Source organism: Clostridium drakei (assembly GCF_000633595.2).
Taxonomy (GTDB): Bacteria; Bacillota; Clostridia; order Clostridiales; family Clostridiaceae; genus Clostridium_AM; species Clostridium_AM drakei.
On the sequence record NZ_JIBU02000012.1, the window covers coordinates 180,917 to 296,259 of the forward strand.

The window sequence follows — 115,343 nt, forward strand, 5'->3', positions numbered from 1 at the left end:
GTGCAATATCTATGGCAGATGCAACTTTACGTCCAGCTGCAATGGCTCTGATTACAGAGCTTGTTCCATATACTGCATCGCCAACTGCATAGATATCACTGTCACTAATTTTCATTCCATCTTCGGTGACAATTGAATTTCCACGACCAGTAGTTAAATTCCATTCTTTTGGTACTTCTGCTCTTTGACCTGTAGCAAAAATAACTGTATCTGCTGGTATTATATGTTCTGAATCAGGTGCTATTTGAAGTTGTAGTCTTTTATTTTCATCAAAGCTAAATGATGCTACTTCTTGACATTTTACTCCTGCAGCAGTGTTTCCATGACTTTCTATAGAAACAAAAGTTCTTGAATTGAGAATTTTGATTCCTTCTTCTGTTCCTTCTTCTATTTCATCATCGCTTGCAGTCATAGCTTTTTTGCTTTCTAAGCAAGCTATTGTAATATCTTTTGCACCAAGTCTTTTGGCTACTCTTGCACAATCAAATGCTACATTTCCACCGCCTAAAACTACTACCTTTTCTCCTACAGTAACTGGCTTTTTAAGAGAAACCATCTGTAAAAATTCTATATTTTCATATACATTTTCTAAGTCAGCACCTGGAATTGGTAATCGTACACCTTTTCCTGTTCCTATTGCTAATAAAATTTTATTAAAACCTTTACCTTTTAAATCCTCAAGTGAATTTACTTTAGTATTGGTCAATATAGTAACTCCTGCACGTTCTATTTCTGCAATTTCAGCTTGGACAGCTTCCCTTGGAAGACGATATTCTGGAATGCCAGTTGACATCATTCCCCCAGCTACTGGTAGTTTTTCAAATACTGTAACTTCATGTCCACATTTAGATAGATAATATGCTGCTGTTAAGCCAGCAGGTCCACTACCTACAACTGCAACTTTTTTATTGGTTTTTGGTTTAAATACAACTTTATCACGCCATAAGCCATTATCATGTTCTGCTGCAAATCTTTTTAATTCTCTTATTGATAGGGCTTTATTAATTTCTTTTCTTCTACATGCACTTTCGCAAAATGCCATACATATATATCCTAGTGAATGTGGAAAAGGTGCCTTTTCACGAATAACTGCAATAGCATCCTGATATTTGCCTTCTTTAATATACCTTACATATTTAGGAACGTCGATATTTGCTGGACATTCTGCTTTACATGGAATAAGACCTAGTTCACGATTTAAATTTTTCTTGAATACTCCTTCTTTATCCTGTAAAGCTCCTGTAGGACAGACTTCTACGCAAGCTCCGCAGAAACGGCAATTTTCATTCTCCAGAGAATTGTGATTGCGAATATCAACCATAATTCTATCGTCTTCTGTTATTCCATATTCAAGAACGTTTACACCTCTAATTTCTTTGCACACCCTTACACATCTTCCACAGGATACACATCTATTTAAATCTCTTACAATAAGTGGGTTAGATGTATTTACAGGCACACTATTTAAAGTTCTTCTTAAACGAGAAGTACTTACTCCCAAGTATTGAATTAATGACTGTAATTCACATTTTAAGTATTTAGGACACGTAGTACAATCATCAACATGATTAGCCAACATTAATTCCATTGACAATCTACGCATTGCATTTAACTTTTCTGTTTTTGTATGTATTATCATTCCATCTTCTACCTTGGTAGAGCATGCTGTTTTTATTTCGTCACATCCGTCTATTTCAACAACACATAATCTACATGCTCCAATATCAGGTAAATCTGGATGATGACATAAATGAGGTATATATATATATGCTTCTAATGCTGCATTTAAAATGCTTTTTTCTGGTTCTACGTTTAACCTATGACCATCAATTGTAATTAATACCGTATTCATTATTTTCACTCCATTTTTATAGTATTTTATGAACTTGTTAAGTTATTGTTTTAACAATTTAAATATATAGTCTTCCCCTGGGGAAGAGTCAACATCTTTTTTTATAACTTTTTTAAATAATTTGCCTAAGCCAATAAACCGTTATATAATAGGCATTAATAAGGATTTGTTTGTATGGAGGTACTAAAATTGAAAGATTTATATACTACTGGTGAAGTATCTAAACTAATGAATATACCAATTAAAGCACTACGTCTTTACGATTCTATGGATATATTAAAACCTTTTCACATTGATGAAAATACACATTATCGTTATTATGTTTACAATCAGTTTTTTTATATTGATTTGATTCGTTATATGAATAAATGTTTAAGAGTGCCCTTAGAAGAAATTAAATTCATGTTGAATTCTTCTGATGATTATGAAATTCTTTTATCTTGTTTATCTAAACATAAAGCATCCGTTGATAAAAAAATTGAAGAATTGCAATATTCCAGTAAAGTCATTTCAGATGCTATTGATAGCTTAAAAAATAAAAATAATAATGACATGGAGTTTCAAATATATGAGCAATACCTTATGTCCCGTCGTGTTGCAGTTAAAAATGTTAATGTTTCTATTTATGATATAGATTTATATTGTAGAAGAAATGAAGATCTATTTGAAAATGATACTTCAGTTGAAGGAAATGTAATGTGTTATATTTATAAAAAAAAGGACTATAAACCTGAAGTTAATGATTTATTGGTATCACAGATTGGATATTTTACGGATAAACGTCTTAAAAATGTAGAGTATCTTAATTTACCTGAAGGCCGCTACTTATGCTGTAAATTTCGATATTCTGAAAAACTCTCCTGTAAAGTTATATCTGAAATTATTAAATTTGCGGATAATAATGGAATTAGGTTATCCGATACAGCCATACAAATTTTTGAACGTTTTGATTTAAAGGCAAAAAACAAGTATGAGTATGAAATGGAAATACAAATATTTGAAATGGGGATTAATTCAATGTCCTTGGAATAGTAGATTTTTATATATTGAATTATTCTAAATAAAATGACAAAGGTATTTTATGTAAAATTGGAGATGTTAAGTATTGAATGAAAAGATATTAGTTGTAGATGATGAAGAAGATATAATTTCGTTTTTAAAAGATTCGCTTCAAGAGGATGATTATGAAGTTTTTGTGGCATATAGTGGTACAGAGGCTGTTGAAAAGTCAAAGCTTAATCCTGATTTAATATTGCTAGATGTTATGATGCCAGGTAAAAATGGATATGAAGTATGTAGAGAAATAAGAGATATAGTGAATTGTCCTATTATCTTTTTAACTGCAAAAAGTGAAGAGGAAGATTTAATTACAGGCTTAGGAGTAGGTGGAGATGATTACATTTCTAAACCTTTTAGTTTAAGACAGTTAAAAGCAAGAATAAGCGCACATTTAAGGAGAGATCAAAGGAGCTTTAATAGTGAAAATAGAGTGAATTTATATTTTGGAAATTTAAATATAGATTTAAAAGGAAGAACTGTTTTTTGTATGGGTGAAGCTATTCCTTTGACTAAAAAGGAATTTGGAGTAATGGAGCTTTTAGCAGTAAATTGTGGACAAGTATTTTCCAAGGAACAAATATATGAAAAGATATGGGGTTATGATGCAGATGGGGATTCAGCAACAGTGGCAGAACATATAAAGAAGATACGATATAAATTGAAAAAATATGATGAAGATAGAGAATATATTTCTACTGTATGGGGTGTAGGATATAAGTGGGAAAAGTAAAATTATGTTCACTATTAATGAAAAATTGCTTGATATTTAAAAAACCGTGAAATATAGGGCTAATGTCCTAATTTTATGGTTTTTTATGCATTTATATTTTTGTTAATAGCTTCCTATGAATTAAATTTTTTAAAAACTTTATAAAAAGTTTAAAAATGGATTTTAAAATTAAAGAGCAGTAAAGAAAAGATTGGTAATTTTGAATTTATAGGAGGCAATTAATATGTTAAACAAGAAAATTGAAGTTAAAAATGTTACTAAAAAAATAGGGAGGAGAACTATATTAGATGGAGTTTCTTTTGATATATACGAAGGAGATATCTGCGGTTTTATAGGTCCAAATGGTGCAGGGAAAACTACCTTAATAAGAGTTATAACAAATTTGATATCGCCTACAGAAGGTGAAGTAAGTATAGCTGGAATAAATGTTAATGAAAATAGAAAAATTGCACTTACTAAGCTTGGAGCAATTGTTGAAGAACCCATATTTTTCTCATATATGACAGGCAGGCAAAACTTAAAAAATTTAGCTATGATAAATCCTGATATGTCAAAGGAGGAACAAAAAGAAAAAGTAGAAGAAATATTAAAAATAGTTGATCTTGAAGATAGGGGCGATGATAAGGTTAAGACTTATTCTTTAGGAATGAAGCAGAGACTGGGCATTGCTCAAGCACTTTTAAATAATCCAGAAGTAGTTATTTTAGATGAACCAGCTAATGGACTTGATCCCATGGGAATGAGAGATTTAAGAAATCTTATTTTAAAACTTAGAGAAGAGAAAAATATAACTTTCTTTATATCAAGCCATCTTTTAGATGAACTTCAGCAAATGTGTAATAGATTTGTTGCAATTAATAAAGGAAAGATTATATGGCAGGGAAGTAAGGAAAACTTATTAAAAAATACAGGAGAAGGCGGAAGATTAGAAGATGCATTTATAAACTTAGTAAGTGGCTATTAAGAGGAGGAAGAAGGATGAAACAACTATTTTTCAGTGAATGGCAGAGAATGTGGAAACGAAAATCAATATGGCTTTGCTTTGGGGTAGTACCTATAATATTGTTTAACTTTGTTAAATATTATCTTAAATCAAACCTTAAATTTACATCAAGCAGTACTAAATATACTGCATTTTTTAATTTTCCAAGTACAGTACTTCAAATGAATCTTACTCTATTTTTTAATATTATAGCTATCTTGTTAATAAGCATATCTATAACTAGTGAATATAGAACAGGTGAGCTTAGAATGATTATGATAAGAGCAGTATCCTTTAAGGATATAATAAAGGCAAAATTTTTGGCAATTGTAAGCATGTTATTTTTGTTATTAACTAGTCATTTAATTATAAGTTATATATTAGGATATTTATTTCTTCCACATGAAAAAGTTAAATTTAGAACTTATAATTATATGTTTACACTAAATGAAGCAGTTTTATACAATTTTAAGTATTATATTATTGCGCTTATAACTCTTATTGCTACAGCGCTAGTCATTATGGTTATATGTATAAATTGTAGGACAACTACAGGAGCAGTTGGAGGAAGTTTAACTTTTATAGCAGCGTCAGCATTATACCCAACTATATATTCAGTATTTACAAATAAGGTAAGTGAAATAGTAGATCTTTCATCCTTAGTGTCAATTCAAGACCATGGTATATCAATTATACTTGCACAAAATCCAAAGGATATAGAGTTGATAATATTTATAATTGCTTTGTATATAGGAGTATTTTACTTGATTGCAGTTAATTTGTTTAATGATAAGGATTGTTATATTTAGGGAGGAATTATTATGAAAAGATTGATAGAAGCTGAATTTCAAAGAATATGGATTAATAAAAAAACAAGAATATTATTAATGCTCATTATATTAGATACAATACTTAGTTGTATATTTAGATTAAAGTCTCCAAGTGGTTCTTATGATGCAAAAAATTATACGGTGGCATTGAATTCACTAAATTTTTCACCTTTTATATATCAGGAAGTTAGTTTAGTTTTATTGTATATAGTATTACCAATTATATTTATTGATTCCATGAATTATGAACAAATTGTAGGAGCTTTTAGAATGTATATGATAAGACCTTACAAAAAATATGAGTTTATGATATCAAAATGGATAAGCCTAGTATTAACTACATTTATATTAATTTTTATAGTATTTATAATCAGCACCATTTTTGGATACTTGTTTATGCCTAAGGTGTCAACTGTTACCTTCTATAATATACAGCATAAATTTAATGCATCAAGTGCATTGTTATACATTATAAAATTTTATATGATACAGTTCTTAGTGTTGTTAAGCATTCTTTCTATAGCATCCATTATTTCAGTGACAATATCTAACTCTGTAATCTCTATTTTATCTGTAATTGGATCAATTGTAATCTTAACACATTTTACAAATGTATTTGAGTTCTTATGGAGAAATGTGAAATATGGATTTTACACTTTAGGTCATACAGTACCTGCAAGTGAGCATATTGCTGTATTGTCTTTGATTGTATGTGGGCTTTTTATGGGAATAGAAATATGGATAAAAAAAGACTACCTCTATTAAGGTAAAGTATGAAAGGTTGGAGGTATGATGTAAATGAAAAAAATAATAACTATAATAGTTTGTGCTTTAATTTTAATTTTTGGAGCTTTTTTAGTAAATAATCAATATGAAGAATATAAAAATGGTAAAGTTGTGCAGGCTTTAAAAAGTAAAAAAATAGATATAAACACAGTAAAAGCAGGAAATGATTTTAAGGATTTAATACCTTTAAAAAGTACACTAGGGGATAAAAGAATTGTAGCAATGGGAGAAGCTACTCATGGAACAAAGGAATTCTTTCAAATGAAACATAGAATGCTTGAATTTTTAGTTGAAAAAATGGGATATAATGTTTTTGGAATAGAAGCATGTATGAGTAACTGTATGGCTGTTAATGATTATGTTCTATATGGAAAAGGGGATGCTGAGAAGGTTGTAGGTGGAATGGGATTTTGGACATGGAATACGAAAGAAGTGGTAAATATGGTAAAATGGATGAGGGAATATAATAAAAACCATGATAAAAAAGTTAAGTTTTATGGTTTTGATATGCAATTATCTGATATAGCAGCAGCAAAGGTTACAGAATACTTAAAAAAAGTAGATCCAGTTTATGAAAGTCAAATAGATAGCGTACTTGGAAAGTTTAGAAGTCCAAATGTATTTGATAATAAAGATGTACACTTGCCAGGAGATAAAGTTAAAGAAATAATCAATATAATGGGAAAAAATAAAAATAATTATATTAACAAATCATCTAAAGAAGATTATGAAATTTATAAACAAAATTTAAATATTATATATCAAGCTTATGATATGCTTCATGGAAAACAAAGTGATGCTGAAATGGAGAATAAGAGAGATAAGTATATGGCTGAAAATGTTAAATGGATATTAGATTTTGAGGGGCAGGATGCAAAAATTATGCTTTGGGCACATAATACACATGTAGACAAGCAGGAAGATAATTTAAATAATGGGGATTATAATGTAAAAAGAATGGGATCAAATTTATATGATATGTACAAAGATAAGCTATATGTTATTGGATTCCAATTTAATGAAGGAAGTGCCATAGCAGTGGACAAAACTTCTCAGCCAAATGTTCTTAAGAAGTGTACTCTTAAAACAGCAAAGAAAGAATCAGCACCATATATGTTATCTAAAGTTAGTCCTTTGTTTTTTATAGATTTTAAAACGGTAGCAGAAAATAAATATATTAAGAATTTTATATCTTCACCACAAAGTTGTCGTGATTTTGGTGCTAATTTCAATGGAGATGATAAAAGCTATGTAAATACTACTTTAAATGAAAGTTATGATGGTTTGATATATATAGACAAAACAACTCATTCTGAACCAAATTATTTGATTTCAAACTAATAGAGGTAGGGTTTAAATGAAAAATATTACTTTTAAAAGACGATTTATTATTTCTATATTATCAGTATTAATTTTGAGCATGTTGTTTACTTTTGCAGGAATTTATATAGATTTAAAGTTAACAGAAAAAAACATAATATTAAGATCAAATTATTATGAATCCATTGTACCAGATATTGAAAAGTATATAAGTGAAAATAAGGATAGAGTTTTAAATAAGAATTTTAAAGGTAATTTGGAAAAAATAATTCCTCTTCAAGGCATAGAATATGAAGTCGTGGATTCAAGAGGAGAGTTATTATATGGCTATTTTAAAGAAAGTATAGTAAAAACTCCAGTTAAATTAAGAAAAGAACCTGAAATTGATAAAAACAGCACACCAAAGATGATAAAATATGTACCTATTATATATAATAGTAAAATACAAGGAATGGTTATTTTTAAGTATTATTTAAGAAGTAGCGCCTCTAACCCTAAATATAATTGGATAGTTAAGCATTCAGAAAATATAATGCTGTTATCTCCATTCATATATATTACAATTTTTACTGCTATTTTTGCATCTAGGCTTAATAAAAAATTAAAAATACCCTTAAAGCAGCTTATGGATGGTGCTGAAAAAATAAAAAATAAAGATTTAGATTTTACTATAGATTACAGCAGTAAAGATGAATTAGGAAGGCTTTGTAAATCCTTTGAAGAAATGAGATCTGGGCTTAAAAAATCTTTAAATCAGCAGTGGGAAATGGAACAACAAAGAAAAGAAATGGTATCTGCTATTGCCCATGATTTAAAAACACCAATTACTATAATCAAAGGTCATGTTGAAGGTCTTATAGATAGTAAAAGATTTGATGAAGATAAAGTTTATAGGTACCTAAATTTAATTAATAACAATGCAGATAGGATGACTAAATTAATAGAAAAAATGAATGTTTTAACTAAAATTGAAAAATCGGATTTTACTCTTAAATATAAAAAATGCAATATAATTGAATTCATGAATGAAAAGTCTTTTGATTACAATATACTTGCAGAAGATAAAAAAATAAGTTTTAAATGTATAATTAATGATGAAAGAACAAGCAAAGCCTTAGTAAGTATGGATTGTTATGCTCTATCTGAAGTATTAGATAATCTAATTTCTAATAGTCTAAGATTTACTAAGGAAGGAGGAAATATAGAACTTAATTTAAATTTAACTGAAGAAAAAATGTTTTTTTGTGTTTTAGATACAGGCTGTGGATTTTCAAAAAAAGATATCGCAAACATTTTTAAAAAATTTTATCAAGGGGATGAATCGAGATCAAAAGAAAAAGGACATTCAGGGCTTGGATTATATATAGTAAAAGCTTTAGTAGATAAATTTAATGGAAAAATTGAAGCTGAAAATAATGAAAAAGGTGGAGCTAAAGTTAAAGTGGAGCTAGAGATAATCAATATATAATAATATCAAAAATAAGTTTTATGTTTTTGTTTTTGCATATTTTAAAGAAACTGTAAGTTTAAACGAAATCAAGTGAGACTTAGCAATGGTAGCGATCGGATAAATTATATGGTAAAATTAAATATGTGAAGAAAAATGTACTAATATGTAATAATTTATAAGATAACAATTGAAAATAAGGGGGAGAAGGTGTTGAATAAAAGAGTAATAACAGTACTAGTAGGAATTTTTATATTTGGAATAATAACAACTAGTGTAGATGCACAAAATAATACTACAAGATTATCTGGACAAACTCGTTATGATACATGTAAAGCAGTTTCCTCAAGTGGTTGGAGTACTGCGGAAAACGTTATTATAGCAAATGGTGAAAATTATCCAGATGCATTAGGTGCCTCAGTATTATCATATAAATATAAAGCTCCTATACTATTAGTTCAAGGAAATTCCATGAAGGATAACCCTATATTAGTAAGTGAACTAAATAGGCTAAAGCCTAAAAATATAATAATATTAGGTGGAAAAGGTGTTGTTTCTAACGATATTGAAAATTCACTTAAAAAAAGTGGTTATAATTTAAAAAGATTATCAGGACAGGATAGATATTTTACAGCTGTAAATATAGCAAAGGAATTAGGAGATGTAGACGAAATTTTTATAGCAAATGGAGAGGATTTTTCAGGTTCTTTATCTGCAGCACCTATGTCAGCTAAGGATAACGCTCCAGTATTATTAGTTTCTAAAGATGAAGTTCCCAATGTTGTACAAGCCTATCTTAAAGAACATAATGTAAAAAATACATATGTATTGGGAGATGAAAGCTTAATATCAGAAACAGTAGCAAATAAGTTTTCAGGAGTTAAGAGAATAGCAGGAAATACACCTTATTCATTAAATGAAAATATTATAGATAATTTTAAAGCAAATTTAAATTTTAATACTATTTATATAACATCAGGTGAAGGATTTGCGGATGCATTAAGTGCTGTAGGATTAGCAGTAAAAAATAGCAACCCAATAATATTTGCAGGAAATAGTGATAACAATCACATGAATAAACTGCTACGAGAAGAAGTAATTGAAAATAAAGTTGTATTAGGTGGAGAAGGTATAATGCCTATATCAAAAGTTAATAGTTTGTTTCAGCAGCAGGAAGTAGTAGATAAAGATAATAATGATGCCACAAATGCAGCTAATAGAAGACAGTTTCTTATTGGTGATGAAGAAAAGAATGGAATATTTGCTAAACTCAATGGTAATTGGCAATACACAACTAAAGAAGCAAAGCAGGAGAATATAGAAAGTATCAATATTAAAGTGTGGGATTATGTAGATAAAAATGATAAGAGCAAAGGAAAAAAAACTGTAATTAGAAGTATTGAAGTTAATAAGAAATTATCGTCAGTCGTAAAACAAATTTTTGATGAAATATATGCACTACCGGAGCAGTTTCCAATAGATGATGTGGGTGGATTTAGAGATTCAGATTCATGTATTAATCATCCAGCAGGAGCTGCCATTGATATAAATCCAGATGAAAATTATTATATTCAATTAGATAAGAATGGGAAAGTGCAATCTCAAGTTGGAAATTATTATAAGCCAAATGAAGACCCATATTCTATAACGCCAGAAATAGTCAAAGTGTTTCAAAAATACAAATGGGATTGGGGAGGTAACTTCAAGAATCCAAAGGACTACATGCATTTTAGTTATTTAGGTGGTTAGCTTTTAGAAGATTTAATTTATGTTGAGAACATGCTTATACAATTTAAATAATTGCCTTGAATTATTTAGAATTAAAGGATAAAATAATGTTATAAAAAATATGTAGAGTTTTGACAATAATAATTAATAATTTAATTATATTAAGTAATTGCAAAAACACAACAAAGGAGTTTATTGAAAATGAAAAATTTGGATGATGATAATTTAATTTTAAGTATTAGCTATGTATTACCTTGTATTAGTGAATTATTTGGTAATGAAGTACGATTTATGCTTACAGATAGAGAAAAAATAATCAAAATTACTAAATTTGGTGTTAGTAGTTATAAAGGTAATTATGGTGAAGGTGATAATATACCTCATGATATTCCAGCTTATTTATGTATGCAGCAGGGAAAGACAGTAACAAAGGATTTATCTAAGGAATATTTTGGTGTAGCTATAAAAGCAGTAGCATCTCCAATAAAGAATAAAGATGGACAAATTATAGGTAGTATTGCCATAGGAAAAAGAAATTGGGGAGAGGATATTAAGGAACATTCTAAGACTTTTGTACAATCTTTTTCAGAAATTTCCAAGGTTATTGATAATGTAGCATCTGGAATACAAGGTGTAGCTAAAAATAGTAATGATATATTACAGGAAATAAATGCAACAAATGAAGACATGAAGAAAACAGATGAAATTATAGGCTTTGTTCAGAATGTATCCAAGCAAACTAACTTGTTAGGACTTAATGCAGCAATAGAATCAGCAAGAGCTGGAGAAATGGGAAAAGGATTTAGTGTTGTTGCTAATGAAATAAGAAAGTTGTCAAATTCAAGTAGTGAATCTATAGGTGAAATAAATAATGTTTTGACTAAATTGAAAACTTCAATTGAAAATGTTACAAGTAGTATTTATGAAAATAATAGTGCTTTTGAAACTCAAGCTGCAAGTGTTGAAGAAATAAATAGCAGTATAAGTGAACTTAGTAATACAGCACAAATAATACAAAAAATTGGAGAACAACTTTAATAATATTATAATAAATTAAAATAAAAAGCTATTTAAATAATAGCTTTTTATTTTATTAGTATTTATTTTTAGAATGTTCAGAGCAATGAAGCAGTTAAAGTTATTTACATTTTATGGTAAAATTGTAATGTAAATAAAATTAGGAAGTGGTTAAATGGATACTACATTGGTTCTTTATAAAAAACAAGGATATACGATTAAAAAATTTGCAGAGGTTTTAAGCTGTACCCTGGGACCAGCTAAAACCATGTTGTTTCAACGATTTAGAACAAACTTTAAAAATTATTCCAATTTGGTTATTCTTATGTCAGTTAATTCAAAAGATGATTTTTACGAATATGTAAATTTTGTAAAAACAAATTCTGATGAATTAGAAAATAAGAGAGTTGTAATTCTTTGTACATCTTTGAATGTTATAAATTCAGATAGACTTCTGAAAAAGATATGCAATATGCTGGATAAATGTATAATTTTTTCAGAATATTTCCCATCACTTATGGATGAATTAGAAATTGCAAATAAAGCTTTGCAAATAAAAAGAATTTTTAAAGATAATAGTAATATGCCAGTAGATATTTTAAAAATGAAAATTGAAGAATTTCTTTTAAGACATAATACATGTACCTTGTGTACTGCACATGAAAATAAAGTAAGAGCTACACCTATTGAATATAAATATTTAAATCAAGCAATTTATTTTATCAGCGAAGGAGGTGAGAAATATGCACATATTTATGTAAATCCTAATGTTTCTATAGCAGTATATGAAAACTATAAGGACTTTAAAAGTTTAGCTGGAGTTCAAATTTCAGGTACTGCTAAGTTAATAGAAAGATTTAGTGATGAATATAATACTGTCATGGAAAAAAGAGGATTAAACATAGAAAATTTAAAAAATATGCCTATATATTTAAATATTATAAAAGTTATACCTAATAAATATGAAGTAATTTTTTCAAACTTTTCCAAAGAAGGTTATAATGTGAAACAAGTTTTGCATTGTTTTGATGATTAATTTATAGAAATGTTTTTTCATCACATCAACAAAAAACATAAAAAGTGCAGGAAAAAACATCAAAATAAAATTATTTTCCTTGATGAAATGCTTGAATTCTAATATAATTCAAGATATACTCTATTTTTAGTTGGATAATGAAATTAAATTTTACAATAAAACCTGAATTTTCTTAGATGTTAATTACAAAAATAGAAGGGGAAAATAATATGGCAAACGCGAAAATATTAGTGGTTGATGATGATAAATTAAGTTTGACTCTTATGACAGACATTTTAAAAGCTGAAGGATATATGGTTTATCCATTTGATAATGGAAGTTCTATATTAGAAATGGTGTATTTGATCAAACCCTCTGCAATACTTTTAGATATAATATTACCAGAAATTGATGGATTTGAAATTTGTAAAATGTTGAAGGGAGATATTCAGACACAAGATATACCCATTATTATGATAACAGGAAGGACTCATAGTAGTGATGTTAAAAAGGCACTAGAGTTAGGAGCTTTTGATTATATTAAAAAACCTATCGATGAAGTGGAATTAGCTGCAAGAGTTAAGTCTGTTTTAAGGTATAATGAATATCAAGAAAAGTTAAAGGCTATGGCTATTAAGGATGGTCTTACTGGATTATATAATCATACCTTTTTAATAGAAATATTGGAAAAAGAAATTAAAAAGCATGAAAAAAAATCTTCTAGTATTTCTTTTGCAATGGTAGATATTGACCATTTTAAAAAGGTAAATGATGTTTATGGACATTTATTTGGAGATAAAGTATTAAAGGGACTTTCTGATATTTTGTCAGAATCAGTAGCTAATTTTGGTATTGCAGGCAGGTATGGTGGAGAGGAATTTGGAATTATATTTACAAATTCAGATAAAGAAGGTTTATATAATTTATGTGAAAAATTAAGAAGAAATGTTCAAGATAATGAGTTCCAAATAGGTAATGATAAAGTAAAAATAACCGTAAGTATAGGTGCTTGCTTTAAAGAGAATAGTAAAAATTTAAAAAGTGATGAAATTATACGGCAGGCTGATGAAGCATTATACAAAGCCAAAAGTAGTGGGCGTAATAAAGTAGAAATTGTTAAATAAAATATTTTTTACCTAAAATAAGTTAATATATGAAAATCAAAGCTATGGAATTAATAAGTTACATATTCCATAGCTTTTTAAGTTACAAGTATAAACTATACTGCAATTAATTGTATATATTTATATATGTAGAATATCATAATTAATTTATTAATATGTATATTTATCACATTAGTAATTAATATGAGTGATTTATAAGCTTTAAAATAATAATTATACTATGTTTATTTTATGCTTTAGGAAGTTTGTCTTGAATTTTTATCAGTTTATTTATTTAAAATCATTGCTATAATTTTAAATGGGACATATGTCCTGTATGTAAAGGTTTAATTATATTATTATTATAAAGGAGAACGAGAGATGAGCATTTTAAAGGTAGTAGAGGTTATTGAAAAAGAAAAAACTATTTATAATATTTTAAAGTCATGTCCTTATGAAATACTTAAACAGTGGGAGATATTTAAATACAAAAAAGGAAAAATGTTTTTGAAGCAAGGTGAGATATATCCATACTTTTTTATAATAATTGAAGGGGAAGCTAATATTTTTATTATGTCTCATAATGGAAAGAGGTATTCTCAGTCTATATATACGAAGGGTAATTTCATTGGTGAATTAGAAATATTCAATAATATTCCTTTTAGCTGTTCAATTGAAGCAATAACAGATATTAAGCTTTTAGCTTTAAAAAGAGAACATTTTTTAAAGTGGTATGACATGGACAAAAATATATCTAGATATATTACAGAACAAATGAGTTTTGCATTTTATAATCTTTCACTAAAATCAGCAAAAGATACCTTATACACATTAAGAGAAAGAATATGCAATTATCTTTTAGAAGAATATAGTAAAAGCTCTAGAACCAATATAAAAATAGATAAGGATACTTTAGCTGCACAATTGGCAGTAACAAAAAGAAGCTTAAATAGAACTTTTATGGAATTTAGAAAAGAAGGTATCCTTGAAATAACCAATTCTCAAGTTTTCATTAATGATTTAGATAAATTAAAAAATTTAACAAAGAAAAATATTTAAAATGGAGGCTTATTTATGACAGTTATTCAACCACATATACGATGTTCAAAGGATTTAGAAGTAAAATATGCTATACTTCCAGGAGATCCTAAAAGAGTAGACAGAATAGCAGAATTTTTAGAAGATGTAGAAGAAGTAGAATTTAATCGTGAATATAAATCCTTAGTAGGATATTATAAAGGAATAAAGATACTTGCTATGTCTACAGGTATGGGAGGAGCATCTACAGGTATAGCTGTAGAAGAACTTAAAAATATAGGTCTTGAAGTTTTAATAAGAATTGGAAGCTGTGGAGCTACACAAAATGGAATAAGAATAGGAGATCTCATTATACCTAATGGAATAGTGAGAGATGAGGGAGCTTCAAGAGCTTATGTTGAAGAGAAATACCCAGCAGTACCTGATACTGAACTTTTATTTAACATTATTGATAGTGCGCAAAAGAAAGGATTTCCTTATCATGTAGGCGTAACAAGAAGTCATGACAGTTTTTATACTGATGAGGAAGAAAATATAGATAATTATTGGAGTAAAAAAAGAGTTTTAGGTGCTGATATGGAAAGTGCAGCATTATTTGTTATAGGAGGATTAAGAGGATTAAAAACTGCATCAATTTTAAATGTAGTAGTAGAATTTGATGGCAATTTAGAAGAAGACATAAATGGTTATGTTGATGGAGAAAATGGTACTTTAGATGGTGAGAAAAAAGAAATATTGACAGCACTGGAAGCAATTTATGCTTATAGTAATAAAAATTAAATGGAGGTGATATTATGAGTAAAAATAAGGGATGGTCTTTAAAGCTTTCAACTACATCTTTAGTTTTAATACCAGCAGCAGTAGGTATAAATTACATAGGTAAACTTTTTGCAGGAATATTAAAATTGCCACTATGGCTGGATGCTATAGGAACTATGCTTGCTAGTATATTGGCTGGTCCAGTGGTTGGTGCTATAAGTGGTGCCATTAACAATGTTATTTATGGATTGACTATGGACCCTATATCATTTATATATGCTTTAACATCTATTTCAGTGGGACTTGTTCTAGGTTTTTTAAGCTATAAAGGTTTTGTAAAAAATGCATTTACAGCAGTAATTGCAGGAATAATTGTAGCTTTAGTAGCAGCATGCGTATCTACGCCAATAAATATAGCATTTTGGGGTGGACAAACAGGAAACATATGGGGAGATGCTTTATATGCAATTTTAACAGCTAAAGGTCAACCAATTTGGATAGCTTCATTTATAGATGAGCTGGCAGTAGATATTCCAGATAAAATAGCTACAGTTTTAATAAGTTATTCTATATTTAAGGGACTTCCAAAGGCTCTTACAGTTTTATATCAAAATAATGAAGTTTATGACTTGGATTAGTCATTTTTAAGGTGAGGTGGTCACATGAAAAATTTAAGTTTATATACAGAAGGAAATAGTTTTGTACATAACATGGATCCTATTAATAAAATTTTATATATAATTACAGTTATAGCTGTTGCTATAATAATTCCAAGTAAAATGTCAGCTTTAGCTTGTATAATAATGAGTTTTATATTGATAGCTTTTGCTAAAGTTTTTAAAAAGGTTATTCCGATTATAAATTTTAGTTTGCTTATTCTCATATCAATAGTCATAATTCAAGGGTTATTTTTTCAAGAAAATAAAAATGTTGCATTTACTTTAGGAAAATTGAATTTTTACAAAGAAGGTTTATCCCATGCTATTCTTATATGTTTTAGAGTAATCAATATACTTTGTGCTTTTGCAATACTAATTTTAACTACTAAACCTTCTGATTTAATAGAAGAACTTGTAAAAAAAGGATTGTCACCAAAAATAGGATATGTTTTAAGTTCTGTTTTACAAATAATTCCCCAAATGACATCGACTATGGGAACTATAATGGATGCTCAAAAGTCAAGAGGTATGGAAACAGAAGGAAAACTTATAGTTAGATTAAAAGCATTTTTTCCTCTAATAGGTCCTGTGGTTATGAATTCATTAATAGCAACTAGAGAAAGAGCTATGGCTTTAGAGGTGAGAGGATTTTCTTCAAATGGAAAAAAGAGCTTTTTAAATGAGATAACTTATCCTAAGTTCAATGGATTTTTTAGAATATGTATGATTTTTATCATAGCTGCAGCAGTAGTATGGAGGGTAGCTTTATGAAGAAAATAGTAGTGGAAAATTTAAAATATAAATATCCTCTTTCAAAGGATTTGGCGCTTAAGGGCATATCATTTGAAATAGAAGAAGGAGAGTTTATAGGTATTGTAGGAAGAAATGGTGCAGGAAAATCAACTTTATGTCAGGCATTAACAGGTTTAGTACCTAATTTCTTCTTTGGTGGCTATGGAGGAAAAGTATTAATTGATGGATTAGAAGTGAGAAAAACTCCTATAAGTGATTTATCTTTAAAGGTTGGTATAGTTTTTCAAAATCCTTTTACCCAAGTTACAGGCTCTAAACTTACTGTATATGAAGAAATTGCCTTTGGACTTGAAAATATGGGGCTTTCAAGAGAAGAAATGAAAGAGAGAATAGATTATTCTTTAAAGCTTTTATCTATAGAAAAATTTAAGGATAGAAATCCTTTTGCACTATCAGGTGGGCAGATGCAAAGAATGGCAATTGCCAGTATAATAGCAATGAAGCCAGATATAATAGTCTTAGATGAACCTACATCACAGCTTGATCCTGAAGGTTCAGAAGAAGTATTTAAATCAGTGCATAAATTAAGTAAAGAAGGCATGACTGTGGTAATGGTAGAGCATAAAATCGAAAAGATAGCTAAGTATTCTGATAGAATCATGCTCTTAAGTGAAGGAAAGTTAATAGATTTTGATACACCAGAAAAAGTTTTTTCAAGAGAAGATTTAAGAAGTTATGGCGTTAAAGAACCTTCCTATACAGAAATGTGCAAAGAATTATCTATAATAAATCCTAAAACTGGATTATATCCAGCAACTTTAGAAAAAGCTTATGATTTGGTGGTGAACTCAAATGAACAAAAAAATTGAAGTTAAAAATCTTCATTTTTCATATAGCAAGGAAGAGGAAATTTTAAAAGGTATAAATTTAGAGTTGGACAATAGAAGTACAGCTATAATTGGTCAAAATGGAGCAGGAAAAACTACTTTTGTTAAACTATTAAAAGGTCTTTTAAAGCCTTCAGAAGGGGAAATACTTATAGAAGGAATAAACACTAAAGAAGCAACTGTAGCCAGTTTATCATCGAAAATAGGGTTGGTTTTTCAAAATCCTAATGATCAAATATTTAAGAATAAAGTAATAGATGAAGTTATGTTTGGAGCATTAAATATTGGACAAAGTAGAGAAGAAGCTTATAAAAATTCTATGAATGCTTTAAAAATGGTAGGATTGGAGCATTTAGAACACAACAATCCTTATGATTTAAGCTTATCTGAAAGAAAGCTTATAAGTATAGCTTCAATAGTTTCTATGAATACGGATATTATAATATTTGATGAACCGACAATTGCACAGGATTATGAAGGAAGAGAAAAGATTAAAAATATAATATTAAAATTGAGAGAAAAAAATAAACTTGTTATAACTATAATTCATGATATGGACTTTGTAGCAGAATGTTTTGAAAGAGTTATTGTGTTTGCTCAAGGAAAAATGTTAATGGATGGCGTAACAAGAGAGATTTTTTCAAGAGAAGAGGAACTTAAGAAAGCATATTTAGAAACACCACATATAACTAAGTTTTGTAAAAAGTTAGGCTTTAATGAAACGTTCTTAACTGTTAGTGAATTTGTAAAATACAAAAAAAGCATTTCATAATATTAAAAAAAACCTGTAAATTTACTTATATAAAGTATTTTACAGGGTTTTTTATAACAAAAATAAAAAAGTTATTTAAGTATTCATCAATTTGAAGTATAATATTTTTATGGAAAAAATTGAAATTAGTGTAAAATATTACACTGGTTAAGGGGGATGCTTAAATGGGTATTAAGAAACAAAAGTTTGTTAGGAGATTGTTGGTTACATCCATTTGTATACTTTTATTTGTTTTTGTAGTATGGATTATTTTTATGAAAATAGCAAGTAAAAAAACTATAATAATTGGTTTTGATGCTCAACTTACAGGTAAACAGTCCCAACTTGGAATACAAGAGAGAAATGGAGTTCAGCTTGCGGTTGAAAAAATTAATGCATCAGGTGGTATTGATGGCGAAAAAATACAATTAATGATACGTGATGATCTTGGAATACCAGAACAGGCACAAAAGATGGATTCAGATCTCATTAAATTGGGCGCTGTTGCTATTATCGGACATGCTACTAGTGAACAAACTTTAGCAGGTGTTAAAGCGGCAAATGATGATAAAGAAATAATGATAGGACCAACGGTATCTACTCCAAAATTAGCTGGTATAGATGATTATTTTTTTCATGTGTATCCTTCCTTTAACGAAAGCTCAAAAGCTTTCGCAGAATATATTTATAAAAAGAATAATATAAAAGAAATATCTATAATTTATGATACAGATAATAAAGCATATTCAGAGGATTATATGGAGATTTTTGAAAATAAATTTAAATCTTTAGGTGGTAACGTAAATGGAGAAATCAGTTTTTCGTCTAAGAATCAATCAGATTTTTCCTCATTATTATATAAATTAAATGGTAGTAAAATACAAGGTGTACTTATAATTGCATCAGATATTGACACAGCTATGATTGCTCAAAAAATTAGAGCTATGAATTTGTCATTTCCACTATATGCTTCATCTTGGGCACAAACGCCAACTTTAATTGTTAATGGCGGCACAGCAGTTGAAGGAATGAAGGTTGAACAATGTTATGTTCCTAATGATAAATCTCAAGCTTTTAAAGATTTTCAAGATAACTATAAAACAAGGTTTGGAAGTGAGCCTACATTTGGAGCTGCTTTTGGTTATGAAGCTACTTCAATGCTTACAGAAGCTCTTAAAAGAACTGAAGGAAAGAAAAAGGGCTTAAAAGAAGAAATTTTAAAAAATAGTAATTTTACAGGAATAATAGATGGTTTTTCTGTAGATAAGCTTGGTGATACGAAAATACCTTTTTATTTAAGTTCTATTAATGGAGGTAAATTCGTTGAGATTGAAAAATTAAGCCCAGTAAATTCTGAAAATAACGTCAATTGATGAAATATATGATTAATGTATATTTTATTGTTAATTATGTATAGTAAAAAAGCCCAAAAAGATTGTTAGCTTAATACATATATTTCAATTTAATAAGATGTTATTATAATCATGAAAGGAAGATACATTAATTATAAATTAAAGCATATAAATAGATTAGATTTTTATATTACTACAAAATGTTTTGGAGGTGTTTTTTTATGGTTAGAGAATCTATTCTTAGATACAGGGTAAATCCTGATAGCACACATTATTTAGGAGGGGTTATGAAACCCAATAAACATTTAGATATATATGGTGATGTAGGAACTGAACTTTGCGTTCTTCAAGATGGAGATGAATCATTATTTGCAGGATATGAAAAAGTGGAATTTTTAAAACCAGTTTACGAAGGGGATTATATTGAATGTCATGGACGTATAATTAAAGTTGGAAATTCTTCTCGTAAATGTCAGTTTGAAACATATAAGGTAGCTACTCCGGCAAGACGTAATGGAAAACTTGATTCCAAAGTAAATGATGTTGATGTTTTAGATCCACCAGTTTTGGTAGCAAGAGCAATAGGAACTTTAGTTGTTAAGAAAAATTGTCAAAGGGGAGTTCAACCAGATGGTGTTATAAAAAACAAATGGGAATAATATTATAAAATTGGGAGGTGCTTATAGTGTCAGAAACATTTGTTAAACCAGAAAAAAATTATGAAACTATGATACGTACTCGAATGTCTTCAGGTGAAGCACATTATGCAGGTGAATTAGTTAATGGTTCGCATACAGTAGAATTAATGGGTGATGTTGCAACTAACCTAATGATTATGCGTGATGGTAATGAGGGTACATGCTTAGGTTATGATGAAATTAGGTATACATTTCCTACTTATGCAGGAGATTTTATAGAGGTAGATGGACGAATAATAGGAGAATGTGGAAATAAAAGAAAAGTACAGTTAAGAGCTTTTAAAATAGCTGAAAATGCTAGAATGTTAAGACAGGATTCTGCTGTAAATGTTTATGAAAATCCTGTTATGACAGTTGAAGCTACAGCTATTTACGAAGTACCTGAGAAATAATTCAATTAATAATAAAAATAGGGTTTGATACTGATTCAGTATTGAACCCTATTTTTATTATAATTTCTTTTAATTTTTAATATAAATATTTTATAGGCTTATATAAAGGCATAAACATTTTATTCCATTAATATATCTTTTTGGGAATGAAAGCATTAAAATATAATTGAATAAGTTCGAAATAGGCTTTGATGGGGGAGAGTTAATTATGGAGGCTACATTTGATCAGTTAATAAACTTGTCAGAATTAAAGGATTTAAAATTAGTAAGTGGAAACAAAGGCATTTTTAGAAGTGTAAAATGGGTACATATTATGGAAACTCCTGATATAGTGAGTTATGCAAAAAGTGATGAATTAATAATACTTACAGGGGTAGCAATTTTTGATAATAAGAATGGATTTATTGAATTAATAAACGGATTAATAAAAAAGCATGCAGCAGGATTAATTGTGAACGTTGGAAAATATTTTTCAAGGGTGCCTGATTATATAAAGAGAATATCTGATGAAAATGATTTCCCTGTTTTTGAAATTCCATGGAAGATTAGTTTATCAGAAGTTACTAAGGTTATTTGCAATCACATAGTAAAATTATATTTAGAAAAACTTCCTTATGAAAATTTATTAAAAAATATAATATCAGATAAAGTAAATTATGAAGATTTTACAAAAAGGCTTTCAGATTCCGGATATGCTTCATTTAAATCATTTAGAATAATTATTGTATCAATAGATCGATTTCAAGAATATTTATATTCTAAAAATGTTAAGGATGAACAAAGTATACTTCATATGAAAAGTAGCTTTTTAAGATGTGTTAATAGTTCAATTTGGGATGCAAAATTTCAACCTATGAGCCTTTTAGAAAATGAATCTGTAGTTTTTCTTATGATAAATGAAAAAGATAAGCTTATTAATTTAGAAAAGCTTTTGGAGGGTATAAGAGAAAATGGTAAAAAGAACTTTTTAGATATTAATTTAAGTATAGCAGTTGGAAATGCATATACTAAATTTTCTGAAATAAAGACAAGTTATTTAGAAGCTTTGAAAACTTTAAAAGTAATAAAGTCAGAAGGTAGTAATGACAAAAATATGTTTTATTCAGATATAGGAGCTTATAAATTACTTAGTGAAATAAAAAATGTAACTTTATTAAAAGAATATTATGATGAAACTGTAGGAATACTTGAGCAATATGATGCTCAAAATGATACTGATTTTACCCATATATTTTATGTATTTATAGAAAAAAACGGAAATTATATACAAACATCAAAAAAACTTTATTTGCATAGAAATACATTAATGTACAAAATCAATAAAATACAGGAAATTTTAAAAAAGGATTTAACAGATACAAAAGTTAAATTTGAATTTTACTTAGGGTATCTTATAAAAAATTTTAACAACTTTTAAATGAAAAGCAATACCCGTAAGAATAATCCCAATTTTTATTCTTACGGGTATATGAACCTTTACCTTTTTTAGACTTATGTGTACCAGTACCTCTAGAAATTTCGCTAGCATTAAATTTTCTAGAATTTAAAGCTATTTCGTTAAGATTGATAGTGAAGCTTAAATTTTTAGTCATATATTTCTTTGACTTTTTCATTTAAATCATCCCTTCTTAAATATAATAGTTTAATCTAAGTATACTAAACATTCTTCCATAACGTCTACAGGAATTTCAAATATTATTTCCATATTATTTAATACCTCCTTATAAAAATACTTTTTATTAATAAAAAATATTTTTTGATAAATTCTATTAATAAACTTTGTTTGTTAGATCATTATATCATGGAAATAAAAAAAATCAAGCTTTTTATGATTTTATTATAAATTTTTAGTAGAAAGTTTAAATTGGAAATTAAATAATATTTTAATATTTATGAATTGAAATTTGAAAAATCGGAAAAATAAATTATGAACTATCCAAATTATAATAGTGAAAGGAGTACTGTAATATTATGAAAGCTAATGTTGATAAAGATACTTGTATAGGTTGTGGGTTATGTCCAGATGTTTGTCCAGAAGTATTTCAAATGGATGATGATGGTAAAGCAAAAGCTATTGAAGATGAAGTACCATCTGTAGAAGAAAGTAGTGCACAAGAAGCAGCGGATCAGTGCCCTGTAAATGCAATTTCAGTGGAATAGGATGTATTAAAAACAATTAAAAAATGAGCTAGTATATTTTGTAAAATATTTTTTTGAGAAGAATAAGCAATTTCAATTAGAAATATTTACTCAATAGTACAAAATATACTAGCATTTTTGATTAGATAATTAATTGGATTAGTTATAGAAGAGCTTATTCAGACCCACAGAAATGTTTATCCTGCACTTTAAGAAGTGTTGGTATTACAAATGGCAGAAATTGTATAAAATATCATATTAAATTTATTAAAAGTAAAAAATATAAAAATAAATTTTAAAAATTCGTAAACTTGTGATATAATGAAAAAGGTTGTTTTTAAATTTTCATATTATAACCTATTGTAATATGAAATTGGACAAAGAGTAAAAAAAATTAAGAAAAGTATAAAGGAGAGATATTAGTGAAAAAAATAGTAAAGTTTATTACGGGAACTTTAACCGCAGTATTCTTACTGGGAAATACGGTTTTTGCAAAACCAGCAGCTAATGACCCCTCACAAGATGGAAGTGTTAATGTCAATATAGAAAAACTAGATAATGACATACAAAATGCTTTAGTAAAATTAGATAGTAACAATAAGGAAATAACTAAGACTTCAAATGACATAAAATCATTAGAACAGCAGATAAAAAATAATGATACTGATATAATTCAGCACAAAGACATATTGAAAAAAAGAGTACGAGCAGCATACATAAATGGATCTGGTGGATATGTTGAAATGATATTGGATTCAACAAATTTTTCGGATTTTCTATCTAGAATGGAAGCAATAAAAACAATTGTGGCTTTTGATAACAAAACAATTGCTTCTTTAAATGATAAAAAGAACAAAATGGAAACAGAAAAAAAGAACTTAAATGAAAAAAGTACTAAATTGATAAGTTTAAAAGCAGATACAGAAAAAAAGATTGCCAAGCTTAATTCGGATAAGGATGCTGCTAAGAAGTTAGCTGCTCAATCTCAGCAGAAGCAAGTTGCATATGCTTCAGCAGCAGTTTCTAAACCTAGCTTATCAAGAGGAGCATCTGTATCTTTGGGAAGCAATGCAGTAGTGAATTATGCTTATAGTTTCATAGGAACTCCTTATGTCTGGGGAGGAACTTCACCTTCAGGTTTTGATTGTTCAGGATTTACTCAGTATGTTTATGCACATTTCGGTGTTGGACTCGGAAGAACTACTTATGAACAAATAAATGATGGTACTACTGTATCAAGAGATCAACTTCAACCAGGAGATTTGGTTTTATTTGGAACATCAGGTAATCCTCACCATGTTGGAATATACGTAGGAAATGGAATGTATATTCATGCACCGCAAACTGGAGATGTAGTTAAAGTTTCACCGCTTACTAGAGGAGATTATTTAACTGCTAAAAGAGTTAAATAAATTGAAATAGAAGTGGACAAGTTAGCAGCATAAATTATTTTATGTTGTTAATTTTTTTTACTTTAAATTCAGTTGTCTAAGAATCATTTGATTGTACTAAATTTGAAAATTATGTTTAAATTATTAGAAAAGACTGGTATTATATTAGTAGGCTAAATATTTGATTGGAGATGTATTTGATGAAAAAACCAGGTAGAAATGATTTATGTTGGTGTGGCAGTGGTAAAAAGTATAAGAAATGTCACATGGATCAAGATGCAAGATTATTTGAATATGAAAAAGAAGGTTTCATAATTCCTTCTTTTGATTTAATAAAAACACCAGAACAGATTGAAGGAATAAGGAAAAGTGGTGTAGTTACTAATGAAATATTGGATATTGTAGCAGAGAGAATTAAAGAAGGAGTAACTACCAGTGAAATAGATGATTGGGTTAGGGAGCATACTGCAAAAAGAGGTGCTATTGCCGCTCCATTAAATTATTTTGGATTTCCTAAAAGTGTTTGCACCTCTATAAATAATGTTATATGTCATGGAATACCCGACAATACAGTTTTAAAAAATGGAGATATAATTAATATAGATGTAAGTACTATATTGGATGGATATTATTCTGATGCTAGCAGAATGTTTATAATAGGCGAAGCTAGTGAAAATGCAGTTAAACTTGTGGAAGAGACAAAAAAAGCCATGTATATAGGCATTGATGCAGTAAAGCCTTATGGTAGTCTTAATGCTGTAGGAACAGATATAGAAAATTATTGTAACAAATTAGGATATTCCGTAGTAAGAGATTTAGGAGGACATGGTGTAGGATTGAAATTTCATGAAGAGCCTCATGTAGATCATTTTGCTAAGACGGGAAAGGGAGTATTATTGCTTCCAGGCATGGTATTTACTGTGGAACCTATGATAAATGAGGGAGATTATAAATGTATTACTCTTGATGATGATTGGACAGTGCTTACTAAAGATGGTTCTCTTTCAGCTCAATGGGAGCACACTATAGTTGTTACGGAAAATGGATCAGAAATACTAGTGTAATATTGCTGTTAAGTGTTTACTTGACGTATAAATGTATAAATGTTAAGATTGGATTGGATTTATAGGAGGTAATGAATATGGAAAAAATCGCAAGTTTTACAGTTAATCATGAAAAACTACTTCCAGGTGTTTATGTTTCAAGAAAAGATAAATTTGGGGAAGTAGTTCTTACTACTTTTGATATAAGAATGACAAGACCAAATTTTGAACCAGTTATGAATACTGCTGAAATGCATACTATTGAGCATCTTGCTGCAACTTTTTTAAGAAATCATAGTGTATATGGTTCAAAAACTGTATATTTTGGACCTATGGGATGTAGAACAGGTTTTTATTTGATTTTAAATGGAAATTACAAATCAAAAGATATTGTTAATTTATTAATAGAAATGTACAAATTTATTGCAAATTTTAAAGGTGATGTACCTGGTGCTGCAGCTAGAGATTGTGGAAATTATTTGGATATGAATCTTCCGATGGCAAAATATATAGCAAATAAATTTTTAAATGAAGTTTTATTAAATGTAAATGAAGAAAATTTAAATTACCCAGAAAATTAATTTGCACTTTATGTAAGATAAAGCCGGCACAAATCTTTAATAAAATTTTGTACTGGCTTTATTTTAATTTTAAAATGTTTCAATAAATACATCCATTATTCCACCGCAAACCATACCTTCTTCTTCGGCAACATAACCTGTCATATCTATACTTTCAACCTTACAGCCACCATTTCTTAATATGTAACGAGCTGTATTGATTACTGAACCTTCACTACAGCCACCACCGATACTTCCTAGAATTTTACCGTGAGGATAAACTATCATTTTTGCTCCTTCTTTTCTTGGAACAGAACCCTTAGTGGAAATGATTGTAATAATAGCTTTTTCTTCTTTTTCTTCTTTGCTTAGTGCTATTAACACATCACGATCGAATTCTGGCCAATTAGCTTTTGTGACTTTTTTGATATTATTCTTTGAAGTAACAAGTCTCCTATAGCTAATAACTTGAGATATAATAGAAGTAGCTATTTCTTCAGGAGTAACGGCACCTATATCAAGGCCAATAGGAGCGTTGACATTATCAAGCTTTTCTTTAGAGTAGCCCTCACTTAATAATTGATTCATAACACCATTAACTCGACGTTTAGAGCCAATCATTCCAGTATATGCTGTATCATATTTTAATACTTGTTTTAAACAATCCATATCATGTCTATGACCTCTAGTTACAATTACTACAAAAGTTGATGGATTTAAGTTAATCAAGTCAAAACATTTTTCAAAACTTTCACAGATTACATTTTCAGCATCGGGAAACCTTTTGCTGTTAGCAAAGGATGGTCTATCATCAATGACAGTAACTGAAAACCCAACTTTTGCTCCAAATTCCACTAAAGGTTTAGCAATATGTCCTCCACCTAAAATTATCAGTTTAGGCTCAGGAAAATAAGGTTCAATTAGGTATATTTCATTTTCAGAGGATTCAAATTGTAAATTTCCAGATTCTAGAGCATATTTAATCTTTTCATAAAATGTGCTATCAAAATTGTAATTGTTATTATTGTTCTTCAAATCTTCTTCAGTTAAAAGAATTTTTTTAGAAAAAGTTGTACTCTCACTATTTTTATTATTAACTATTGTAATCATAACAGCCTTTTTGCCTGAATTTAACTGGTGTAATAAGGTTTCATAATTAATTGAATTCATAATAATGTACCTCCTAAAAATTAATTGTAGCCAAGTAAAACTTTTATATTATCTTTGTGGACAATGTTACTGATTATTGATATATACACTAGTACAAGTTTAAATTAAATGTCTTTTTATGATTTTAACATAAAGTTACACTAAGATGTAGTAATTGTTATTAAATATATAAAAAGAATGAAAAGTCAATTGGAAATTTTATAGTTAATGTAATTAAATTTTCGATGTTGACTATAATATATGTAAAATGTACTATGTACATATGACACTAGTGCAAAATGAGATAAATTGCATATCAATAAAGAAATCTGTGATAAAAAGTAACAGTTTTAAGATGGGGGAATATTAAATGCGTATACTGATATATATTGGAACTATACTTTTACTTTTATTTTTTGTGTTTTTATATGTTATGTCATGTTATTATATTGGAATAAAAGGTAAAGGTGTATTTTCATATAAAAATAAAAAAATAAAGAGTAGATTATATTGGTTTATATTTTGGAGTTTAGCACTTTCATACGTCATAAGTGTTTTACTTAGGAGTTTTTTATCTGTAAATAATTTATTAACTTCAATATTTACAGCAATAGGAGCCATTTGTCTTGCTGTTACATGTTATCTTATTATATTGTTTCCTATAGTAGATATTACTAAATTTATATTAAATAAAATAGGTTATAGAGGAAAAGTTAGAAATTACTTAAGCAAATTGTATGGAAATGGAGTGTCAGTTTTCATAGTAGCATTTATGATAATAAGCTTTGGGCTTTGGAACGCTGCCAATGTAGTAATTACAAATTACAATTTAACTGTTAATAAAAAAGCTGTCAAAATCAATTCACTTAATGTAGTAATGGTTGCAGATGTACATATGGGGATAGGTGTTAAAGAAAAAGGTATTGATAAAATGGTAACTTCAATAAATTCACGGAATCCTGACATAGTTTTCTTTTGTGGTGATATAATGGATGAAAGTAGTACTACGAAATTGAAAAGTTATGCATCAAATGCTTTCAAAAGTATAAGGTCAAAGTATGGAGTTTATGGTATCACAGGAAATCATGAATATATAGAAAAAGACTTGCCAGAAACTCTCTATTATTTAAAAAATGGAAATGTAAAGATGCTGCATGATAGTGCAGTGAAAATTGATGATAGTTTTTATGTGGTTGGAAGGGATGATCCAGCAAGGATTGACAGAGAAAAAGAAAATATTACACCACTTGATAAAATACTAAAAGATGTTAATAGGGAACTTCCAATTGTAGTACTGAATCATAGGCCTACAAATTTGCAAGAAGATGAAAAAGAAAAAGTGGACATTCAACTTTCAGGTCATACTCATAAAGGACAGTTTTTTCCTAATAATTTTATTACAAAAATGATATATGAAGATGACTATGGATATTTGAAAAAAGACAATTTTAATTTAATAGTTACTTCTGGTTATGGAACCTGGGGACCACCTATAAGAATAGGAACAAAGGCTGAAATAGTTAATATTAAAATTAATTTTAAATAAATAAAATTAAACGATTCACTCAAAGAAAGTGGAGAATTAGAATGGTAGTGATGAAGTAAACTTACTTGGTAATTGGAATAATGAGAATTGAATGGAGATGAATTTGTATATAAATGGATAATGATTATATGAATTTAATAGAGAAAATAACACCTGAAATAATTAAAATAAGAAGGCAGCTGCATATGTATCCAGAATTAAGTTTACAAGAGTTTGGAACTTGTAAACTTATCTGCAGTTTCTTACACAAAATTGGTATGTCTTATAAAATAGTAGCAAATACAGGAGTTGTTGCAGAAATCATAAATGATGAAAACTATCCTACTTTTGCAATTCGTGCTGAAATGGATGCACTGCCAATACAAGAAGAAACATCTTGCGAATATGCATCAAAAAATGGAAATATTATGCATGCCTGCGGTCATGATGCTATAGTTGCAATTGCTCTTGGACTTTCCTATGTATTTTATGAGACTAAGGAAAAATTAAAGTGTAATATAAAGTTTATATTTGAGCCTGGAGAAGAAATAGGAAAAGGTGCAAAGGCAATGATTAAAGGTGGTGTGTTATTAAAACCAAAGGTTGATAGAATATTAATTTTTCATTTAGCCAATTCATTACCACTAGGGATGGAAATTCGAAAAAATGTATCTACTTGTGAAATAAGTTCTTTAAATATTAAAATTACAGGTAAATCCAGCCATTGGTGTGAAGTAAATAAAGGTATTGATGCTATTAAAGCAGCAGGAAAAGTTATTTGTGCTGTAAGTGAAATAAATGATACATATAATTCAAAGATGCCTTTTGTGGTTGGTATTGGAACTATAAGAGGAGGAGTAAAGACCAATGTAATTGCAGAAAACGTTGAAATGAAAGGAACTTTAAGAACTTTTGATGAAGGAGATAGAGTTAATATTTGTAAAAGTTTGAGCAAAATGCAGCAGAAGCTACAAAAAGAAAGTGGGAGTTTAATAGAAGTTAAAACAATGCCTAAAATACCTAGTATTTATAATGATGATGAGCTTGTAACTATAGGCAGAAGAGTTGGAAAGAGTATATTTGGTAAACAAAACGTAACTACTTCAATTAAACCATATCTTGCAGGAGATAACGCAGGGTTTTATTTTAAAAAAGTAAAAGGTGCAAGAATAGTTTTTTTTGCAGAAATAAAAGATGAAAAAAATTATCCTCTGCATAATTCAAAATTTAATTTTGATGAAAAGATTATTCCATTAGCAATACAGACTATCTATAAAATAATAATAACAAAGTTTCAATAATTAACAAATACAGGTGTTTCAATTGTAAAACTTTCAAATATAAACAGTTGATGATATAATAGCTAATATATAAGTCGAAAATTAGCATAATAGGAAAGGAAGTGAAAACCTGATAATATTTAGCGAGTAGCAAAGAAATATTGAAATTTTAAGGTTAATATACATTACTATTTGTTATAATTTTGAGATCAGGTAATAATCAATAATGGAACGATGGAAAATAAATCTTTATACTGTTTGGTTTTCACAAATTTTATCCATAATGAGTTTTAATTTTGGAATGCCTTTTGTACCATTCTATATACAACAGCTTGGGATTACATCACCTAATGATGTTAAATTATATTCAGGAATTTTAAACGCAGCACCTGCAGTTACTATGGCTGTTATGTCTCCAATTTGGGGAATCATTTCAGACAAATATGGTAGAAAACTTATGCTTATAAGAGCTATGCTATTTGCTTCATTTATAATTGCAGGAATGGGTTTGATTGTTAATGTGAATCAATTAATAATTTTAAGGCTATTACAAGGTATATTTACTGGAACTATTACTGCAGCTATAGTTTTAGTTGCGGCTAGTACACCTAAAAATAGGCTTTCTTTTGCGCTTGGATTTTTGTCATCTTCCACATTTATTGGACAATCTATTGGTCCGGTAATAGGTGGTATTGTAGCAGAATGTGTTGGGTATCGTGTAAGTTTTATAGTTGGTGGTATTCTTATGTTTTTGGACTTTTTACTAGTTTTATTTGTTGTAAAGGAAGAAAAAGAAATTATTGTGAAAGGTGAAGAAAAGAAGAAAAGAGAAAAAGTACCAATGCTCTCTATTTTTACAGCCACAGCTGTATCGATGCTTATAGTGCTTCTTTTTATAAGAATAGGTCGTACCGTATTTAATCCTTATATTCCAATATATGTACAAGAAATTAAAAATACTACTAAGGGTATAGCTGGAATAACAGGACTTATAAATGGATTTTTAGCATTTACAACAGCTTTAGCTGGATTAACTCTAAGTAGACTAGGAGATAAATATAATAAAATGAAATTATTATTAGTATATTTAGTGCTAGGAGCTATATTCTCTATACCTCTTGCATACATAAATAACTTGTGGATATTTACAGCCGTTTTTGGTATGGTGTTCTTTATTACTGGAGGGGTTGAACCTGTGATAATGTCAATTACAACAGAAGATACACCTGTTAATAGAAGAGGATTGCTATTTGGCGTTCAAGGAACTGTAGGAAGTATTGGTTTTGCTGTGGCTCCTTTACTTGGTGGTGTAATTTCTATAAAATATTGTACTAAAGCTGTGCTCTTATTTATACCTTTATTTTTACTAATTTCAAGTTTGGCAATTTTAGTTATTATGTTTCGTAAGATGAAAAGTAATTCTCATTCAAGTATAAAGTTGAAAGATACTTTTCAAAACAAGATATAAGCTAAGGCTGGGGGTCACTTATGATTGAGCTTCAAAAAATTCTAGTTTATTTAGTTACTACAATGCTTCTTTTTTATATGGCAAAGTTATTAATTTTTACAAAGAAAAGATGGAAATTTAGAACATATACTTTCATTATATTAATTGGTGGATTAAGCTTAATTAATATTGCTACTTTTGTTGATATGATTAGCTATTTTAAAGATTCTCATTTGGCGTATATGATAATAAAAATAAGTTTTACCTTAGGTGCAATCATATATGTGTTAGGTGTAATATTGTGGAGTGATTATACAAAGAAGACTATTGAAAAGTTTGAGGAACTTGCATTAACTGATCCTATGACTGGAATGCTAAATAGAAAAGGAATAGAAAATAGTTACAGAATAGTTTCAGAAAATGGAAATTACTTTTATGTTATTCTTTGTGATTTAGATGGAACCAAAAGAGTTAATGATGATTATGGTCATATCTATGGAGATAAATACATTAATAGTACAACTAAAATTATAACGGATTCCATAGGTTTAAAAGGTAAAGCTGCGAGAATTGGTGGAGATGAATTTGTTATCCTTTTAAGTTATGTAGATATTGAAGAATTACAACAAATTATTTCAAAAATAAAATCTTCAGTTTCTGAAATAATACCAGAAAAAAATACAGGAATAAGTTGTGGATATTCATTATTTCCTGACGATGGAATTATTTTTGAAGAATTAATAAAGGTTGCAGATAAAAGAATGTATGAAGATAAAAAAACAAAAGAATGTAGAGAGTAGTTTTAACTAAAATAGTTATTGGTATTATTAATTAAAAGTAAGCTTTAATATAATTTATTATTAAGACGGTAAAAAATTAACCGTCTTTTTTTATATTTTTTGAATTGGTAACAATCGTTACAGATTTAATATGAGCATTTTAGTAATATATAGCCATGGAAAACAGATAACACAAAAAATAAAACAGTAAATTATAAATTTAAATTTCAAAATTGAAAGGTGGAATTATTAAATGAGTATGTTTTGTTATCAATGTCAAGAAGCAGCTAATTGCAAAGGTTGTACAATAAAAGGGGTATGTGGAAAGACAGAAGATTTAGCAAAGTCACAAGATTTATTAATATATATAACTAAAGGAATTTCAGTATTCAGTACAAAAGCAAGAAAATTAGGAGTAGAAAATAAAGAAGTAAATAAATTTATAGTAGAAAGCTTATTTGCAACTATAACTAATGCAAATTTTGACAGAAATATATTTATAGAAAGAATAAAAAAGGGATTACAATTAAGAGAAGAAATTAGAGAGCAATATATAAAAGCTGGTGGAAAACTTACTGAAACAAAAGAAAATACTTCATGGCTTAAAAAAATCTTTGGACTTGGTGGAGCAAAAAATGAAGAAGAGCTTAATCTACCAGAAGCAGCAGTATGGTTCGCTGATAATGTAAATGCTTTTGATGCAAAAGCAGAAAAAGTAGGTGTATTAGCTACTGAAAATGAAGATATAAGATCCCTAAGAGAACTTTTGATTTATGGATTAAAAGGTATGGCTGCATATATTAAGCATGCTAACAACTTAGGATATGATGATGGAAATGTTCATGGCTTTATGCAAAAAGCATTAGCTGCAACTTTGGATGATAGTATAGCAGTAGATGGATTAATAGCTTTAGTACTTGAAGCAGGTAAATATGGAGTGGATGCTATGGCATTACTTGATAAAGCAAATACTGAATCTTATGGAAATCCAGAAATAACAAAAGTTAATATAGGGGTTGGAAATAAACCTGGAATATTAATAAGTGGACATGATTTAAAAGATATGGAAGAATTATTAAAACAAACAGAAGGTACAGGGGTAGATGTATATACTCACAGTGAAATGCTTCCAGCGAATTATTACCCAGCATTTAAGAAATATAAACATTTCATAGGAAATTATGGAAACGCATGGTGGAAGCAAACTGAAGAATTTGAAAGCTTTAATGGTCCAATTCTAATGACTACAAATTGTGTTGTTCCTCCTAAGAATTCATATAAAGATAGAATGTATACTACTGGTGCAACAGGTGTTCCTGGAGTTAAACACATATCAGATGGAAAAAATGGAAAAGCAAAAGACTTTTCAGGTATAATTGCACATGCCAAAAAATGTCAACCGCCAAAGGAAATTGAAAAAGGAGAAATAGTTGGTGGATTTGCACACAATCAAGTTTTAGCTTTGGCTGACAAAGTTGTAGAAGCAGTTAAAACAGGAGCTATAAAAAGATTCTTTGTTATGGCAGGGTGTGATGGAAGAGCTAAGAGTAGAAGCTATTATACAGATTTTGCTAAGAAGCTTCCAAAAGACACAGTTATACTTACAGCAGGGTGTGCTAAATATAAATATAACAAGCTTGATTTAGGTGATATTGGAGGAATTCCAAGAGTATTAGATGCTGGACAATGTAATGACTCATATTCATTAGCAGTGATAGCACTTAAATTAAAAGAAGTATTTGGGCTAGAAGATATTAATGAACTTCCTATATCATATAATATAGCTTGGTATGAACAAAAAGCTGTTATAGTATTGTTGGCGTTACTTCATTTAGGAGTTAAAAATATCCACTTAGGACCAACTTTGCCAGCATTCCTTTCACCAAATGTGGCTAAAGTTTTAATAGAAAACTTTGGAATAGGTGGAATAACAAACGTAGATGACGATATGAAAATGTTTTTAGGATAATATAATTGAATATCATCAGTACCTCCTATATACAAGTTTGGTGATATTAGTTATAAAATCAAGTGATTCTTAGACTCAGATGGAGGTTGCTTATGAGGAATACCTCTCTTCATCTGAGTCTTAGAAGAACTTATCCAGGGGCGTGTCAGCCGTTATCTCCCACCTTAAGAGGATGGGAGTGTTACGGATGGTAGCTATCGGATAAATTAATTTTATATTAATGAAGAAGAGTTTATGTGCTGTATTTAAATAACACATAAACTCTTTTTCATGTTTATAAACTCTAATATTTTATATTATTTCAATAAATAACCAACACTATGTAGGGATTATTCATTTAAATACATTATGTAAAAATATTGAGTTTATGGAGTAAATATTTAATTGACAAGAAAATGCCAGCATGATAGGATGTACATCTAGTTAGAAATAAAGTAGTACAATCGTCACTATACATAAAATCACTAAGTGTTTATTGCTTCTTAGTGATTTTTATTTATATAAATATATATATAAACCTTGGGAGGATAACACTATGGTTAATAAAAAAAGATTATTGCAAATTTTTTTAGTGGGAATTTTTATAATTTTTGTTACAACTACAATTTTTTTTAAATATAACAAAGAAGAAAGTTCGGCAAAGATACCGAAGAATAAAAGTAAAACAGTGCTTGCGTTTACAACTTATTACTACCCTGATGATAAAGCTTCTTATAATAAAATGATACAAAATGTTAGCTCCATAAGTAGTATAGCAACAAATACTTATACCGTAGATATTAAAGGAAATTTATCTGGTACTGTTCCTAAACAACAAATAGAATATGCTAACTCTAATAAAATTGAAACTTTAGCTATGATAACAAATAATTTTAATGGCAGTATAGTTAAATCATTACTTGAAAGTTCGACTAATAGAAGTTTGCTTATAAATAACATTTTAAATACATTAAAGGCAAATAATTATAAAGGAGTAAATATAGATTTTGAAAATGTTTATTATTATGATAGAAATTATTATACAAGCTTTTTAAAGGAATTATATACACAACTTAATTCTAAAGGTTTTATTGTTACGGCTTCAGTGCCAGCAAAAACTGAAGATAATGTTAAAGCTGCCTGGAGTGGTGCATACGATTATAAAGAAATAGCAAAATATACAGATCAAGTTATAATAATGGCTTATGATGAGCACTCCCCAGATGGAGCGCCTGGACCTGTGGCTTCTATTGGTTGGGTAAAAAATACTATTAAGTATGCCACATCCCAAATGTCGGCTTCTAAAATAGTTTTAGGGGTGGCAAGTTATGGGTATGATTGGTCTAAAAATGGTGTAAAAGCTCATGGTATTGATGCGATATCTAAGTTAGCTGAAGCTTGTAATTCAAATATAGAATGGAGCGATGCTTATAAAAGTCCATTTTTTAAGTATAAAGATAAGTTGGGAGTTAATCATACTGTATGGTTTGAAAATAGTACAAGCCTTTCTTACAAATTAGATGTTGTTAACGATAATAATTTATCCGGAATAGCCATATGGAGACTTGGGCTTGAAAATGAAGCTTATTGGTCTACTATTAAAGCTAAATTATGATACAGGAATTAATTGTTGAAACTATTCTTAATATTTTTTAAATACTGCGAATTTTTAACTTTTATGTCTTTTAATATTAATGGAATGTTTTCTGCCTTTCTTTGAATTTACTATGTATCAATGTTGCAGTGTGAAAATATAATGAAACTAAAAAAGGACTTAAATATAGTGCTTTGAAAATTACTAAAAACAAAAAATAAATAAATTTTATTTATAAATTCAATTTACTGAATTTACTCTACAATATTTTCTTTAATGTTTTCCTAAAGTATTGTATAATTATAACAAGGTTAAGTAATATAATGTAAATTAAAAGGAGATTTTGCCATGATTATTAATATTATTTCAGGAATTCTTATGGCCTTTACCTTGTTTTTTGTATTTGTTTTTTTTCAGGATTATGTGAAAACAAAAAAAGAAGGAAGACTTGAGGAAGGGGGTAACTTTTTAGTTTATGGAATAGTGGGTTTAATAGCAAATTTCTTTGATACACTGGGAATAGGAAGTTTTGCACCTACCACTGCAGTTTATAAATTTTTAAAACTTGTGGATGACAGAATAATTCCAGGTACTTTGAATGTTGCAAATTGTGTTCCTGTGGTTACAGAAGCGCTTATATTCATGACTGTTATTAAAGTCGATATAACTACATTGGTCACAATGATTTTGGCAGCTACTGCAGGATCGTATTTTGGAGCAGGAATAGTGTCCAAGCTACCGAAAAAAAAGGTTCAGATTGGAATGGGAATAGCTCTTCTGATTGTTGCGTTTGTAATGCTGTCAGGATTGCTAAATATAATGCCTGTAGGAGGTACATCAACATCACTTACAGGAGTTAAGCTAATAGTAGGTCTTATAGGTAACTTTATGCTTGGAGCTTTAATGTGTATAGGAATAGGGAATTATGCACCATGTATGGCTTTGGTTTTTGCGCTAGGAATGTCTCCTAAGGTAGCGTTTCCTATAATGATGGGTTCATGTGCATTTCTCGAGCCTGTAGCCGCTATAAAGTTTATTAGAGAAGGAGCTTATCATAGAAAAGTATCTTTAGCCACAAATCTTTTTGGTATTATAGGTGTTCTAATTGCTGCTTATATTGTTAAGGAACTACCACTTACTATGTTAAAATGGGTAGTAGTGATTGTAATTGTATTTACGTCTATCATTATGTTTAGATCTGCAATGAAAAAGAAGGTTGAATAAACCTTCTTTTTAAACTAATTTTTCATTTCTTTGTTCTTTATTCCATAAGTAAATAGAATACATACTTATTAAAACTATAATAGTTGAAATTATTATTGTATTGTTAGCTGATGATATAATACTATCTCCAAGGAAGCTATAAAGTATCATCATTGGTATATTAGCAGTTATTATTGTTAAAATGAATTTTCTATAATTTAATCCTGTGGAGCTAGCTAAGAAACAAGCTGCATCTGAAGGAGCTATTGGACATAAAATACCTATAGCTAATATTTTGGTATTGTTTCTAAGTAATAATCCGTAAAATTTAGGATATTTGTTTGCAAGATAATTCTGAATACCCGAACTAACTAAAATTTTTGAAGCTATGTAAACAATAGTTCCGCTTAGTATAACTGAAATAAGAGTAAAAGCAAAACCTTGGGTAGGAGTAAATATCATTCCTCCTAAAATCATAAATATTGCACTAGGAATTAATGCTGCTATTCTTAATGAAGATAAAGCAATGAATATTAGTGCTTTATAATTGCCACAGTTGCTAAAGAATTTATTTAAATTATCTAAATTTCCACTCAATAAATTTAATTTAAATATTGTATATATTAAAGCCATCCAAATAGCTATTATTAAAAATCTACTTATTCTTTTCATATAAAGATCCTCTCATTTCTATTTTTTTATTAAAACATTCTAACTAAATATTCTTCCTTTAGTATAAAAGAAAATTATTACAGTTTTGTTACAGTACAATGACAATATTTTATATTTTCAAAACGTTATTTAGCTTTACCCAAAAATATAGCTTGAGCATAACAAAGAATTTTCTTTAATTGTTAATAAAAAATTACCCTGTAGGATAGTACAGTTTTTATATATCTATCTTGCAGGGTACAGTTTAATATTTTAGTAATTAAAGTTCTAACCTAATTCTATATTCTTTAAGCCAGGTGTTGATTTGTATTAAATAAGCTAATAACTGAGGTCCTCTCATAAGCTGTCCAAACCAAGGAGCTTTGAAAGAGGCACCACCAGTTTCTATTAAAGTTGATACTGCTTGTTTGTCTATTAAAGGAATAATTGGAGAAGATTTATCTTTTAATATATCAGACATCCATTGTTGAACTATTTTAGTATACATAGGATTATGAGTTTTTGGATAAGGACTCTTTTTTCTATAGATTATATCATCTGGTAAAATTCCCTTTAAGGCTTTTCTTAAAATACCTTTTTCTCGATCTTTGTAGAATTTTATATGAGATGGTATATTGAATGCATATTCTACTAATCTATAGTCAGCAAATGGAACCCTTACCTCTAAACTATTTGACATACTCATTCTATCTTTTCTGTTTAAAAGTGTAATCATAAACCATTTAATGTTTAAATAGAATAATTCACGCATACGGCGATCTAGCTTTGATTCTCCATCTAAATAAGGAACTTTCTTCAAAGAACTTTTATATTGATTATCTAAATAGCCTTCTAAATCTAATGATTTTAAATCTTCAGATAATATTTCCTTTCTAGCACCTACAGACTTGGACCAAGGAAAAGTATTGGCATTAATGTCTTCAGATCTTCTGAACCAAGGATATCCACCAAAAATTTCATCTGCACACTCACCAGATACTGCTACTGTAGCATGTTTTCTTATTTCTTTACAGAAGAGATATAGAGAAGAATCAATGTCGGCCATTCCAGGTAAGTCATAAGCTTTCACTGAATCTACTAAAGCTGAAGCTAGATCTTCACTATTATTAACTACAACGTGATGATTACTTTTTATATATTTTGAAGTTCTTTGAGCCCATACTTTATCAGAAGTTGGTTCAAATTCGTTAGCTTCAAAATATAAGTCATCATCTTCATAATCTATAGCGTAAGTGTTTAATATATTACCTTGCTTTTGAAATTCTTTTGAGGCTATGGCGGATATGGCACTTGAGTCTAAACCACCTGAGAGAAAAGTGCAGACAGGCACATCAGCTGTCAATTGACGCGTTATAGCATCCACTAAAAGACTTCTTAAATGGTAAGCTGTAGCTTCTTCATCTTCTTTATGCTCAGAACACTGTAGTTTCCAATATTCTTCAAGTTTTAGACCATATTTATCATACATTAAACAGTAAGCTGGTGGCACTTCCTGTATATCTTTAAAAACTCCACTGCCTAAGGCTCGAGCTGGTCCTAGTGCAAAGACTTCTGTTAAACCTTCTCTAGTTAATATAGGTTCTACCATTGGATGAGCAAGAAGAGTTTTAATTTCAGAGCCAAATATTAGAGAATTATCTTTTACAGTATAAAACAAAGGTTTAACACCTAAAGGATCTCTTGCAAGGAAAATACTTTCATTAGCTTCATCTAATATAGCGAATGCAAATATACCATTTATCTTTTTTACACAATCCATACCCCAATGAATATAAGAAACTAATAATACTTCTGTATCAGAATAAGAATCAAACTTATATCCCTCACTTAAAAGAATTTTTCTAAGATCTTCAGTATTGTAAAGTTCTCCATTATATACGATTATATATTTATTACCATTTATGACTTTAGCCATTGGCTGAGAACCGCCACTAGGATCTACCACCACAAGTCTTCTGTGACCTAGTAGGGTATTTGTTGATATATAATAGCCTTCATCATCTGGTCCTCTTTTTTTTAATGTACGAGTCATATTTTTAATAATTTCCGTTTCTTTTGAAATATTTTTTTGAAAGTTTACCCAGCCTGCAATTCCGCACATTTCATTTTCCTCCTAAAATAATAAATTATAAAACTGTATGATTATAATTTATGAATTTGCAATATTATGTGTTACAAAGTTCAATGCAATATAAAGGGTAAAAAGAAAATAAAAAATCTGTTAATGACTACCATTAACAGACTTAAATGTACAAAAGATAGTGATTTAAAAATTTGAAATTAAATAAAATATTATAAAATTTATTTAATTTTAACAAGCATATAAAAATTAATTTGTTTGGAATTAGTTTCATTGCTTGAATCATTTCTGTTGCCAGATATATTTAAAAATATAAATTTAACTTTAACTTTTTCATTTTCTTCAGTTAATGTCATTTCATCAGATGATAATGTATTTTCTTTTGAAATCATACCATATTTATCAATGAGATTTTTTGTGAAAGAGCTTAAATTTTTAGTGTAAATATCATTGCCTTTATAAACTATATTTATAACAGAGGTTTCATGGTTATAAGAGGCACTTAAAGGAGAAACAGAAGCAGTTTTGCCACTTTCGAGAGTCCTCATATCAAAGAGATAATCATATCCAGTTATATCAATATTTTTTTCTGATTGATTTCTTATGAAATTAAAGTATTCCATGTAAGAATTATAATTTTGAGAAACAAAAGAAAATCCAAATAAATTATTCATATCTTTTAATTTAAAGCCTTTAGGAATATATTTAACTTCTTCAAGGGTATGATTTTTGTTAAAATATTCAAGTATGCTGCTAATTTCAGATTTATCTTTTTTAGAAATATCAGGGGAACTTTGAATTTTTCCATTTTTGATCATATTATCTTTTAGAAGAATTTTTTCAAGTCTATTGTTTTGACTGATTTTTGAAATAGAGTAACTACTTAAAGGCCCAAATACTGAAATTAAAGCTACTATAGAAAGAGTAAAAGGAATTAATATGTTTCTAATTTTTTTAATAAATGATAAATACAGCATTATAAAAAATAACCAAATACCTAATATAAGAACAAAATATCTTCTTTCTGTTACACCGTAGGCATTCAGACGTATAGCTATGGATATAAACATCATTACAATAAGAGGTAAAATTATTTTAGGAAAGATTTTAAAAAAGTTGTTTTGCCAGGAACTGTGATTTTTTATAGGGGTAATAAAGAATAAAACTATTGTAACGATAACTGAATACCATAAAACCAAATGTGAAACTAAACCAACAGGCCATTGTTTTGTTATTATTATTTTACCAAAGTATATATACAATATTATTGTATATACAGCTATAAGAGGCATTACAATATATAAAAGCAATATTCTTAAAAGTTTTGGATAAGATTTTACGGATATTGCTTCTTGTTTAAATGGTATTCCTGAAAGAAAGTATAATAATGAAAATATAAAGACTACAAATAACCATGTATAATAATAAATTTTTCCTAAGATTTTTATACCAAGCAATTTATCTATTGTAAATAGAATTGCAGAAAGTCCCAAATACAATACAATTGAGTAGATTATAGTGATGAAAAATCCTGTAAATATGGTTATAACATACATTTCAAATTGTTCTTTTTTAAAAAAATAGGGAATGAATAGAAAAGCTAAATATAGTACAAGGCTTACACCAATATATCTTGTAACAGGAACCATATCCATAGTTTTTAAAAATAAAAAATAATAAGCAATTAACAATATAATCCCGCATAAGTAGGCTAAAGCGAGCTTAAATATACTTTTTTCATTTGTTTTTTCAAAGGAAAGTTTTATGCAAAGTGAAATTGGGATTCCTAGTGCCAATGCCATAGCAACTCTAGCCAGAGTATTTTCTTTTGGAGTAGTTTCAGATATTACTATAAGTGTTAAGAAAACAGAAAATGAGAACATTATTGTTAAAGGAAACCTCTTAAGGCTTAAATACAGACCAGCTAAAATGTTTTTTGCATATCCCATAAATTTCATAATATCATCTCCTTGTTATAATAATTTTGATTAACTATTATTTTATATTATAACTGATATTAATAGAATTAGGATAATATTTAAATATTATCCTAATTCTAAATTAAATTTAAGTTAAATTTTTATTAGTAGTAAAAAATTTATACATTTTAATCAAATCCATATGATTGGTAGTCTTGGAGTCATATTTTCCAATTTTAAAAGCAGTGTCTACAGAAAATCCTACTAGGAATGCCATAATTAGTGTTCCAACACCTACAGGCCCACCTAAAAAGTATCCTATAATAAGCACCGATATTTCAATAAATCCTCTTATTACCCAAATTGGCTTGTTTAATTTTTTTACCAGTCCTTCCATTAATCCGTCTCTTGGACCAGCTCCAAGCTCAACTCTTAAGTAGAAAAATGATCCAAAGCCTGTAAGAATTATTGCAAATAAAAGCATAAGGAATCTTTGAAGCATACTATTTGGAGTCCTTATAATTCCTAATTTATCAATGAAATCAATAAATATACCTATAAAGTACATATTAAAAAGACTTCCTATGCCAGGAACTATACCTAGAAAGCATGAAATTAATATTATAATAAGTCCAACAATTTGAGAAATTTCACCAAGAGTAAGGTGAGTATTATAAACAATTCCCATATGAAGCACATCCCAAGGTGCTACTCCTAAATTGGAATATATTGTTTCTAATGTAGCTATAGAAAAAAGTATAAATCCTAAAAATAAAGAAGGCATTTTTAAAAGTAATTGTATCCATTTATTATGACTTTTAACTTTCAAATTAAACTCCATTTTAAATTAAACTCCTTTTTATCATATTAACTAAAGTTTACTAATATTTTTATTATACTCTAAGAAATTGTACATGTTAGTTATTCTTTTTTATATTTAAGTTGATGTAAACCATTATAAAGTGAATAAGGTAATAATATAGAGTAAAAAGCTTGTTAATGCTATAATTAAAGTAAAAAATGGTAAAACTAATTATGAAGTTTCCTAAGTACTAAAAATTATAGAAAAGGAGCAAAATTTTATATGGCACAGATAAAAAAAAGAAATGAAATATCACAACAAGATAAATGGAAGGTAGAGAAAATATATAAAAATGTGGAAAGCTGGGAAAAGGATTTTGAAAAGTTAAAATCTATGACACCAAAATTAAGTGAATATGCTGGTAGGTTATCAAAAGGTGAAAAGCTTCTAGAATATTTTAAGCTTGATGAAGAAATTTCAAGATTGGCAGGAAAACTAGCTATTTTTGCCCATATGAAAAGTGATGAGGATACTGCTAATCCTACTTTTCAAGTTTTAAGAGATAAAATATATGCATATAGTGCTGAAATACAAAGCATGGAAGCTTTTTTCATTCCTGAAATATTGAGTTTAAAAGAAGGAACAATAGATAAATTTATAGGAGATATTCCAGAACTAAATATGTATAAGTTTTTATTAGAAGAAATTTTGAAAAAAAAGCCTCATATTTTAAATGTAGAACAAGAAGAGCTTATAGCTTCTGTATCAGATTGTTTGAATGCTCCAGAGAAAGTTTACAGCATGCTGTCTAATGCAGATATGACTTTTCCAAAAATAAAAGATGAAAAAGGTGAAAATGTTGAACTAACTGATGTAAATTATTCAAGTTTTATAAGGTCTAAAAATAGAACGGTTAGAGAAGAAGCTTTTAAAGCTTTATTTAATACTTATAAGAAATATAAAAATACTTTAGCTACATCACTTACTTCAAATATAAAAAGTTTTGTGTTTATATCAAAAACTAGAAAATATAAAAATTCCATGGAATGCTCACTAAAGCCTAATGATATTCCTATAGAAGTTTACAATAATACTGTTGATACTATAAATAATAATTTAAAGTCACTGCATAGATATGTAAGTATTAAAAAGAAGCTTTTAGGACTTGATGAAATGCATATGTACGATTTATATGTTCCTTTGATAGATACTGTGCAGGAACATATAGAATACGATGAAGCAGTTAAAATAGTAAAGAAAGGATTAAAGCCTTTAGGAAAAGAATACTTGGATATATTTGATGAAGGAATAAAGGATGGTTGGGTAGATATATACCCAAACAAAGGTAAAAGAGGAGGGGCTTATTCTACAGGAGATTATGATACTATGCCTTATGTGCTTCTAAATTATGATTATAAGCTTACAGATGTTTCTACTTTAGCGCATGAAATGGGTCATTCTATACACTCTTATTATTCAAGAAAAAATCAACCTTATATATATTCAGATTATTCTCTTTTCTGTGCGGAAGTAGCTTCAACTACCAATGAAAGCCTATTAATGCATTATTTAATTGATAATGAAAAAGATGAAAGAAGAAAACTTTATCTTATAAATCAGGAATTAGAGCAAATTAGGACTACTGTATTTAGACAGGTTATGTTTGCGGAGTTCGAAAAAAACACCCATGAAAGCATAGAAAATGGAACTCCTCTTACAGGGGAAGATTTATGTAAAATTTGGAGAAATTTAAATGAAAAATATTTTGGACCTGATATGGTTGTGGATGAAGAAATAGATATGGAATGGTCAAGAATTCCACATTTTTACTCTGACTTTTACGTATATCAGTATGCTACAGGTTATGCAGCAGCAAATTCTTTTGCTAATGCAATACTGAAAAATGGAGAATCTGCTGTAGAAGCTTATAAAGGATTTTTAAAGAGCGGATCTAGTGATTATCCAATAAATGTACTTAGAAAAGCAGGAGTGGATATGACAACACCTAAGCCTTTAGGGGATACTATAAAGAGATTTGATGAATTACTTGATATGCTAGAAACTGTATAATAAATATCATACTTGACTTTCACAGTTTAAAATATTGCGAAGCAAAGGTGCAGTGGAAGTTTGGATTTTAACTTTTAGTCCGTGATATATGGTAAGTGTGTCATCAAGGCTAAATGTTTTAATTATTCTAAAGCTCGAAGATTTGGAAAAACTAAGAACTTTGTCAAACTCGGTTCCCTCAAACAGGACTAAAGTTCTAAGGCTTTCCAAATCTTTGAGATAAGAATAATACTAAAACAATTTAGCTAATGTGATGGCACACTTACCATATATCACTACCTAAAAGTTAAAATCCAAACTAATAACTTCAAGTGTACACATATAATTATATTGTCATAGATAATTATAGTAATTCAAAATTATAAGTTGTGTAGTAATTTGCTTATATTAAGTCAAAATTGCATGTGTGAGGTATGCTTTTGAGACAGTCATTTTATAAAGGGGGATTTTATGTTAGAAGAATTATTGAAAAATAGTTTAAAAAACTCAGAATCTAAATATAGTCTGGCAGTAAAAAATTTAAAAAGCAAAGAAATTTGTTATATGAATGTTCATGAGGTAGTCCCTTCTGCCTCTATTATAAAACTTTTTATAATGGCAGAAGCTTTTAACGAGAATAAGATGAGAAAGTTAGATTTGCATGACATAATAAAAATAAATAATGATAAAAAAGTTCCTTTTAGTATAGTATCTCTTCTAAATTCAGTAGAACAATACAGCATTAAAGATTTAATTACTCTTATGATAATTCAAAGTGATAATACTGCAGCTAATGTACTTATAGATTTTTTAGGTATAGATAATATAAACAATTTTATAAAGGAAACAGGATTTAAAAATACTATATTAGGCAGAAAGATGATGGACTTTGAAGGTGATAAAGGTGGAAAAGATAATTATACTTCTGCTTATGATGTATTTTTATTCTTGGAAAAGCTATATAATCATAATTTAGTAGGAGAAAAAGAGGATAAGTTTATGATAGATATTTTGAGTCATCAACTTGATTTTTCTATGATGAGAATAGACATGTTAGATGATTTAAAAATTGCTCATAAAACTGGAGATTTAAATTGTTTAAAGCATGATGCGGGTATAGTCTATAGTGAAAAAGTGGGAGATTATATTTTTGTAATGTTTACTTATGAAGCACAAAGTGATGGATATGCTAGAAAATTAATATGTAAAACTTCCAAGCAAATATATAATTATTTTCGAAATGACGATTAAGAAAGTGAGAGAAATCAATTATGAAAATTAAAGATATACAAATAGGAAAGATATCAGTTCCATTAAAAACACCTTTTAAGACAGCACTTAGAACTGTGAATAGTGTAGAAGATGTAATAGTAAAAATAGTAACAGATAGTGACAATATAGGATATGGAGAAGCACCGCCTACAGGAGTAATAACAGGTGATACAACAGGAGCTATAATAGGAGCAATAGAAGATCACATAAAGAAACTACTTATAGGCAAGGATATAGAAAATTTTGAAGATATTATGATCACTTTGAATAATTGTATGGTAAAAAATACTAGTGCTAAAGCAGCAGTGGATATAGCTTTACATGATTTATATGGGCAAAGATATAATGCGCCTTTGTACAAGCTTCTTGGAGGATACAGAAAAGAAATAGAAACGGATATAACCATAAGTGTAAATAGTCCTGAAGAAATGGCTGAAGATAGTTTAAAAGCAGTAAAGAGAGGATATAATACTTTAAAAATAAAAGTTGGAGTAGATTCTTCAATGGATATAAAAAGAATGAAGGCTATAAGAGAAACAGTGGGATATGATGTTAGAATAAGAATAGATGCCAATCAAGGGTGGAAGCCTAAAGAAGCTATTTATACTTTAAGAAAAATGGAGGATTCAGGGCTTCAAATAGAATTTGTAGAGCAGCCTGTAAAAGCTCATGATATTGAAGGATTAAAATTTATTACAGATAATGTGTCCATACCTGTAATGGCAGATGAAAGTGTATTTTCTCCAGAGGATGCTTTAAAAATAATGCAGATGAGAGCAGCAGATTTAGTGAACATAAAGCTTATGAAAACAGGAGGAATATATAATGCTTTAAAAATTTGTTCCATGGCAGAAATCTATGGAGTTCAATGCATGATAGGATGTATGTTGGAATCTAAAGTAAGTGTTACTGCAGCAGTTCACTTGGCAGCTGCTAAAAGTGTTATAACTAAAATAGATTTAGATGGACCAGTGCTTTGTAGTGAAGATCCTGTGGATGGTGGAGCCATATTTAATGAAAGAAAAATTACATTGAATGATGAATTTGGTCTTGGAATAAAGAATGTCAATGGAATCAAGTGGATAAATAATCGTATTTAAAATTATAAGGAGAAATTTCATGAAAAGCATTGGAATTGTAACGAATAACAAATCGTCTGTAGCAAGTTTTATAAAAAAAAATTTGGAAGATATATTTAAAAATATTATAAAAATTAATAATTATTATATAAGTGATTTTAAGGATGACTATATTATAAAAGATGATATAGTTTTGTTTATGACAAAAGAAAAGAGTTTTCAATGCGAAAAAAATATTTTAAATAAAGAAAATATAATAGTAATAGAAAGAACGTTAAAAGGTAGTGAAATTTATAAAATATTTACTCTGCCAAAGAATACAAAAGTATTAGTAGTAAATGATGATAGAGAAACTACATTAGAAATGGCATCTTCACTTCATCATATAGGTGTAAATGATTTAGAACTTATTCCTTATGAAGAGGATAAAAATTATGAAGATATAAAGATAGCTGTAACTCCAGATGAAGAAAAATATGTACCAGATTATATAAATACCATAATTAATGTAGGAAATAGGCATATAGATATATCTACTTTTTTAAAAATAATGAATAAGCTTAATGTAGAAGATAAAAATGTAAGTGAAAGACTCATAAAATATTCAGACAATTTAATAAATTTAAATGCAGGAATAAAAGAAAACTATAAGGAATTATTTGTAAAAAGACAAGAGTTAGATATGGTATTAAATATATCTAAAGAAGGAGTACTGCTTATAAATAATGAAGAAATTATTGTATTTTGCAACAATGCTTTTAAAAATATCTTTAACATATATGAAGATGTTAAAGGTAAAAAAATAGACTCAGTTTTAGATACAAATATTGTAGATGCATTTAGATGTGAGAGTTTAAAAGATGAAATTTTAGAATATAGAGGTAAAAAAATAAATGCTAATAAGCAAGTAGTACAATCATTGTCAGAAAACATAGGGTTTTGTTTCAATTTACAGGAAGTTACATATATTAAACAATTGGAACAAAATTTAAGTAAAAAGCTTAGAAATAAAGGTTTAATAGCTAAATATAATTTTGATTATATAAAAACTTGTTCTATTAGAATGAAGGAATGTATTAGTTTAGCTAGAAAAATTGCATCTTCAGATCTTACAGCGCTAATTATAGGAGAAAGTGGTACTGGAAAAGAATTATTAGCTCAATCAATACATAATGCATCACCTAGAGCTAAACAACCTTTTGTAGCTATAAATTGTGCAGCACTTCCAGAGAATCTTTTGGAAAGTGAGCTTTTTGGATATGAAGGTGGGTCTTTTACAGGAGCGTTAAAAGAAGGAAAAATAGGCTTATTTGAACAAGCTAATAATGGTACTATTTTTTTAGATGAAATTGGAGATATGCCATTGCCACTTCAGGCTAGAATTCTCAGAGTTCTTCAAGAAAGACAAGTAATGAGAATAGGATCTCAAAGTGTTATAGATATAAATGTTAGAGTGATATCTGCTACTAATAGAAAGCTTATGGAAATGGTACAACAGGGAAAATTTAGAGAAGACTTGTTTTATAGGCTTAATGTGCTTCCAATAAATATACCTCCTCTTAGAGAAAGAAAAGATGATATTATAAGTACAATGAAAGATTTTATAATAAGAAAAGAACTTAAAATTTCTGATGAAGTAAAAAATATTCTATTGAATTATAGGTGGCCTGGTAATGTTAGAGAACTTCAAAATGTATCAGCATATATAGAACTTATGAGTGATGGTACAGTGAATTTGGACAATTTACCTTTTTATATTTTAAATAAAAGCATGGATTTTGAAAAAGAATTCCAGATCATAAACAATAAATGCAGTTTAAATAATACTGTTGAAATTATCAAAATAATAGAAGAAAAAAATTATTTAAATGAGGGAGTTGGAAGAAAAAATATTGAAGTTATCTTAAAGGAAAGATACATATCAGTTACAGAAGCAGAAGTAAGGAGAATATTAACCATACTAAATAGATTAAATTTAGTAACTTCTAGTGTAGGGAGAAAAGGTAGTGAGATTACTGTAAAGGGAAAAAAGTTTATTGAATGGGTAAAAAACAGGAATGATTAATATCCTGTTTAACCTAAAAAAGAAGTAAAATTAAGTTTTACTTTCTTTTTTTTTATAATAAATACATTTCATTTTTGAAAATAAAAAAATTTAAAAAATAAAAATACTAAAATATATTTAGATTGATAATTAAGAAAATTTTGCTTTGAATCAAAATTTACGCTTGAATATATAATGATTTAAATTAAAGTTTTTGTTTTAAAAAAATATCTTCTTTGATTTATTGTAAAATATGAGTTTGATTATGCTTTTTTAGGCATAAAAATTGCTAGAAAATATAGTATAACAAATAAGGGGGGACTAAAAATGGGAAATGGTAAAAAATTAGGTTTATGGAGTATAATACTTCTTGGCATCAATGGTGTAATAGGTACAGGTATATTTTTACTTCCAGGAAAAGCAATGAAGCTTATGGGGCCGGGAAGTATTTGGGTATACTTTTTTGACATGGCTTTGGTTATGGCCATGGCATTGTGTTTTGCAGAAGTTGCAGGTTTATTCAATAAAAATGGTGGACCTTATATTTATGCAAAAGAAGCTTTTGGTGAATTTGTTGGTTTTGAAGTAGGAATTATGAAATTAGTAGTAGGTATTATAGCTTGGGCTACATTTGCAGTAGGTTTTACTACCGCGCTATCTAATATTTGGCCAGCAGCATCCAATCCTTTAATTAAAAATTCAATACAAATAGGTATAATTTTAATTTTATCAATTATAAATATTTTAGGAGTGGATTTTGCAAAAAATTTAAATAATATAATGACTATAGCAAAGCTTGTGCCTCTAGTATTATTTATAGCAGTTGGTATTTTCTTTATAAAAGGTGGAAACTTTGTACCTATGTTTCCAACTAAAGTAACTCCATCAGGTTTTGGGGCTACAGCAATATTAATATTTTTTGCTTTTACTGGTTTTGAAGCTATAGCTGTAGCGGCTGAAGATATGGAAAATCCTAAAAAAAATTTACCTATAGCAATAATGATAACTATGTTCTTGGTATCAATAATATATATACTAATTCAAGCAGTATCTATAGGAACATTAGGTGTAAAACTTGCAGCAAGCAGTACTCCAGTAGCAGAATCAGCAGCTACATTTCTAGGAGGTTTTGGAGGGATTTTAGTTACAGTTGGTACTTTGGTATCTATAGGAGGCATAAATATAGCAGAATCTTTTATACTTCCAAGATCAGCTGTGGCTTTAGCTGAAGATGGACTTTTACCTAGAATTATAGCAAAAAAAAGTAAAGCAGGTACTCCTTATATAGCAAGTATAGTAACTGCAGTTTTAACTATTCCTATTGCTTTATCAGGAAGTTTTACACAACTTGCAGCAATAAGTGCGATTTCAAGATTTACACAATACATACCAACTTGTCTTGCTGTTATAATTTTTAGAAAAAAAGGAATGAAATCTACTTTTAAAGTACCTTTTGGACCAGTTATTCCTATATTATCTGTAGGTGTTAGCTGTTGGCTTTTGACTCAAGCAACTAAAGTTCAGGTTACATGGGGGCTTGGAGCAATGGTAATAGGAGTTCCATTATATTTTATAATGAAAAATAGTGATAAAAGTACAGATAAATAATTATTAGTTTTGAGTTAAGTAAAAAATTCTCACTTTGATTTAAGTGGGGATTTTTTTATTTTTGAAAAACTGTAATAAAATAAAAACTTGATTGTGTTTCTTTGTGGTATGAAAATTGCTAAAGAGTATAACATAATAAGTTTGGAGGTATGACATTATGAAAAAACCACTTATAGGAATAGTAGGGAATTTATTGATTGATCAAGGAGGAATGTTTCCAGGATATGAGAGAGCTTATGTAAATAATGATTATGTACAATCAGTTGCAAAAGTAGGTGGATCACCTGTAATATTGCCACTAATTTCAGATTATGAAGAAGTAAAAGTACAAATAGAAGCTGTGGATTCTATAATAATATCTGGAGGATATGATGTTAATCCATTAATTTATGGAGAAGAACCTGCACAAAAACAGGGATTTTTATGTCCCGAACGTGATGAATATGATCTTATGGTTATTAAAGCAGCTATGGAACTGAATAAACCTATATTAGGTATTTGCAGAGGATTACAAATTTTAAATGCAGCTTTAGGCGGAACTATGTATCAAGATTTATCTCAAATAGAAGGCTGCTACATTAAACATGTACAAGAATCTAGACCAGAAGTAGCTGGACATAGTGTGGAAGTTATAAAAGGAACAAAGTTATATGATATTTTAGGAGAAAAAGTAACAACAAACAGCTTTCATCATCAAGCAGTAAAGGACTTAGCACCGGGCTTTAAAATAGCAGCTATAGCAAAAGATGGAGTTATAGAGGCAATAGAAAAAGAAGAAGGCTTTGTTATAGGTATTCAATGGCATCCAGAAATGATGGCTAGAAAAGACAATGAAGTTATGCTTAATTTATTTAAAAAATTAGTACAATTATCAAGTAAGGAGAACTAATATGGGAGACAAGAAAAAGTTAGGATTATGGAGTATAGTTTTATTAGGAATTAATGCAGTTATAGGTTCAGGTATATTTTTACTTCCAGGAAAAGCTATGAAACTTATGGGACCTGGTAGTATATGGGTATACGTTTTTGATATGATTTTAGTAATGTCCATGGCTTTATGTTTTGCTGAAGTTTCTGGTATATTTAACAAAAATGGTGGACCTTATGTTTATGCAAAGGAAGCTTTCGGTAATTTTATAGGATTTGAAGTAGGTATAATGAAATGGGCAGTAGGAATTATTGCTTGGGCTACTATGGCAGTTGGTTTTCCTACAGCTTTAGCTAAAGTTTGGCCAGCAGCAGCCCAGCCATCTACAAAAAATATTATAGCAATTTTAATTCTTGTAGTTTTAGGATTTATAAATATATTAGGTGTAAATGCTGCAAAATATATGAACAATATAATAACCATTGGAAAACTTGTTCCACTTATTTTCTTTGTAGCAGTGGGTATATTCTTTATAAAGGGTGGAAATTTCATTCCAATGTTTCCTGAAAAAGTAACAAGTGGAACTTTAGGTTCGGCAGCTATACTTATATTTTATGCTTTTACAGGCTTTGAATCCATAGCAGTTGCAGCTGAAGATATGGAAAATCCTCAAAAGAATCTTCCAATAGCAATTACTATAACTATGGTATTAGTTTCACTTATATACATATTGACTCAAACTGTAGCTATAGGTACTTTAGGAGCTAAGTTAGCTTCCAGTGGCACGCCAGTAGCTGATTCAGCTAATGTATTCTTAGGTGGATTTGGTGGAATGTTAGTAACAGCAGGAACCTTAGTATCTATAGGCGGTATTAATATAGCAGCTTCGTTTATAACTCCAAGATCTGGAGTGGCTTTAGCAGAAGATGGATTACTTCCAGCTGCTGTTGCAAAGAAAAATAAAGCAGGTACTCCTTACATTGCAATTATAATAACTGTAGTACTTGCAATACCTATGGTGCTTTCAGGAAGCTTTACACAGCTTGCTTCCATAAGTGTTATATCAAGATTTGCTCAGTATATTCCAACCTGTCTTTCTGTTCTAGTATTTAGAAGAAGAAAGGGAATGGAAAGTACCTTCAAGATTCCATTTGGACCAGTGCTTCCTATACTTTCAGTAATAGTAAGCTTATGGCTTTTAACTCAAGCAACTCAAGTTCAAATTATGTGGGGACTTGGAGCTTTAATAATAGGAATTCCATTATATTTTATAATGAAAAATAGTAATAAAAAAGTGCAAGATTCATAAGTTATTAAAAGTTATTTATTTTGAACTTGTAAAAATAATGCGAAGCAAAACTTCGCATTATTTTTTATATGTAGTATTTATTATAAATATAGATTATAAATAGACTTAATAGGTTTCATATTGACAAAAGATAATTTTAAAAATAAAATAATAATATCATAGTAATTTACTCTGAATTATTTTTGGAAAGTGTTACTAGATTAAATAAAAGTTTAGGGAGACGATAAATTTATGTCTAGAGAAGTTTACATGGATCATGCAGCTACAACTTATATGAAAGAAGAAGTTATTGAAGAGATGAAGCCTTATTTAACAGATTATTTTGGTAATCCTTCATCTATATATAAAATATCTAGAAAGACTAAAATGGCTATAGATGAAAGCAGAATGAGAATAGCACAGACTATAAATGCCAATGCAGATGAAGTATATTTTACTGCAGGTGGTTCTGAAGCTGACAATTGGGCTTTAAAAGGTACAGCTTTGGCAAATAAAGATAGAGGGAACCATATAATAACTACAGCCATTGAACATCATGCAATATTACATAGTTGCAAATATCTAGAAAAACTAGGCTTTGAAGTTACTTATCTGCCTGTAAATGAATTTGGAATAGTAAATGTAGAAGATGTTAAAAAAGCTATTACAAATAAAACTATACTAGTTTCTATAATGTTTGCTAATAACGAAATAGGAAGTATACAATCTATAGAACAAATAGGAAGTATATGTAGAAATAAAAAAATTATTTTTCATACAGATGCAGTTCAAGCAGTTGGTAGTGTGCCTATAGATGTTAAAAGTATGAATATAGACTTACTTTCTATGGCTTCACATAAATTTTACGGACCAAAGGGAATAGGTGCACTTTATATGAGAAAAGGTATAAAGGTAGATAATTTAATTCATGGTGGAGCACAAGAAAGAGCAAAAAGAGCTGGTACAGAAAATGTTATGGCAATTGCTGGCATGGGGAAAGCTATAGAATTAGCAGAGCAAAATATGAATGAGGAAAGAAAAAGACTAACTTATTTGAGAGACAAAATGATAAAAGGGCTCTTAAATATACCTGGAACTAAATTAAATGGAGCAGAAGGAGAAAATAGGTTGCCAGGAAATGTGAATATCAGCTTTGAATCTGTGGATGGAGATACTCTACTTATGCTGCTGGATAGTGAAGGCATATGTGCTTCTAGTGGAAGTGCTTGCTCTGCAGGTGCTTTGGAGCCATCACATGTGCTAATGGCTATAGGATTAAAAGAGGATTTAGCTAAAGGTTCCTTGAGACTTACATTAGGGTACAAAACTACAGAAGAAGATGTGGACTACACAGTAAAAATAATAGAGGAAGCAGTAAATAAAATTAGAGATAATAAGAAAAAATGGAAGTAGAAAAAATTGCTTGGAATTATATAAATTATAGTATAAAATGTAGTATTGTAAGTAAATTATATTATTTTTATAATTTATATTTTTAGGCAGCTGTTTAAATTTTTATATAATAAAATACAATGTAAACAAGTAACTGAATCAACTTTTAACTGAATTACGTTACTATATTTTATAATAGGCACATAATATTTAAATTTAGCAGTTTTTAGCAATGTAATTATATTAGAAAAAGGTGATAAATATGAATAAAAAAGTTGTAATTGGTATGAGTGGAGGAGTAGATAGTTCTGTTGCAGCATATCTTTTAAAACAGCAGGGTTATGATGTTATAGGAGTAACCATGCAGGTGTGGCAGGAAGATGAAGAATATGAAGCAGTAGAAGGAGGGTGTTGTTCTTTAAGTGCTGTAGAAGATGCTAGAAGAGTAGCATACAGGTTAGACATACCTTTTTATGTTATGAATTTTAAAGATATATTTAAAAAGAATGTTATAGATTATTTTATTGATGAATATATGCAGGGAAGAACTCCTAATCCATGCGTAGCTTGTAATAAATTTATAAAGTTTGATGCATTGTTAAAGAAAGCTATGGAATTAGGTGCTGATTATGTAGCTACAGGTCACTATGCTGTAGTAGAAAAACATGATAATAGATATATTTTAAGAAAATCCGATGATGATAAAAAGGATCAAACTTATGCTTTATATAATCTGACTCAATTTCAATTAGAGCATACTCTTATGCCTTGTGGTGTTTATAAGAAGGAAAAAATAAGAGAAATAGCAAAAGAAATAGGGTTATTAGTTCATAACAAAAAAGATAGTGAAGAAATTTGCTTTATTCCAGATAATGATCATGGTGGATACATAAAAAAGCAAGTTCCAAGTAAGGTCAAAGCAGGAAACTTTGTAGATAAGGAAGGAAATGTGTTAGGAAGACATAAAGGAATAGTTTACTATACAATAGGACAAAGAAAGGGACTTGGAATAGCTTTTGGTGTACCAATGTACGTAACGGATATAAATCCTTTAAGAAATGAAGTAGTATTAGGCAGCGAAAAGGATATATTTAAGACAGAATTGATTGCTAAAGATATGAACTTTGTACCTTTTGACAGCCTTCAAGGTACAATGGAAGTTCAAGCTAAAGTTAGATATTCGGCAAAACCTTCAAGAGCATGGATAACTGCTTTGGATAATGGTAGAGTAAAAGTTGAATTTGAAAATAAACAACGTGCTATAACTAAAGGTCAATCTGTTGTATTCTATAATGATGATTTATTAGTAGGTGGCGGAGTTATTGATGAAATATTATAAAATATACTAGTTAATTATTTTTTATAAATACTGCAATGGATTAGGGTAAGTTTGATAAGCTCTAATCCATTATATTTTAAGGAGGAAAAGATAAAAATATGAATTGGATTGAGTCTATAAAAAAATATGTTCCTTACAATGAACAAGAAGAAAAGGATAAAGAAATAATATTAAAATGTATTAATAAATTTGATGATGTATTAACCAGAAAAAGTGAAATTGCTCATTTGACCAGTTCAGCTTTTGTGATTAATAAAAATAAGGATAAAGTTTTAATGGTATATCATAATATATATGATTCATGGTCATGGACAGGTGGTCATACAGATGGAGAAGATGATTTTTTATCTGTTGCAATTAGAGAAGTAAAAGAAGAAACTGGAGTGAAAAAACTTAAAATATTGTCTTCAGATATATTTTCTATAGATATTTTAACAGTATTAGGACATATAAAAAGAGAACAATATGTATCTCCTCATTTACATTTATCAATTGCTTATTTATTAGAAGGTGATGAAAATGAAAAACTTATTGTTAAAGAAGATGAAAATAGTGCTGTTAAATGGATTCCTATAGAAGAAGTGATTATGCACAGCAGTGAACCTCATATGCAGAAACTATATAAGAAGTTAATATCAAAATTGCAATAACACATATTAAACTTCCATTGTGATATAATATTGTCAGGTTTAAATGTTTGGAATGGAGGTTATAATTATAAAATGAATGAAAATTTGAAACCTCAAAATATAAATATAGCACAATTGACATTTTCAATTTTTGAAACAGTTAGAAAGGTTGAAAGAGGAGATATTCAATTAGAAGCTGAATTTCAAAGAAATTTTAAATGGTTGCCAGATAAAAAATCTAAACTGATAGAATCTATAATTTTAGATATTCCTATTCAGGCAATTTACTTGTCAGAGGATGACGATTATAAATATGAGATAATAGACGGTCAACAGCGAATAAGGACTATAGTAGAATTTGTTAATAATAGATTTAAATTACAAAATACAGTGCTATTTAAGGAAAATAAATTATTTAAAGATTTAGAACCAAGCATTCAAAGAAAATTTGAGGATTTTCAACTTGTAATTTTTGTGGTAAAAAAGGATAATAATCCAGATATAAAGTTTGAAATTTTTGAAAGAATTAATACTGGTGCAGTGAGATTAAATTCTCAAGAACTGCGAAATTGTATTTATAGAAATAAAGGTATACCATTTATAAAACAGCTAGTTAAGGAAAGTGATTATAGAAAATTAATAAAAGATAAGAAAGTAAATATAAATTCAATGCAGGATCAAGAATTAGTATTGAGATTTATGTCTTTTTATTACAGAGGAATTAAATCCTATGGAGGAAATTTGAAAAAATTTCTCAATGAGACTTTGGATAATTATGAGGACTATAGATATAGAGAAAGTGAATTTAAAAGTACGTTTTTAAATACAGCAAACAGTATATATAATGTTTTTGGAAAGGATGCATTTGTAATAAAGAACAAAAATAAAAAAGGCAAGCTCAATGTGGCACTATTTGAAATACTTATGGTATCATTTTCTAAATATGATTCTGCTTGCATAGAAAAAAATAAAAAATGTATAAAGGATAAATTGGAGAAGCTTTTAATGGATAATGAATCTTTTAAAGACTCCATTGTGGGTGCATCAACTACTACGAAAACTAAAGCATATGAGAGATTTGAAATATGGGATAATTGTATGGAAAAGATTTTGGGGGAATAATAATGATTAGTAAATATTCAATTAGCAACTTTAAAATTCATAAATCAGGATACATATTTAACTTAAATGGATTAACAATTTTAACTGGAACTAATAATTCAGGAAAATCATCATTAACTCAAAGTTTAAGGCTTCTTTCGAAAATAAACAGAAATTCATTTAGCTATACAAAATTACCATTTGAACAAATACCAGAACTAGGTGATTTTAAGAAAACTTTAAATAAAGAAGTAAGCAGAAGAGAAAGCATAAAGTATAAATTATCCCTTAAAATAGAAAATCTAAAGTTTTGTAATGTTGAACTAGAATTTGATTCTGTATATAACTATAAATTAAATTTTGTTGATATGGCAGATACATCAATATTGAAAAGAATAGATATTTATTTTAAAAACAGCAGTGAGCTTGTAAAAAATTATGAATTTGTTATAAATACGAATAATAGTAATCCAATAACTTATGATTTAAATGAAATTATTTTAAATGATAAAGAAGAAAAAAGAATTTTGCTTGAAAAAGGAATTTTGGTTAAAGGGTTATATCCAAATTTTATACCAAAATTCTTGCAACAAGGGTTTAAGGAATTATTAACTATAAATGCACATTTAGGAAATATAAATGAAAATTCAATAAAATATATACCTGCATTAAGAAATAATGGGAATACAGCTGATATTCTGGATAACTTTAAAGAAAATATAATTTTTGATAATGAAACAAGATTGTTAGATGCATTTTATATTTGGACGAATAAAATATTAAATTCAAAGTTTAAATTGAAAATAGAGGAAAATAAACGAAAAATTGTTGCTTTAGAAAATAATATAGAGTTTGATCTTTTACAAATAGGATTTGGAAATACTCAAATACTACCTATTTTAATAACTATTTTAACTGCTAAAAGAGGAGATCTGGTTATAATTGAAAATCCAGAAGTTCATCTCCATCCAAAATGGAAGACTAATTTAGTTGAATTATTTTATTATGCTGTTAAATTTGGAGTTAATATATTGATTGAAACTCAAAGTTTAGAAATTGTTAATAGGATAAGATTATCTGTTAAAAATGATAATACATTGAAAGATAAAACATCGCTTTATTTCTTTGAAAATCATAGTTTAAAATGTAGCATACAAAAAATAGAAATAGAGGATACAGGAAGTTTAGATCTATGGCCAGATGACTTTGTAGATAAAGTAACCATAGAGGATAACTTTGGATTATTATAATATGGATTTTTATCTTAATGAAAACAATTTAATTATAGATAAAGAAAATGTAGCAGAAAATTTAAAAGAGATAAAGCAATTTTATGATTTATTAAAAGTTAAAAATTATAAGCTATGTATTAAGGATAATCTTGATTTAGATTATAAAAATTTCAATGGGGATAAATCTATTAGTACATTATTAGTATTTTTAAAATACTTAGATCCTATAGAAACTTATGGAGTTAATACAATAGAATGTGATAAAGTTGATCCATTCATTGATAATTACTATTTTATTGAGTTAATAAGTTTATGCCATAAATATGATAACAATATAGTGCTATCATCAGCAAATGAATATGAAATAATAAACTCAGAGTATAAGGTTAATATTAATAAAAAAACTGAAATAGTAAAAAACATTATCGGAAAGAGCAAACTGGAAGAATATTTGATTTTTAATCCTGCCCCTAAAAATATAAATGAAGTTTTTAAAAAAGCTGAATTGGAATTTCCACATATAAAATTTACAGATAAAGCATATAAGACAGCAAATTCACGAGAAGACATATATAAGCAATACGGTTTTACGAAATTATTAAATATTTTCAAGGTGCTGGAGAAATTAGTATATCCATTTTTGAAAGGGAAATTACAAGGATTTTTCGAGGATAGTATAGAAGAAGAGTTTAAAAAACAGACGAATGGAATAGAATTTTCACATGAATCAGATTCAACTATGAATAAATATGGAAAAAAAAGAGAAGTCACTATTAATGGGAAAAAAGTAAAAATGAGTTATCATATAAAACTTGGAGATAACAGAATATACTTTATTTATAATAAAGAGGATGACTGTATTTATATTGGACATAGTGGGGAACATCTACAAGTAGCAGATTAATAGTAATCTCCATAGTATAGTTTTATTTGTCTATGGATTATTTGTCATGAAATATAGTATAAAGAAAGGTAATGTTTATGGATAAAACTAAAGTGAAATCCTTTTCGGTTTGGGCTAGAAGAAACTTAATAAAAGCAGTAACAGAAAGAGCTTTAAAAATAGGAATAGAAAAAAATAACATTTCAGAAGTGGAACAATGTCAGCATGGATTCAAAATAAGAGGAAAAGAAGAAATAATTGATTTTCCTATTAGATATATAAAAACTTTGATTGATAATATAAAACAAAAAGGCTTTGAAGAAATAATAGAAGAAGTTGCCTGTATATGGTTTTTTAGATTTATTGCTTTGAGATATATGGAGGTTAATAATTACCTTACAGAAAAAATAATAGATATTCAACTAGAAAAGTTTTCTAGTGAAAAACAAAATGATATGACAAAATCATATAAATATATTTTAATAAAAAAATGCAATGAATTGGGAAAAGTTATTCCTGAGATATTTCAAAATAAGATCGATTATATGGAAATTTTAATCCCGGACAACATTTTGGATGAGAATTTTATAATTAAAAGGTTAGTGGAAGATATTGAAGAAGAATGTTTAAAAGAAGAAAATAATTTTCTACAAGATTACAAAGGTTTATGTGGGGTAGAAGTTATAGGTTGGATGTACCAATATTACATATCAGAAAAAAAGGATGAAGTTTTTGCAGCTTTAAAAGAAAATGTGAAAATAGAAAAAGAAAATATACCCGCAGCTACACAACTGTTTACTCCAAAGTGGATTGTAAAATATATGGTAGAAAATTCATTGGGAAGATTATGGATTGATAAATTTAAAGGGGATAGTGAATATATAGATAATGAAAAATGTACTAGCAGTAAACTTGGAAAGTGCCATACAGACTTATTAAAGGAGAGATGGCAATATTATTTAGAAGAATCTAATCAAGAAACAGAAGTAGAAGAAGAATTAGATAAAATTAGAAAATATAAAAGTAATATATCTCCAGAAAGCATAACAATATTAGATCCTTGTATGGGAAGTGGACATATATTAGTTTATGCTTTTGACTTACTTTACGAAATATACATTGATGCAGGTTATAATATAAGAGAAATACCAGGACTTATACTTAGAAATAATATATATGGCTTAGACATAGATGAGAAAGTAACTAAACTAGCTTCTTTTGCATTGAAAATGAAAGCAAGATATTATAATAAAGAATTATTTAAGGACATACAAAGAGATGGGTTAAAGTTAAACATTTGTTCAATAGAAGAAAGTAATGAAATAAACAAAGAAGTAATAGATTACTTTTGTAGTTCACAAGTGTTGAAAAAAAGTATAAATAGCACATTTAAAAGTTCAAAGAACACAGTAAAAAACTCAAGGGTAGGCAAAAGTCAGGATAGCTTGGAAGTAGGAGAATATAGTTTAAGGAAAGATGTTGAATATTTAATACAGGTATTCAATAATGCTAAAGAATATGGTTCAATACTTGAAGTAAGGAAAATTAACTTTGAAGCATTAGAGAGTAGAATAGAGGAAATAAAAAAAGAAGATAATTTCATATTTGGAGATTATAGAAAACTGATTTTAGATAAAATGCCTTTGCTCATAAAACAAGGGAAAATAATGAGCATGAAATATGATGTGGTTATTACTAATCCACCTTACATGGGACTTAGAGGAATAAACAGTAAATTAGCAGATTTTTTAATTAATAATTTTCCAATATCAAAATATGATTTATTTTCTGTTTATATGGAAGTATGTTTAAAATACAGTAAAAAATATGGGATAGTGTCTATGATTAATCAGCATTCATGGATGTTTTTATCTAGTTTTATGGAATTTAGAAGTTGGCTTTTGGATAAATCTACTTTCATAAATATGCTTCATTTGGGGACTAGAGCTTTTGAAGAAAATGTTGGAACTATTGTTCAAAATGTGGCATATGTAAGTAGAAATTATTCTAATTGCTCATATAAAACTAAAGTAATAAATCTTACAAAGGAAAATAGTAGTGAAGAAAAAAATATTAAATTAAAAGAGATATGCAGTAATATTTCAAAAAGAGAAATTTATGAACTGGCCTTGAAACAATTATTTATAATTCCTAGTAAACCTTTTGCTTACTGGGTTAACGAAAACATATTGAAGGTATTTTCTTCTTTTAAGCCTTTAAGTGAATTGGCAAAACCAAGACAGGGCATGGCAACTTCAGATAATAAGAGATTTTTAAGACAATGGTTTGAAGTTGATATTAATAAAATTAAATTTGATGCTAATAACTCAGAAGAAGCACAAAATTCAGGGAAAAAGTGGTTTCCATATAATAAAGGTGGAGAATATAGAAAGTGGTATGGAAATAATGAATTTATAATAAATTGGGAAAATGATGGCAAAGAAGTAAAAGAGTATGCAGCTAAATTGTATAAATCCTATAGTAGAACTATAAAAAATGAGAAGTTTTATTTTAAAAAAGGGTTAACTTACACATTTATATCAGAAGACATAGGCGCAAGGTACTGTCAAAATGGATTTATATTTGATGTGGCAGGTTCATCTATTTTTTCTGAAAAAGAGGAACAAATTAATATAGTTTTGGCATTGTTATGCAGCAAGATATCTAAGATGTTTTTGGATATAATGAATCCAACTTACAATATCCAAGTAGGTGATATAAAGAATGTTCCTGTAAGTAAAAAGATATTTCAGAAAGAAATAAGTTATAAGATTAAAAATTTAGTTCATGAAAATATAATTATAAGTAAAAATGAATGGGATCTATTTGAAACTTCTTGGGACTTTAAATGGCATCCATTTTTATTAATTAAGAGTGGAGAGCTTGAATCAGATATAAGTGGAGATGAAAAAAATTTATGTAATAAATACATATCATGTGGATTTGATGTTTGGAAGTCTTTTGCACATAAGCAATTTGAAAAATTAAAGAAGAATGAAGAAGAATTAAATAAAATGCTCATTGGAATATATGGATTTCAGGAAGAATTAACACCTGAAGTTAAAGATAAGGACATAACCATTAGAAGAGCAGATAAGGAAAGGGATATTAAATCTTTTATATCTTTTGCAGTGGGTTGTATGTTTGGAAGATATTCCACTTATAAAAAAGGGCTTATTTATAATGGAAGTATAGATAATAGCATTATTCCAATGACAGAAGAAGAATGTTTTGAGGATGATATATTTTTAAGATTTATTAATTTTGTTAAGGATTTGTATGGCAAAGAAACTTTAAATGAAAATTTAGACTTTATTGCAGATTCTATAGGAAGAAAAACCTTTGAAACTTCAAAGCAGTGTATAAAAAGATATTTTTTAAAGGATTTTTATAAAGATCATTTAAAGATATATAAGAAAAAACCTATTTATTGGCTATTAAAGTCTGGTAAAAATGAAGGCTTTGGTGCATTAATATATATTCATAGGTATAATGAAGATATTATACAAAACGTTAGAAAAAATTATATTCATTTAATTATAGAAAAGTATATAAAGCAAATGAATAAGTTAAATAGTATAGCTTCTTCAAAAGATTATCCAACTAAAGATGTAAATAATGCAAAGAAAGATATTAAAAAAATTTCTGAAAAAATAGAAGAATGTAAGGAATATGAAGAATTTTTAGAATATTTATCAGCCAAGAAAATATCTATTGATTTAGATGATGGAATTAAAGTTAATTATGAAAAATTTCAGCTAATTAAATTTACTAATTCTAAGGGAATAGAAGTTAAAAAAGATTTATTTTTTAAGATATAGAATAAAACAGCCTCGAAGTTAATCTCGACTGTTTTATTTAAATTGAACTATGTATGGGACAAATATAAATATTTATTATTGGATAAGTTATTCTAAGAGTTAGAGAAATTTAGCATAGGAAAATTTTCAACTAAACTTAGAATAACTTTACAAAGGAGTTATTACATAATGAATATATAGTAAAGTTTAACCATTTAAGAACTTTTTATACATAAAAATATTAAAATATTTTTTTTGAAAAAGTTTTCTATATTTACATATAGTTTAATAGGGTAATAATATTAAAATTGCGCAAACTCTTAATACACACATAAATATATTAAATTTATTATAAAGGAGATGTTTTTATGTCATACAAAACATTAGTACCAGAAGCTAAGGAAGGTTTAAATAGGTTTAAAATGGAGTCAGCTAAAGAAGTAGGAGTAAATTTAAAAGATGGTTACAATGGAGATTTGACAGCAAGAGAAGCAGGCTCAATAGGTGGAAATATGGTCAAGAAAATGGTAGAAGCATATGAAAAAGGACTATAGTAATTAAAATTATTTTTCTTGATAGATCAAAAGATATTTATTTAAGAAAGGTTCATATTTGTAACTTTCTATAAATAAAGAAATAGGGTTTAGTACTAATAAAGTTAATTTTAGTACTAAACCCTTTAGTTAATTGGTATTAAAAATAATGTTTAACTAATATTATAGGTTTTAAGTTATTTAGAAGTTAATTTGTAATTATATTGACCATCTAAGTCTACATTATAGAAATCAGAATAATCGATATCAAATATGTTTTTATCAATATGCTTTATATTTATTTTATTTTTTATTAATTCTCCTAAAACTCCACAGTAAGATATATCTCCAACGAGTAAGGCACCATAAATTATTCCATCCTTATGAATTATTTTCTTGTAAAATCCTTGTCCTTCAATTATATCTACATCATAAGTGTTATCTGGAGGATTTACATTTCCAAGTGAAACACATTCTAAACCAAGTAAATTCATTGAATTTTTCATACCGAAAGTATCAGTTAATTCTCTGATTTTACCAGACATATTAAATGCTGCAGTAATTCCTTGTTTTACAGCTATAGGCCATATTGGTGCAGTAAATGTTACATCACCAGCTGCATATATATCTGGTGCAGTTGTTTTACAGTATTTATCTACCATAATTCCTTTTTCAATTTTTAATCTGTTATCCTTTATAAAATTTACATTTGGTCTAACTCCAGCTGCAACTATTATCATATCACAGTCTAAAGTGGTGGAATTAGATAGTACTGCTTTACTTACACAGCCATCTTCATTTAAAATAACTTCTTCTAGTTTAACAGAAGTAAAGAGACCAATATTTTTTTCCTTTAAAAGTTTTTCATACATGGATGAAGCTTTTTTGTCTAGTTGAAGTGGTAGAATTCTATCGCCCATTTCAACAATTGAAATTTTAATATTTTTTTCCATAATACCTAAAACTGCATCTACGCCTACAAGTCCTGCACCAAGTATTACTACATTTCTTGTATTTTTAAGTGTATTTTCTATGGCAGTAACATCTTCAAAATTTCTAAGAGAATATACTCCTTTAGCTTCTCTTAAATTTTTAACAGGAGGAATAAAAGAAGAAGCTCCAGATGCTATGAGCAATTTATCAAATTTGTAACTACTTTTATCTTCAATTAATACTTTTTTATTGTCTATATCAATATCAGAAACTGCTGCATTTTTAATCCAGTTAATATTGTATTTTTCAAAGAAATCTTCCTCTATAAAACTTAATTCTTTTAATGTTCTGCTTCCATCTAGTGATTTATGAAGCATACACCTAGAGTAAACAGAGGTATCCTTTGAAATAATAGTTATTTCACTATCCTTATCAAGAGTTCTTAAAGTTTTAGCAGCATTTATTCCAGCAGCACTGGCACCTATTATTAAATATTGCATAAGTCGCCATCCTCCTTTTGTAAATAAATTGCACCTGTTGGACAATTTTCAACACATCTTGGAATTTCTCTATTAGTACATAGATCACATTTTATTATTTTGCTCTTAGTTTTAAAATCAGGCTTTAAAACTCCATAAGGACAGGACATGACACACATAAAGCAGCTAGCACACTTATTTTCATCATAGGATACTAGACCGCTTTCAAGATCTTTAGTCATTGCTCCGCTCATACAAGTTATAACACATTCGGGCTCATCACAATGACGACAGAAAATAGGAAATTTATTACCTTTTTCATCTAGGGATATATGATTCCTACTTTCAAGAGAAGTATCTTCTAAATCCAAGTCTAAAAATGACTTTCCGTTTTCATTATGCTCTGACATGCAAGCTAAGGTACAATTTAAACATCCTGTACATAAATCTTTATTTATCATTATCCTTTTCATAAAGCACACCTTCCAATCTTACTTAGCTAAGTCCTAAATTTTTTCTACGCTTAAGTATGATTTGTTCTAGCTCGTCTGCGGCTTTTATTATGTCATCTTCTATTATTAATTTTCCACCTGTAAGACTTTCCATATCTTCTGTAAGAACTTTTGTTACAACTTTACTTCCACCTATAAAAGGCGATGAACCAAGATGTAGTGGAAGTCCAAGTGCTAGTCCAAAACATCCATCAGCTAGTGCTTGTTCTTCAAGCCATTGAGGTGCAGAAAGTACAAGAGGAAGTTGAGGTATATCTATTTTTAAATATTCGGCTAGCTCTTTGGCTACAATTTCTAATCTTCCTATAGCAAGGCATGGACCAAAGTTTAAAACAGGTGGTATACCAAGAATTTTGCATACTTCTTTTAGACTATCACCTGCAAGTTCAGCAGCAGATGGTGACATTAATCCAACATTTTCAAGACCACCACTAGAACAGCCTGCAGAAAGTACAATTATATTTCTCTTTATAAGCTCTTTTGTAAGTTCTACTGTAAATATATCATGACCTTTAGTTGTTAAGTTTGAACAACCAACTATTCCTGCTACACCTTTTATTTTACCAACAGCAATTAAATCTACTAGAGCTTTCCAGTTTCCGCCTAAAAATGCTTTAAGAGAATTTTCACTTACCCCTGTTATTACATCATCAAAACCATGGTTTTCTGGAACGTTAATTTTAACTTGAGATCTTCGTGTTTTATAACTTTCAAGGGCTTTGCCTATTATATAATCACTTATTTTTTCTCTATCTTCAAAGGAATATTCGAAGTAATCTGCATTAGCTTTTTTAGCAACTTCATCTAGGCATATCATTTTAACCATAAACTTATCTGCAATAGGTTCAATTCCAGGAAGAGTACAATTGAATTCTGATACTATTGCATCGATGCCTCCAGTAGCTATTAAAGCTTCACTTGTAAAGTTATTTCCAGCATGTCCTGAAAATACTTCATCATAATGTTTTCCTCTAAGTTGTAAATCTTGACCTACACAAGTACAACCAACTAATTTGAAACCTTTAGCTCCAACTTCTTTGGCTTTTTTTACTACTTCAGGTTTTATAAGTTCTTCTTCTAAGTGTGATATTACAGATTGTTGATGGCCTGTTATCATCAAATTTATATAATCTTTATCTACAACTTTGAAACCAACTTTGGCAGCTCTTATTGCTGGTTCACCTAAAACTATATCATTAAGTAAATTAGTCAAAGTAAGTCCATATACTCCAGTAGATATTCCAAGTTTTAAACAGTTTAAAAGCATGTCTACAGGATCACTATTTAAATTTGTAGACGTTTTTACAATTGCATCAAAAACTTCTGATTTAGCTCCACCAGGCATTATATTAAGTTTATTCCAATATTTAAGTCTAGGTTCATATCCTATCTTGTTTATTATTTCCATTTTTTCGAATTTTGGTTTGTACAAATCTTTTAATACTTCATCAGCTACTAATACAGCTTTTTTATGAGGATCAGATTCTGTTATGCCAAATTGTTCTGCCAGAGTATTAAGTGCATTTACTCCTTTTATTTCTCCACCAGTCTCACCTATGGCTTTTACATTTCTAGCTGTAGTTTCTACTATATGAATATAACATCCAGAACCTGCAGCTACAGCCCTTAATAAGTTTCTAGCAACTATTGTATCAGCATTAGCACCACATATTCCCTTTGGAGAATTAGGAGTTATTCTGCATGGACCGTTAGAACATAACTTACAACAGACTCCAAGTTGTCCAAATCCACATTTAATCTTTTGATCTTCTACTCTGTGATGAGAAGTTTCTACATCTAAGGAGCTTATAAAATTTTCTAATACAGTATCTGCTGATTTACAAGTTTTGTTATTTGACATTATAAAACCTCCAAATATAAATTATTAATATTATTTATTGTTTAGTATTGCTTGTTTTAGGATATGTGTAACTTACAAATAATACTTATCCATAGAATAAATATAAACTATTTAGTGATTTTTGTCAATATAACAATATTGATTAACGTTAATATTAGATAAAATTACATATAATATGATTGTGTGATATAATAGTAAAGCTATATGTTAAAGAATTTTAAAAGTGGATATAATAAGAAAGGAAAATACTAATATGAGTGAAATAAAATTTGAAGATTTTAGATTAGGGCAGGATATACTAAAATCCATTAAAAATATAGGATATAAGAAACCTTCTAAGGTTCAACAACAAGTAATACCTTTAATTCTGAAGGGAAAAGATGTTATAGTAAAGTCTCAAACTGGAAGTGGAAAAACTGCTGCCTTTGCTATTCCTATATGTGAACATATGGAAATAGAAGAAAATGAAGCTCAGGCATTAATACTAACTCCAACTAGAGAGTTGGCAGTTCAGATAAAAGAAGATATAAGTAATATAGGAAGATTTAAAAGAATTAGATGTGCAGCTATTTTTGGTAAACAGCCTATGGACACACAAAAAAAAGAATTAAAGCAGAGAGTACATATAATAGTTGGGACTCCAGGAAGAACTTTGGACCACATAAAAAGAGGAAATATGAACCTAGAAAATATAAAGTTTTTAATTTTAGATGAAGCTGATGAAATGCTTAATATGGGATTCATAGAGGAAGTAAGTGAAATTATAGAAAATATTCCTGTAAGTAGACAAAATATGCTTTTTTCAGCTACTATGCCTGAAGCAATAGAAAATTTATCAAAAAAATACATGAAAAATCCAGCTAAAATAGAAATAACTCCAGAGAAACTTACGGTAGATAACATAGAACAAAAATGTTATATTATAGAAGAGAATAACAAATTTTCGTTACTTAGAAATTTGCTTTATATGGAAAATCCAGATACTGCAATAGTATTTTGTAGAACAAAAAATAATGTGGATTACGTTACAAGCAGAATGAAGGCAGAAAAATATTCTTGTGATAAAATACATGGTGGAATGCTTCAAAATGAAAGATTAGATACAATGAATAGTTTTAAAAGAGGAGAATTTAGATTCCTTATAGCTACAGATGTAGCTGCTAGAGGTATTGATATAGATAATGTTACTCATGTAATAAATTATGATTTGCCTATGGAAAAGGAAAGTTATATTCATAGAATAGGAAGAACTGGTAGAGCAGGAAATAAAGGTACTGCTATAACATTTTCTACTCCAAATGAAGATAGATTTTTAAGTGAAATAGAAGATTATATACAAATGGAAATACAAAAATGTGAACTTCCAACAGAAAAAGACGCAAATGAAAATAAAGAAGCTTTTTTAAGTAAAAACAAAATAAAACCGCTTAAAAAGGGAAAAACTGCAGATTTAAACAGAGAGATAACAAAGATATACATAAATGCAGGAAAGAAAAAGAAGATTAGACCGGGAGATATAGTAGGAGCTATTTCAAATTCTACTGGACTTAGTGCAGAAGTAATAGGAGTTATAGATATTCATGACACTCACTCTTATATTGATATACTAGAAGGAAATGGTGAGAAGGTATTAAAGGCTCTTAGTGAGGGCACTATTAAAGGTAAAAAAGTTAAAGTAGAATTAGCTAGTAAATAAAAAGGAGTTAAAAACACATGACAAAAACTTTATTTAAAGAATTAGGTATAAATGAAAAAATAACAGAAGGTTTAAAAAAAGAAGGCATTGAATATGCAACAGAAATACAAGTAGAAGCAATTCCACAGGCTATTTTGAACAAAGATATAGTAGGGGAAGCAGAAACAGGCAGCGGAAAAACTTTAGCTTATTTAGCTCCTATATTTCAAAATATAGATACAAATAGTAAAGCAGTGCAGGCGTTTATACTTACACCTACACATGAACTTGCAATTCAGGTGAATGATGTGATAAAAACTTTAGCTGAAGATTCAGAAGTACCAGTTAAATCAGCGGCTATAATAGGAAATATAAATATAAAAAAGCAAATAGAAAATTTAAAAAACAATAAACCTCATATAGTAGTGGGATCTACGGGTAGAATACTTCAACTTATTAAGCTTAAAAAAATGAAAGCACATATGATAAAGACCATTGTAGTTGATGAGGCAGATAAACTTTTAGATAAAAACAATGTAGAGGATGTTAAGGCTATAATAAAAACTACATTAAAGGATAGGCAATTAATGTTTTTTTCAGCAACTATAGATGAAAGAACTTTAGATGTAGCAAAAACTTTAATGAAAGAATATGAAGTTATAAGAACACAGGGGAAAACTTCTATGAATGAAAATATAGAACATATGTGTTTTAAATGTGAGCAAAGAGATAAAATATTAATTTTAAGAAAGGTTTTTCACATATTAAATCCTAAAAAGGCTATTGTATTTGTAAATAAACCTGATGAAATAGAAATACTTACTGAAAAGCTAAATTATCATGGAATAAAATCAGAAGCTATATACGGAACTGCAGATAAAGAAATACGTAAAAGAGCTTTAGAAGATTTCAAGGCAGGTAAAATTAATTTACTTGTAGCTTCTGATATAGCAGCCAGAGGTCTTGATATACAGGATGTGGAGTGCATTTTTAGCTATGATATACCAGAAGATACTGATAACTATCTTCATAGAGCAGGAAGAACAGCTAGAGCTGGTAAGGTTGGTAAATCTATATGTATATTTACAGATAGAGAGCAGGGGTTAATTAAACAATATGAAAAGACTTTTAACATAAAAATAAATCTAAAAGACATGTACAAAGGAAAAATAATTGACTATAGATAAAAGGTTTTTATTAAAAAATAACTTTCCAATGGTCCTAGTAACGTAAAAGTTACTAGGATCGTTTTTATACTAAAAAGTTTTTTGAAATTTAAATTTATGGATAGCGTGAGAGGGTACTGATTAGTGTATAAATGCATATGAAATGGTTATTAAATTAATACCTTATTAATTTAATATATAATGATTTTTAAATAAAATGAAATATATAATTGACATTAAGTTATGTATATATTACAATATATCCTAAGAGGAGGATTTCAATGAAGAATAAACGTATGAAAATGGCTCGTATTCAATGTGATATGAAACAGGAAGATTTAGCAAAAAAAGTGGGTGTTACCCGACAAACAATTGGTATGATTGAATCTGGTAATTATAATCCTACTCTTAAATTATGTGTTTCTATATGCAAAGCACTTGGCAAGACACTAGATGAATTATTTTGGGAGGAATAAATATGAAAAGTAATATAATACAGGATGAAAGGGTAATAGCAGAAAAACGGAAAATAATAAGTGAGACATTTACATTTGTTATGATATTTCTTATTGGATCAACGCTTGTAAAACAATTTATATTTAAAGCTTCATTTTCAGAATATGCTATAGAATTTATTGCTTTCTTTGGAGCATCCTTCTATATTATGATTAGAAATATTTTAATTGGTAATAGCCCTTTTGGAATCGATAATCACAGAAAAAATAGGATGATTATTATTAATAGTGTTGTAATTGGACTTACAAATACGGTTGTATCTGAATTTTTAAATTTTAAAAGGAATGGAATTAGCCTTAGTATAATGGATTTAATTATTATTTTTATTATTTCAATATTAGAGGTATTTGCTATTTCCTTTGTACTAAACATTTTAAGTAAACGCAGGAGTGAAAAACTTGAGAACAAGTTTGATGATGACATAAAAGAATAAATGTTTGAATAAAAAGCTGTTCACTAACAATGAGCTGAACAAGATCTATTAGATAAGGCTAGTTCATTGTTAGTGAACAGTTTTTTTTATAAAATCCTTATAAAATCCTTAAAATTGATATTTATAATAAATTGTGAATTAAGACATCTTAGAAAATAATGGATTGCTAGTTATAAAGTGATTCTTAGGTTCAGAAGAGGAAATTCCTTATAAGTAAACTCTACCTGAACCTAAGAATCACTTGATTGGAAGCTAGTTGAATGAGAGGATTGATAATAATGGAAAAGTATATTTTAAAAACAGAAAATTTATGTAAAAATTTTAAGGGGCAGCTAGCAGTAAATAATATTTCACTTACTATTAAAGAAAATTCAATTTATGGTTTATTAGGACCTAATGGTGCAGGAAAATCTACTACATTAAAGATGATTACAGGAATGCTGTATCCGACTTCGGGAAAAATCACTTTTCAGGGACATCCATGGAGTAGAAAGGATTTAAATGATATTGGTACATTAATTGAATCACCTCCGTTATATGAAAATTTAACTGCAAGAGAGAATTTAAAAGTGAGAACTACACTTTTAGGACTTAAGGAATCCCGTATTGATGAAGTTCTCCAAACTGTTGATTTAACAAATACAGGAAAAAAACGTGCAGGACAGTTTTCTATGGGAATGAAGCAGAGACTTGGAATTGCCATTGCATTACTTAATCATCCTAAATTATTGATTTTAGATGAACCTACTAATGGACTAGATCCTATAGGCATTCAAGATTTGAGAACGCTTATTCGTTCATTTCCAGAGCAAGGAATAACGGTTATTTTATCTAGCCACATACTGTCAGAAGTAGAACTTATTGCAGATCATATTGGTATTGTAAGCAATGGTATTTTAGGATACGAAGGAAAAATCAATCCAGGTGAAGACTTAGAAACTCTCTTTATGGAAGTAGTTAAAAAAAGTAAAAGGGAGATGAGGTAATTAAAATGAGTTCATATTTAAAAGCAGAAAATTTAAAGTTAAAAAAGACAATGACAAAAAAACTTGTTTTAATTTTTCCAATTATTACATTGTTTTTTGGTATTATGTCAGGAGTTTATTATGAATTAAATACATTTAATTGGTGGTATATGATGATGATGCCAGGAAGTATTGCAGTTCTCTGTGCACTTGTAAATCAAAAGGAAGAAAAGAAAATTAAATATAGAGCTGTTTTTTCTATGCCTATTGATTTAAAAAAAGTTTGGACTTCAAAAGTTATGCTTATAGCTATTTATGTTTTGTTTTGTTGTATTATTTTGCCATTAGGAGCAGCCTTAGTAGGAAAATTTATTTTACCAAGGATTATTTCAAGTTCTGCCTTAAAATATATAGTTGTCATTCCAATTATAAATGCAATAACAGCAGCTGTTGTCATTGCAGTAACATCATTATGGCAAATTCCTCTTTGTCTATTTTTAGCTAGGAAATTTGGATTTTTTGTACCAGTTATCTTAAATGTTGCAGTAGGTATAACGCTTAACAGCATAATGGCTGTAAAATCCATCTGGTGGATATGTCCTTACAGCTGGACTAGCCGTCTTATGTGTCCTATACTTGGAATACTTCCCAATGGGCAGATGCCAGGAGCAAAAGATTATATGCTTAATTCAGGTGTAATTCCTATAGGAATTATTTTATCTATTATGTTGTTTGTTGTACTGATTACTGCTACATCACGCTGGTTTAAAAATCAGGAGGTGATATAATATGTTATCATTATTTAGAGCTTTAAGAGCTGACTTTCAAAAGTTAAAACATACCCAAACATTTTGGATTCACATTGTAATTCCTGTATTAGGTGCTTTGGTTTTTCTAATGTGTTACAATTTATTTAATAGTGTAAAAACTATAGAAAAGCATGTACTTTATTTTGAATCTCTTAGCATGTTATTTCCGCTGCTAATTGGAATAATTTGTGGTATTGTTGTTTCCCAGGAGGAACAAGCAGGTCAATTTCAAGTATTGCTAAGTACAAAATCAAGGATTACTACATGCCTAAGTAAGCTGCTTACTTTGATTCTTATTGGAATGTTTTCACTATTTTTAGCCCTTAGTACAGTACTTTTGGGATTAAAATTGTTTCTGCATGTATCAAATATTCCATATTCATTATATTTTCAAGCATTTGTATGGATTGTTTTTGGTAATATATTTATTTATATATTGAGTTTTTGGGTTAGTTTGAAGTTTGGCAGAGGTGCATCTATTTTTCTTGGAATTGCAGGAATGCTTATCGCTGCTTTAATGATTACAGGACTGGGAGATAGATGCTGGATGTATCTTCCATGGGCATGGAGTGTAAGATTTTGTGATTTTGCTACTTTAAATTTTATGGCTGCAGCAATGCATAAAGAAATTCCTGATTTTTCATACAACCTTCGGAAAGCATCATTCATTACGAGTGCATACACTTTTGTAATATTGATATTACAACTTTTATGGTTTAAGTTTTGGGAAGGCCGCAAGTGTGAGGAATAATCTTTTGCATGGTTTAAAAATAATATGATACAAGAATGCAGTTGGAGTTCGAATTTTCAACTAATTTGAAAGGTGATGATATTATGTCAAGAATTCTTGTAATAGATGATGAAAAAGATATTTTAGTTCTTGTTAAAAATGTTCTTGCAAAGGATGAACATGTTGTTACAACTGTTAGTGATGCAAAGGCAATATCGGTTAATGAATATACAAAATATGATCTAATTTTATTAGATGTGATGATGCCGGATATAGATGGTTTTGAATTATGTAAAAGAATTCGTGACTTAGTAGACTCGCCAATATTATTTTTAACTGCTAAAACCTTGGAAAGTGATATAATGTTTGGACTTGGAATAGGTGGAGATGATTATATAACAAAACCATTTAGTACAGGAGAACTCCGTGCTAGGGTTAATGCTCATTTACGAAGAGAAAATAGAGAAAAACATAACATGATTTCTGTTTCTGGTATAAAATTTAACTTGGCAAGTAAAGAAATAATAATACAAGATAGAAAAGTTCCTATGACAAAAAGCGAATATGCTATTTGTGAGTTTCTTGTACGAAATAGAGGACAAGTATTTACAAAAGAGCAGATTTATGAAGCAGTATATGGATATGAAAGAGAAAGTGATAGCTCAAGTATTGCAGAACATGTAAAAAATATAAGAGCAAAACTTGCTATTTTTGAATTATCTCCAATTGAGACAGTTTGGGGGATTGGGTATAAATGGCAGTAAATAAAAAAGTACCTACTTTTAGGAGAATTTTTTTTAGATATTTATTAACTTTAATTATATCATTTATTGTTTTTTTAGCATTATATTTTGGAATCATTTTTTTACTTATAAGGTTCAACTTATTTTTGCCTGCAAATTATAGTGAAGGTTTAGCTGCAGCTTCAAAATCTCAAATTCAATCAACGCAGAGTGTTACAGAGAGTATGATTCCTAAAGGATGTAAATTTGTAGTTTTTGATAAAAGCTACAAAGTAATTAAAACAGATTTGAATTCTAAGGATTTGGATGAAGCAAAAAAATATGTTTTGAAACAAGGATACAATAATCGCGGAGGGATTAAGCAATATTATAGCATCCCAAGAAAAGATGGCGTATGTATACTTCAATATTATATTGTAATGAGATATAATTCTGATATTTTAAATGATACGTTACCTAATCCTCAAGGAATGATGATCTTAATGCTTATTTTTTTATCTATTACAATTATTTTTCTGATTTCAACACTTTATGCAAAAAACATAAAAAATCAGTTAAATCCTTTGCTTGAAGTAGTAGAGAAAATTAAAGAAAAGAATTTAGATTTTGAAATAGGTTATTCTAAAATTAAGGAATTTAATGATGTATTATTGTCACTTTCTGATATGAAAGAAGAATTAAAAAAGTCCTTAAGCGAAAAATGGAGTATTGAACAAGCAAAAAGAGAGCAAATTTCAGCTCTTGCTCATGATATAAAAACACCACTTGCAGTTATTAAAGGAAACTCTGAATTATTAATAGATTCATCTTTAAATGAAGATCAACAAGAATATACAAATTTTATTCATAAAAATGCCAATCAAATTGAAAAATATATAAAATTACTTATTGAACTTTCTAAAGCGGAAAAAGGTTTTCAAATACACTTGAAAAAGGTAGATACAAAAGAATTTGTAAATAGTATTCATGAGCAATTAAATACTTTTGCATGTATAAAAAAGTTACAGGTTGAATCTAAAGAGGAAGATTTACCAAATGAAATTAACATTGATTATAGTTTAATGTATAGAGCAATCATGAATGTTATTTCTAATGCAGTTGATTACTCAAAAGAGGATAGTAAAATATATTTTAAAATAGAGTGCTTACAGGACAACATTTGTTTTACCATTACAGATAGTGGTAAGGGATTTTCGGAAAAAGATATTAAATTTGCCATAACACAATTTTATACAGGTGATAAAAGTCGAAACTCTAAAACTCATTATGGTATGGGCCTATATATAGTTGATTCCATTGTAAAGAAACATGGTGGGGAGCTTCATATTGGAAATTCATCTATTACAGGTGGAGGAGAAGTTGTAATTAAGGTGCCTGTGAATTTTTAGTTAATAGTGAATAATTAATAGTTAATGTAGATTTTTTACGATATCTAAAAGTTATCCTTAACTATTAACTCTTCACTATTAGTTCTTAACTTGCGAAGCTTTGCTTCGTGTTGTGCTTATTATACGAATGTTAAATTTGAGAATATATTGTTAAAAAACAGCTTTTGATGAGCTGTTTTTCATTTTCTATTCAAAGCAGTTGTATAACAAACAATAATTGAAGGAGGTATATCTATTAAATTTGCAAATAATCATTGTCTAACTGGTATAAAAGTAAATACAATTAGTATAGGGCATTTTGAGAAAGAGGGTGCAGAATTTATACATAATTAAATATAAAAATAAAAATGCTAGATAAATATATAAATTAAATATAATTATATGAGCTTGAAAGGAAGATGAAAAGATGAAAGAAGAATTAATTAAAAAATTATCAGATGCAGTTGTTGATATGGAAGAAGATGAAACTGTAGAAATTTCAAAACAATGCATAGAAAATAATGTAAATGCTTATGAAGCTATAGATAAAGGATTAGCTAATGGCATGAACAAGGCAGGTGAACTTTATGAAGAAGGAGAGTATTATATTCCAGAATTATTGATGTGTTCAGATGCTATGTATGCAGGACTTGATGTATTGAAACCTCATTTAAAGAAAGATGAAAATGAAGTTAAGGAAAAAGTAGTAATAGGAGTAGTTCAAGGTGATACTCATGATATAGGTAAAAATCTTGTCAAAATAATGATGGAAACAGAGGGATTTGAAGTAATAGATCTTGGAAGAGATATACCTCCAATAGATTTTGTTGAAAAAGCTAAAGAAGTAGGAGCATCTATAATAGTTCTATCTACACTTATGACTACAACTATGGATGGTATGGCTGAAGTTATAAATATATTAAAAGAACAAGGATTGAAAGATAAAGTAAAAGTTATGATAGGAGGAGGGCCAATATCACAAAGTTATGCAGATAAAATAGGAGCGGATGGATATACTACAGATGCTTCAAAAGCTGCTAAATTTGCAAAAACTTTGGTAAATAAAATTAATGATAACGGTTTAAATACCAAATTAGTTCAGGGGGTTTAAATATGAAGGATCAAATGACTCCTATGGAGAGAGCTATAGCGTTGAGTAAAGGAGAAATTGTTGATAGATTACCTTGTAACCCCAATATAGCAAACGGAGTGGCTCGTATTTATGGTTGTAAAATTTCAGAATTTAATACTAGTGGTAAAGCTATAGCTGAAGCACAAATAGCTGCTTACAAAAAATTTGGAATGGATGGAGTTAGAGTTTTTACTGACCTTTATGTTTGGGCAGAGGCTATGGGAGCTAAAATTTTGTTACCTGAAGATAATACAGCAGATCTTTTGAGACCTGCAATTAGTGATATAAAAGATATTGATAAAATAAAAGTTGCTAATCCTTATAAAGATGGAAGACTTCCAGTGTTTGTAGAAGCTATGAAATATTTATCAGATGAATTGGGGAAAGAGGTTCCTTGTTCAGGAGGTATTGTAGGTCCATTTACTAATGCTTTTTTTCTTATAGGTATTGAAAAAATGACAAAATTATTTTTTAAAGATCCAGAAGCAGTACATAAACTTTGTGAAATTTCACTTCAAACTTGTATAGAGTATGCTAAGGTTATAATGGATATAGGATTTTCACCTACTATTTCAGAACCTCTGTCTTCTTCTACTATAATAAGTCCTAAACATTTTAGAACTTTCTGCCTTCCTTATTTAAGAAGACTCTTAGAATTTATTAATTCAAGAGGTAAAACTTGTGTTTTGCATATATGTGGAAAGACAGAAAAAATATGGCCTGACATAAGAGAAATGGCATCTATAGGTGTAGGTGGTTTTAGTATGGATAATATAGTAAGTCTTTCTGATTGTAAAAAGGCTCTAGGGGACAAAATGAAGGTAATAGGTAACATAGATCCATCTAATGTTATGTATGCAGGTACAAAAAATGAAGTAAGAAATGCTGTAATAAATAGCGTTATGGAAGGTTATGACAGTCCTAAAGGATATGTTATAATGTCAGGATGCAGTCTTCCTGTAGAAACACCTTTAGAAAATATACAGACAATGATGGATACTGCTAGGGAAATTGGATATCCAGTGAATAAAGAAAATTTGGAAAGAATGATAGTAAAATAGAATTCAATTTTTGAAGTTTAAAAATAATGCGGCGTAAGTGTATGTAAGTGAAGTAACTTTCACTACACTTTAACTTACGTCGCATTATGCTTATCTCAAGTCCACATTTTGTACGTGAGAAATTTGACTAAACAATGATTTTTTTATTCAGGAATTTATTTATATGAAGGTTCTGCATGAATTAATACATAAGATTTAGGAAGAGATACTTTTATTTCACTTTCAATCTTATCGCATAAATCATGTGCTTCTATTAATGAAAAATTTCTGTTGATTATTAAATGAATATCTATTTGTTTATTTTCTCCGCACTGTCTTGTTCTAAGCCTGTGATAACCTGTAATGTCTCTATGAGAGTTTATGATTATTACAATTTTTTCTATATCTTCATCAGAAAGTTTACTGTCAACTAAATCATTTAAAGATTTTTTTATCAAATCTATAGAAGTTTTGATAACTAGACAGGCTACTAATATAGCTGCTATAGGGTCTATTATTGAAAGTCCAGTGATTCTTACAAGTATAAGTCCAAAAAATACACCTAAAGCTGTGGCTACATCTGTCAATAGATGAAGAGCGTCTGCTTCTAGAGCAATAGAATTTGTTTTCTTTGATATTTTCATAAGTACAGTAGAAATTATGAAATTAACAAAAGCAGATACAAACATCACTAGTAAACCAGGACCAACATTTTCTATACTAGAGCTGCAAATTACTTTTTTTAAAGCTTCATAAATAATTAAAATTGCTGCAAAAAGTATGAGAAGTGCCTCTACAAAACCAGAAACATTTTCATATTTACCATGTCCAAAAGGGTGCTCTTCATCCTCAGCCATAGCAGCTTTTTTTATAGAAATAAATGCGATGAAACTTGCAAGTAAATCCATAGAAGAGTGAATGGCTTCAGACATAACACTTATAGAACCTATTGATATAGCAGCTACAAATTTTAAAATTAAAAGGGTAGAATTTGATACTATAGATAAAAGAGCTGCTTTCTTTTTATTCATTTTGTGTAGCCTCCTGTTTTCCTTAAGTACTACAAGATTACTTATGTTTTATTAAATAATATATGCTTAGCAAATGAAAATGCTACAATGAAGTAAATAGCACTAAAAAACGTATAATTTTAGTACTTTTATTAACTATTTTGCTTTAAAAGTGAGAAAACATATATTACTAAATAATAAAAAGTATTTGTGAAAAATAACTTTGCATGATACAATATACATAAATTTTACAGGAGGTGATAAAGTGAAGGAATTTGGAAAGATGTTGGGGTGGATAAGCTTTTGGGGGTATGGAATAGCTTTACTTAATTTCTTTATGAAATATATTAATAAAAAGTATATAAACAGGATTCCTAAGGATAAAAAAAGCTATTCTGATTTTTACAGAATGGTTATGAGATATGTTGTGAAATATCACAAAATGGCAGGCAGTATAGCTTCTATAGCAGTACTAGGACATTTGTATTTAATGTATATTACAAAGGGACTATCCATACCAGGACTTACAGCATTAATAGTGATGATTGTAGTAGCTTTACTTGGTATATACGGATTTTTTATAAATAGAAATATGAGAGGACATTGGTTAAAGATACATAGAATTTTATCATTTATATTGATAGCTCTAATTTTATTTCATCTACTCTTTAAAAAGTTTCTTATCATTTAAAAATATAATTATAAAGTAAAATAAGTGAGTATGTAAGTTAATCTACATACTCACTAAATATTTTTAATGTAACAATAAACCTAGTTTCATATATAAATGTAGAAAAAGTAGTATAATCACCTAAAAGCCTGTGCATATACCTAGCTTTAAATCGGTACCTACCTTAAAGCTTTCCAGGGCTGCAGTAGTTATAAGAGCTAATAAAAAACTTCCTGTAACATTGATAAATAAAGTATTTACAGGAATCATATTTCCAAAATTATTCTTTAGTTTTTGAGTGAATTGAATTATATTTTAAAAGTATACTATATTTTGGTCAAATTTGAAAGTCTCATTGCAAAAAATAAAAGAAAAGTGGTGGATATAAAATCCTTACCATGTATAGGGGGACTTGATGTTATAGATTTGATGATGTATTATTGTCATTAGAAATAGAAAATAAATATTACAATTTGAATATTTTTAATCTATAGAGGTTAGTATTATTGTTAAGATATACAAATAAATTCAGGAGGTCTATCTTTTAATGCTTGAAGAGGCTAAAGTTTTGTTAAAAAAATATTATGGATATGATAGTTTTAGAGAAGGTCAAGAAAAGGTAATAAATAGTATATTGGAAGAAAGAGATACCTTTGCTATAATGCCTACAGGTGCAGGTAAGTCTATATGCTATCAAATACCTGCTCTTTTAATGAAGGGGATAACAATAGTTATATCTCCATTGATATCTCTTATGAAGGATCAAGTAGATGCTCTTAATGATATAGGAGTAAAGGCAAGTTTTATAAATAGTTCATTAGACCAGTATGAACTTCAGGAAAGAATATTAATGGCAGTAAGTGGATATACGAAACTTTTATATGTTGCACCAGAAAGATTGGAATCTGAAAGCTTTTGTGAACTTATAAAGACACTTAATATATCAATGATTGCTATAGATGAATGTCACTGTGTTTCACAATGGGGGCATGATTTTAGACCAAGTTATAGGTCTATTGCACCATTAATAAAAAAATTGGATCATAAACCTATAGTTTCAGCTTTTACAGCTACAGCAACTAATGAAGTTAAGGAAGATGTAGTAAAACTTTTGGGTCTTAAAGATTCTAATGTGTATACTACAGGTTTTGATAGAAAAAATTTATATTTTTCTGTGGTTAGAGGAGAAAATAAGAAAGATTATTTACTTAAATATTTAGAAAATAATAAAGATCAAGTTGGAATAATTTACGCCGGGACTAGAAAAGAAGTGGACAATATTTATGAATCCCTTAAAAAGAAAGGTTATTCTATAGGAAAATATCATGCAGGTATGAGTGATACAGCTAGAACAAAAGCTCAAGAGGATTTTTTGTATGATAATGTAAATATAATTGTGGCTACTAATGCCTTTGGAATGGGAATTGATAAATCTAATGTAAGATATGTTATACATTATAATATACCTAAGAATATTGAAGCCTATTATCAAGAAGCAGGACGTGCAGGAAGAGATGGAGAACCAAGTGAATGTATTTTATTATTTGGAGCTCAGGATATTATGCTTCAAAAGTTTCTCATAGAACAAAGCATATTTTCAGAAGAAAGAAGAATTAATGAATACAGGAAGCTCCAGGATGTTGTTGATTATTGTCATACTACTAAATGCCTTAGAAAATTTATTTTAGAATACTTTGGAGAAACTGATGTGCCAGAGTTTTGTGATAACTGTAGTGTTTGTAAGGACGAGACGGAGCTTTCAGACATAACTATAGATGCTCAAAAGATATTTTCATGCATAGCTCGTATGAAGCAGAGGTTTGGGACTGTTTTAGTATCACAGGTATTGAGAGGTTCAAAGGATAAAAAAGTGTTAGATTTCGGATTTGAAAAACTTTCTACCTATGGAATAATGAAAAATTATACTGTAAAGGAAATAAAGGATTTAATAAATGTACTTATAGCAGATGAATATTTATATCTTACTGAAAGCCAATTTCCTGTAGTAAGGCTTAAGGAAAAAGCAGTAAGTGTTCTTAAAGGTGAAGAAAATGTATTTCAAAAAATTCATAAGGCTAATAAGAAAGTCGTTCAAGAAAACTCTCTTTTTTTGCTGCTTAAATCTCTTAGAAAAGCTATATCGGAAAGAGAAGCAGTACCTCCTTATATAATTTTTGCAGATGCAGCTTTAAGGGATATGAGTGAAAAACTTCCTGAAAATGATGAAGAATTTCTTGATATTAAAGGTGTTGGAGAATCAAAGCTTCGAAAATATGGAGAAGAATTTTTAAATACCATAAGAGCTTATATAGAAGAACATCCTTCAGAAAAGGTTTCGAATAAAACTAGTAAAGAATTAATGGAAGATTTGTCTGAAAAACATGATGTTCCAAGTCATGTTGTAACTTTAAATATGTTTAATGAAGGAAAATCCTTAGAAGAAATAAGCAAGGAAAGAAACTTAAAATTTATGACTATTGAGGATCATATAATGAGATGTGCTATGGAAGGAATGGATGTAAATTTAGATTTTTTCATACCAAAAGAGTATGAAGAATGCATTTTTCAAGCTATAGAAAAGTCAGATAGTACAAAATTAAGAAATATAAAAGAAATGCTTCCAGAAGAGGTAAGCTATACTGCTATAAAAGCAGCTTTATGCAAAATGAAAAATTCTGCATAAAAGAAAAGTAATGCGTTGGTATAAAAGAGAGAGCTTTAAACCAACGCATTTTTAATTATTTCCTGCTAACATATTTTATATAAATATGTGGTCAATTATATTGCATAGTGTTTAAAGCATAAGAAATCATGTTCTAATTCATCCAAACTTTTATATTTTTTTTCAATACCCATAAGCCTTTTCAAAAACATCAATTCTTCTTTATACAAATTTAATTCATCATACCAAGGTTTACTTTTTTTATTTACAATTTCAAAGGATGTGTAATATAAGTGTAACAAAAAATCACCTAGATATGAAAAATCCTCATCTATAGTATAGCGTTCATCATTAATCCATCTAGCTAATCCAAAATCTAATAAATAAACTTTACCATTATTATATAGTGTATTTGGTACTCGTATATCCCTATGAACAATACCCATACTATGCAAATACTTTAAAATGCTGATTAACTGAAAACAAATTTTATATATTTCTTTTCTTCTAAAAATATAGTCATCCTTAAAAATTATTTCTTCAAATGTTTTGCCTTCTTTAAATTCTAAAATATAACCTGAAAATTTATCTTTTTCTATTTTTTCTATAAATCGTGGTATACAGTTATGATTAACGGAACTCAATATTTCTTCTTCAAAGCAGACTTTTTTTCCTATCTTTTTTAGCATTTCTTTTTTTAGTTGTTTTAATATATAATTTTTATTGTTATTAGATACTAAATAACAAATTCCATATCTGCCTTCGCCAATTATTTTTACTATGGTATATTTGTCAATTTGTTCACCAGGCAAATATATTTTATCCTTTTTAAATAAATTTAAGACCATGAGCTGCGATGTCTTTTATGACGATAGTGATTATGGTCAGAATGAGAATAATGTTTATGGGAATGACTTTTGGAAGAAAACACACTTCCAATTATTGAACTAAAGAAGTCAGATTTTTTGTGATGCTTTCTTTTGTAATAATCGCTGCCATGATCAGTATTGCGATGATGTCTGCTTGAACTTCTTGAGAAAAAAGAAAAAATGCCCATATAAATCCTCCTTAAACATAAATATTTGTAATGAATATTATCAATTGATAATATTAAGTGTGCTATTATAATATACTAAGATTGAGAAAATGTAAAGGTGTTTCTGAAAAATATTTTATATGGGTTCTATTATTAATTGATAATGAAAATTGTTAATATTGGTGTTAATAAAAACTTTTTTATAAAATGGTTAAGTTCAATTAATTAATGTGAGAAATTTTATGATAAAATACGATTATAAGTATAAATAAATTTTTTACATATACTAAATTTACAACATGTTTAAAAGCAAATAAGTTAATTTTTTAAAATGAGATTTTTGTTTTTAATACTTATTTAATATGCTTAATTTGGAGGAAAAGGTATGATTAAAAAATATAATTTTTTAAATGATATGAAAAGCAGTAGTATCATAAAAACATCATTAATGGTAATGAAAGTAATATTTAGAGATAGTGATAAAATAGTATGCATATTGGCAGATAAAAGTGGAGAAATAAAAGCTAATTTGCCAAATAGAAGTAATGATATAACAGAAGGAATAGTACTAGAAATTGAAGGGATAAAGGATGGAAATCTAGATATTAAAAACTATGAAATGATTTCGGAGTACAATATTTCAGATTATCTTCCCACAGTAAAGAGACCTATTAAAGAAATTATGGATGAAATTGAACTATACACTAACAAATATATCGTTTCAAAGGAAGCTAGGGCTTTGAATGACTATTTTTTTAAGAATGAAGAGTTTTTGAATAAATTCAAAAATGGAATAGGTGGAGTTTCCATGCATCATAACTATTTAGGTGGACTTGCAGAACATACATTAAATGTTATGTATCTAACAGCTATACTTTGTGAAAGATATGGATCAAGGAAAACAGAAATAGCTGTACTTTCAGCAAAGCTTCATGATATTGGAAAAGTTTATGAATTATATTATGATGGACCTTTTAAATATACTACCAGAGGAGAAATGGAAGGACATATTGTAATTGGAGTGGAATTAATAAATAAAGCAATTAGAGAAAAACCTGAACTTTATTCAGAGGATTTTATCACAAGAGTAAAGGGGTGCATTGTTCAGCATCATGGAAAGCTTGAATTTGGTTCTCCAAGAACAATGAAAATGGAAGAGTCATTTATAGTTAATTATGCTGATTCAATAGATGCCACTATGAATAAGATTTCTCAAATAAAAGATAAAACAGAACCTAATAATTGGTCAGATTATGATAGAAGAATTGAAACAAAATTGTATTTATAGAAAAAAGAGATGGTGAAGATACGTGAAGATTTTACTTATAAAAATTACTTTGAGAGCATCCTGGGTACATTCTTTAAAAGAAAAGAGAATGATTGTAAAAAGCATTATTCAAAGGTTAAAGAATAAATTCAATATATCAGTGGCAGAAGTTGATGAACAGGATATTCATCAAATGATAGTAATAGGTATTGCAGGAATATGCGGAAGCTCCTCACAAGCAGACTCTACAATGGAAAATATTATAACTTTTATAGAATGTAATACTGATGCAGAAGTAATAGATATTCAAAGAGAAAATATTGAAGGCGTGTAAAAAACAAAAAAACAGATTGTCCATAATATATAATTAGACAATCTGTTTTCTATTTTGTTATAAAATTTAGTTATTCAATTTGATTCCTTCACATTTTAAAAAGTCTAGACATGTAGAACCTAATTCATCGAAAGACCATAATCCAGAACATTTGAATTTATATGCTGCATAGTCAGCATAATCACTATAATTTACATCATAGGTTTGTATTAGAGGATATATAGGCTTGGCTAGATTATAATTTTTATAGTCTTGAATCATTTTGTCCATACATTTTTTTATTGGCCATTTCATTTCGCCCCAGTAGCATTGAGGTGCTGAAAAATCGCAATACTTATTGAAAACTGAATATGGTATATCTTGATGATAACTTGCTATAGGGTAAGAAGTATAACCAATAATAGCATTTGGACATTTGTTTCTAACAATACTGCATACTTGTTCAGATTCAGAAGTTTTGCCAATTACAGCATCTTCTACATCAAGAACATAATAATCACTATGATTAATAGCATCAATTATTAGATTGGCTTCAGCTTCAACATTAGTAAAGTGATTAAATCCCCAAGTACCTACTTTAAATCCTGCTTGTTTGAAATTATTTTCATATTTCAAAAAATCATCTTTAAAATTCATGCCGCCTCCAGTAGGACTTGAACCTTCATGATACTTAATACAAACATTGTTTATACCTAAAGATTTTAATTTTGATATTAAATTATCTATGCTACCATATTTATCTACTAAGTTTTGAAGCTGCCATATCCATGCAGAAGTAGTGCTAATGCTAGATAGATTATTTTTATTAGGAGCATTTACAAGCAAACTCAAAATTACTTTTTTATTATATCCTTCAATTGTTCCTTCAAAAATGTAGTTCCCTGGAATACTAGAGGAATCAAAAGGCTTGTCCCAAATAACTTTTACCTGATTTTTACTTCCAGAAGACATAACAGCAGTTACTGTATCTGGCAATTTATAGCTATCGCCTTGATTTATAGATACATCTATATTATCCACTGAGGTTATTTTATCTATAGAAGCTGATTTTGAAGCAGTTTTAAAATTCATACTGAAAGGAGTTTCTAAGTGTTTATTGTTTGTGGAAATCAAAGTATTGTCAATGTTTAATAAATAATCATTATTAGAATTATATTGGGATACAGTTGATATAGTTACACAAAAGTTGTTTTTTGTAAGTGATATATTTAAGGGCACTTCTGTATTGCTTTTTTTGTCTATAATTTTTATACTGCTTTCAGCAGAAGATAAATTTATAGGTTGATTAAATTGTATCGTCCAAATTTTATCTAAAGGTACATTGTTAATTTTATCTACATTAGCTGTTGAAAAAGCAAAAGTGTTTTCAATATTTGAAGAATTAGATATATTTTTTTGTATTGGCGTTTTAGAGGTATCTTGTGTTGTTGAAGCTTTAGGTAAATCTTCTTGAGATTTAGTAGTATTTTTATCATTAGTTGAAATGATTTGAGCTTTAGATATAGAAGGCACATTGTAAGCTAGTACTGTATTATGAGAATTTAATTGATATGTCATAATAATGCCTGTAAATATTAAAAGTTTTTTTAATGTTTTAATCAACTGTCTCTCTTCTTTCTATTATTTAAATTTTAGAATATTACTTTAGTTTACAATTTTTATAATAAGAGTAATATAATAATGCATATAAAATATACCATCTAATTCATGTGTTTATCAAGTAAAAATTTTCCATTAGCATATTGATATACTTGACATATCATATGCTTAAATATAAAATTAATTTTTGTATATATATTTGGGGGTGTTCTAATGGCTTTAAATGATGAAGATATTATATTTGAAAAAAATAATTTAAATGAAATGGAAGATTGGATCCATAATGAAGAAATAAAAATTAAAGAAAATGATGATGAACTAAAAAAGAGGATAGAGGGTCTTAGAAAACAATCTAAGGGTAAATATAATGAAGAATTAGAAACAAAGGAAAAGTTATATAAAATAACACATAAAAATTTAGAAAAATATAATGAAGCTAAAAGTCAACCATACTTCGGAAGAATAGATTTTAGAGAATATAAAAGGGATAATGAGATTTTTTATATAGGAAAATTTGGACTTATGGATATGACAACTGGTGATGAAAAAGTTATAGACTGGAGATCACCAATAGCGGATTTATATTATAGTGGAACCTATGGAGAAGTTTTTTATAGAGCACCTATGGGAATAATCAGTGGTGAATTAACTCTCAAGAGAAAGTTTTTAATTAAAGAAGGTAAACTTATAAATGCTTTTGATGAAGGCATAAATGAAATAATTTTAAGATCAGCAGGTGGTGGAGAAAATGTTCTAATGGATGAATATTTAAAAATTAATTTAGAGCAAAGTGTAAGCAATAAATTAAAAGATGTTGTTGCCACCATACAAAAGGAGCAAAATGATATAATAAGAGCCGAAAAGAATACAGCACTTATAGTTCAAGGTTCAGCTGGATCAGGAAAGACTACAGTAGCACTTCATAGATTAGCTTATTTAATATATAAATATAATGGAAAACTTAAAGGAGAAGATATTTTAGTTGTAGCTCCTAATAAGTTATTTTTAGATTATATATCAGAAGTTTTACCTGATCTTGGAATAAATACTGTTAAACAGATTACTTTTGAAGAAATAGCTCTTGAAGTGCTGAAACTTAAAGGAAAACTAATTACAAAGGATAAAAAGCTTTCTGATATATTAGAAGCAAAAGATAGTGAGAATTTAAAGTATATGACTAAAAGCAGTAACATTAAAGGTACAATGGAATATAAGCTGCTTATGGATAAATATATAGAGTATGTAGAGTTAAAAGATTTAGACATAGAGGATATAAGGGTTGAAAGTTACTTACTTTTTGATAAAAAAGAAATAAAAAGATTATATTCTAAGGATATGGTAAATTTATCTTTAAATAATAGAAAAGATGAAATTAAAAGATATTTTACATTAAAAATAGATGAAAAAATAAGAAACGTACTGGATAAAATAGATTTTTCTTACGAATATATGATAGCAAGAGTAAAGAAAACTACAGAGGATGGCCCTGCAAGAAGAAAAAAACTAATAGAATTATATGATGAAAGAGATAATAAGAAAGTGCAAATAAAGCAAGCAAGTATTAAAAATTTTGAAGATTATTTTAATAAGTGGAAAATAACAGATACTAAAAGATTTTATTTTGACTTATTTAATAAAGAAGAAATTTTCAATGAAGTCATTAAGGATAAAATACCTAAAAAACTTGCTTTGTACATAAAAAAAGAATTAAATTATAATTTTGAAAATGATATTTTTGATAGCGATGATTTGGCAGCTATGATGTATTTAAAATTTAAAATAGAAGGTGTACCGGGAAAATATAAATATAAACATATAGTTATAGATGAAGCACAGGATTATAGTATGTTTCAAATAGCTGTAATAAATGAAATAGTTTCAAATAATTCTTTAACAATAGTAGGGGATATAGGACAGGGAATATATTATTATAAAGGTATAGAAAGATGGGAAGGCTTAGTAGAGGAGGTATTTAAAGATAAAGCCACTTATGTGCAACTCACTCAAAGTTATCGTTCTACAGTAGAAATAATAGAATTTGCAAATAAAGTGCTTAAGAAACAAAAAAATAAGTTAAAACCTGCTATGCCTGTTTTAAGGCATGGTAAATCTCCAGAAGTTATTGAGTTTAGTAATAATAGAGAGTTTGCAGAAAAATTGGATTCTATAGTTGAAGAAGTAAAAGCTATGGATAAAAAAACTGTAGCGGTTATAGGAAGAACTTACGAAGAATGTAAAAAGATAAAAGAGCATTTAAAAAAATACAGTAATTACAAATGGGAGCTTGTTAAGGAAACAGATAAAAATTTAAAATTGGAGAAAATAATAGTACCTTCTTATATGACAAAAGGTTTAGAATTTGATTGTAGTATTATATATAATTGTAATAAGGATAACTATAAGGACAATGAATTAGACAAAAAAATATTATATGTTTGTCTTACTAGAGCACTGCATTTACAGTATGTTTTTTATAATAAATCTATATCTGAGCTTATCGAATAATGTTTTTTAAAAAATAATGATTATTAGTATTGAAAAATTTTCGTTTTATGGTAGAATAAGAAATAACAAAAGTCAAATTAAAAAATGGAGGGGATATTATATGAGTACTGTAAAATTAAAAGATAATATTTATTGGGTTGGAGTGAATAATCCCGAATTAAGAGTATTTGACATAATAATGGAAACTAAAAAGGGAACTACATATAATTCTTATTTAATAGACGATGATAAAGTAGCAGTAGTTGACACTGTAAAGGATGGGTATTTTGATGAATTCCTTTCAAATATAAAAAGTATAATTGGAGACAGAAAGGTTGATTATGTAATTGTTCAACATACAGAACTAGATCACAGTGGATCTTTAGCTAAATTACTTAAATTTTATCCAGAAGCTACTGTCATAGCTTCTAAAGCTGCTATAATGTATGCTGAAGAAATAGCTAACATGAAATTTAAAAATCAGGTTGCGCCAAATGAATTAAGTCTTGGAAAAACTAATCTTAAGTTTATAAGTGCACCAAATTTACATTGGCCTGACACTATGTTTACTTATGCAGAAAATCAACAAGTGTTATTTACTTGTGATTTCCTTGGATGTCATTATTGTCCTAAAAATTCTATAACTGATAATTGTTCAGATGACTATTTTGATGAAATGAAATATTATTTTGATGTGATAATGGGGCCATTTAAAAGATTTGTACTTATGGGTCTTGATAGAATAAAGGATTTGAATATAGATCTAGTAGCGCCAAGCCATGGACCAGTGCATATAGATGATGTACAAAAATATGTTGAACTTTATAAAACTTGGGCGCAAGTAGAAAAATCTAATGAAAAGAATGTGCAAATATTTTATGTATCAGCTTATGGAAATACAGAAAAAGTTGCAAATTATATAGCAGAGAAAATAAATGACAAGGGAGTTAAAGCAGAAGCTCATGAAATAACTTCTATGGACATTAATGATGTAATAGCTTTAATAGAAAAATCTAATGGAATATTAATGGGTTCACCAACTATAAATCAGGATGCTGTTAAACCTGTATGGGATGTATTATCCTTAGTATGTGCTATTACTAATAGAGGAAAAGCAGCAGGAGCATTTGGATCCTATGGATGGAGCGGAGAAGGTGTTCCTATGATGACTGAAAGATTAAAGTCATTGAAGTTTAATGTAGTCCAAGAAGGAGCTAGATTTAAATTTGTTCCAAGTGAAGATGAATTTAAAAAGATTGATGAATTTGTAGATAAATTTATGACAATATTGAAATAAAAATAAAAAATTAAACTAATAGCTTAGCTGCTGTTAGTTTAATTTTTTTATTTAAGTATTTAATTACTTTAAATACTTAAATGTCCAATCTAAAAGATCTATGCACATATCTGCAGTGCGGTCATTTTCATCCAAAACAGGATTTAACTCTACAAAGTCCATTGACTTTACAAGCTTAGTTTCCATTAGATATTTTAAAAGGTACTTAGCATGATCTAAACTCATTCCATTTTTAACAGGAGTACCTGTACCAGGTACTAAACTAGGATCAAGGCAGTCTATATCAAAGCTTAAATGGATTCTTTTAATTCCATTTTTTTTAATTTTAGAATGTACTTCCTCTGATATTCTTTCCATACCCATATTTTTTACATCTTCAGTAGAGTAAACATTGAGACTTTTACTTTTTATTAAAGCTTTTTCACCTTCATCTAAGTCTCTTGCTCCTATAATGAATACATTTTTAGAGTCCACTTTTGTACCCTTATAGTATAAGTCTGTAAGTTCATTAAATCCTACGCCCATAGCTGCAGCAAGTGGCATACCATGTATATTACCAGTCATACTAGTTTCATGCGTATTTATATCACCATGAGCATCAATCCAGATAACTGCAGTATCACTAGCATACTTACTAGCACCTGATATACTTCCAAGACCTAATGAATGATCTCCGCCAATAACCAAAGGAAAGCTGTCAGAAGTAAGTGCGCTATAAACTTGATGAGCTAAATTTTTATTCACATCCAGGATGGGTTTTAAATATTTCATAGTAGGATGAAAATTAAATTTTTGTTCTTCATTTATATTTTCAACGTAGAGATTTCCACAATCATATACGGTATGATTATTTCTGGTTAAAATATCTATAATACCTTTTTCTCTAAGTTTGTCAGGACCAAATTCTACACCTTTTTTGTCAGAACCAAAAAATATTGGCACACCAATTAAACTAATATTCATTAAAATTACCTCCATATATGAATTATGTCGTATGATACTTGATTATATACTAATAAAAAAAAATAGAAAATAGTTTTGAAAAAGACAGTGTATTAAAAATATTCTGTAATGTTATAAATATTAATTTTTATAAAAAATATTCATAAATTTATTAAGTCTTTATAATAGATAAAATATTTAACATATGATAAAATGGTTACACTAGAATTATATTCTAAATATTAAGGAGATGTTATTATGGATAAAGAAAAAATAGTTCAATACTTAATTAAAAATGGTTTAAATGATATACAGGAGCTAAGCTGCAATGATGAAGCAATAGTATTAAGGTTTTTCTATGATTTTGATGATGAGGAACTTAGTGCTGCAAAAGCATATGCAAATGATGAGAGTGGAGAAGAAGCAGAAAGTGATAAATGGTATTATAATTATTTTCTCCCTTATTTAAGTGATTTATCAGTGGATAATGCTGGAGAAATAATAGAGAATCTTATGGAAGAAATAAATCTAGAAGCACAATATACTACTTATGAAATAGATAAAGAAGATTATGATTATAATGAATTTGTAGCAGCCTTTTATGAAAAAGGTAAAGATGTAGATTTAGATAAAATCTTAGATAAATTAGAAGATTAATTAAAATAAAATCCTAACTTGAATTTAAAGGACAGGTGATATTGTTGAAAACTTTGGCTTTTATTGCATCACCGCATAAAAATGGTAATACTGCAGTACTTTTAAATCATTTTTTAAAGGGTATTTCAGGTGAAGTTGAGATTATTGATGTATATAATATAAATGTAAAACCTTGCATTGATTGTAAATATTGTCATGAACATAAGGAATGTGCATTAAAGGATGATATGACAGATATTTATAAAAAAATAGAAAATAGTGATAATATAGTTATAGCTTCTCCTGTATATTTTTCATTTGTGCCAGCACCCCTAAAGGTAGTTATAGATAGACTACAGGTAAACTGGAGTGGGAAATTTATAAGAAAGGATTTTAAGATACCTTTAAATAAAAAAGTTGGAGTTCTCATTATGACTGCAGGATCTAATATGGAAAATATTTTTGAGCCAATAGAATATGCAATAAAACAATTTTTTTCCATAACAGGTTCGGAATTTTCTCATAGAATATATGCGATAAATACTGACAACATCCCTATAGAAAAAAATGAAGAAATTAAAAGAAAAGCATTTGAAATAGGCAAAAGTATAAAAATTTAGGTGTAAAGCCTGCAGAATATGATTCTGTAGGTTTTTTTTGATTGGCTTTTCATCTTATAAATTATTGAATTGAGAATTTATTTGATTTTGTTATTTTTTCATATTCTAAAATAAGCTTATCCAACTCTTCACTGCACTCAATTACATCTGTATTCGTAATTTCTTTACAGTTTAATAACATATATAAAGTTTCCTTTAAATAATTAATTTCCAGATCTAAAATTTTTAAATCAATATTCATAATTAATATTACCCCATAATTATAATTTATACTTACAAGTATATGTTAATTAACAGCACTATTACATTTTAACAGATTATATCTATTAATGCAGAGGTTTTGTAAGCCAAATACATACATCAAATTACATAAGTTAACATTATATCTGTAGATAACATGTGGATTATATTGTGGAAAAAATGTGCAAAACATGAAAATATGTCCGAAGAACGTTTGAATAGAATGGTTGTAAAAAAATGTAAAAAGGGAATACTGTCTAAAAGTTTTTTAATTTATAGTGAAATTTTAGTGAAAATTTTAATGAAGACTAAAATTATGTATACAAATAATTAGTACACATAATAAAAGCTTAAACTTGTTTTATTTAATAAATGTGATATAATATTTAACTATAATGTTCAAAAATATAAAATAATATATGTTAATACATTAATATTTATAATTAATATACAGCATATTCAATTATAATGATAATTAATATACTTAATATAAGATAAATCGGAGGTAAAATATATGCTTAATACGGACATTGCAATGGGATTAGCTAGAGTTACAGAAGCTGCAGCGCTTTGCTCTTCAAAATTTATGGGTAGAGGAGATAAAATAGCAGCAGATCAAGCTGCAGTAGATGGTATGGAAAAGGCATTTGCTATGATGCCTGTTAGAGGAACTGTAGTAATAGGAGAAGGAGAATTGGATAATGCTCCAATGCTATACATAGGACAATCAGTAGGTGTAGGAAATGCTGATATGCCTGAAATGGATATAGCTGTTGATCCATTAGATGGTACTGTTTTAATAGCTAAAGGATTACCTAATGCTATATCAGTAGTTGCTATGGGACCAAATGGGAGTTTATTTCATGCACCTGATATGTATATGAAAAAAATAGCAGTTGGACCAGGAGCAAAAGGTGCTATAGACATAAATAAAAGTCCTAAAGAAAATATAATAAATGTGTCAAAAGTATTGAATAAGGATATAACAGAAATGACTGTAATTGTTCAAGAAAGGGAAAGACATGATTATATTGTTCAAGCAGCTAGAGAAGTAGGGGCTAGAGTTAAACTTTTTGGTGAAGGCGATGTTGCTGCAGTGCTTGCTTGTGGCTTTGAAAATACAGGAGTAGATATATTTATGGGTACAGGTGGAGCACCAGAAGGAGTTATTGCAGCAGCAGCTATAAAATGTATGGGTGGAGATATGCAGGCTAAATTGGAACCACATACAGACAAAGAAAGAGAAAGATGTAAAAGTATGGGCATAAGTGATTTAAATAAAGTTTTACTTATAAATGATCTTGTTAAGGATGATGAAGTTTATTTTGCTGCTACAGGTATAACTGATTGTGATTTATTAAGAGGAGTAGTATTTCCTAAAAATGATTGGGCAACTACTCATAGCGTAGTCATGAGATCAAAAACAGGTACTATAAGATTTATAGAAGCTCATCATGATTTAAAGAGAAGTAGTTTAGTTGTAAGATCAAGTGATTCTTAGACTTAGGTTGAGTTTTCTTGTTAGGAATACCTCTGAGTTTTAGAAGGACTCATCCAGGTGCGTAGCAGTGCTTATCTCCAACTTGAAGAAGATGGGGTATTAGCAATGATAGCCATTGAATAAAATAAATTTTAAATGTGAATGATAAGTTAAGTATGATAAGTATGAGATGATTTAAATCTGACTTATCGTTCTTTTTTTATGATGGTAAATATTTTATTGAATAATTATTCAATAAAATATTTTTATGTATTTTGTATTTTTTTGAATTTTCATATTTAATTTATAGTTAAATAAGTTTTAATATTTATTTTATTTATAAGTTAGATAAATTTTAGTATAATATAGAATGAGAATAAGTAATTTAGCAGGAGTGAATAAAATGAAAATGGATGAAGTAATAGAACAAATAAATTTTTTATACAAAAAAAGTCAGAATGAAGGACTTACAGAAGAAGAAAAAATTAAACAAAAAGAATTAAGACAAGTTTATATTGATTCAATTAAAAGAAATTTTAAAGCTCAACTAGATGGCATAAAAAGGGTTCCATCTAATGAAAAATTGAACTGAGAGGAGTTAACATAAAAAAATGCAAGTAACAGTAAAAGAACTAATAAAGGATTTTAACCTTGAGGTTGTAAATAAAGGTGAAAGAATTAATAAAATAAATATAAGTGATATAAATAGACCTGGACTTCAATTTGCAGGATTTTATAGTTATTATGCTAATGAAAGAATACAAGTAGTTGGAAAAGCTGAATGGAGTTTTTTAGATGCAATGCAGCCAGAATTAAGGAAAAAGAGATTAAAGAAATATTTTGAATTTGATAATCCATGTACTATAGTAACAAGAGGATTGATACCTCATAAGGAATTTATGGATAGTGCTATAGAAAATAAAAGGTGGATATTAAGGACAAATACTATTTCTACAAGGTTTGTAAGTAAGCTAATGAATTATTTAGATGATAAATTAGCACCAGAAACTAGATTACATGGTGTACTTGTAGATGTATATGGTATAGGTATTCTGATTACTGGAGAAAGTGGTATTGGTAAAAGTGAAACAGCTCTTGAACTTATTAAGCGAGGTCATAGATTGGTTGCTGATGATGCTGTTGACATCAAAGAAATTGATGGGGAATTATTTGGTACATCTCCATACATAACTTCAGGTATGATTGAAGTAAGAGGAATGGGTATAATTGATATACCAGCTTTATATGGAATAAGTTCTATACTAAAAATAAGAAAGATTAACCTTGTTGTATACATAGAACAATGGAAGGAAGGTGAAAATTATGATAGACTAGGAATTGACAATGAATATGTTAATATACTAAACGTACCTTTAAAAAAATTGACAATTCCAATTAGACCAGGAAGAAATATAGCTGTAATAATAGAAGCAGCAGCAGCAAACTTTAGATACAGCTTTATTTCAAATATTACTCCTGTAGATATAATAAATCAGAGAATTAATGAAGAAGCTGAAGGAAGGGAATCAGGTGGAAAGTAAAAAATCCATAAGGAGATTAGTACAAGAAAGAAAAGATGTTCTCTCCAAAGGTGAAAGACAAAATTTAGATAATATAATATTTGATAAAGTAATAAATAGCTATGCTTATAAAAATTCACACACAATATTTATATTTGTAAGCTATAATAATGAAGTAGATACACACAAGATTATAAAGCAGGCTTTAAGAGATAAGAAAATTTTATGTGTTCCTAAAATAATATCTAAAGAAGAGGGTATGGATATTGTACAGATAAAAAGCTTTGAGGATTTAAAAGAAGGTGCTTATGGCATTTTAGAACCTGATGATAGTGAATTAAAGATCGAAGAAAAGAATATAGATGTATCATATTTACCAGGTTTAGCATTCGATAGAAGAGGTGGCAGAGTAGGTTATGGTGGTGGTTTTTACGATAGATTTTTGTTAAAAACAAGAAAGAATTCTAAAAAAATAGGATTAGCCTATAAATTTCAAGTATTTCCTGAAGTGCCAATGGAAGAACACGATATTTTTATTGATGGAATAATTACAGATTAAAGCACACAAACTATAAATAGATGTTTGAAATGAAAATTGAGAATTAATTTAATGGTTCTCAATTTTCATTTCTTTAAAAATCTATAGATAATTTAACTTTCCATTAAGTTTACTAAATGAGTTGGTGTGTTTATGAAAGTATTTGATATAACTAATAACTTTAAAGAAATTAAAGAAACTTTACAATTAGGTATGAATCACTATTGGATTTTAATAAAAGCGGATGAATTAAGGAAACTTAGAAATTTTATTTTGTTAGATGAAGAAAGCATAGAAGAATGTAGTAAGTTTGCACATCCATCTAAAATAAGCTTTTTTGATGGATACATTTTTATGAATTTAAATGTACTAAATTATTGTAATGAAATAATTAATTCAAAAGAATTAAATATTTTTTTAAGCAAAGATTACATAATAACTGTTTTTAAAGAAGATATAGATATAATAGAAGAGTTTATTGAAGATATTAAGGACTCTAAGAATTGTTTTGTAATAAAAGAAAAGCCTAAAGTTTGTATACTGCTCTATTATATTCTAGATAGAATAATAGTTAAAAATTACGACATTATAGCTGCCTTAGAAGCTCAAGTGGATGAAATAGAAATAAGTATTTTGAAGGAACCTAAACATGAACAAATAGATAATCTTATAAATCTCAGGCGACAGGTATATAAAATAAGGAAATACCTAAGTCCATTAAGATATATAGGAGATAGTTTGGTTAGTAATGATAATATGGTATTGGAAAAGGAAAATATTATATATTTTATAAATTTAAATAGAAAAATAGATAAATTAATGATGGCACTAGAAAGTTTAGTTCAAGATTTAGCTTTAGTGAGAGAGGCCTTTGAATCTGAAATTGCAAATAAGACAAATGAACTTATGAAAGTATTTACTATTATAGCCACAATATTTTTACCTTTAAATTTAATAACTAGCATGCATGGCATGAATATGAAGGGAATTCCTTTTGAAAAAATGGAAAATGGTTATCATTGTATGGCAGGAATAATGTTAATCATAGCTTTAATACTTGTGGGAATTTTTAAGAAGAAAAAATGGCTTTAGTAACAAAATAATTTAGCAAGTTTCAATAAATTAGTATATTGAGTAATATTTTTAAAAATGTGATTTATTTTAGCCATTATTCTAAATTTTATGGTAAAATGTATTAAGAAAGCTTTTTAAATTAGTATAATGTATAAATATGATTGTTATAAGGAACAATGTTCCTTGGATGTTATATATCGAGAGGGGATTTTAGTTATGAACAAGGACTTAATAAAAAAATATGAATATGCTTGGGATAAATATTCTAAAGATGATTTGAAGGATGTATTTCATTTATCTGATAAGTATAAAACTTTTATGTCAAAATGTAAAACAGAAAGGGAATGTGTAGAAGAATTCATAATTAGAGCAGAAGAAGCAGGTTTTAAAAATTTAGAGGATGTTGTATCAAAAAATGGAACCTTGAAGTCAGGAGATAAGGTATATGCAAATAATAAAGGAAAAGGACTAGCATTATTTGTTATAGGAAGTAACAAATTTGAGGATGGCATGAGAATATTAGGTGCTCATGTGGATTCGCCAAGACTAGACTTAAAACAAAATCCTTTGTATGAAGATACTGATATGGCTTTATTTGAAACTCATTATTATGGTGGAATAAAAAAATATCAATGGGTTACACTTCCTTTAGCTATACATGGTGTTATTATAAAAAAGGATGGCACAAAAGTAAATGTATCAATTGGAGAAGATGATAATGATCCTGTATTAGGCGTTTCAGACCTTTTAATTCATTTAGCTTCTGAACAAATGGAAAAAAAGGCAAACAAGGTAATTGAAGGCGAAGATTTAAATGTATTAATTGGAAGTATGCCAATTGAAGATAAGGAAGCTAAGGATAGAGTCAAACGAAACATATTGAACATATTGAATGAAAAATATAGTATTGTTGAAGAAGATTTTGTTTCTGCTGAGCTTGAAATAGTTCCAGCTGGAAAAGCTAGAGATTACGGTTTGGATAGAAGTATGGTTATGGCTTATGGACATGATGATAGAATATGTTCATATACTTCTTTTGAAGCTATGCTTAAAGTAGAAAAAAGTGATAAAACTTGCGTAGCGCTTTTTGTAGATAAAGAAGAGATAGGTAGTGTAGGTTCAACTGGTATGCATTCAAGATTTTTTGAAAATACTGTAGCTGAGGTTATGAACCTTTGTGGAGATTATACAGAGTTAAAATTAAGAAGAGCTCTTACTAATTCCAAAATGTTATCTTCCGATGTAGGTGCAGCTTTTGATCCTAATTATCCATCAACTATGGAAAAGAAAAATTGTGCTTATTTCGGCAAAGGTATAGTATTTAATAAATATACTGGAGCAAGAGGCAAATCAGGATGTAATGATGCTAATCCAGAGTATATAGCACAAATAAGAGCTATAATGGAAAAGCATAATGTTTCATGGCAGACAGCAGAACTTGGAAAAGTTGATCAAGGTGGCGGTGGAACTATAGCATATATACTTGCTCAATATAATATGGAAGTTATAGATTGTGGAGTTGCACTTCTGAATATGCATTCCCCATGGGAAATAGCAAGTAAAGCAGATATATATGAGACAATGCGTGCTTATCATTCATTTTTATTAGAAGCATAAAAATGGACATAAGTAAAAAAAGTTAAAAATTAAAACGCACCTAAATGTTAGGCTCCAAATTTAACATTTAGGTGCGTTATCCATATACAAAAAAATAAAAGAAAAAGTAGCATATTTTTGTCTTGGAATAATATGGTATAATTATTGTGAGAGGTGATAAAATATGGGATTAAATTTTAAAAAGACTATTAAAATAGGTAAGGATATTGTAATTAATTTTAACAAAAACAATGGAATAAGTATTTCTAAAGATGCCAAGCATAGTAAATTTAAAACGAATAAAAAAAATGGTATAATTAGGAGCTCTGAACCAAAAAAAAATAAATTTGGAGAAAACGTTATAGATGCAAGGAAGGGACATATTTTATTAACGATTGCAATATGTATTTTATTGTTTTTGGGACTTGTTAATCCTATATTTTTAATTATTACTATTATTCCAATATTATATATGTTTATAAGTAAAAGTGGCAGGCAGAAGATGTATATATCAGCTTCAGTACACAGTTTACAAGTATCAAAAATAGACAAGGCAGAAAAATATTTAAAGAAGGCTAAAAGTATACTTGATAATGAATTAATATTTGAATTAGAAGAAGATATAAATAATGTAAAAAATAGAAGTTCAAATAAAAAAAAATTCTTAGTTTTAGAATACAAAGATATTTTACTTAATAAACAAATTGGAAGAAATCTTAAGGCTAGAGAATTTGAAAACAAAGGTAATATAAATAGTGCTATAGATTTGTATGAATTAAATATTAAAGAAGGATTTACAGGAATAGTTCCATATGAAAGATTAATGGAGTTATATGAAAAACAACAAAAATATGATGATGAGATTAGAGTAATAAATAAGGTTATAGAAATATTTAAAAATTCGTGGGAGGATAAAATTGATAAACAATCTGAAATAGAAATGTTTACATCAAGATTAGAAAAAATTAAAATAGTAAAAGAAAAATTGTATTGATACAAATTAGTAACAAAAGCTTTTTCTAATGAATACAATGCATTGGGAGGGATTTTGTTATGAATAATAGATTTAAGAATTATGGTTTGTGGGTTTCTATAGCAGCATTTATTCCGTTACTCTTAAATAGTTTTGGTATGGATATTCTTCCTAAAAATTATGGTGATGTAGTAAATGCATTGCTTGCAATACTAGTAACGGCAGGAATTTTGAGCAACCCTCAAACTGAGTCTAAGGGATATCTTGATGATAAGAAAACTGAAGAAAATAAGGACAATAAATAAGCATATTGCGAAGCTTTGCTTCGCAATATGCTTATTAAAATTTTTTGAGTTTTTCTAAAAAAATTTTAATATCTTTTTCTTCTAAAAAAACTTGACCTATTCTTAAAGCATGTTTTGAATCTTCCTTAGTCATACCATGAAAATCAGAACCAGCTGTAATTATTTTATTATATTTTTTAGCTAAAGCTTTAAAATTTTTTGTGTCATTTGGTTCATTCATAGAATAAATAGCTTCAATTCCATCAAAAGGCATATTTAAAAGTTCTGCAACATCTATATTTTTTATTAAAATAGGATGAGCAAGTACTACTAAAGCATTATGTTCTCTTAAAATTTTTATTCCTTCCTCAGTACTCAGTTTTTTATTTGCTACATAAGCAGGGCTATTTTCCCCTATAAAATTTTTAAAAATGTAATCCCATTTGTAATTATAACCAGCACCTATTATTGCTTTAGCAATATGAGGTCTTGCTATAATACCTTCAGCATGATCTAATATTTTTTCATAATTTAATTTTATATTGAAAAATTTATCTAAATTCTCAACTATTTTTTTACCTCTATAAGTTCTATACTCATTCATATCTTTTAAATAATCTTTTAATTTATAGTCTATTTGTGTAATGTCATTAAAGTAGCCTAAAATATGAATGTTTTCTTTATAATATAAAGTTGACAATTCTAATCCAGGTATTACCTTAATTCCAAGCTTTTTACCTTCAACTACTGCTTCAAGGACTCCAGATATAGTATCATGATCTGTAATGGACATTATATCTATATTTTCTTTTGAAGCCATGTTAACTAACTCTTTAGGAGAAAATTTCCCATCAGAAGCTGTAGTGTGTAAATGAAAATCTCCTTTTTTGTACAATGAAATCACCTACTTGTTAAAATTTACTGTATATATCATTATACTCCGTTAATTATGTGTTTTGCAAAGTTTTCTGCCTTATAAGTTATATTTTCTACTTTAAATATAGCTTTTGGATTATTAGCAGTTTCAGTGATTATGGCATGGGCAGGTAGCATAAATCCTTTATTTATATTTAAGGCACCAATGAGTTGCTTAGCTACAGAATCACTGCCAGAATTTCCAGATACAATTATGCCAAACATAGATTTATTATGGAAACTCATTTTATTATAAAGTACTGTAATTCTATTTATAACTGCAGTTAAATTAGCAGCAATAGCATCATTATAATTAGGACAAAGCCATACGATTCCATCAGCTTCTTCTATAGCTGGAATTACATTGTCTACCATAAATCCACCATAAAAACATTTGTTTTGATTACCATAATGCAAACATAATTTATAAGAACAACCTTTACAATCAAGTATTTTACCATTTTCAATGTGTATTTCTTTTATTACGAAATTGTCTAAGTATTGGGATATCATATGCCATAAATCTAAAGTGTTAGAAAATTTATGAGTAGAGGAGTATAAAACTGTGATTTTTTTCTTGCGTTCTGTTAAGGGTATGGCATTTTCATATTCTGAGAGTCTTTTACCAAGGTCATAGGATAACTTTAAGCAAATTTGTTCTAGAGGTATGTTTAGGTTTCTTTGCCAATTTAAAAAGTTTTTTAAGCTTTTAGTAGCTTCAATTATAGGATGACCTAGAAATTTGCATCCTAGGTTATTGGAAATAAAGATAATATCTTGAGCAGATCTTTTGGTTCCTAGTTCTGAATCACTGTTTATAAGTAGAGCACCTATGCAATTTTCAAAAGCATTTTTATCATTAAGATTTAGTTCTTTTAAAAATTTAAGCATAGGTAAGTCAAAGCCATTGGAATCTAACTCAAGTAAAAATAATAATTTTTTATTTTTTAAATTTGTTGGATGTGCAAAATTTTTTATATACTTGATAGAGTGAAAGTTTTTTATAAAGTTTTGAGTCATAAGTTTAAGTCTATCTGACAAATCATCATTTGGTGATATAACATATAAAGTCTCCATAATTAAACCTCCTCAATCAGTAAGAAAATTAGAAAGACAACAATTTGTTATAAGTATTTTCAAGTTTGCTAAAAAGCTTAGAAGGCATATTTTTATAAGTTTCAAGTTCTATACCAGAAGCTAATAATCGATTTCGACATCCCATAAAAGCTCCTCCTAAGAAAGTAGCACTATAATGCCAATCACTTTTGATAGTAGCAATAATTGAAAGAGCACCAGAAGATAATGCAGGGGCTATATAAGGTTTAAAACCTAAGGAACGAACTTCTAAATTAGATTTTATTGTTTTTTCAGTGAGATATTTAGAAATTTCTTCATTATAATTATCTATACTATCTGCAATAATAAGATGTTCTCCATGAGGACCAAAGGATCTTCCTTCTTTCAAATATTGAAGGCAGTCATTTCTTTGTGAAGCATAATATGAAGCTCTAGCATTCATAACGCCCAGTCCATATCCTCTAATTTGTTCAGGCAAAAGATGTTCATTTAATACTTCTTTGCAAAGTAGATCTACAGGGTCAGATACAACAGAAAAAATTCCTTTGAAATTCTTTTCTTTAGCTAGTTTAGCATAATATCTAACTATTTTTGAATTACCATCAAATTGGATTAAGCGCACATCAGAAAGTTCTTTACCAACTTCAGGTACACCTACAGAAACACAGAAAATAAACATGTTGCAGTTGAATAAATCTTTTTCATCTGCTGGAACTACAGGAGGGTAGAATATTGTTGGATCAGGAGAGAGTATTTGATTGCATTCAAAACACCATCTCTTAATTTTATTTTCATCTTTATCATATACATTAATTTGAGATATACAATTTCCTCCTAAAAGTCGCAGTCCTGTAATTAAGGTTCCTCCTACATCACCTAAACCTACTATTGTTACATTCCATTTTTTAAAATGTTGATTTTTATCCATAACAGGAAAGGATTCATTTAGACTTTCCTGCCAATTATCATAATTTGTATTTAATGATATGATTCTTTTTTCTTTAATAGCATTTTGAATGAAGAATGGCAAATTTGAGATGCCGCAATTAGTATTTTTAAGCAAATTTAAATTTTCCTCTTTTATAAATAAATTTTCTTCAGAACTAACACAAAAATTTCTTCGAGATTTGTTAGTATCCAATTTATTTAAGGCAAACATAACACCTCTATAGTTATATGCATAATCTTCAGAAACTTCATTCAAGTTGTAAGGTTCATTTGATATAAGTAATTTATTATCTAAAATATAATAAAAAAAATTAGTATTCATTAAAAACACTCCTTTTTAGATGTATTACAATTTAATCATCAAAAGCAAGATTCATTCTAAGTAATAACTCTAAATCATTTTTCAAGTAGCTTGAAGGACTTAAATTTAAATTATAGTCTATATTTGCACCATGATCAGGACATCTAGGGGTAGTAATAACCTGACCTAAAGAAGATAAAGTTAAGTTCTTTTCATGCAAAATATGATATTCGTCTTCTAAAACTTCAAGTATTGAAATAGAATTTTCGATAGAAGTTTTAGATAAATTGAATATAGCGGATTTTGAAGTATTCCTTATAAATGTAGGATAAGTGTATGGTAATATTAAATTTATAGATGGAAGAAGGTTTCTTTCAGGATAAACTCCACGCCATAATGCATCTCCACCTATAAATGGATACAAGGAATTTTCGCTAAACCATAATTTTAGTCTTGGTATAAAATAAACGCTTTCAACATCTCTACTTTGCATATCCATAAGATCTTTTCCTCTACCAGATAATACACCTACAATAATCTTTTTAACCTTTACATCTTCACCTTTAAAAATTGGATCTAAAGCTTTGATTCTGTATCCTTTATGTAGTAGATTATCAACTAATATTACTGGCTTTTTAAAGGATTTAATCATTTTTACCTGTGTTTTTAAGTTTAAATAATGAGGAAACTCTCCAATATTAAAATTTTTCATATCAGGATAAAATAACTTTTCTGTATGAAGAGCTTTAGTAACTGTATTAGGTATAACATATCTTTCAAGTATATCACCATAAGGAACACACATAGCATCACCAAGTTTTCTTGGTACTAAATTTTCTGTAGGTACTAAATTTTCTTTACATATTTTTCTTATCATACACTGATATACAAAATTTACATCGAAGGGGAGAACTAATTCTCCAGGATAAAGCTTTGTTATAGATTCCATAAGCTTCTTTCGTGATTGATTAAGTACATTTCTAACTTTAGGATTAGTTCTAAAAGGACTTTTTATTATATTTTGTATATCTAAGTTTAATATACAAGGGTTACTCATATTTACAGCATAAACAGGATTGGCATCATCACAAAATGGAACTTTTACAAATCCATAATGTTTTAGTAAATTATAAATATTTTCTGAAGCAAGCTCTTTATTAAACATATTTTTGTAAATAGCATATTCATAATCTTCAGCTATACATGAAGATAGAGTTTGAGTTAAAAGAGTTTGTTCTAGCTGTTTGTTTTTATCAAAATTATTTATAAATATGCCGCTGATTAAAATAATTCTGCCTGAGCTTTTTTCACGTATATATTGAGATACTTGAGAATTTTTAAATTCGTCATAAAGCATAGCAGATCGAATCCAATGAACAATTGAAAAACCAAGTATTTCTCCCGTAACAGTATTTTTAAGAAGTACTATTTTAGCAGATGGCTTAAGAATTATATTCATTAACATTTTTTTGAATGTACTATCCGTATTAAGAGTGTAACTGCATAGTTTATTAATTATATCATCATTAAATTCTTCTATGGTTTCAGCGTCCAACCATAATGATTTAATTGAAGATTTATCCTGAGATTCTCTTTGATAAAAGCCATTACTATATATATATTGTTCAGACATAGGGTCTACAAGACTGGATATGTCTCTATTTTCATCAATATAATTTCGTATCTGGGTAGAACTTATTTCTGAATACTTAGAAGAAAGAGTTAGAACTAATACATCGCCTTCTATGTTTTTTATTGCATCATTAAATTTTGAACTTTTTCCTCTTTCAAATATTATATGAGAAAAAGTTTGTATTGAGTTTTCTGTTTTAGGAAGTTTGTAACTTGAAGCATTAAGTAATACATCGCTACCTATACATACATATACCTTGGAGTCTGGAAAATTATCCTTTAAAACTTTTAAATTGTCAGTATTTGATATATTAGTAGGATATATATCTGGGTACATATATATATTCAATTCAGATGATATAGAAATATTAACTAAGTTTCCTCTTAAAAGACTTGGAAGTGTTTTTTTAGACCAAGAAAATTCATCTACGGCTAAATACACTTCAAATCCTAAATCTCTTATATGCTTTGCTATTTCCATGTGGCTTAAGGAAAAAGGATCAAAAGTCCCAGGGAAAAATGCTACTTTAGGTGGAATAGGTATATTTATACTTCCCTTAGAGAAAGTAAAGTCAGATATAAACCTATAAATATGATTTAAGCTGGCTGATCTTGTTAAAAACAATAATTCATGTCTATCATTACCTGTGATTAAAGTAAGAACTTTTTTAGCAATGAGCTTAAATATGAATTCTTTTTTTTCTAGATTCATAAAAGAACTTCCAAAAATATATTTACCTATAACACTAAATGCAGATTGTTTGACCTGTGGGTCATAATTTCCAAGTCCATTTAAAAGAATTCCAAGCATTTTATTCAATCTTTCATAATAGAAAGTTTCATTTTCATAAAAGCGATTTTTGTAAATAGCATAATTTGATATAGATATACCAACAGTTTTTAATATAAGAGATTTTAAATTAGAATTAGAACTTTTAACTTTAATCATACAATCATCTATGATTTCATCTAATTCTTTAGGTTGAAGCCATAAAATAGATTGACCTGTATATCTTGGTATATATTCTGTAAATTTATTACCTTCTATTTCAAGAGCTCTTATTAATTCTACAGCAACTTCATTTCTTTCAGCTAAAGTTAAATAGGGCATAATTTCTAAAATAGCACTTCCTGCACAATTTCGTACACTTTCGATTGCACTTACTTTTAATAAATTACAAAAATGTATAGCAGTATGAAGTCTGCTGGATTGAGGAGCTTTAAGTGCATGGCGCAAAAGAAGTTCTACGTGATTTCTCTTTCTAATCCAATCTGTAGCGGTTTTCAAATTGTTTAAGAATATATCTGTAACTGTTTTGTTGTTAATTTCACAATAATGTTTAAATAAAGTTATATTATTATATAAATTTAATGCGGTGCTTATTTTAAGTAAAAGTAAATTTTCAGCAGGTATTTTACTTTTAGTATTTATAACAGAAAAATATTCACTTATTTTTTTTATAAGGGGACTATTCTTTGGTAGTTTTTCTATAAGACATAAAATAGTTTCTAAAGATTCTAATCTTAAGGTACTATTTCTTTTCTTAATTTTAGAAAAAATATAATTAAAAATTATTTCTATATTATCATTATCATCACTTATTGGTATACATTTTGTGGTTTCAAGCAAAAATAATTCACAATCTGTACTTTTATAAGTATCATTTTTATAAAATTCTAATATAGCCTTTTTATAATGGTTAATAAATGACTTTTTACAGTTTATGAATAATGAATTAACCATTATGCTAATACTGTATCCAATATTAAACCTATGTAAAGGAATGATTTTATGACCTGGGCATAGCATAAGACTTAAGTATTCATTTAATAAATCAATACTGCTTATTGAGCCATAACGAAATTGTACATTTTCAGGAATTTCCTTTCTATAATCTTCATCAAAAAGGGCTATAAGATTTCCAATTAATTCAGCACAATGCCTTCTTATATCATCTTCAGGATGTATTAAGTTTTCGTATAAAAACTTAATGGTTTGTATTTTTTGCTTTTGAGTAAGATAAGTGGAGTATTCTTGAAAAATTCTTATATATTCTCTTAAATTTTTCCAATCAATTTCACTACGAGCTAATTCCAATATGATATCAAGAGAATATTCGTCACGAAGATGATGCATAAGATTAATATTATGTTTTACAGCTAAATATTTTAAATTTTGAACTATATCATCTCCTTGAAGAAGAGCATAATTTTGCTTTTCTTTTTTTGTAATGTTAAAGTTTTTCTTAGGTTCTATATCAACTCCTAGGCTTAATATAAAGTCTTCAAAATCCTTTAACTTAGAATAAACTTTTTTGTATCGTTTACATTTATCATCATCTACATTTTCTAGTTTATCTAAGATTACAAAAAAGGCGTTTTCAAGAGAAAAAAGTTTCATGTTTGGAATGTTATTGTTAAATTCATTTTTAACTCTAAAATCGGAATATATTAAAAGTAAAGATTCCAAAGATAAATTTTCAAGCTCTAAATCCCATGTAGAATGATTTATTGCTATATTTCTTATGTAATTTATGCTATATTTTTGAAACCATTGGTCAGTATAGTAATAATGAAGATGAGGAACACGTTTGAGTTCAGCACCTTTACATCCGTATTTTCCTATGTCATGACCAGCTGCAGCACCTGAAACCCTTCCTAAGTCCACAGGCATTCCTATAATTTTTAGTTGACGAGCTATGAAAAGAGAAAGATAATGAACTCCACATACATGATCCAAGGTATTAAATCCTGTTATTTCTCCATTTATTTTCATCATTTCATAAATAAAGTCATCTTTGAAAGCTTTAATAAATTTTCTATATTCTTCAGGATATTCTAATTCATTTTCTTCTTCCAAAGTTAAAAAATTCATTGGATAAATACTTTGCCAACTATCATCCTTAGAACTTTTTTGAGTTTCACATATAACTCTAAAGATTCTTAAATAAACCTCACAAGAAGAATTTAATTCATCTATAAGATTTATAGAAACGGTTTCTGGAAAGGTTTTATTAAGAGTATATTGATATATGTAATCAATCCAATTAGAAGGGGACTTATCACCAGCCATTTCTTCAAGTATATTTTTACACAAATTTAAAGTTGATTTAGCAGAAAAGTCTTCAGTTTCTATAATAGTTTTTAATTGATCAATAAATTCTTTGGTTTTAATATGTTTATCTATAAAGGTTTTATCTATATTCCATTTTTGAAGCCATTTTATAATTGAAAGTTTTCTAATTATTTTGCTGTATACTTGACCGTAAGATAAAGTAATCATATGAACCTCCTCAAAGAATTTCTTACAAAGATTATATACTTTATGAGGACTTTTTTCAAAACATTTTTGTATTAAAAATAAATTAAATTTATTAAAATTCATTATAAATACTTTTAAGGCTAAAAATAGAAACATATATTAACATATTAAATATTATGTTAATTAAATAAAAGTAAACTACAAAATTAAAAAAGTAATATAATAAATATAAAATAAAAATTAAACAACAATAAAAAAATAAAACAATTAATAGGAGGAAAAACAAATGAATAAATATGTTCTAGTATGTATAATAGGTGGCCAGGTTTTAAATTTTCATAAAGAAATAAGAAGTAGTATTTGCTATAAATTTAATAAAAAACCTCAAAAACTTCCAGCACATTTTACTATAAAAGCTCCATTTGAAACAGATAAAATAGATGAAATGATTAAAATTTTAGATGAATTTTCAAAGTATAAAAAAAGAGAACCTATTAAAATAGATGGATTTGGAAAATTTAGAGAAGATGTAGTATATATGAATGTAAAATTGTCAGATGAAGCTAAAAAAATTCATGATGAACTTATAGATGAACTTTCAAAGATATCTTGGATTGAGTTCAAACCTAATGAAGGAAAAAATAAAATTTTTCATTGCACTATAGTATCTAGAAGGATTCGAGATAAATTTAAGGAAATATGGGAATATGTAAATCAATATGAATGTAGCTTTGAAAGTTATTTTGATAATATTTCATTATATATTTGGAGTAATAATACTTGGGAATTATATAAAAAATATAAGTTGTAAAATATTTTTCTAAGTTATATAAAGTTCTATACTATGGACAAAGTTTTTAATAATAGTAAAATAAATATATAATAAAAATGTAGAATTTTACATAATGATAGGAGAGATAAGATGTATACAAGTGAAACAAAGCTTACTGTGAGATATGTAGAAACTGATAAAATGGGAATAGTTCATCATTCTAATTATTATCCATGGTTTGAATTAGCTAGGGGAGACTTTATTAAAAAAATTGGTATGAAGTACAGTGAAATGGAAAGTTTAGGAATTATGATGCCTTTAGTGGAAAGTTACTGCAAGTATTATGAAGGAGCAAAATATGAAGATGAGATTGTAATTGAAACTTCTATAGAAAAAATTACTCCTGTAAAAGTTATTTTTAATTATGATGTTATAAGGGAATTGGATGGAAAACTTTTGGCAAAGGGAAAAACAACACAAACTTTTGTAGATAAAGACTTTAAAATAGTAAATTTAAAAAAGAAATATTCGGATCTTTGGCAAAAGATGGAACAGCTAAAATAGTAACCAATAATGTAAATAGTACATAAAATGGCTTTGAGAAGTATATTAATATCGTAATTACATGATATTAATCTAGGAGGTTTACTTATGCTTTTAAAAGCACTTTTGGGTACTCTTATAGTTCTAATAATAATACTTATAGTTATATCTACAGCTATTTATAAAGTTTTAAATGAAAATAAGAAAAATATAAAATAGAAATGAATAAGACAAATATCTTTTAAGCAATATATAAAAATTGTTGGATAATATTTGTATATATAATATTAAATTGTAAAAAAATATAACTGCAAATTCTAACTGCAGTTATATTTTTTAATTTAAATGTATAACATTTACATACAATGTATTTACCAGCAATACCAACATGGGTAATATGGATAGCACTGATAATATGGGTAACATCCAAAGTATGGATAACAACAATTGCAGCAGTGCCTGCGATGCCTATGTCTATATCCTTCAAGCTGAGAATCAGATTCATCATCACATTCATCATCTTCTCTAGGGTACATAAACATAGATTGATCTTGCATCATTGAACAATAACTCATGTAAGGACAATAAAATGATTGAGTAGGAGAATTTTCTTCTGGACTATTACGGTTCAGATTATCTTCGTCAACATTTTGCTTATTTTCTTCCTTAACTATGTCCTTTTTAGTATCTTGATTATCATTTTTGCTGCTCATGTATATACCTCCAAAAGCTTAACTACATTAGTATCATATGCAGCAAATCAAAAAAATGTTACTAAAATTATATAATTTTATTTAAATTAATTATTTTAACCAGCTAAATTATTGCTCCATTTTCCACATCTATCACCAAAACAACCTAAAATAGCTTCATCAGATTGAATTTTTACTATTTCACATTTATTGGAACATCCTTTGCATTCAAAGCTTCTAGAATTAAACTTCATATTTGATAAATTAAAACCTTTAAATTTAGTTTTAAAATTTGTTTTTGATAATGATTCTTTAGACAAAATTGCAGCGCCAATAGCGCCCATAACTTTAAAATTTGGGGGTATTGTAACTTTTAAATCTAACAAATTTTCAAAAGCTGATTTCATTCCTATATTTGCAGCTACTCCTCCTTGAAAAAATATTTCAGAACATATTTCTTTTCCTTTTCCAACATTATTAAGATAATTTCTAACTAATGCCTCACAAAGGCCTCTTATAATGTCTGATTCGCTATAACCAAGTTGTTGTTTATGTATCATATCTGATTCTGCGAAAACAGCACATCTTCCAGCTATACGTACAGGATTTTTTGATTTTAAAGAATAATTTCCAAACTCTTCGATTGGAATATCTAATCTTTCTGCCTGCCTATCAAGAAAGGACCCTGTACCTGCAGCACATACTGTATTCATAGCAAAATCAGTTACAATACCATTATCTAAAGTTATAATTTTTGAATCCTGACCTCCAATTTCTATGATGGTTTTTACATTATTATTTACATGTAGCGCAGCTACAGCATGAGCAGTTATTTCATTTTTTATTACATCTGCTCCAATTAGAAAAGAGCATATGTGTCTTCCGCTTCCAGTAGCACCTACAGCTTTAATTTGTTCATTGTGATATTTTTTTTGCAGAATTTTAAAGCCTTCTTGAATAGCATTTATAGGCTTACCTTTAGTTCTTAAATATAAAGATTCAACTACATTGATATTTTCGTCTACTATAACAATATCAGTGCTTACAGAACCTACATCAACTCCCATATAATACATTTCTTTGTCTCCTTTCTAATAAATCTAAAAATGCTTCTATTCTAGTTAAATAACCTGCATCACCAGTCATTTCATCTACCACTAAGGTCATAATAGGGAAGTTTTTATTCTTAGAAATATTAGGTAGTATTGATTTAGAAACAATTTCTGGCATACAGCCCATAGGCATAATTTGAATAGCTCCATCACAACCATTTTTTTCAGCTAGTAAAGCTTCACCAATACATTCTTTTGCATACCCTCCAATAGGTATGGGAAGATAATTTTTTGAAATCTTTTTTATATCTAATGAATTAGCTTTAAAAATACCTAATATAGTATTTTTGATCCACCAACTTGGAGAAAGCTTTCTAATGCTTGATACGCCATAATCCATAAGCTTATCTTCAATATATAGATTTGAAAATGGTTCTATTATAGTGTAAATTTCTCCAATTATGGCTACTTTAATAGGTTTTTTACTTTTGTCTAAAGGAATATGCTCTATAATTGTTTTATACTTTTTAAAATGTTTTATCATGTTATTAGGAGTATTACAATAAAATGCTTCATCTTTACACTGATTTAAAACTTTTTTGAAAATTCCTTTATTAACTTCATAACCTGCAGCCAATTTACAATATGATTCAATGCCATCTATTATATTTATAATTTTATAAGCTTTGTAAAGTACATTTAATTTTTCTTTAAATTTTATAGAACTTTGAGATGATACTTTATTAAATCTATTTACAAATTCCATAAAACCTATAGAACTTGGTTTATCAAAAATTATAAAATTTAAATTATAGCCTAATTTTTTAAGTATATTCATTTGAAGTTCGGAATACTCTCCAAATCTACAAGGACCACAACTTCCTACAGATAGTATAGTATCAGCACCGTTTTCAATACCTTGAATGTAGTTTCCTAACATTATTTTAAATGGAAGACATATTTCTTCAGGAGAGTATTTTGAACCTATTTCTAATGCTTTTCTATTGCTAGAAGGTGGAATTGCATAATCTATTTGAAGTCCATCAAATATTGCTTTAAGTGCAAAGCATGCATTACCTAGGTGAGGAAATGTAACCTTCATTGTTAATGTACCTCCTTTCAAGCATATCTGCAAAGGCTTCTAAACGTGTATAAAAGCCTGCTTCACCAGTTTGCTCATCTATTTTTAATATTAAAAATGGAAAATGTGATAATTGATTTTTTATTAATTCAATTGTTACAGAATCTATTCCACAAGCAAAAGATGAAATGTATATTATTCCATTTACTTTTTTATTTATTGTTACATACTTTGAAAATCCATAAGAATTTCTTGTGAAAGTCCAAAAAGGCTTTTTAAACAAACTTGTAATTTGGCTATTTATTTTATCTTTTTGTATAAAATCTTCTGTTATTACACCTATGCCAAGATTATTCAATTTTTTTACTAAATTCATGTTTGCAAATTTATCGTAAATATTATAAGGATGCCCTACTAAAGCTACATTTAATTTGAATCCGTTATCTTTTATACCATTTTTGTATTTTATCTGAGCTTCAATAGCTCTTTTATAAGCTTTTTGTATTTTAAAATAATTTTTAGTTATGTATGTGCCCATTTTAAAAATACAAATTTTAAAATGATTATGTGAAAAAGCGTAAATAGGGTAAGTTATGCATTTGGGCATATTAGGTACATCATTTAATATCATTTCTGGGAGTCCACAAAATTTAGGACAAATATATTCTTTTTTATTAAGACACATTATACGTGGTATGAGCATAATATCACATTTGTTTTTTAAATAAGCTACATGTCCGTGAAAAATTTTAATGGGTAAGCAAGCTTCATCTACGGAATATTTTACTCCCATATTTAAAATATCTTTATTAGTTTCAGGAGAAGTTACAATATCTGCACCTAACTCTGAGAAAAAAGTATTTATAAATGGGTGATACTTACAATATAATAAGCCTTTTGGTATACCAATTTTCAAATTAAACACTCCTTGCTTTATGCTGATAGTCAAATTAGTGAATATACATTTTTAATACAAATAGATCCATGTAAAGTGTAAAACTAAAATACATACTATATTATATTTTTTTCTAATTCATGAAATATTATTCAATATTTATGGGAAAAATGTGATAAAATAGAAAGTAAATTAAGAACAATTTACTTTATTAAGTAAATTAATAAAAAAGGGGGAAAATGTACATGAAAAAAATAATTAATAATCCCAATAATGTTGTAGAAGATATGCTACATGGAATGGTGGCAGCTCATCCTGAATATATAAAAAAATTAGATAATGCTAATGTAATAGTTAGAAAAAATTCACCTATAAAAGGAAAAGTCGCTGTAGTAAGTGGTGGCGGAAGTGGACATGAACCATCACATGCTGGATATGTAGGTACTGGTATGTTAGATGCAGCTGTAGCAGGAGCAGTATTTACTTCACCTACACCAGATCAAGTGTACGAGGCGGTTAAAGCAGTAGATGGTGGAGCCGGAGTTTTACTTGTAATAAAAAACTATAGTGGTGACGTAATGAATTTTGATATGGCAAAAGACTTGGCTGATATGGATGGTATAAAAGTAGAATCTGTAGTTGTAAATGATGATGTAGCAGTGGAAAACAGCACTTATACAGCAGGAAGAAGAGGTATTGCTGGAACTGTATTTATTCATAAAATTGCAGGAGCTAAAGCAGAGCAAGGTGCCTCTTTAGAAGAAGTAAAAAGAATAGCAGAAAAAGTAATAAACAATGTACGAAGCATGGGAATGGCGTTAAGTTCTTGTATTGTACCTGCAGCAGGGAAACCAAATTTTACTTTGGGAGAAGATGAAATTGAAATAGGTATGGGGATTCATGGTGAACCAGGTACTCATAGAGAAAATATAAAAACTGCAGATGAAATAACTGAACATTTAGTTAACAAAATATTAGATGATATTAGTATTGAAAAAGGCGAAGAAGTAGCTGTTATGGTAAATGGTTTATGTTCTACACCTTTAATGGAATTATATATAGTAAATAAAAAGGTTAATGAAATGCTTCAGAGTAAGGGAATAAAGACTCATAAAACTTTTGTAGGAGAATTTATGACATCTCTTGAAATGGCAGGTTACTCAGTAACCATATTAAAATTAGATGATGAATTAAAAGCTTTATTGGATGAGCCAGCAAATACACCAGCTTTTAAGAATATAAAATAGTATATTGAAGAAACTAAAATTAATAGCATATACAGGAAACAATAAGGAGATTAAAAACAATGAGTATTAATACAGCAGAAGTAATAAAAATATTAAATAAGATAACTGATGTTATGTCTCAAAATAAAGCTTTCCTTTCAGAATTGGATGCAGCAATAGGGGACGGAGATCATGGAATAAATATGGAAAAAGGCTTTTTGGCAGTTAGTGACAAAATTAAAGATGATACTGAGGCTGTTATAGGAGATGTGTTAAAGAAAGCAGGGATGGCATTGGTTTCTAATGTAGGAGGAGCTTCAGGCCCACTTTATGGTACAGCCTTTATTAAAGCTGCTGCAGAACTTAAGGATTCAAAGACTATGGATTTAAAGGATTTCTTAAATGTAATGAATGCTGCATTAGGTGGAATAAAAATGAGAGGAAAAGCTGAATTAGAGGATAAAACTATGGTAGATGCCATTGTTCCTGCCATTGAATCCTTAAATAAGTCAGTATCT

The 115,343-nt window shown here is 28.2% G+C and carries 101 protein-coding genes (2 of these 101 running past the window's edge); 78 read left to right on the top strand and 23 right to left on the bottom strand.

Annotation, left to right across the window (positions count from 1 at the left end; translation table 11 throughout):
* Positions 1-1,852: the 5' portion of an FAD-dependent oxidoreductase gene (locus EG57_RS0206530; protein WP_032076441.1), read on the bottom strand. It extends 263 nt beyond the left edge of the window; the window shows 1,852 of its 2,115 coding nt (coding positions 1-1,852); its start codon is at positions 1,850-1,852; its stop codon lies off the left edge, out of view.
* Between the two features lie 189 nt (positions 1,853-2,041).
* Between EG57_RS0206530 and EG57_RS0206535 the strand changes: the two genes are divergently transcribed.
* The 21 genes from EG57_RS0206535 to EG57_RS0206635 all read left to right on the top strand — a co-directional run bounded on the left by EG57_RS0206535 (position 2,042) and on the right by EG57_RS0206635 (position 22,575).
* Positions 2,042-2,884 carry a MerR family DNA-binding transcriptional regulator gene (locus EG57_RS0206535; protein WP_052037760.1) on the top strand — a complete coding sequence of 281 codons (843 nt, stop codon included), beginning with the start codon at positions 2,042-2,044 and terminating at the stop codon, positions 2,882-2,884.
* Positions 2,885-2,957: 73 nt separating this feature from the next.
* On the top strand, positions 2,958-3,641 hold the full coding sequence (locus tag EG57_RS0206540) for a response regulator transcription factor (protein WP_032076442.1): 684 nt from the start codon (positions 2,958-2,960) through the stop codon (positions 3,639-3,641).
* Positions 3,642-3,864: 223 nt separating this feature from the next.
* Positions 3,865-4,605 carry an ABC transporter ATP-binding protein gene (locus EG57_RS0206545; protein ID WP_032076443.1) on the top strand — a complete coding sequence of 247 codons (741 nt, stop codon included), beginning with the start codon at positions 3,865-3,867 and terminating at the stop codon, positions 4,603-4,605.
* 14 nt (positions 4,606-4,619) lie between these two features.
* Positions 4,620-5,432, top strand: coding sequence for an ABC transporter permease (locus tag EG57_RS0206550; RefSeq protein WP_032076444.1), 813 nt, complete (start codon positions 4,620-4,622; stop codon positions 5,430-5,432).
* 12 nt (positions 5,433-5,444) lie between these two features.
* Positions 5,445-6,218 carry a membrane protein gene (locus EG57_RS0206555; protein WP_032076445.1) on the top strand — a complete coding sequence of 258 codons (774 nt, stop codon included), beginning with the start codon at positions 5,445-5,447 and terminating at the stop codon, positions 6,216-6,218.
* Between the two features lie 33 nt (positions 6,219-6,251).
* The gene (locus EG57_RS0206560) at positions 6,252-7,580 is read left to right on the top strand and encodes an erythromycin esterase family protein (protein WP_032076446.1); all 1,329 of its coding nucleotides are present in this window, start codon (positions 6,252-6,254) and stop codon (positions 7,578-7,580) included.
* Positions 7,581-7,596: 16 nt separating this feature from the next.
* Positions 7,597-9,027: a HAMP domain-containing sensor histidine kinase gene (locus EG57_RS0206565; RefSeq protein WP_032076447.1), complete on the top strand. Its 1,431-nt coding sequence runs from the start codon at positions 7,597-7,599 to the stop codon at positions 9,025-9,027.
* Between the two features lie 189 nt (positions 9,028-9,216).
* Positions 9,217-10,755, top strand: coding sequence for a cell wall-binding repeat-containing protein (locus tag EG57_RS0206570; protein WP_242859818.1), 1,539 nt, complete (start codon positions 9,217-9,219; stop codon positions 10,753-10,755).
* Between the two features lie 180 nt (positions 10,756-10,935).
* Positions 10,936-11,772: a methyl-accepting chemotaxis protein gene (locus EG57_RS0206575; RefSeq protein ID WP_032076449.1), complete on the top strand. Its 837-nt coding sequence runs from the start codon at positions 10,936-10,938 to the stop codon at positions 11,770-11,772.
* Between the two features lie 154 nt (positions 11,773-11,926).
* Positions 11,927-12,787 (top strand): pyridoxamine 5'-phosphate oxidase family protein, encoded by an 861-nt coding sequence (locus EG57_RS25375; RefSeq protein WP_052037761.1) that lies wholly within the window; start codon positions 11,927-11,929, stop codon positions 12,785-12,787.
* Positions 12,788-12,996: 209 nt separating this feature from the next.
* Positions 12,997-13,890, top strand: coding sequence for a GGDEF domain-containing response regulator (locus EG57_RS0206585; RefSeq protein WP_032076450.1), 894 nt, complete (start codon positions 12,997-12,999; stop codon positions 13,888-13,890).
* A 360-nt stretch (positions 13,891-14,250) separates the two neighbouring features.
* On the top strand, positions 14,251-14,928 hold the full coding sequence (locus tag EG57_RS0206590) for a Crp/Fnr family transcriptional regulator (RefSeq protein ID WP_032076451.1): 678 nt from the start codon (positions 14,251-14,253) through the stop codon (positions 14,926-14,928).
* A gap of 15 nt (positions 14,929-14,943) precedes the next feature.
* Positions 14,944-15,687, top strand: a complete 744-nt coding sequence (locus tag EG57_RS0206595; protein ID WP_032076452.1) for a nucleoside phosphorylase — start codon at positions 14,944-14,946, stop codon at positions 15,685-15,687.
* A gap of 14 nt (positions 15,688-15,701) precedes the next feature.
* Entirely contained in the window at positions 15,702-16,304 is a 603-nt protein-coding gene (locus EG57_RS0206600) for a membrane protein (RefSeq protein ID WP_029160101.1), read from the top strand.
* Between the two features lie 24 nt (positions 16,305-16,328).
* Complete coding sequence (locus tag EG57_RS0206605) at positions 16,329-17,096, top strand: energy-coupling factor transporter transmembrane component T family protein (protein ID WP_032076453.1); 768 nt, start codon at positions 16,329-16,331, stop codon at positions 17,094-17,096.
* Complete coding sequence (locus EG57_RS0206610; protein WP_032076454.1) at positions 17,093-17,947, top strand: energy-coupling factor ABC transporter ATP-binding protein; 855 nt, start codon at positions 17,093-17,095, stop codon at positions 17,945-17,947. The genes EG57_RS0206605 and EG57_RS0206610 overlap by 4 nt, the downstream gene beginning before the upstream one ends.
* Positions 17,931-18,737 (top strand): energy-coupling factor ABC transporter ATP-binding protein, encoded by an 807-nt coding sequence (locus EG57_RS0206615; RefSeq protein WP_032076455.1) that lies wholly within the window; start codon positions 17,931-17,933, stop codon positions 18,735-18,737. Before EG57_RS0206610 ends, EG57_RS0206615 begins: the two co-directional genes overlap by 17 nt.
* 164 nt (positions 18,738-18,901) lie before the next feature.
* Positions 18,902-20,089, top strand: a complete 1,188-nt coding sequence (locus EG57_RS0206620) for an ABC transporter substrate-binding protein (protein ID WP_032076456.1) — start codon at positions 18,902-18,904, stop codon at positions 20,087-20,089.
* A 200-nt stretch (positions 20,090-20,289) separates the two neighbouring features.
* Positions 20,290-20,727, top strand: coding sequence for a hotdog domain-containing protein (locus EG57_RS0206625; RefSeq protein ID WP_032076457.1), 438 nt, complete (start codon positions 20,290-20,292; stop codon positions 20,725-20,727).
* A 26-nt stretch (positions 20,728-20,753) separates the two neighbouring features.
* Positions 20,754-21,158 carry a hotdog family protein gene (locus EG57_RS0206630; RefSeq protein WP_032076458.1) on the top strand — a complete coding sequence of 135 codons (405 nt, stop codon included), beginning with the start codon at positions 20,754-20,756 and terminating at the stop codon, positions 21,156-21,158.
* A gap of 208 nt (positions 21,159-21,366) precedes the next feature.
* Positions 21,367-22,575, top strand: a complete 1,209-nt coding sequence (locus tag EG57_RS0206635) for a PucR family transcriptional regulator (protein ID WP_032076459.1) — start codon at positions 21,367-21,369, stop codon at positions 22,573-22,575.
* On the opposite strand, the gene EG57_RS0206640 is transcribed toward EG57_RS0206635, so the two are convergent.
* Positions 22,562-22,771, bottom strand: a complete 210-nt coding sequence (locus EG57_RS0206640; RefSeq protein WP_032076460.1) for a hypothetical protein — start codon at positions 22,769-22,771, stop codon at positions 22,562-22,564. The genes EG57_RS0206635 and EG57_RS0206640 overlap by 14 nt on opposite strands.
* A gap of 358 nt (positions 22,772-23,129) precedes the next feature.
* Between EG57_RS0206640 and EG57_RS0206645 the strand changes: the two genes are divergently transcribed.
* The 4 genes from EG57_RS0206645 to EG57_RS0206660 all read left to right on the top strand — a co-directional run bounded on the left by EG57_RS0206645 (position 23,130) and on the right by EG57_RS0206660 (position 26,312).
* A complete protein-coding gene (locus EG57_RS0206645; protein WP_032076461.1) occupies positions 23,130-23,318 on the top strand; it encodes a ferredoxin in 189 nt (62 codons plus the stop codon).
* A 401-nt stretch (positions 23,319-23,719) separates the two neighbouring features.
* A complete protein-coding gene (locus tag EG57_RS0206650) occupies positions 23,720-24,709 on the top strand; it encodes a C40 family peptidase (protein WP_029160091.1) in 990 nt (329 codons plus the stop codon).
* 179 nt (positions 24,710-24,888) lie between these two features.
* A complete protein-coding gene (locus EG57_RS0206655) occupies positions 24,889-25,752 on the top strand; it encodes a methionyl aminopeptidase (RefSeq protein ID WP_032076462.1) in 864 nt (287 codons plus the stop codon).
* Between the two features lie 77 nt (positions 25,753-25,829).
* Positions 25,830-26,312, top strand: coding sequence for an S-ribosylhomocysteine lyase (locus EG57_RS0206660; protein ID WP_032076463.1), 483 nt, complete (start codon positions 25,830-25,832; stop codon positions 26,310-26,312).
* Between the two features lie 69 nt (positions 26,313-26,381).
* Here the strand turns inward: EG57_RS0206660 and EG57_RS0206665 are convergent, their stop codons facing one another.
* A complete protein-coding gene (locus tag EG57_RS0206665) occupies positions 26,382-27,461 on the bottom strand; it encodes an XdhC family protein (RefSeq protein WP_032076464.1) in 1,080 nt (359 codons plus the stop codon).
* Between the two features lie 349 nt (positions 27,462-27,810).
* Here EG57_RS0206665 and EG57_RS0206670 point away from each other — a divergent pair, with 349 nt between their 5' ends.
* From EG57_RS0206670 to EG57_RS0206700, 7 genes are all read left to right on the top strand, one after another.
* Positions 27,811-28,986 (top strand): metallophosphoesterase, encoded by a 1,176-nt coding sequence (locus EG57_RS0206670; protein WP_032076465.1) that lies wholly within the window; start codon positions 27,811-27,813, stop codon positions 28,984-28,986.
* Between the two features lie 113 nt (positions 28,987-29,099).
* Positions 29,100-30,266 (top strand): M20 metallopeptidase family protein, encoded by a 1,167-nt coding sequence (locus EG57_RS0206675; RefSeq protein ID WP_032076466.1) that lies wholly within the window; start codon positions 29,100-29,102, stop codon positions 30,264-30,266.
* Positions 30,267-30,471: 205 nt separating this feature from the next.
* Complete coding sequence (locus EG57_RS0206680; protein WP_032076467.1) at positions 30,472-31,713, top strand: MFS transporter; 1,242 nt, start codon at positions 30,472-30,474, stop codon at positions 31,711-31,713.
* 20 nt (positions 31,714-31,733) lie between these two features.
* Positions 31,734-32,492 carry a GGDEF domain-containing protein gene (locus tag EG57_RS0206685; RefSeq protein WP_032076468.1) on the top strand — a complete coding sequence of 253 codons (759 nt, stop codon included), beginning with the start codon at positions 31,734-31,736 and terminating at the stop codon, positions 32,490-32,492.
* A gap of 232 nt (positions 32,493-32,724) precedes the next feature.
* Entirely contained in the window at positions 32,725-34,440 is a 1,716-nt protein-coding gene (hcp, locus tag EG57_RS0206690; protein ID WP_032076469.1) for a hydroxylamine reductase, read from the top strand.
* Between the two features lie 535 nt (positions 34,441-34,975).
* Positions 34,976-36,034: a glycosyl hydrolase family 18 protein gene (locus tag EG57_RS0206695; RefSeq protein ID WP_032076470.1), complete on the top strand. Its 1,059-nt coding sequence runs from the start codon at positions 34,976-34,978 to the stop codon at positions 36,032-36,034.
* Positions 36,035-36,361: 327 nt separating this feature from the next.
* Complete coding sequence (locus EG57_RS0206700; RefSeq protein ID WP_032076471.1) at positions 36,362-37,237, top strand: sulfite exporter TauE/SafE family protein; 876 nt, start codon at positions 36,362-36,364, stop codon at positions 37,235-37,237.
* 9 nt (positions 37,238-37,246) lie between these two features.
* On the opposite strand, the gene EG57_RS0206705 is transcribed toward EG57_RS0206700, so the two are convergent.
* From EG57_RS0206705 to EG57_RS0206720, 4 genes are all read right to left on the bottom strand, one after another.
* Positions 37,247-37,888, bottom strand: coding sequence for a TVP38/TMEM64 family protein (locus EG57_RS0206705; protein WP_032076472.1), 642 nt, complete (start codon positions 37,886-37,888; stop codon positions 37,247-37,249).
* Between the two features lie 259 nt (positions 37,889-38,147).
* Positions 38,148-39,989 carry an asparagine synthase (glutamine-hydrolyzing) gene (asnB, locus tag EG57_RS0206710; protein WP_032076473.1) on the bottom strand — a complete coding sequence of 614 codons (1,842 nt, stop codon included), beginning with the start codon at positions 39,987-39,989 and terminating at the stop codon, positions 38,148-38,150.
* Between the two features lie 200 nt (positions 39,990-40,189).
* The gene (locus EG57_RS0206715) at positions 40,190-41,926 is read right to left on the bottom strand and encodes a DUF4153 domain-containing protein (protein WP_032076474.1); all 1,737 of its coding nucleotides are present in this window, start codon (positions 41,924-41,926) and stop codon (positions 40,190-40,192) included.
* A gap of 109 nt (positions 41,927-42,035) precedes the next feature.
* The gene (locus EG57_RS0206720; RefSeq protein ID WP_029160077.1) at positions 42,036-42,728 is read right to left on the bottom strand and encodes a YczE/YyaS/YitT family protein; all 693 of its coding nucleotides are present in this window, start codon (positions 42,726-42,728) and stop codon (positions 42,036-42,038) included.
* Positions 42,729-42,971: 243 nt separating this feature from the next.
* Here EG57_RS0206720 and pepF point away from each other — a divergent pair, with 243 nt between their 5' ends.
* From pepF to EG57_RS0206795, 15 genes are all read left to right on the top strand, one after another.
* Complete coding sequence (pepF, locus tag EG57_RS0206725) at positions 42,972-44,759, top strand: oligoendopeptidase F (RefSeq protein ID WP_032076475.1); 1,788 nt, start codon at positions 42,972-42,974, stop codon at positions 44,757-44,759.
* A gap of 450 nt (positions 44,760-45,209) precedes the next feature.
* Positions 45,210-45,989 carry a serine hydrolase gene (locus EG57_RS0206730; RefSeq protein ID WP_032076476.1) on the top strand — a complete coding sequence of 260 codons (780 nt, stop codon included), beginning with the start codon at positions 45,210-45,212 and terminating at the stop codon, positions 45,987-45,989.
* A 20-nt stretch (positions 45,990-46,009) separates the two neighbouring features.
* On the top strand, positions 46,010-47,110 hold the full coding sequence (locus EG57_RS0206735; RefSeq protein WP_032076477.1) for a dipeptide epimerase: 1,101 nt from the start codon (positions 46,010-46,012) through the stop codon (positions 47,108-47,110).
* 19 nt (positions 47,111-47,129) lie between these two features.
* Positions 47,130-49,154 (top strand): sigma-54 interaction domain-containing protein, encoded by a 2,025-nt coding sequence (locus EG57_RS0206740; RefSeq protein WP_032076478.1) that lies wholly within the window; start codon positions 47,130-47,132, stop codon positions 49,152-49,154.
* A gap of 306 nt (positions 49,155-49,460) precedes the next feature.
* Complete coding sequence (locus EG57_RS0206745; protein WP_032076479.1) at positions 49,461-50,741, top strand: APC family permease; 1,281 nt, start codon at positions 49,461-49,463, stop codon at positions 50,739-50,741.
* 157 nt (positions 50,742-50,898) lie between these two features.
* On the top strand, positions 50,899-51,630 hold the full coding sequence (locus EG57_RS0206750; RefSeq protein ID WP_032076480.1) for a gamma-glutamyl-gamma-aminobutyrate hydrolase family protein: 732 nt from the start codon (positions 50,899-50,901) through the stop codon (positions 51,628-51,630).
* 1 nt (position 51,631) lies between these two features.
* Complete coding sequence (locus tag EG57_RS0206755; protein WP_029160071.1) at positions 51,632-52,918, top strand: APC family permease; 1,287 nt, start codon at positions 51,632-51,634, stop codon at positions 52,916-52,918.
* 231 nt (positions 52,919-53,149) lie between these two features.
* Entirely contained in the window at positions 53,150-54,310 is a 1,161-nt protein-coding gene (gene nifS / locus EG57_RS0206760) for a cysteine desulfurase NifS (protein WP_032076481.1), read from the top strand.
* A 241-nt stretch (positions 54,311-54,551) separates the two neighbouring features.
* Positions 54,552-55,628, top strand: a complete 1,077-nt coding sequence (mnmA, locus tag EG57_RS0206765; protein ID WP_032076482.1) for a tRNA 2-thiouridine(34) synthase MnmA — start codon at positions 54,552-54,554, stop codon at positions 55,626-55,628.
* Between the two features lie 98 nt (positions 55,629-55,726).
* The gene (locus tag EG57_RS0206770) at positions 55,727-56,278 is read left to right on the top strand and encodes an NUDIX hydrolase (protein ID WP_032076483.1); all 552 of its coding nucleotides are present in this window, start codon (positions 55,727-55,729) and stop codon (positions 56,276-56,278) included.
* A gap of 72 nt (positions 56,279-56,350) precedes the next feature.
* Entirely contained in the window at positions 56,351-57,379 is a 1,029-nt protein-coding gene (locus EG57_RS0206775; RefSeq protein ID WP_032076484.1) for a DUF262 domain-containing protein, read from the top strand.
* A gap of 2 nt (positions 57,380-57,381) precedes the next feature.
* Positions 57,382-58,608 (top strand): AAA family ATPase, encoded by a 1,227-nt coding sequence (locus tag EG57_RS0206780; protein WP_032076485.1) that lies wholly within the window; start codon positions 57,382-57,384, stop codon positions 58,606-58,608.
* Positions 58,595-59,494, top strand: coding sequence for a hypothetical protein (locus EG57_RS0206785; protein WP_242859819.1), 900 nt, complete (start codon positions 58,595-58,597; stop codon positions 59,492-59,494). The genes EG57_RS0206780 and EG57_RS0206785 overlap by 14 nt, the downstream gene beginning before the upstream one ends.
* 77 nt (positions 59,495-59,571) lie before the next feature.
* Complete coding sequence (pglX, locus tag EG57_RS0206790) at positions 59,572-63,294, top strand: BREX-1 system adenine-specific DNA-methyltransferase PglX (RefSeq protein WP_032076486.1); 3,723 nt, start codon at positions 59,572-59,574, stop codon at positions 63,292-63,294.
* A 347-nt stretch (positions 63,295-63,641) separates the two neighbouring features.
* Positions 63,642-63,827, top strand: a complete 186-nt coding sequence (locus EG57_RS0206795; protein ID WP_032076487.1) for an alpha/beta-type small acid-soluble spore protein — start codon at positions 63,642-63,644, stop codon at positions 63,825-63,827.
* 176 nt (positions 63,828-64,003) lie between these two features.
* Here EG57_RS0206795 and EG57_RS0206800 read toward each other — a convergent pair whose 3' ends face one another.
* From EG57_RS0206800 to cooS, 3 genes are read right to left on the bottom strand one after another with little or no spacing between them, the layout of a single operon-like run.
* Positions 64,004-65,239: an NAD(P)/FAD-dependent oxidoreductase gene (locus tag EG57_RS0206800; protein ID WP_032076488.1), complete on the bottom strand. Its 1,236-nt coding sequence runs from the start codon at positions 65,237-65,239 to the stop codon at positions 64,004-64,006.
* The gene (locus tag EG57_RS0206805) at positions 65,227-65,691 is read right to left on the bottom strand and encodes a 4Fe-4S dicluster domain-containing protein (RefSeq protein ID WP_032076489.1); all 465 of its coding nucleotides are present in this window, start codon (positions 65,689-65,691) and stop codon (positions 65,227-65,229) included. Before EG57_RS0206805 ends, EG57_RS0206800 begins: the two co-directional genes overlap by 13 nt.
* A 22-nt stretch (positions 65,692-65,713) precedes the next feature.
* Complete coding sequence (gene cooS / locus EG57_RS0206810; protein WP_032076490.1) at positions 65,714-67,591, bottom strand: anaerobic carbon-monoxide dehydrogenase catalytic subunit; 1,878 nt, start codon at positions 67,589-67,591, stop codon at positions 65,714-65,716.
* Positions 67,592-67,844: 253 nt separating this feature from the next.
* Here cooS and EG57_RS0206815 point away from each other — a divergent pair, with 253 nt between their 5' ends.
* The 11 genes from EG57_RS0206815 (at position 67,845) to EG57_RS0206865 (ending at position 78,188) form a co-directional block, all read left to right on the top strand.
* Positions 67,845-69,287, top strand: coding sequence for a DEAD/DEAH box helicase (locus EG57_RS0206815; protein ID WP_032076491.1), 1,443 nt, complete (start codon positions 67,845-67,847; stop codon positions 69,285-69,287).
* Positions 69,288-69,304: 17 nt separating this feature from the next.
* Positions 69,305-70,453, top strand: coding sequence for a DEAD/DEAH box helicase (locus EG57_RS0206820; protein WP_032076492.1), 1,149 nt, complete (start codon positions 69,305-69,307; stop codon positions 70,451-70,453).
* A 260-nt stretch (positions 70,454-70,713) separates the two neighbouring features.
* Positions 70,714-70,908 carry a helix-turn-helix transcriptional regulator gene (locus EG57_RS0206825; RefSeq protein ID WP_029160057.1) on the top strand — a complete coding sequence of 65 codons (195 nt, stop codon included), beginning with the start codon at positions 70,714-70,716 and terminating at the stop codon, positions 70,906-70,908.
* 2 nt (positions 70,909-70,910) lie between these two features.
* On the top strand, positions 70,911-71,381 hold the full coding sequence (locus tag EG57_RS0206830) for a DUF6773 family protein (RefSeq protein ID WP_032076493.1): 471 nt from the start codon (positions 70,911-70,913) through the stop codon (positions 71,379-71,381).
* Between the two features lie 278 nt (positions 71,382-71,659).
* Positions 71,660-72,367 (top strand): lantibiotic protection ABC transporter ATP-binding protein, encoded by a 708-nt coding sequence (locus EG57_RS0206835; RefSeq protein WP_032076576.1) that lies wholly within the window; start codon positions 71,660-71,662, stop codon positions 72,365-72,367.
* Between the two features lie 5 nt (positions 72,368-72,372).
* Complete coding sequence (locus EG57_RS0206840) at positions 72,373-73,134, top strand: lantibiotic immunity ABC transporter MutE/EpiE family permease subunit (protein ID WP_032076494.1); 762 nt, start codon at positions 72,373-72,375, stop codon at positions 73,132-73,134.
* 1 nt (position 73,135) lies between these two features.
* Entirely contained in the window at positions 73,136-73,906 is a 771-nt protein-coding gene (locus EG57_RS0206845; RefSeq protein WP_032076495.1) for a lantibiotic immunity ABC transporter MutG family permease subunit, read from the top strand.
* Between the two features lie 83 nt (positions 73,907-73,989).
* The gene (locus EG57_RS0206850; protein ID WP_032076496.1) at positions 73,990-74,649 is read left to right on the top strand and encodes a response regulator transcription factor; all 660 of its coding nucleotides are present in this window, start codon (positions 73,990-73,992) and stop codon (positions 74,647-74,649) included.
* The gene (locus EG57_RS0206855) at positions 74,640-76,016 is read left to right on the top strand and encodes a sensor histidine kinase (protein ID WP_032076497.1); all 1,377 of its coding nucleotides are present in this window, start codon (positions 74,640-74,642) and stop codon (positions 76,014-76,016) included. Before EG57_RS0206850 ends, EG57_RS0206855 begins: the two co-directional genes overlap by 10 nt.
* 406 nt (positions 76,017-76,422) lie before the next feature.
* Positions 76,423-77,106 (top strand): corrinoid protein, encoded by a 684-nt coding sequence (locus tag EG57_RS0206860; RefSeq protein WP_029160050.1) that lies wholly within the window; start codon positions 76,423-76,425, stop codon positions 77,104-77,106.
* A gap of 2 nt (positions 77,107-77,108) precedes the next feature.
* On the top strand, positions 77,109-78,188 hold the full coding sequence (locus tag EG57_RS0206865) for a uroporphyrinogen decarboxylase family protein (protein ID WP_032076498.1): 1,080 nt from the start codon (positions 77,109-77,111) through the stop codon (positions 78,186-78,188).
* Positions 78,189-78,343: 155 nt separating this feature from the next.
* Here EG57_RS0206865 and EG57_RS0206870 read toward each other — a convergent pair whose 3' ends face one another.
* Positions 78,344-79,198 carry a cation diffusion facilitator family transporter gene (locus EG57_RS0206870; protein ID WP_032076499.1) on the bottom strand — a complete coding sequence of 285 codons (855 nt, stop codon included), beginning with the start codon at positions 79,196-79,198 and terminating at the stop codon, positions 78,344-78,346.
* A gap of 244 nt (positions 79,199-79,442) precedes the next feature.
* On the opposite strand from EG57_RS0206870, the gene EG57_RS0206875 reads away from it, so the two are divergent.
* Both EG57_RS0206875 and recQ read left to right on the top strand, forming a co-directional pair.
* Positions 79,443-79,868, top strand: a complete 426-nt coding sequence (locus EG57_RS0206875) for a hypothetical protein (protein WP_032076500.1) — start codon at positions 79,443-79,445, stop codon at positions 79,866-79,868.
* 526 nt (positions 79,869-80,394) lie between these two features.
* A complete protein-coding gene (gene recQ / locus EG57_RS0206880) occupies positions 80,395-82,530 on the top strand; it encodes a DNA helicase RecQ (protein ID WP_032076501.1) in 2,136 nt (711 codons plus the stop codon).
* A 95-nt stretch (positions 82,531-82,625) separates the two neighbouring features.
* Here the strand turns inward: recQ and EG57_RS0206885 are convergent, their stop codons facing one another.
* Positions 82,626-83,357: a protein kinase family protein gene (locus EG57_RS0206885; RefSeq protein ID WP_032076502.1), complete on the bottom strand. Its 732-nt coding sequence runs from the start codon at positions 83,355-83,357 to the stop codon at positions 82,626-82,628.
* A gap of 573 nt (positions 83,358-83,930) precedes the next feature.
* Here EG57_RS0206885 and EG57_RS0206890 point away from each other — a divergent pair.
* The gene (locus tag EG57_RS0206890) at positions 83,931-84,833 is read left to right on the top strand and encodes a 3'-5' exoribonuclease YhaM family protein (RefSeq protein ID WP_032076503.1); all 903 of its coding nucleotides are present in this window, start codon (positions 83,931-83,933) and stop codon (positions 84,831-84,833) included.
* A gap of 22 nt (positions 84,834-84,855) precedes the next feature.
* A complete protein-coding gene (locus EG57_RS0206895; RefSeq protein ID WP_029160043.1) occupies positions 84,856-85,146 on the top strand; it encodes a DUF503 domain-containing protein in 291 nt (96 codons plus the stop codon).
* Between the two features lie 66 nt (positions 85,147-85,212).
* On the opposite strand, the gene EG57_RS0206900 is transcribed toward EG57_RS0206895, so the two are convergent.
* The gene (locus tag EG57_RS0206900) at positions 85,213-86,748 is read right to left on the bottom strand and encodes an Ig-like domain-containing protein (protein ID WP_032076504.1); all 1,536 of its coding nucleotides are present in this window, start codon (positions 86,746-86,748) and stop codon (positions 85,213-85,215) included.
* Between the two features lie 210 nt (positions 86,749-86,958).
* Here EG57_RS0206900 and helD point away from each other — a divergent pair, with 210 nt between their 5' ends.
* Entirely contained in the window at positions 86,959-89,250 is a 2,292-nt protein-coding gene (gene helD / locus EG57_RS0206905) for an RNA polymerase recycling motor HelD (RefSeq protein ID WP_032076505.1), read from the top strand.
* Positions 89,251-89,350: 100 nt separating this feature from the next.
* Positions 89,351-90,526, top strand: coding sequence for an FprA family A-type flavoprotein (locus tag EG57_RS0206910; protein ID WP_032076506.1), 1,176 nt, complete (start codon positions 89,351-89,353; stop codon positions 90,524-90,526).
* 63 nt (positions 90,527-90,589) lie between these two features.
* Here the strand turns inward: EG57_RS0206910 and rocF are convergent, their stop codons facing one another.
* On the bottom strand, positions 90,590-91,489 hold the full coding sequence (gene rocF / locus EG57_RS0206915; RefSeq protein WP_032076507.1) for an arginase: 900 nt from the start codon (positions 91,487-91,489) through the stop codon (positions 90,590-90,592).
* A 237-nt stretch (positions 91,490-91,726) separates the two neighbouring features.
* Between rocF and EG57_RS0206920 the strand changes: the two genes are divergently transcribed.
* Positions 91,727-92,125: a hypothetical protein gene (locus EG57_RS0206920; RefSeq protein ID WP_032076508.1), complete on the top strand. Its 399-nt coding sequence runs from the start codon at positions 91,727-91,729 to the stop codon at positions 92,123-92,125.
* A gap of 35 nt (positions 92,126-92,160) precedes the next feature.
* A complete protein-coding gene (locus EG57_RS0206925; RefSeq protein ID WP_242859820.1) occupies positions 92,161-92,724 on the top strand; it encodes a flavodoxin family protein in 564 nt (187 codons plus the stop codon).
* Positions 92,725-92,785: 61 nt separating this feature from the next.
* Here EG57_RS0206925 and EG57_RS0206930 read toward each other — a convergent pair whose 3' ends face one another.
* Complete coding sequence (locus EG57_RS0206930; RefSeq protein ID WP_032076510.1) at positions 92,786-92,965, bottom strand: aspartyl-phosphate phosphatase Spo0E family protein; 180 nt, start codon at positions 92,963-92,965, stop codon at positions 92,786-92,788.
* 513 nt (positions 92,966-93,478) lie between these two features.
* Between EG57_RS0206930 and glpX the strand changes: the two genes are divergently transcribed.
* From glpX to EG57_RS0206970, 8 genes are all read left to right on the top strand, one after another.
* Positions 93,479-94,465, top strand: a complete 987-nt coding sequence (glpX, locus tag EG57_RS0206935) for a class II fructose-bisphosphatase (RefSeq protein ID WP_032076511.1) — start codon at positions 93,479-93,481, stop codon at positions 94,463-94,465.
* Positions 94,466-94,847: 382 nt separating this feature from the next.
* Positions 94,848-95,036 (top strand): DUF896 domain-containing protein, encoded by a 189-nt coding sequence (locus tag EG57_RS0206940; protein ID WP_032076512.1) that lies wholly within the window; start codon positions 94,848-94,850, stop codon positions 95,034-95,036.
* Between the two features lie 19 nt (positions 95,037-95,055).
* Complete coding sequence (gene hprK / locus EG57_RS0206945; RefSeq protein ID WP_032076513.1) at positions 95,056-95,985, top strand: HPr(Ser) kinase/phosphatase; 930 nt, start codon at positions 95,056-95,058, stop codon at positions 95,983-95,985.
* A complete protein-coding gene (locus EG57_RS0206950) occupies positions 95,975-96,523 on the top strand; it encodes a 5-formyltetrahydrofolate cyclo-ligase (protein WP_032076514.1) in 549 nt (182 codons plus the stop codon). The genes hprK and EG57_RS0206950 overlap by 11 nt, the downstream gene beginning before the upstream one ends.
* A gap of 132 nt (positions 96,524-96,655) precedes the next feature.
* Positions 96,656-97,594 carry a magnesium transporter CorA family protein gene (locus tag EG57_RS0206955; RefSeq protein ID WP_032076515.1) on the top strand — a complete coding sequence of 313 codons (939 nt, stop codon included), beginning with the start codon at positions 96,656-96,658 and terminating at the stop codon, positions 97,592-97,594.
* Positions 97,595-97,792: 198 nt separating this feature from the next.
* Complete coding sequence (locus tag EG57_RS0206960) at positions 97,793-99,193, top strand: aminopeptidase (protein WP_032076516.1); 1,401 nt, start codon at positions 97,793-97,795, stop codon at positions 99,191-99,193.
* A gap of 163 nt (positions 99,194-99,356) precedes the next feature.
* A complete protein-coding gene (locus EG57_RS25380) occupies positions 99,357-100,166 on the top strand; it encodes a hypothetical protein (protein ID WP_052037768.1) in 810 nt (269 codons plus the stop codon).
* A 59-nt stretch (positions 100,167-100,225) separates the two neighbouring features.
* Positions 100,226-100,450, top strand: a complete 225-nt coding sequence (locus EG57_RS0206970) for a phage holin family protein (protein ID WP_032076517.1) — start codon at positions 100,226-100,228, stop codon at positions 100,448-100,450.
* A 34-nt stretch (positions 100,451-100,484) separates the two neighbouring features.
* On the opposite strand, the gene EG57_RS0206975 is transcribed toward EG57_RS0206970, so the two are convergent.
* From EG57_RS0206975 to EG57_RS0206990, 4 genes are read right to left on the bottom strand one after another with little or no spacing between them, the layout of a single operon-like run.
* Positions 100,485-101,324: a PHP domain-containing protein gene (locus EG57_RS0206975; protein WP_032076518.1), complete on the bottom strand. Its 840-nt coding sequence runs from the start codon at positions 101,322-101,324 to the stop codon at positions 100,485-100,487.
* Between the two features lie 38 nt (positions 101,325-101,362).
* Positions 101,363-102,421 carry a flavodoxin family protein gene (locus tag EG57_RS0206980; RefSeq protein WP_032076519.1) on the bottom strand — a complete coding sequence of 353 codons (1,059 nt, stop codon included), beginning with the start codon at positions 102,419-102,421 and terminating at the stop codon, positions 101,363-101,365.
* A gap of 28 nt (positions 102,422-102,449) precedes the next feature.
* Positions 102,450-103,691 (bottom strand): Rossmann-fold NAD(P)-binding domain-containing protein, encoded by a 1,242-nt coding sequence (locus EG57_RS0206985; protein ID WP_032076520.1) that lies wholly within the window; start codon positions 103,689-103,691, stop codon positions 102,450-102,452.
* Positions 103,692-103,722: 31 nt separating this feature from the next.
* Positions 103,723-108,585, bottom strand: a complete 4,863-nt coding sequence (locus tag EG57_RS0206990; protein WP_032076521.1) for a nucleotidyl transferase family protein — start codon at positions 108,583-108,585, stop codon at positions 103,723-103,725.
* 265 nt (positions 108,586-108,850) lie between these two features.
* Here EG57_RS0206990 and EG57_RS0206995 point away from each other — a divergent pair, with 265 nt between their 5' ends.
* Positions 108,851-109,375 carry a 2'-5' RNA ligase family protein gene (locus EG57_RS0206995; protein ID WP_032076522.1) on the top strand — a complete coding sequence of 175 codons (525 nt, stop codon included), beginning with the start codon at positions 108,851-108,853 and terminating at the stop codon, positions 109,373-109,375.
* 111 nt (positions 109,376-109,486) lie between these two features.
* Complete coding sequence (locus tag EG57_RS0207000; protein WP_032076523.1) at positions 109,487-109,900, top strand: acyl-CoA thioesterase; 414 nt, start codon at positions 109,487-109,489, stop codon at positions 109,898-109,900.
* Between the two features lie 350 nt (positions 109,901-110,250).
* Here the strand turns inward: EG57_RS0207000 and EG57_RS0207005 are convergent, their stop codons facing one another.
* The 4 genes from EG57_RS0207005 to EG57_RS0207020 all read right to left on the bottom strand — a co-directional run bounded on the left by EG57_RS0207005 (position 110,251) and on the right by EG57_RS0207020 (position 113,620).
* Complete coding sequence (locus EG57_RS0207005; RefSeq protein ID WP_032076524.1) at positions 110,251-110,592, bottom strand: hypothetical protein; 342 nt, start codon at positions 110,590-110,592, stop codon at positions 110,251-110,253.
* Positions 110,593-110,687: 95 nt separating this feature from the next.
* Positions 110,688-111,647 carry an acyl-CoA dehydratase activase gene (locus EG57_RS0207010; RefSeq protein WP_032076525.1) on the bottom strand — a complete coding sequence of 320 codons (960 nt, stop codon included), beginning with the start codon at positions 111,645-111,647 and terminating at the stop codon, positions 110,688-110,690.
* Positions 111,628-112,725 (bottom strand): 2-hydroxyglutaryl-CoA dehydratase, encoded by a 1,098-nt coding sequence (locus EG57_RS0207015; RefSeq protein WP_032076526.1) that lies wholly within the window; start codon positions 112,723-112,725, stop codon positions 111,628-111,630. Before EG57_RS0207015 ends, EG57_RS0207010 begins: the two co-directional genes overlap by 20 nt.
* Positions 112,697-113,620, bottom strand: a complete 924-nt coding sequence (locus EG57_RS0207020; RefSeq protein ID WP_032076527.1) for an acyl-CoA dehydratase activase-related protein — start codon at positions 113,618-113,620, stop codon at positions 112,697-112,699. The genes EG57_RS0207015 and EG57_RS0207020 overlap by 29 nt, the downstream gene beginning before the upstream one ends.
* A 224-nt stretch (positions 113,621-113,844) precedes the next feature.
* Here EG57_RS0207020 and dhaK point away from each other — a divergent pair, with 224 nt between their 5' ends.
* Entirely contained in the window at positions 113,845-114,846 is a 1,002-nt protein-coding gene (gene dhaK / locus EG57_RS0207025; RefSeq protein ID WP_029160017.1) for a dihydroxyacetone kinase subunit DhaK, read from the top strand.
* 59 nt (positions 114,847-114,905) lie between these two features.
* Positions 114,906-115,343, top strand: the 5' portion of a protein-coding gene (gene dhaL, locus EG57_RS0207030) for a dihydroxyacetone kinase subunit DhaL (protein WP_032076528.1). Its footprint extends 207 nt past the window's final position; only the first 438 of its 645 coding nucleotides appear in the window; it begins with the start codon at positions 114,906-114,908; its stop codon lies off the right edge, out of view.

What these genes read in the sequence shown, in the direction of transcription:
- rocF (WP_032076507.1), bottom strand. Translation starts at nt 91,489, where the DNA reads ATGAATATTAGTTTAATTGGTGTGCCAATATTTTTTGGTTCTGACAAA.
- EG57_RS0206635 (WP_032076459.1), top strand. Translation starts at nt 21,367, where the DNA reads ATGGAGGCTACATTTGATCAGTTAATAAACTTGTCAGAATTAAAGGAT.
- EG57_RS0206820 (WP_032076492.1), top strand. Translation starts at nt 69,305, where the DNA reads ATGACAAAAACTTTATTTAAAGAATTAGGTATAAATGAAAAAATAACA.
- EG57_RS0206735 (WP_032076477.1), top strand. Translation starts at nt 46,010, where the DNA reads ATGAAAATTAAAGATATACAAATAGGAAAGATATCAGTTCCATTAAAA.
- EG57_RS0206645 (WP_032076461.1), top strand. Translation starts at nt 23,130, where the DNA reads ATGAAAGCTAATGTTGATAAAGATACTTGTATAGGTTGTGGGTTATGT.
- mnmA (WP_032076482.1), top strand. Translation starts at nt 54,552, where the DNA reads ATGAATAAAAAAGTTGTAATTGGTATGAGTGGAGGAGTAGATAGTTCT.
- EG57_RS0206835 (WP_032076576.1), top strand. Translation starts at nt 71,660, where the DNA reads ATGGAAAAGTATATTTTAAAAACAGAAAATTTATGTAAAAATTTTAAG.
- EG57_RS0206660 (WP_032076463.1), top strand. Translation starts at nt 25,830, where the DNA reads ATGGAAAAAATCGCAAGTTTTACAGTTAATCATGAAAAACTACTTCCA.
- EG57_RS0206885 (WP_032076502.1), bottom strand. Translation starts at nt 83,357, where the DNA reads ATGGTCTTAAATTTATTTAAAAAGGATAAAATATATTTGCCTGGTGAA.
- EG57_RS0206860 (WP_029160050.1), top strand. Translation starts at nt 76,423, where the DNA reads ATGAAAGAAGAATTAATTAAAAAATTATCAGATGCAGTTGTTGATATG.
- asnB (WP_032076473.1), bottom strand. Translation starts at nt 39,989, where the DNA reads ATGTGCGGAATTGCAGGCTGGGTAAACTTTCAAAAAAATATTTCAAAA.
- EG57_RS0206980 (WP_032076519.1), bottom strand. Translation starts at nt 102,421, where the DNA reads ATGGAGACTTTATATGTTATATCACCAAATGATGATTTGTCAGATAGA.
- recQ (WP_032076501.1), top strand. Translation starts at nt 80,395, where the DNA reads ATGCTTGAAGAGGCTAAAGTTTTGTTAAAAAAATATTATGGATATGAT.
- EG57_RS0207000 (WP_032076523.1), top strand. Translation starts at nt 109,487, where the DNA reads ATGTATACAAGTGAAACAAAGCTTACTGTGAGATATGTAGAAACTGAT.
- EG57_RS0206805 (WP_032076489.1), bottom strand. Translation starts at nt 65,691, where the DNA reads ATGAAAAGGATAATGATAAATAAAGATTTATGTACAGGATGTTTAAAT.
- EG57_RS0206615 (WP_032076455.1), top strand. Translation starts at nt 17,931, where the DNA reads ATGAACAAAAAAATTGAAGTTAAAAATCTTCATTTTTCATATAGCAAG.
- EG57_RS0206685 (WP_032076468.1), top strand. Translation starts at nt 31,734, where the DNA reads ATGATTGAGCTTCAAAAAATTCTAGTTTATTTAGTTACTACAATGCTT.
- EG57_RS0206675 (WP_032076466.1), top strand. Translation starts at nt 29,100, where the DNA reads ATGGATAATGATTATATGAATTTAATAGAGAAAATAACACCTGAAATA.
- nifS (WP_032076481.1), top strand. Translation starts at nt 53,150, where the DNA reads ATGTCTAGAGAAGTTTACATGGATCATGCAGCTACAACTTATATGAAA.
- glpX (WP_032076511.1), top strand. Translation starts at nt 93,479, where the DNA reads ATGCTTAATACGGACATTGCAATGGGATTAGCTAGAGTTACAGAAGCT.
- EG57_RS0206770 (WP_032076483.1), top strand. Translation starts at nt 55,727, where the DNA reads ATGAATTGGATTGAGTCTATAAAAAAATATGTTCCTTACAATGAACAA.
- pepF (WP_032076475.1), top strand. Translation starts at nt 42,972, where the DNA reads ATGGCACAGATAAAAAAAAGAAATGAAATATCACAACAAGATAAATGG.
- EG57_RS0206680 (WP_032076467.1), top strand. Translation starts at nt 30,472, where the DNA reads ATGGAACGATGGAAAATAAATCTTTATACTGTTTGGTTTTCACAAATT.
- EG57_RS0206560 (WP_032076446.1), top strand. Translation starts at nt 6,252, where the DNA reads ATGAAAAAAATAATAACTATAATAGTTTGTGCTTTAATTTTAATTTTT.
- EG57_RS0206840 (WP_032076494.1), top strand. Translation starts at nt 72,373, where the DNA reads ATGAGTTCATATTTAAAAGCAGAAAATTTAAAGTTAAAAAAGACAATG.
- EG57_RS0206870 (WP_032076499.1), bottom strand. Translation starts at nt 79,198, where the DNA reads ATGAATAAAAAGAAAGCAGCTCTTTTATCTATAGTATCAAATTCTACC.
- EG57_RS0206745 (WP_032076479.1), top strand. Translation starts at nt 49,461, where the DNA reads ATGGGAAATGGTAAAAAATTAGGTTTATGGAGTATAATACTTCTTGGC.
- EG57_RS0206940 (WP_032076512.1), top strand. Translation starts at nt 94,848, where the DNA reads ATGAAAATGGATGAAGTAATAGAACAAATAAATTTTTTATACAAAAAA.
- EG57_RS25380 (WP_052037768.1), top strand. Translation starts at nt 99,357, where the DNA reads ATGGGATTAAATTTTAAAAAGACTATTAAAATAGGTAAGGATATTGTA.
- EG57_RS0206830 (WP_032076493.1), top strand. Translation starts at nt 70,911, where the DNA reads ATGAAAAGTAATATAATACAGGATGAAAGGGTAATAGCAGAAAAACGG.
- EG57_RS0206845 (WP_032076495.1), top strand. Translation starts at nt 73,136, where the DNA reads ATGTTATCATTATTTAGAGCTTTAAGAGCTGACTTTCAAAAGTTAAAA.
- dhaK (WP_029160017.1), top strand. Translation starts at nt 113,845, where the DNA reads ATGAAAAAAATAATTAATAATCCCAATAATGTTGTAGAAGATATGCTA.
- EG57_RS0206990 (WP_032076521.1), bottom strand. Translation starts at nt 108,585, where the DNA reads ATGATTACTTTATCTTACGGTCAAGTATACAGCAAAATAATTAGAAAA.
- EG57_RS0206910 (WP_032076506.1), top strand. Translation starts at nt 89,351, where the DNA reads ATGAGTACTGTAAAATTAAAAGATAATATTTATTGGGTTGGAGTGAAT.
- EG57_RS0206600 (WP_029160101.1), top strand. Translation starts at nt 15,702, where the DNA reads ATGAGTAAAAATAAGGGATGGTCTTTAAAGCTTTCAACTACATCTTTA.
- EG57_RS0206985 (WP_032076520.1), bottom strand. Translation starts at nt 103,691, where the DNA reads ATGAATACTAATTTTTTTTATTATATTTTAGATAATAAATTACTTATA.
- hcp (WP_032076469.1), top strand. Translation starts at nt 32,725, where the DNA reads ATGAGTATGTTTTGTTATCAATGTCAAGAAGCAGCTAATTGCAAAGGT.
- EG57_RS0206640 (WP_032076460.1), bottom strand. Translation starts at nt 22,771, where the DNA reads ATGAAAAAGTCAAAGAAATATATGACTAAAAATTTAAGCTTCACTATC.
- EG57_RS0206670 (WP_032076465.1), top strand. Translation starts at nt 27,811, where the DNA reads ATGCGTATACTGATATATATTGGAACTATACTTTTACTTTTATTTTTT.
- EG57_RS0206590 (WP_032076451.1), top strand. Translation starts at nt 14,251, where the DNA reads ATGAGCATTTTAAAGGTAGTAGAGGTTATTGAAAAAGAAAAAACTATT.
- EG57_RS0206655 (WP_032076462.1), top strand. Translation starts at nt 24,889, where the DNA reads ATGAAAAAACCAGGTAGAAATGATTTATGTTGGTGTGGCAGTGGTAAA.
- EG57_RS0206800 (WP_032076488.1), bottom strand. Translation starts at nt 65,239, where the DNA reads ATGCAATATTTAATAATAGGTGCCAGTGCTGCTGGAATAAATGCTGCT.
- EG57_RS0206855 (WP_032076497.1), top strand. Translation starts at nt 74,640, where the DNA reads ATGGCAGTAAATAAAAAAGTACCTACTTTTAGGAGAATTTTTTTTAGA.
- EG57_RS0206585 (WP_032076450.1), top strand. Translation starts at nt 12,997, where the DNA reads ATGGCAAACGCGAAAATATTAGTGGTTGATGATGATAAATTAAGTTTG.
- EG57_RS0206625 (WP_032076457.1), top strand. Translation starts at nt 20,290, where the DNA reads ATGGTTAGAGAATCTATTCTTAGATACAGGGTAAATCCTGATAGCACA.
- pglX (WP_032076486.1), top strand. Translation starts at nt 59,572, where the DNA reads ATGGATAAAACTAAAGTGAAATCCTTTTCGGTTTGGGCTAGAAGAAAC.
- EG57_RS0206665 (WP_032076464.1), bottom strand. Translation starts at nt 27,461, where the DNA reads ATGAATTCAATTAATTATGAAACCTTATTACACCAGTTAAATTCAGGC.
- EG57_RS0206695 (WP_032076470.1), top strand. Translation starts at nt 34,976, where the DNA reads ATGGTTAATAAAAAAAGATTATTGCAAATTTTTTTAGTGGGAATTTTT.
- EG57_RS0206705 (WP_032076472.1), bottom strand. Translation starts at nt 37,888, where the DNA reads ATGAAAAGAATAAGTAGATTTTTAATAATAGCTATTTGGATGGCTTTA.
- EG57_RS0206960 (WP_032076516.1), top strand. Translation starts at nt 97,793, where the DNA reads ATGAACAAGGACTTAATAAAAAAATATGAATATGCTTGGGATAAATAT.
- EG57_RS0206995 (WP_032076522.1), top strand. Translation starts at nt 108,851, where the DNA reads ATGAATAAATATGTTCTAGTATGTATAATAGGTGGCCAGGTTTTAAAT.
- EG57_RS0207010 (WP_032076525.1), bottom strand. Translation starts at nt 111,647, where the DNA reads ATGTATTATATGGGAGTTGATGTAGGTTCTGTAAGCACTGATATTGTT.
- EG57_RS0206850 (WP_032076496.1), top strand. Translation starts at nt 73,990, where the DNA reads ATGTCAAGAATTCTTGTAATAGATGATGAAAAAGATATTTTAGTTCTT.
- EG57_RS0206715 (WP_032076474.1), bottom strand. Translation starts at nt 41,926, where the DNA reads ATGAAATTTATGGGATATGCAAAAAACATTTTAGCTGGTCTGTATTTA.
- EG57_RS0206970 (WP_032076517.1), top strand. Translation starts at nt 100,226, where the DNA reads ATGAATAATAGATTTAAGAATTATGGTTTGTGGGTTTCTATAGCAGCA.
- EG57_RS0206565 (WP_032076447.1), top strand. Translation starts at nt 7,597, where the DNA reads ATGAAAAATATTACTTTTAAAAGACGATTTATTATTTCTATATTATCA.
- EG57_RS0206955 (WP_032076515.1), top strand. Translation starts at nt 96,656, where the DNA reads ATGAAAGTATTTGATATAACTAATAACTTTAAAGAAATTAAAGAAACT.
- EG57_RS0207015 (WP_032076526.1), bottom strand. Translation starts at nt 112,725, where the DNA reads ATGAAGGTTACATTTCCTCACCTAGGTAATGCATGCTTTGCACTTAAA.
- EG57_RS0206825 (WP_029160057.1), top strand. Translation starts at nt 70,714, where the DNA reads ATGAAGAATAAACGTATGAAAATGGCTCGTATTCAATGTGATATGAAA.
- EG57_RS0206610 (WP_032076454.1), top strand. Translation starts at nt 17,093, where the DNA reads ATGAAGAAAATAGTAGTGGAAAATTTAAAATATAAATATCCTCTTTCA.
- EG57_RS25375 (WP_052037761.1), top strand. Translation starts at nt 11,927, where the DNA reads ATGGATACTACATTGGTTCTTTATAAAAAACAAGGATATACGATTAAA.
- EG57_RS0206620 (WP_032076456.1), top strand. Translation starts at nt 18,902, where the DNA reads ATGGGTATTAAGAAACAAAAGTTTGTTAGGAGATTGTTGGTTACATCC.
- EG57_RS0206550 (WP_032076444.1), top strand. Translation starts at nt 4,620, where the DNA reads ATGAAACAACTATTTTTCAGTGAATGGCAGAGAATGTGGAAACGAAAA.
- EG57_RS0206700 (WP_032076471.1), top strand. Translation starts at nt 36,362, where the DNA reads ATGATTATTAATATTATTTCAGGAATTCTTATGGCCTTTACCTTGTTT.
- EG57_RS0206890 (WP_032076503.1), top strand. Translation starts at nt 83,931, where the DNA reads ATGATTAAAAAATATAATTTTTTAAATGATATGAAAAGCAGTAGTATC.
- EG57_RS0206755 (WP_029160071.1), top strand. Translation starts at nt 51,632, where the DNA reads ATGGGAGACAAGAAAAAGTTAGGATTATGGAGTATAGTTTTATTAGGA.
- EG57_RS0206730 (WP_032076476.1), top strand. Translation starts at nt 45,210, where the DNA reads ATGTTAGAAGAATTATTGAAAAATAGTTTAAAAAACTCAGAATCTAAA.
- EG57_RS0207005 (WP_032076524.1), bottom strand. Translation starts at nt 110,592, where the DNA reads ATGAGCAGCAAAAATGATAATCAAGATACTAAAAAGGACATAGTTAAG.
- EG57_RS0206740 (WP_032076478.1), top strand. Translation starts at nt 47,130, where the DNA reads ATGAAAAGCATTGGAATTGTAACGAATAACAAATCGTCTGTAGCAAGT.
- EG57_RS0206795 (WP_032076487.1), top strand. Translation starts at nt 63,642, where the DNA reads ATGTCATACAAAACATTAGTACCAGAAGCTAAGGAAGGTTTAAATAGG.
- EG57_RS0206930 (WP_032076510.1), bottom strand. Translation starts at nt 92,965, where the DNA reads ATGAATATTGATTTAAAAATTTTAGATCTGGAAATTAATTATTTAAAG.
- EG57_RS0206545 (WP_032076443.1), top strand. Translation starts at nt 3,865, where the DNA reads ATGTTAAACAAGAAAATTGAAGTTAAAAATGTTACTAAAAAAATAGGG.
- EG57_RS0206780 (WP_032076485.1), top strand. Translation starts at nt 57,382, where the DNA reads ATGATTAGTAAATATTCAATTAGCAACTTTAAAATTCATAAATCAGGA.
- EG57_RS0206595 (WP_032076452.1), top strand. Translation starts at nt 14,944, where the DNA reads ATGACAGTTATTCAACCACATATACGATGTTCAAAGGATTTAGAAGTA.
- EG57_RS0206575 (WP_032076449.1), top strand. Translation starts at nt 10,936, where the DNA reads ATGAAAAATTTGGATGATGATAATTTAATTTTAAGTATTAGCTATGTA.
- EG57_RS0206555 (WP_032076445.1), top strand. Translation starts at nt 5,445, where the DNA reads ATGAAAAGATTGATAGAAGCTGAATTTCAAAGAATATGGATTAATAAA.
- EG57_RS0206920 (WP_032076508.1), top strand. Translation starts at nt 91,727, where the DNA reads ATGGATAAAGAAAAAATAGTTCAATACTTAATTAAAAATGGTTTAAAT.
- EG57_RS0206750 (WP_032076480.1), top strand. Translation starts at nt 50,899, where the DNA reads ATGAAAAAACCACTTATAGGAATAGTAGGGAATTTATTGATTGATCAA.
- EG57_RS0206865 (WP_032076498.1), top strand. Translation starts at nt 77,109, where the DNA reads ATGAAGGATCAAATGACTCCTATGGAGAGAGCTATAGCGTTGAGTAAA.
- helD (WP_032076505.1), top strand. Translation starts at nt 86,959, where the DNA reads ATGGCTTTAAATGATGAAGATATTATATTTGAAAAAAATAATTTAAAT.
- EG57_RS0206775 (WP_032076484.1), top strand. Translation starts at nt 56,351, where the DNA reads ATGAATGAAAATTTGAAACCTCAAAATATAAATATAGCACAATTGACA.
- cooS (WP_032076490.1), bottom strand. Translation starts at nt 67,591, where the DNA reads ATGTCAAATAACAAAACTTGTAAATCAGCAGATACTGTATTAGAAAAT.
- EG57_RS0206815 (WP_032076491.1), top strand. Translation starts at nt 67,845, where the DNA reads ATGAGTGAAATAAAATTTGAAGATTTTAGATTAGGGCAGGATATACTA.
- EG57_RS0206720 (WP_029160077.1), bottom strand. Translation starts at nt 42,728, where the DNA reads ATGGAGTTTAATTTGAAAGTTAAAAGTCATAATAAATGGATACAATTA.
- hprK (WP_032076513.1), top strand. Translation starts at nt 95,056, where the DNA reads ATGCAAGTAACAGTAAAAGAACTAATAAAGGATTTTAACCTTGAGGTT.
- EG57_RS0206605 (WP_032076453.1), top strand. Translation starts at nt 16,329, where the DNA reads ATGAAAAATTTAAGTTTATATACAGAAGGAAATAGTTTTGTACATAAC.